The 113,323-nt window shown below is 59.4% G+C and carries 110 protein-coding genes and 1 pseudogene (2 of these 111 cut by a window edge); 38 read left to right on the top strand and 73 right to left on the bottom strand.

Annotated elements, in window-relative coordinates; all coding sequences use genetic code 11:
- The 9 genes from BWR18_RS16920 to cysQ form a co-directional block, all read right to left on the bottom strand.
- Positions 1-499, bottom strand: the 5' portion of a protein-coding gene (locus BWR18_RS16920) for a nodulation protein NodH (RefSeq protein WP_076629605.1). It extends 929 nt beyond the left edge of the window; the window shows 499 of its 1,428 coding nt (coding positions 1-499); its start codon is at positions 497-499; its stop codon lies off the left edge, out of view.
- Positions 500-505: 6 nt separating this feature from the next.
- Positions 506-2,203, bottom strand: coding sequence for a DUF5927 domain-containing protein (locus BWR18_RS16915; protein WP_076630385.1), 1,698 nt, complete (start codon positions 2,201-2,203; stop codon positions 506-508).
- A complete protein-coding gene (locus BWR18_RS16910; protein WP_076629604.1) occupies positions 2,200-3,210 on the bottom strand; it encodes a glycosyltransferase family 2 protein in 1,011 nt (336 codons plus the stop codon). The genes BWR18_RS16915 and BWR18_RS16910 overlap by 4 nt, the downstream gene beginning before the upstream one ends.
- Positions 3,211-3,258: 48 nt before the next feature.
- Positions 3,259-4,116, bottom strand: coding sequence for a glycosyltransferase family 4 protein (locus tag BWR18_RS16905; protein WP_254684888.1), 858 nt, complete (start codon positions 4,114-4,116; stop codon positions 3,259-3,261).
- Between the two features lie 289 nt (positions 4,117-4,405).
- Positions 4,406-5,389 carry a UDP-glucose 4-epimerase GalE gene (gene galE / locus BWR18_RS16900; protein ID WP_076629602.1) on the bottom strand — a complete coding sequence of 328 codons (984 nt, stop codon included), beginning with the start codon at positions 5,387-5,389 and terminating at the stop codon, positions 4,406-4,408.
- A 14-nt stretch (positions 5,390-5,403) separates the two neighbouring features.
- Entirely contained in the window at positions 5,404-6,297 is an 894-nt protein-coding gene (galU, locus tag BWR18_RS16895; RefSeq protein ID WP_076630384.1) for a UTP--glucose-1-phosphate uridylyltransferase GalU, read from the bottom strand.
- Between the two features lie 127 nt (positions 6,298-6,424).
- Positions 6,425-7,654 carry a glycosyltransferase family 2 protein gene (locus BWR18_RS16890; RefSeq protein WP_076629601.1) on the bottom strand — a complete coding sequence of 410 codons (1,230 nt, stop codon included), beginning with the start codon at positions 7,652-7,654 and terminating at the stop codon, positions 6,425-6,427.
- Positions 7,651-8,451: a 3-deoxy-manno-octulosonate cytidylyltransferase family protein gene (locus BWR18_RS16885; RefSeq protein ID WP_076629600.1), complete on the bottom strand. Its 801-nt coding sequence runs from the start codon at positions 8,449-8,451 to the stop codon at positions 7,651-7,653. The genes BWR18_RS16890 and BWR18_RS16885 overlap by 4 nt, the downstream gene beginning before the upstream one ends.
- The gene (gene cysQ, locus BWR18_RS16880) at positions 8,451-9,248 is read right to left on the bottom strand and encodes a 3'(2'),5'-bisphosphate nucleotidase CysQ (RefSeq protein WP_076630383.1); all 798 of its coding nucleotides are present in this window, start codon (positions 9,246-9,248) and stop codon (positions 8,451-8,453) included. The genes BWR18_RS16885 and cysQ overlap by 1 nt, the downstream gene beginning before the upstream one ends.
- Positions 9,249-9,367: 119 nt before the next feature.
- Here cysQ and BWR18_RS16875 point away from each other — a divergent pair, with 119 nt between their 5' ends.
- A complete protein-coding gene (locus BWR18_RS16875; protein WP_076629599.1) occupies positions 9,368-10,192 on the top strand; it encodes an ABC transporter permease in 825 nt (274 codons plus the stop codon).
- Positions 10,193-10,218: 26 nt separating this feature from the next.
- Here the strand turns inward: BWR18_RS16875 and BWR18_RS16870 are convergent, their stop codons facing one another.
- Both BWR18_RS16870 and BWR18_RS16865 read right to left on the bottom strand, forming a co-directional pair.
- Positions 10,219-11,331: a porin gene (locus BWR18_RS16870; protein ID WP_076630382.1), complete on the bottom strand. Its 1,113-nt coding sequence runs from the start codon at positions 11,329-11,331 to the stop codon at positions 10,219-10,221.
- A gap of 173 nt (positions 11,332-11,504) precedes the next feature.
- Positions 11,505-12,113 (bottom strand): alpha-ketoglutarate-dependent dioxygenase AlkB family protein, encoded by a 609-nt coding sequence (locus tag BWR18_RS16865; protein WP_076629598.1) that lies wholly within the window; start codon positions 12,111-12,113, stop codon positions 11,505-11,507.
- Between the two features lie 194 nt (positions 12,114-12,307).
- On the opposite strand from BWR18_RS16865, the gene dnaK reads away from it, so the two are divergent.
- The 4 genes from dnaK to radC all read left to right on the top strand — a co-directional run bounded on the left by dnaK (position 12,308) and on the right by radC (position 17,246).
- Positions 12,308-14,218, top strand: a complete 1,911-nt coding sequence (gene dnaK / locus BWR18_RS16860; RefSeq protein WP_076629597.1) for a molecular chaperone DnaK — start codon at positions 12,308-12,310, stop codon at positions 14,216-14,218.
- Between the two features lie 78 nt (positions 14,219-14,296).
- Positions 14,297-15,457 (top strand): molecular chaperone DnaJ, encoded by a 1,161-nt coding sequence (gene dnaJ / locus BWR18_RS16855; RefSeq protein WP_076629596.1) that lies wholly within the window; start codon positions 14,297-14,299, stop codon positions 15,455-15,457.
- 206 nt (positions 15,458-15,663) lie between these two features.
- On the top strand, positions 15,664-16,401 hold the full coding sequence (locus BWR18_RS16850; RefSeq protein ID WP_076629595.1) for a calcium-binding protein: 738 nt from the start codon (positions 15,664-15,666) through the stop codon (positions 16,399-16,401).
- A 95-nt stretch (positions 16,402-16,496) separates the two neighbouring features.
- Positions 16,497-17,246 (top strand): RadC family protein, encoded by a 750-nt coding sequence (gene radC, locus BWR18_RS16845; RefSeq protein ID WP_076629594.1) that lies wholly within the window; start codon positions 16,497-16,499, stop codon positions 17,244-17,246.
- On the opposite strand, the gene BWR18_RS16840 is transcribed toward radC, so the two are convergent.
- The 3 genes from BWR18_RS16840 to secA all read right to left on the bottom strand — a co-directional run bounded on the left by BWR18_RS16840 (position 17,243) and on the right by secA (position 22,636).
- On the bottom strand, positions 17,243-18,796 hold the full coding sequence (locus BWR18_RS16840) for a phosphate ABC transporter substrate-binding/OmpA family protein (RefSeq protein WP_076629593.1): 1,554 nt from the start codon (positions 18,794-18,796) through the stop codon (positions 17,243-17,245). The genes radC and BWR18_RS16840 overlap by 4 nt on opposite strands.
- 22 nt (positions 18,797-18,818) lie before the next feature.
- Positions 18,819-19,817 carry a hypothetical protein gene (locus BWR18_RS16835; RefSeq protein WP_076629592.1) on the bottom strand — a complete coding sequence of 333 codons (999 nt, stop codon included), beginning with the start codon at positions 19,815-19,817 and terminating at the stop codon, positions 18,819-18,821.
- 119 nt (positions 19,818-19,936) lie between these two features.
- Positions 19,937-22,636, bottom strand: a complete 2,700-nt coding sequence (gene secA / locus BWR18_RS16830; protein WP_076629591.1) for a preprotein translocase subunit SecA — start codon at positions 22,634-22,636, stop codon at positions 19,937-19,939.
- A gap of 177 nt (positions 22,637-22,813) precedes the next feature.
- Between secA and BWR18_RS16825 the strand changes: the two genes are divergently transcribed.
- The 3 genes from BWR18_RS16825 to BWR18_RS16815 are packed head-to-tail and all read left to right on the top strand — an operon-like array spanning position 22,814 to position 25,278.
- Entirely contained in the window at positions 22,814-23,653 is an 840-nt protein-coding gene (locus tag BWR18_RS16825) for a peptidylprolyl isomerase (RefSeq protein WP_076630381.1), read from the top strand.
- A gap of 3 nt (positions 23,654-23,656) precedes the next feature.
- Positions 23,657-24,883, top strand: a complete 1,227-nt coding sequence (argJ, locus tag BWR18_RS16820; protein WP_076629590.1) for a bifunctional glutamate N-acetyltransferase/amino-acid acetyltransferase ArgJ — start codon at positions 23,657-23,659, stop codon at positions 24,881-24,883.
- On the top strand, positions 24,880-25,278 hold the full coding sequence (locus tag BWR18_RS16815; RefSeq protein ID WP_076629589.1) for a (deoxy)nucleoside triphosphate pyrophosphohydrolase: 399 nt from the start codon (positions 24,880-24,882) through the stop codon (positions 25,276-25,278). Before argJ ends, BWR18_RS16815 begins: the two co-directional genes overlap by 4 nt.
- A 322-nt stretch (positions 25,279-25,600) precedes the next feature.
- Here the strand turns inward: BWR18_RS16815 and infB are convergent, their stop codons facing one another.
- The 6 genes from infB to pip form a co-directional block, all read right to left on the bottom strand.
- The gene (gene infB / locus BWR18_RS16810; RefSeq protein WP_076629588.1) at positions 25,601-28,072 is read right to left on the bottom strand and encodes a translation initiation factor IF-2; all 2,472 of its coding nucleotides are present in this window, start codon (positions 28,070-28,072) and stop codon (positions 25,601-25,603) included.
- 9 nt (positions 28,073-28,081) lie between these two features.
- On the bottom strand, positions 28,082-28,732 hold the full coding sequence (locus BWR18_RS16805; protein WP_076629587.1) for an RNA-binding protein: 651 nt from the start codon (positions 28,730-28,732) through the stop codon (positions 28,082-28,084).
- Positions 28,733-28,754: 22 nt separating this feature from the next.
- Positions 28,755-30,374: a transcription termination factor NusA gene (nusA, locus tag BWR18_RS16800; RefSeq protein WP_076629586.1), complete on the bottom strand. Its 1,620-nt coding sequence runs from the start codon at positions 30,372-30,374 to the stop codon at positions 28,755-28,757.
- Positions 30,374-30,949 (bottom strand): ribosome maturation factor RimP, encoded by a 576-nt coding sequence (rimP, locus tag BWR18_RS16795; protein WP_076629585.1) that lies wholly within the window; start codon positions 30,947-30,949, stop codon positions 30,374-30,376. Before rimP ends, nusA begins: the two co-directional genes overlap by 1 nt.
- A gap of 137 nt (positions 30,950-31,086) precedes the next feature.
- The gene (locus BWR18_RS16790; protein ID WP_076629584.1) at positions 31,087-31,857 is read right to left on the bottom strand and encodes an ABC transporter substrate-binding protein; all 771 of its coding nucleotides are present in this window, start codon (positions 31,855-31,857) and stop codon (positions 31,087-31,089) included.
- Entirely contained in the window at positions 31,854-32,825 is a 972-nt protein-coding gene (pip, locus tag BWR18_RS16785) for a prolyl aminopeptidase (protein WP_076629583.1), read from the bottom strand. Before pip ends, BWR18_RS16790 begins: the two co-directional genes overlap by 4 nt.
- A gap of 49 nt (positions 32,826-32,874) precedes the next feature.
- Between pip and ubiG the strand changes: the two genes are divergently transcribed.
- A complete protein-coding gene (gene ubiG / locus BWR18_RS16780) occupies positions 32,875-33,621 on the top strand; it encodes a bifunctional 2-polyprenyl-6-hydroxyphenol methylase/3-demethylubiquinol 3-O-methyltransferase UbiG (protein ID WP_076629582.1) in 747 nt (248 codons plus the stop codon).
- On the opposite strand, the gene BWR18_RS16775 is transcribed toward ubiG, so the two are convergent.
- The 4 genes from BWR18_RS16775 to BWR18_RS16760 are packed head-to-tail and all read right to left on the bottom strand — an operon-like array spanning position 33,608 to position 35,922.
- Positions 33,608-34,060 (bottom strand): MarR family winged helix-turn-helix transcriptional regulator, encoded by a 453-nt coding sequence (locus BWR18_RS16775; protein ID WP_076629581.1) that lies wholly within the window; start codon positions 34,058-34,060, stop codon positions 33,608-33,610. The two genes, ubiG and BWR18_RS16775, sit on opposite strands and share 14 nt — an antisense overlap.
- A 6-nt stretch (positions 34,061-34,066) precedes the next feature.
- A complete protein-coding gene (locus tag BWR18_RS16770; RefSeq protein WP_076629580.1) occupies positions 34,067-34,897 on the bottom strand; it encodes a carbon-nitrogen hydrolase family protein in 831 nt (276 codons plus the stop codon).
- Positions 34,898-35,155: a glutaredoxin 3 gene (gene grxC / locus BWR18_RS16765; protein WP_076629579.1), complete on the bottom strand. Its 258-nt coding sequence runs from the start codon at positions 35,153-35,155 to the stop codon at positions 34,898-34,900.
- Positions 35,156-35,196: 41 nt separating this feature from the next.
- Positions 35,197-35,922, bottom strand: coding sequence for a ComF family protein (locus BWR18_RS16760; protein ID WP_076629578.1), 726 nt, complete (start codon positions 35,920-35,922; stop codon positions 35,197-35,199).
- Between the two features lie 21 nt (positions 35,923-35,943).
- On the opposite strand from BWR18_RS16760, the gene BWR18_RS16755 reads away from it, so the two are divergent.
- A complete protein-coding gene (locus BWR18_RS16755) occupies positions 35,944-36,762 on the top strand; it encodes a methyltransferase domain-containing protein (protein ID WP_076629577.1) in 819 nt (272 codons plus the stop codon).
- 53 nt (positions 36,763-36,815) lie between these two features.
- Complete coding sequence (gene hemH / locus BWR18_RS16750; protein ID WP_076629576.1) at positions 36,816-37,877, top strand: ferrochelatase; 1,062 nt, start codon at positions 36,816-36,818, stop codon at positions 37,875-37,877.
- Between the two features lie 75 nt (positions 37,878-37,952).
- Here hemH and BWR18_RS16745 read toward each other — a convergent pair whose 3' ends face one another.
- Positions 37,953-38,132 (bottom strand): hypothetical protein, encoded by a 180-nt coding sequence (locus tag BWR18_RS16745; RefSeq protein ID WP_039685157.1) that lies wholly within the window; start codon positions 38,130-38,132, stop codon positions 37,953-37,955.
- Positions 38,133-38,270: 138 nt separating this feature from the next.
- On the bottom strand, positions 38,271-38,864 hold the full coding sequence (locus tag BWR18_RS16740; protein WP_076629575.1) for a L,D-transpeptidase: 594 nt from the start codon (positions 38,862-38,864) through the stop codon (positions 38,271-38,273).
- A 171-nt stretch (positions 38,865-39,035) separates the two neighbouring features.
- Between BWR18_RS16740 and BWR18_RS16735 the strand changes: the two genes are divergently transcribed.
- A complete protein-coding gene (locus tag BWR18_RS16735; RefSeq protein ID WP_438873638.1) occupies positions 39,036-39,689 on the top strand; it encodes a CAP domain-containing protein in 654 nt (217 codons plus the stop codon).
- Here BWR18_RS16735 and BWR18_RS16730 read toward each other — a convergent pair whose 3' ends face one another.
- From BWR18_RS16730 to BWR18_RS16695, 8 genes and pseudogenes are all read right to left on the bottom strand, one after another.
- Entirely contained in the window at positions 39,690-40,190 is a 501-nt protein-coding gene (locus BWR18_RS16730; protein WP_076629574.1) for a L,D-transpeptidase family protein, read from the bottom strand.
- Between the two features lie 104 nt (positions 40,191-40,294).
- Entirely contained in the window at positions 40,295-41,062 is a 768-nt protein-coding gene (locus tag BWR18_RS16725; RefSeq protein WP_076629573.1) for an ion transporter, read from the bottom strand.
- A gap of 12 nt (positions 41,063-41,074) precedes the next feature.
- Positions 41,075-42,304 (bottom strand): class I SAM-dependent RNA methyltransferase, encoded by a 1,230-nt coding sequence (locus BWR18_RS16720; protein ID WP_076629572.1) that lies wholly within the window; start codon positions 42,302-42,304, stop codon positions 41,075-41,077.
- 39 nt (positions 42,305-42,343) lie between these two features.
- Positions 42,344-44,176 (bottom strand): ABC transporter ATP-binding protein, encoded by a 1,833-nt coding sequence (locus BWR18_RS16715; RefSeq protein ID WP_076629571.1) that lies wholly within the window; start codon positions 44,174-44,176, stop codon positions 42,344-42,346.
- Positions 44,173-46,014 (bottom strand): ABC transporter ATP-binding protein, encoded by a 1,842-nt coding sequence (locus BWR18_RS16710; protein ID WP_076629570.1) that lies wholly within the window; start codon positions 46,012-46,014, stop codon positions 44,173-44,175. Before BWR18_RS16710 ends, BWR18_RS16715 begins: the two co-directional genes overlap by 4 nt.
- Before the next feature lie 160 nt (positions 46,015-46,174).
- Entirely contained in the window at positions 46,175-47,347 is a 1,173-nt protein-coding gene (locus BWR18_RS16705; protein ID WP_076629569.1) for a CCA tRNA nucleotidyltransferase, read from the bottom strand.
- Complete coding sequence (locus BWR18_RS16700) at positions 47,320-47,919, bottom strand: CoA pyrophosphatase (RefSeq protein ID WP_076629568.1); 600 nt, start codon at positions 47,917-47,919, stop codon at positions 47,320-47,322. Before BWR18_RS16700 ends, BWR18_RS16705 begins: the two co-directional genes overlap by 28 nt.
- Positions 47,912-48,897 (bottom strand): annotated as a pseudogene (locus BWR18_RS16695) (Hsp33 family molecular chaperone HslO). The gene BWR18_RS16700 and the pseudogene BWR18_RS16695 overlap by 8 nt, the downstream one beginning before the upstream one ends.
- 76 nt (positions 48,898-48,973) lie before the next feature.
- On the opposite strand from BWR18_RS16695, the gene BWR18_RS16690 reads away from it, so the two are divergent.
- A complete protein-coding gene (locus BWR18_RS16690; RefSeq protein WP_076629567.1) occupies positions 48,974-49,411 on the top strand; it encodes an NUDIX hydrolase in 438 nt (145 codons plus the stop codon).
- On the opposite strand, the gene BWR18_RS16685 is transcribed toward BWR18_RS16690, so the two are convergent.
- A complete protein-coding gene (locus BWR18_RS16685) occupies positions 49,399-50,682 on the bottom strand; it encodes a SpoIIE family protein phosphatase (RefSeq protein ID WP_083957744.1) in 1,284 nt (427 codons plus the stop codon). The two genes, BWR18_RS16690 and BWR18_RS16685, sit on opposite strands and share 13 nt — an antisense overlap.
- A 149-nt stretch (positions 50,683-50,831) precedes the next feature.
- On the opposite strand from BWR18_RS16685, the gene BWR18_RS16680 reads away from it, so the two are divergent.
- Positions 50,832-51,164 (top strand): Hpt domain-containing protein, encoded by a 333-nt coding sequence (locus tag BWR18_RS16680; protein ID WP_076629566.1) that lies wholly within the window; start codon positions 50,832-50,834, stop codon positions 51,162-51,164.
- Here BWR18_RS16680 and ilvA read toward each other — a convergent pair.
- Positions 51,161-52,387 (bottom strand): threonine ammonia-lyase IlvA, encoded by a 1,227-nt coding sequence (gene ilvA, locus BWR18_RS16675; protein ID WP_076629565.1) that lies wholly within the window; start codon positions 52,385-52,387, stop codon positions 51,161-51,163. The two genes, BWR18_RS16680 and ilvA, sit on opposite strands and share 4 nt — an antisense overlap.
- A gap of 117 nt (positions 52,388-52,504) precedes the next feature.
- On the opposite strand from ilvA, the gene BWR18_RS16670 reads away from it, so the two are divergent.
- On the top strand, positions 52,505-53,722 hold the full coding sequence (locus tag BWR18_RS16670) for an argininosuccinate synthase (RefSeq protein ID WP_076629564.1): 1,218 nt from the start codon (positions 52,505-52,507) through the stop codon (positions 53,720-53,722).
- Here BWR18_RS16670 and BWR18_RS16665 read toward each other — a convergent pair.
- Positions 53,715-54,419, bottom strand: a complete 705-nt coding sequence (locus tag BWR18_RS16665) for an HAD family hydrolase (RefSeq protein ID WP_254684887.1) — start codon at positions 54,417-54,419, stop codon at positions 53,715-53,717. The genes BWR18_RS16670 and BWR18_RS16665 overlap by 8 nt on opposite strands.
- Positions 54,420-54,542: 123 nt before the next feature.
- Between BWR18_RS16665 and msrA the strand changes: the two genes are divergently transcribed.
- On the top strand, positions 54,543-55,202 hold the full coding sequence (msrA, locus tag BWR18_RS16660; RefSeq protein WP_083957743.1) for a peptide-methionine (S)-S-oxide reductase MsrA: 660 nt from the start codon (positions 54,543-54,545) through the stop codon (positions 55,200-55,202).
- On the opposite strand, the gene BWR18_RS16655 is transcribed toward msrA, so the two are convergent.
- Positions 55,199-56,074 (bottom strand): ribokinase, encoded by an 876-nt coding sequence (locus BWR18_RS16655; RefSeq protein ID WP_076630378.1) that lies wholly within the window; start codon positions 56,072-56,074, stop codon positions 55,199-55,201. The genes msrA and BWR18_RS16655 overlap by 4 nt on opposite strands.
- Positions 56,074-58,329, bottom strand: a complete 2,256-nt coding sequence (locus tag BWR18_RS16650) for an NADP-dependent malic enzyme (RefSeq protein ID WP_076629562.1) — start codon at positions 58,327-58,329, stop codon at positions 56,074-56,076. Before BWR18_RS16650 ends, BWR18_RS16655 begins: the two co-directional genes overlap by 1 nt.
- 121 nt (positions 58,330-58,450) lie before the next feature.
- Between BWR18_RS16650 and mutS the strand changes: the two genes are divergently transcribed.
- A complete protein-coding gene (gene mutS / locus BWR18_RS16645; protein WP_076630377.1) occupies positions 58,451-61,081 on the top strand; it encodes a DNA mismatch repair protein MutS in 2,631 nt (876 codons plus the stop codon).
- 36 nt (positions 61,082-61,117) lie between these two features.
- Here mutS and BWR18_RS16640 read toward each other — a convergent pair whose 3' ends face one another.
- Both BWR18_RS16640 and hrcA read right to left on the bottom strand, forming a co-directional pair.
- Positions 61,118-61,681 carry a nucleotide exchange factor GrpE gene (locus BWR18_RS16640; protein WP_076629561.1) on the bottom strand — a complete coding sequence of 188 codons (564 nt, stop codon included), beginning with the start codon at positions 61,679-61,681 and terminating at the stop codon, positions 61,118-61,120.
- Between the two features lie 3 nt (positions 61,682-61,684).
- Entirely contained in the window at positions 61,685-62,755 is a 1,071-nt protein-coding gene (gene hrcA, locus BWR18_RS16635; RefSeq protein ID WP_076629560.1) for a heat-inducible transcriptional repressor HrcA, read from the bottom strand.
- Positions 62,756-62,854: 99 nt separating this feature from the next.
- On the opposite strand from hrcA, the gene rph reads away from it, so the two are divergent.
- The 3 genes from rph to hemW are packed head-to-tail and all read left to right on the top strand — an operon-like array spanning position 62,855 to position 65,314.
- Positions 62,855-63,568 (top strand): ribonuclease PH, encoded by a 714-nt coding sequence (gene rph / locus BWR18_RS16630; RefSeq protein ID WP_076629559.1) that lies wholly within the window; start codon positions 62,855-62,857, stop codon positions 63,566-63,568.
- Positions 63,565-64,176 carry an RdgB/HAM1 family non-canonical purine NTP pyrophosphatase gene (rdgB, locus tag BWR18_RS16625; RefSeq protein WP_076629558.1) on the top strand — a complete coding sequence of 204 codons (612 nt, stop codon included), beginning with the start codon at positions 63,565-63,567 and terminating at the stop codon, positions 64,174-64,176. The genes rph and rdgB overlap by 4 nt, the downstream gene beginning before the upstream one ends.
- Complete coding sequence (gene hemW, locus BWR18_RS16620; RefSeq protein WP_076629557.1) at positions 64,169-65,314, top strand: radical SAM family heme chaperone HemW; 1,146 nt, start codon at positions 64,169-64,171, stop codon at positions 65,312-65,314. Before rdgB ends, hemW begins: the two co-directional genes overlap by 8 nt.
- Here hemW and BWR18_RS16615 read toward each other — a convergent pair.
- The 7 genes from BWR18_RS16615 to BWR18_RS16585 form a co-directional block, all read right to left on the bottom strand.
- Positions 65,311-66,198 (bottom strand): ParB/RepB/Spo0J family partition protein, encoded by an 888-nt coding sequence (locus BWR18_RS16615; protein ID WP_076629556.1) that lies wholly within the window; start codon positions 66,196-66,198, stop codon positions 65,311-65,313. The genes hemW and BWR18_RS16615 overlap by 4 nt on opposite strands.
- 1 nt (position 66,199) lies before the next feature.
- A complete protein-coding gene (locus BWR18_RS16610; RefSeq protein ID WP_076629555.1) occupies positions 66,200-67,009 on the bottom strand; it encodes a ParA family protein in 810 nt (269 codons plus the stop codon).
- Entirely contained in the window at positions 67,002-67,613 is a 612-nt protein-coding gene (gene rsmG / locus BWR18_RS16605; RefSeq protein WP_076629554.1) for a 16S rRNA (guanine(527)-N(7))-methyltransferase RsmG, read from the bottom strand. The genes BWR18_RS16610 and rsmG overlap by 8 nt, the downstream gene beginning before the upstream one ends.
- Positions 67,610-69,469 (bottom strand): tRNA uridine-5-carboxymethylaminomethyl(34) synthesis enzyme MnmG, encoded by a 1,860-nt coding sequence (gene mnmG, locus BWR18_RS16600; RefSeq protein ID WP_076630376.1) that lies wholly within the window; start codon positions 69,467-69,469, stop codon positions 67,610-67,612. Before mnmG ends, rsmG begins: the two co-directional genes overlap by 4 nt.
- Before the next feature lie 13 nt (positions 69,470-69,482).
- Positions 69,483-70,766 carry a tRNA uridine-5-carboxymethylaminomethyl(34) synthesis GTPase MnmE gene (mnmE, locus tag BWR18_RS16595; protein WP_076629553.1) on the bottom strand — a complete coding sequence of 428 codons (1,284 nt, stop codon included), beginning with the start codon at positions 70,764-70,766 and terminating at the stop codon, positions 69,483-69,485.
- A gap of 22 nt (positions 70,767-70,788) precedes the next feature.
- A complete protein-coding gene (gene rho, locus BWR18_RS16590) occupies positions 70,789-72,060 on the bottom strand; it encodes a transcription termination factor Rho (protein ID WP_076629552.1) in 1,272 nt (423 codons plus the stop codon).
- A 123-nt stretch (positions 72,061-72,183) separates the two neighbouring features.
- A complete protein-coding gene (locus BWR18_RS16585) occupies positions 72,184-72,630 on the bottom strand; it encodes a CopD family protein (protein ID WP_076629551.1) in 447 nt (148 codons plus the stop codon).
- Positions 72,631-73,040: 410 nt separating this feature from the next.
- On the opposite strand from BWR18_RS16585, the gene BWR18_RS16580 reads away from it, so the two are divergent.
- From BWR18_RS16580 to dnaQ, 4 genes are read left to right on the top strand one after another with little or no spacing between them, the layout of a single operon-like run.
- Entirely contained in the window at positions 73,041-73,640 is a 600-nt protein-coding gene (locus BWR18_RS16580) for a Maf family protein (RefSeq protein ID WP_076629550.1), read from the top strand.
- Positions 73,641-73,656: 16 nt separating this feature from the next.
- Complete coding sequence (locus tag BWR18_RS16575) at positions 73,657-74,487, top strand: shikimate dehydrogenase (RefSeq protein ID WP_076629549.1); 831 nt, start codon at positions 73,657-73,659, stop codon at positions 74,485-74,487.
- Complete coding sequence (gene coaE, locus BWR18_RS16570) at positions 74,484-75,077, top strand: dephospho-CoA kinase (protein ID WP_076629548.1); 594 nt, start codon at positions 74,484-74,486, stop codon at positions 75,075-75,077. Before BWR18_RS16575 ends, coaE begins: the two co-directional genes overlap by 4 nt.
- Positions 75,070-75,756: a DNA polymerase III subunit epsilon gene (gene dnaQ / locus BWR18_RS16565; RefSeq protein WP_076629547.1), complete on the top strand. Its 687-nt coding sequence runs from the start codon at positions 75,070-75,072 to the stop codon at positions 75,754-75,756. The genes coaE and dnaQ overlap by 8 nt, the downstream gene beginning before the upstream one ends.
- A gap of 44 nt (positions 75,757-75,800) precedes the next feature.
- Here the strand turns inward: dnaQ and secB are convergent, their stop codons facing one another.
- Entirely contained in the window at positions 75,801-76,286 is a 486-nt protein-coding gene (secB, locus tag BWR18_RS16560; protein ID WP_076629546.1) for a protein-export chaperone SecB, read from the bottom strand.
- A gap of 61 nt (positions 76,287-76,347) precedes the next feature.
- Positions 76,348-76,815, bottom strand: coding sequence for an FxsA family protein (locus BWR18_RS16555; RefSeq protein WP_076629545.1), 468 nt, complete (start codon positions 76,813-76,815; stop codon positions 76,348-76,350).
- A gap of 115 nt (positions 76,816-76,930) precedes the next feature.
- Here BWR18_RS16555 and BWR18_RS16550 point away from each other — a divergent pair, with 115 nt between their 5' ends.
- The 3 genes from BWR18_RS16550 to BWR18_RS16540 are packed head-to-tail and all read left to right on the top strand — an operon-like array spanning position 76,931 to position 79,208.
- Positions 76,931-77,590 (top strand): Tim44/TimA family putative adaptor protein, encoded by a 660-nt coding sequence (locus BWR18_RS16550; RefSeq protein ID WP_076629544.1) that lies wholly within the window; start codon positions 76,931-76,933, stop codon positions 77,588-77,590.
- Between the two features lie 41 nt (positions 77,591-77,631).
- Positions 77,632-78,621: a murein transglycosylase A gene (gene mltA, locus BWR18_RS16545; RefSeq protein ID WP_076629543.1), complete on the top strand. Its 990-nt coding sequence runs from the start codon at positions 77,632-77,634 to the stop codon at positions 78,619-78,621.
- Positions 78,618-79,208 carry a Smr/MutS family protein gene (locus BWR18_RS16540; protein WP_076629542.1) on the top strand — a complete coding sequence of 197 codons (591 nt, stop codon included), beginning with the start codon at positions 78,618-78,620 and terminating at the stop codon, positions 79,206-79,208. Before mltA ends, BWR18_RS16540 begins: the two co-directional genes overlap by 4 nt.
- On the opposite strand, the gene BWR18_RS16535 is transcribed toward BWR18_RS16540, so the two are convergent.
- The 3 genes from BWR18_RS16535 to hslU are packed head-to-tail and all read right to left on the bottom strand — an operon-like array spanning position 79,191 to position 82,897.
- Positions 79,191-80,438: an MFS transporter gene (locus BWR18_RS16535; RefSeq protein ID WP_254684886.1), complete on the bottom strand. Its 1,248-nt coding sequence runs from the start codon at positions 80,436-80,438 to the stop codon at positions 79,191-79,193. The genes BWR18_RS16540 and BWR18_RS16535 overlap by 18 nt on opposite strands.
- Positions 80,435-81,535 (bottom strand): alpha/beta hydrolase, encoded by a 1,101-nt coding sequence (locus BWR18_RS16530; RefSeq protein ID WP_076629541.1) that lies wholly within the window; start codon positions 81,533-81,535, stop codon positions 80,435-80,437. Before BWR18_RS16530 ends, BWR18_RS16535 begins: the two co-directional genes overlap by 4 nt.
- Before the next feature lie 54 nt (positions 81,536-81,589).
- A complete protein-coding gene (gene hslU / locus BWR18_RS16525) occupies positions 81,590-82,897 on the bottom strand; it encodes an ATP-dependent protease ATPase subunit HslU (RefSeq protein WP_076629540.1) in 1,308 nt (435 codons plus the stop codon).
- Positions 82,898-83,066: 169 nt separating this feature from the next.
- On the opposite strand from hslU, the gene BWR18_RS21920 reads away from it, so the two are divergent.
- On the top strand, positions 83,067-83,459 hold the full coding sequence (locus BWR18_RS21920; RefSeq protein ID WP_076629539.1) for a DM13 domain-containing protein: 393 nt from the start codon (positions 83,067-83,069) through the stop codon (positions 83,457-83,459).
- A 53-nt stretch (positions 83,460-83,512) separates the two neighbouring features.
- Here the strand turns inward: BWR18_RS21920 and BWR18_RS16515 are convergent, their stop codons facing one another.
- Positions 83,513-84,550, bottom strand: coding sequence for an aldo/keto reductase (locus BWR18_RS16515; protein ID WP_083957741.1), 1,038 nt, complete (start codon positions 84,548-84,550; stop codon positions 83,513-83,515).
- On the bottom strand, positions 84,547-85,104 hold the full coding sequence (hslV, locus tag BWR18_RS16510; RefSeq protein ID WP_076629538.1) for an ATP-dependent protease subunit HslV: 558 nt from the start codon (positions 85,102-85,104) through the stop codon (positions 84,547-84,549). Before hslV ends, BWR18_RS16515 begins: the two co-directional genes overlap by 4 nt.
- A 97-nt stretch (positions 85,105-85,201) precedes the next feature.
- On the opposite strand from hslV, the gene BWR18_RS16505 reads away from it, so the two are divergent.
- Positions 85,202-86,113 carry a capsular polysaccharide export protein, LipB/KpsS family gene (locus BWR18_RS16505; protein ID WP_076629537.1) on the top strand — a complete coding sequence of 304 codons (912 nt, stop codon included), beginning with the start codon at positions 85,202-85,204 and terminating at the stop codon, positions 86,111-86,113.
- Between the two features lie 33 nt (positions 86,114-86,146).
- On the opposite strand, the gene trxA is transcribed toward BWR18_RS16505, so the two are convergent.
- From trxA to regB, 8 genes are all read right to left on the bottom strand, one after another.
- Positions 86,147-86,467, bottom strand: a complete 321-nt coding sequence (trxA, locus tag BWR18_RS16500; RefSeq protein WP_076629536.1) for a thioredoxin — start codon at positions 86,465-86,467, stop codon at positions 86,147-86,149.
- A gap of 38 nt (positions 86,468-86,505) precedes the next feature.
- Positions 86,506-89,823 (bottom strand): double-strand break repair helicase AddA, encoded by a 3,318-nt coding sequence (gene addA / locus BWR18_RS16495; protein ID WP_076629535.1) that lies wholly within the window; start codon positions 89,821-89,823, stop codon positions 86,506-86,508.
- On the bottom strand, positions 89,820-92,771 hold the full coding sequence (gene addB / locus BWR18_RS16490; RefSeq protein ID WP_076629534.1) for a double-strand break repair protein AddB: 2,952 nt from the start codon (positions 92,769-92,771) through the stop codon (positions 89,820-89,822). The genes addA and addB overlap by 4 nt, the downstream gene beginning before the upstream one ends.
- Positions 92,764-93,456, bottom strand: a complete 693-nt coding sequence (locus tag BWR18_RS16485; RefSeq protein ID WP_254684885.1) for a nucleotidyltransferase family protein — start codon at positions 93,454-93,456, stop codon at positions 92,764-92,766. The genes addB and BWR18_RS16485 overlap by 8 nt, the downstream gene beginning before the upstream one ends.
- Entirely contained in the window at positions 93,432-94,451 is a 1,020-nt protein-coding gene (locus BWR18_RS16480; RefSeq protein WP_076629532.1) for an aminoglycoside phosphotransferase family protein, read from the bottom strand. The genes BWR18_RS16485 and BWR18_RS16480 overlap by 25 nt, the downstream gene beginning before the upstream one ends.
- Positions 94,444-94,917, bottom strand: coding sequence for a tRNA (adenosine(37)-N6)-threonylcarbamoyltransferase complex ATPase subunit type 1 TsaE (tsaE, locus tag BWR18_RS16475; RefSeq protein ID WP_076629531.1), 474 nt, complete (start codon positions 94,915-94,917; stop codon positions 94,444-94,446). The genes BWR18_RS16480 and tsaE overlap by 8 nt, the downstream gene beginning before the upstream one ends.
- A 44-nt stretch (positions 94,918-94,961) precedes the next feature.
- The gene (locus BWR18_RS16470; RefSeq protein WP_172839399.1) at positions 94,962-96,359 is read right to left on the bottom strand and encodes a PAS-domain containing protein; all 1,398 of its coding nucleotides are present in this window, start codon (positions 96,357-96,359) and stop codon (positions 94,962-94,964) included.
- A 206-nt stretch (positions 96,360-96,565) separates the two neighbouring features.
- Positions 96,566-97,963, bottom strand: a complete 1,398-nt coding sequence (gene regB, locus BWR18_RS16465) for a sensor histidine kinase RegB (protein WP_076629529.1) — start codon at positions 97,961-97,963, stop codon at positions 96,566-96,568.
- A gap of 91 nt (positions 97,964-98,054) precedes the next feature.
- Here regB and BWR18_RS16460 point away from each other — a divergent pair, with 91 nt between their 5' ends.
- Positions 98,055-98,675: an SCO family protein gene (locus tag BWR18_RS16460; RefSeq protein ID WP_076629528.1), complete on the top strand. Its 621-nt coding sequence runs from the start codon at positions 98,055-98,057 to the stop codon at positions 98,673-98,675.
- A gap of 84 nt (positions 98,676-98,759) precedes the next feature.
- A complete protein-coding gene (locus tag BWR18_RS16455; RefSeq protein ID WP_039685909.1) occupies positions 98,760-99,314 on the top strand; it encodes an ActR/PrrA/RegA family redox response regulator transcription factor in 555 nt (184 codons plus the stop codon).
- A 196-nt stretch (positions 99,315-99,510) separates the two neighbouring features.
- On the opposite strand, the gene BWR18_RS16450 is transcribed toward BWR18_RS16455, so the two are convergent.
- Both BWR18_RS16450 and BWR18_RS16445 read right to left on the bottom strand, forming a co-directional pair.
- A complete protein-coding gene (locus BWR18_RS16450; protein WP_076629527.1) occupies positions 99,511-99,996 on the bottom strand; it encodes a GNAT family N-acetyltransferase in 486 nt (161 codons plus the stop codon).
- Positions 99,993-100,589, bottom strand: coding sequence for an HD domain-containing protein (locus BWR18_RS16445; protein WP_076629526.1), 597 nt, complete (start codon positions 100,587-100,589; stop codon positions 99,993-99,995). The genes BWR18_RS16450 and BWR18_RS16445 overlap by 4 nt, the downstream gene beginning before the upstream one ends.
- A 129-nt stretch (positions 100,590-100,718) precedes the next feature.
- Here BWR18_RS16445 and BWR18_RS21965 point away from each other — a divergent pair, with 129 nt between their 5' ends.
- Positions 100,719-101,090, top strand: a complete 372-nt coding sequence (locus BWR18_RS21965) for a hypothetical protein (RefSeq protein ID WP_076629525.1) — start codon at positions 100,719-100,721, stop codon at positions 101,088-101,090.
- A 71-nt stretch (positions 101,091-101,161) separates the two neighbouring features.
- Positions 101,162-102,547: an adenosylhomocysteinase gene (ahcY, locus tag BWR18_RS16435; RefSeq protein ID WP_076629524.1), complete on the top strand. Its 1,386-nt coding sequence runs from the start codon at positions 101,162-101,164 to the stop codon at positions 102,545-102,547.
- Positions 102,548-102,611: 64 nt separating this feature from the next.
- Here ahcY and BWR18_RS16430 read toward each other — a convergent pair whose 3' ends face one another.
- From BWR18_RS16430 to BWR18_RS16410, 4 genes are all read right to left on the bottom strand, one after another.
- A complete protein-coding gene (locus BWR18_RS16430; RefSeq protein ID WP_254684884.1) occupies positions 102,612-103,691 on the bottom strand; it encodes a polysaccharide biosynthesis/export family protein in 1,080 nt (359 codons plus the stop codon).
- Between the two features lie 174 nt (positions 103,692-103,865).
- Positions 103,866-105,338 (bottom strand): heme biosynthesis protein HemY, encoded by a 1,473-nt coding sequence (locus tag BWR18_RS16425; RefSeq protein WP_076629522.1) that lies wholly within the window; start codon positions 105,336-105,338, stop codon positions 103,866-103,868.
- Between the two features lie 11 nt (positions 105,339-105,349).
- Positions 105,350-106,654, bottom strand: a complete 1,305-nt coding sequence (locus BWR18_RS16420; protein WP_083957740.1) for a COG4223 family protein — start codon at positions 106,652-106,654, stop codon at positions 105,350-105,352.
- Positions 106,655-106,724: 70 nt separating this feature from the next.
- Positions 106,725-107,393 (bottom strand): uroporphyrinogen-III synthase, encoded by a 669-nt coding sequence (locus tag BWR18_RS16410; protein ID WP_076629519.1) that lies wholly within the window; start codon positions 107,391-107,393, stop codon positions 106,725-106,727.
- Positions 107,394-107,479: 86 nt separating this feature from the next.
- On the opposite strand from BWR18_RS16410, the gene tsaD reads away from it, so the two are divergent.
- Genes tsaD through BWR18_RS16385 form a run of 5 tightly spaced genes read left to right on the top strand, consistent with a single transcriptional unit; the run spans position 107,480 to position 110,675 of the window.
- Positions 107,480-108,574: a tRNA (adenosine(37)-N6)-threonylcarbamoyltransferase complex transferase subunit TsaD gene (gene tsaD / locus BWR18_RS16405; protein ID WP_076629518.1), complete on the top strand. Its 1,095-nt coding sequence runs from the start codon at positions 107,480-107,482 to the stop codon at positions 108,572-108,574.
- Complete coding sequence (locus BWR18_RS16400; RefSeq protein WP_076629517.1) at positions 108,571-109,518, top strand: NAD(P)H-dependent glycerol-3-phosphate dehydrogenase; 948 nt, start codon at positions 108,571-108,573, stop codon at positions 109,516-109,518. The genes tsaD and BWR18_RS16400 overlap by 4 nt, the downstream gene beginning before the upstream one ends.
- 1 nt (position 109,519) lies before the next feature.
- Complete coding sequence (locus BWR18_RS16395) at positions 109,520-109,795, top strand: YciI family protein (protein ID WP_076629516.1); 276 nt, start codon at positions 109,520-109,522, stop codon at positions 109,793-109,795.
- The gene (locus BWR18_RS16390) at positions 109,792-110,211 is read left to right on the top strand and encodes an EVE domain-containing protein (RefSeq protein ID WP_076629515.1); all 420 of its coding nucleotides are present in this window, start codon (positions 109,792-109,794) and stop codon (positions 110,209-110,211) included. The genes BWR18_RS16395 and BWR18_RS16390 overlap by 4 nt, the downstream gene beginning before the upstream one ends.
- 50 nt (positions 110,212-110,261) lie before the next feature.
- Positions 110,262-110,675, top strand: a complete 414-nt coding sequence (locus BWR18_RS16385; protein WP_254684883.1) for a DUF1761 domain-containing protein — start codon at positions 110,262-110,264, stop codon at positions 110,673-110,675.
- A 229-nt stretch (positions 110,676-110,904) separates the two neighbouring features.
- On the opposite strand, the gene BWR18_RS16380 is transcribed toward BWR18_RS16385, so the two are convergent.
- The 4 genes from BWR18_RS16380 to gyrB all read right to left on the bottom strand — a co-directional run.
- The gene (locus BWR18_RS16380; RefSeq protein WP_076629514.1) at positions 110,905-111,246 is read right to left on the bottom strand and encodes a DUF2853 family protein; all 342 of its coding nucleotides are present in this window, start codon (positions 111,244-111,246) and stop codon (positions 110,905-110,907) included.
- 166 nt (positions 111,247-111,412) lie between these two features.
- The gene (locus BWR18_RS16375; protein WP_076629513.1) at positions 111,413-111,937 is read right to left on the bottom strand and encodes a PRC-barrel domain-containing protein; all 525 of its coding nucleotides are present in this window, start codon (positions 111,935-111,937) and stop codon (positions 111,413-111,415) included.
- A 77-nt stretch (positions 111,938-112,014) separates the two neighbouring features.
- On the bottom strand, positions 112,015-112,704 hold the full coding sequence (locus BWR18_RS16370) for a nitroreductase family protein (protein WP_076629512.1): 690 nt from the start codon (positions 112,702-112,704) through the stop codon (positions 112,015-112,017).
- A 2-nt stretch (positions 112,705-112,706) separates the two neighbouring features.
- A protein-coding gene (gene gyrB, locus BWR18_RS16365; protein WP_076629511.1) for a DNA topoisomerase (ATP-hydrolyzing) subunit B crosses the window boundary here: on the bottom strand, positions 112,707-113,323 show its end. Its footprint extends 1,801 nt past the window's final position; only the last 617 of its 2,418 coding nucleotides appear in the window; its start codon lies off the right edge, out of view; its stop codon occupies positions 112,707-112,709.

The raw sequence follows: 113,323 nt of genomic DNA, 5'->3' as shown, positions 1-113,323 counted from the left end.
TCTGGCCTGTGGCCTGCAACCGATTCAGCAACGTGACCTGAAACTCCTGAAGCGCGCCGAGATGCGCGACGAATTCATGGGCGTCGAAGGTCGCCTTGCTGTCCTTGCGCGCCTTGGCGTCGGTCAGTTTCCATTGGCCCGTTGCCTGCGCGATCTTCCAGGACACGTAGCTGTCGACCGGGTTTCGGGTCAGCACAACCTTGGCGCATTTCGGGTCCTCGACAATCTTGTCGAAGATGCGGGGATCGTGGTCGTGGAAGTAGCGGAAGCCACTTAAACCCGGCGCCTTTCGGATTTCGCGCAACAGAGTCTTGGGGTCGTTATCCCGCGCGGCCAGGGTTACGCCCAGGATGTCATCGCTTTTCGGATATCCGATAAAGAAGGGGTTGAACGCCTCTCCGTGGCACGAGATGCCGTCAAATGCGTTCAGGTTCGTTTCGAGAAAATTGGACCCCGTACGCATCTCTGCGAACACAACGAAGTAGTCGAAAATGGCCATATGAGGTTAACGCACCAAGTAGGGTTTGCGTGGCCGGTCCTGGGCCGCCTTCGGGCCAAGTGCCACGGGGAAATCACCCATCAGATATGGGTGCATGCCCTGGTTTTTCAGATTCTGCAGGAATTGGCCGAACCCGGTCAGGTTCGTGAGCTTGGGGACTTCGGACAAACGCCGGGTACGGGTCAGGCCAATCTCGTCCAGGATGCCTTGCAAGGGTTCCATCGGCGCTTCGACAAACTCGGCCATGGTCCAACTGCGAATACGCGCCTTGGCGTAGGGCGATCGCAACACGTCCAAATGGTCGCTTTCGATCTTCTGCAAGCGCGCCGCTTCTTTCCGGATATCCATGAAATTCAGGTTGGACCGGAACAACGGGACAGACCAGGCCCCAGAGATGACAGAGATCTGAGCGTTCGGATCTTTCGCCACTTTCCAGATGATGTCCTGGTTGTCGTCGGGGCCGAACTGAAAGCACTGCCGCTCGCCCCGCGTGTTCCAGATCAGGTTGGTCAAAAACGCATCCGCATTGTAATCGCGCGCCTCGGCGCTGTTGCTGAGCGCACCGTTGAGAGTGGCCTCTCCATCTGCAAATTCGACGCGATCAGGGTGGAACAGATGGCCATGCACACGCGCACCGGTTGCCTTGGCCAGCCAGGGCTCGAAATTCTCGAAGATTTCGGTAAAGCCCTGGAATACTGAATAGGGCGCCGCTGTGACGCCGTTTTCCCAGTCTTCATTCGGAAACCGGCTCTGCATGTAAAGCCCCGCGCGCCCGCGTGTCCGACGTTCGACAGCCTTGGCAAAGATGCGGTCGATCTTGCCCGGATTTGGTTCTGTCCGTTTCATTGCTCCTGCGGGATCCGTCAGAAACGCATCATACAGACGGTTGGCATGCGGCCAAATCTTGCGCGCGACAAAGCAGTCCGACCGGCGCAAAAGCTGCAGGTGGTCGTCATAGAAAATGTGCGGTTTGCCCTGAAAATCGAACTTGGACAGCGTCAGGGACCGGCTTTCGATCTCGATAGAGTACTGCCGCGCCAGCGTTTGGTAATAGCTTTCGTCGGGGATCCACACCTGCTTAAAATAGGCGTCGTATTCCTTGCGGTCCGGGCCTTGTAGGATTGCCGACAGCGTTTGCCGTGTCAGACACCACCACTGGCTGCCCATGTGCGGGACAATGCCCGCCGGGATCTTGCGTTTCATGCCAAGTTTGCGCTGCAGGTCGACATACTTGTCAAACAGCAACCGGTTCCGCTTCCATGAAAACGGGAAGCGCAGGGTAAAGCGTTCGTGGTCCAGCCCGCCAACGGTCCATGGGACGTCAGCGGTGGTCGCGCTTTCGATAAAGTCCGTCCTTGGGCGGTCGGCAAGGTAATCCACCAGCTCATCGACAGGACGCAAGGGCAAGCACGAGCCAGATGCAAGGTAGACATGCCGCACATCCGCAAACTCCGCCAGCATCATCTCTGACGCCGCCTGACTGGCGGCAACGATGCCCCACGTGCCCCATTCACATCGGAACCGTTTGGAAAACTTGATGATCGGCACGTCGGATAGCGCTTTGGCAAAGGCGTTGTAGGTCTGCCTTGGCACGTTCACATCGACATGGATGACCACCGGACATCCGCCCGTTGCCCAGTAGCGCGCAGCCTGTTCAGCACGGTCCAGGGCAGTATGGACCAGCATGACGATGCCGACACTCACGCCCAATTCCCCTTCGACATGAGGCCCAAAATCTCAAGTTGGCGCCAGTTGATATATTTTTCAGACCATTTGCACCACAGATCAGGATCATCTCGCAGGGTCGCAGCGTAAGCTTTGTATTCAACCGACGCGGCGTAGTGCTGCTTGCGTGCCAGCTCCTCCGCCGCCTTGGTCGTGAACGTGTCGAGAAACTTGGCGTGCAGCAGAACGCCCGACGCTTTCTCACCCCCCCACTCGTCAAAAACCTGGTTCAAACCGCGCGGCAGCAGCATGTGGGTCGAACTGGCATAGGCATAGCGTCGGTCCCACTTGACCAACGGTATCTTGTTCAGCGCGGGCGCCCGGGCCGGTTCCTCAGGGAAAAAGACACGCGCCCGCGGGCCGCCCTGAATCCACAGATTGCCCAGCGCATGGTTCTTGGAAATCGTGTAATTGCCACTGTCAAACCAGCTCGCGATCTCCATCGGGTTCTGACCGGCAGAGTAGGGTTGCGCATCGAGCCGCCCTTTTGGATACATATCCAGCAGCATGGCCGAAAACGACTTGATCGATGAGGCGTCCAACCAGTCGGTCAGCGCGCGCAAGGGCCGCGTGTCGCAAAACGGATAGACCAGGAATTCATCCGGATCGACAACCAGCGTCCAATGGCCGTGCCCGTATTTCATTTGCAACCAATTCAGCCAATCGACGCCAAAACGCGAGCGTTTGTAGCTGTTCTTGGTTGACCAGACGGACACATCGGGCTGGTCTGCAAGATAGTCGAGCGACCCGTCCGTACTGTCATTGTCCACGATCAGGAAATGATTGATCCCCATCTCGCGATAGTAGTTCAGGAAATAGGGCAGCCGGATCGCTTCGTTCCGCTGCGTCGAGAAACACAAAAGGTCGGACGGGCGGATACGGTCGGTACGATTTACGATGCGCGACAATTCCCGACGCTTCCGGAATGCCCGGATACGCCACCGCTTGCGCTGAAGCCTCAGCCTATATGACTGCCAAGCGCCCAAAGTGCCCCGTCCTCTGCCAGCCGAAGTGTCCGGCCTTTTCCGCGCCTATCAGGTCAACCTTAACACAGTCTTGAAATGCGCGTCCCAACTCGGCAGTTCAAACTGGTGTTTCTGTTGCGTGCGATGCCCGGCCCTGGCCAGTGTGTTGATTGTCTTTATCCACAGATAACGATCTGAAACGCTTGCGTAAATGGGTATGTCACCCAGGAACTCGGCATAGACATCAAGTGTGTTCACAACGACCGGGACACCCTGAGCGGCAGCTTCGACCGCAGGTAGTCCAAATCCCTCTGCATGAGAGGGCAGCAAAGCGCCCGCCGCGCCGCTGATCAATGCAGCCAAAGCGCCGTCGCTCAGGCCAGAGACCTCGCGCACTTTGCCGCCCGAACCCAGCGCATCGAGGCGGGCAAATACGGCATCGTTCTTCCACCCGCGACTTCCTGCAAGGACCAGAACAGGCGCATCCGTCCCCATTTCGTCCCACAGATCCAGAAGAAAGGCGTGATTTTTGCGCGGCTCAATCGTGCCGGGTGTGACAAAGTAAGGGGCACCCGGCGGCAGGCCATCTGGCAGGTCCATAGGCCGTGGCGACACAACGGTTGTTCCAAGATGCGCAACGATGGCCGGGGGCACGCGCCGCGGCATCTGCGCCTCTGCCCGCGCCCTAGTGTCCTTGGAATTGTAGATAACAAGATCAGCGTGCGCCGCCACACGGTCGATCATGGCGCGAAACGGCGCGACGGACCCGTCGCGCTGATACTGTGGGAACTCCAGCGGAATGACATCATGGATGAAGATCGTGATCGGAATGTCAGCGCCCTTCATCGCGCGCAAGACGCGGTCGGTCACGTTCGAATGGCCGGTGTTCAGGTACACCGTTCCAGCAGGCAGATGGCGGCGCAACATGCGCGGCAAGGCAAACGGTACGCTGCGCGAAACTGCGGCACGCCGTACTGTCTGCCAAGCCTTGGCGGTCTTATCCCAGTCTGAATGGGCTGAAAGGATGGGCGCAACTTCCGCGACACCCTTCGGGTCCAGCAAAATGTAACCTAGCTTGGACCGTATCAGCCCAAAGACAGGCTCTGGCGCATCCAGAAGTGCGCGCAGATAGGCAAGTTCGACCCTGTCGACACCTGTCAAAACACGCCCCACGCGGCGCATCAGCCGGGTCAGGTCCAGCAGGCGCGCGGTGGGTTTATGCGTTGTAGTGCCCAGTTTGATGCCATCTCCAGGCGTCTTTGATCATCGTTTCAAGCGTCGACCGCGTGGGCGTCCAGCCCAGTTCGGCCTCGGCCCGGGTCGATCCAGACACCAGCTTGGTGCAATCACCGGGCCGCCGCGCGCCGTCAACATACGGCACGCTCTGATTGGTGACGGCACGGGAATGGTCGATGACCTCGCGCACCGAAAACCCGCTGCCCGTGCCCAGGTTGAACACGCGACTGCCCTTGCCATCCTGCAACCACTTCAGGCCCAAGACATGCGCGTCCACCAGATCGCAAACATGGACATAGTCGCGAATGCAAGTCCCGTCCGGCGTATCATAATCGGTGCCAAAGACTGTCAGCGCGGCGCGCTTGCCAGCGATGGCGTCCAGCATTAGGGGAATCAGGTGCGTCTCGGGCTGGTGGAATTCTCCGACCTCACCATCCGGATCGGCACCGGCCACGTTGAAATAGCGGAAAATCACGTGGCGCAGACCACAGGCGGCCTCGAAATCCCGCAGGATGTCTTCGATGGCGCGCTTGGACGCGCCATAGGCGTTTATGGGATGCTGGGCGCTGTTTTCATCCAACACGACATTGTCCTGATCTCCATAGGTGGCACAGGTGGACGAAAAAACGAAATCCAGGCAACCGGCAGCGACCGCCGCTTCGATCAGGGTCAGCGACCCAACGACATTGTTGCGCCAGTAGCGGCCCGGGTCCTGCATGCTTTCGCCCACTTGGCTGAGGGCGGCAAAGTGCATCACGGCGACCGGTTCAAATTCGGCAAACGCCGCGTCCAAAGCCGCCCGATCCGTCAGATCACCCCGCACAAACGGCCCGAACTTGACAGCATCGCTCCAACCGGTTTCCAGATTATCGAACGTCACCGGTACAAGGCCCGCATCCCGCAAAGCCTTGCAGGCATGGGAACCGATGTATCCGGCTCCGCCCGTAACAAGCACATTGACCACGTTCCGCGTCCGTCCTATTCGGCTGCCTTGTCCATCTGGACCACGTCCCGGATGTATCCCAGCAGATCGTCACGCAACTCATCGCGCGCAAGACCAAAGGCGACAGTGGCTTGCAGGAAGCCAGACTTCGATCCGCAATCGAACCGCTGCCCCCGGAAACGATATCCGTACACGCCGTCTTCGCCGCCGATCTCGTTCGCGATTGCATCTGTCAGCTGGATCTCTCCCCCGGCGCCCGATTTCATCTGGTTGAGCGAGCGCAGGACCTTTGTGGTCAGGATGTACCGACCGATCACAGCCAGGTTCGAGGGCGCCTCACCGGGAGCCGGCTTTTCGACCATGCCTTTGGCTTCGACCAGCTGGCCCCTGTCTTCTTTGATGTCGAGCACACCGTAGGACGAGGCCCGCTCGGGCGGCACTTCCATGGCTGCGACCACGTTGCCGCCGGTCTCACTATATGCTTCGACCATCTGCTGAAGGCAGGGCGTATCGGCCGCGATCACATCGTCCGGCAGGATGACGGCAAATGGTTCATTGCCGATCAGACGGCGGGCGCACCACACCGCGTGGCCCAGGCCCAGCGCCTTGTGCTGGCGAATATAGGCGATGGCACCGCTGTCCATGTTGGTGTCTTTCAACACCTCAAGCAGATCATCCTTACCCTTCTTGCGCAGCTCTTGCTCAAGCGTCGGCGCGTGGTCGAAGTAGTCTTCGAGGGCGCCTTTGCCGCGAGACGTGACAAAGATGAATTCCTTGATGCCAGCAGCACGGGCTTCGTCGATCGCATATTGGATCAACGGACGATCAACGAGCGTCATGATCTCCTTGGGCACCGACTTGGTCGCGGGCAAAAACCGCGTACCCAAACCCGCAACCGGAAAGATCGCCTTGGTCACCTTTTTTCGCATAATCATCCTCTGAACAAAAAGTACTACCTATCTGGTCGTGTCTTACTACTAAATCACGTTAGAAAAATGTCCAAATCTTGAACTCGTGCGGAGATAGGACAGGTTTTGCCTGCGGACGCCAAAAGCATCAATGTATCAGCCTTTGTTTGCCGATCCGGCGCGTTTCCGCCGCAACCCGCTCGGAAAATGTGAACATTCTAAACAAGGATGCTTCTCGCACAGAGCGGCCAAACAAACCACCCCGTTGTTCCCAGTACCCGGCAGGGTCAAACCGGACGTAATGGTAGCGCGCAGTCGGCGAAAACAGGAAAAGCGTAACAATGTCACCTGACTGCGCGCGCTCAGCCGCCTCGGCTCTGAGTCGTGTGCGCTGCCAGATGCGGCCAGCCAATACGGTGGATGTACGCTTTCTGCTTGGAAACGGCTTGAACGCCGAAATCGGGCTATTCAAGACCTGAGCGCCACCACGCTGGCGCATCAAGCCCTGAATATACCCTTGATCCAACCGCGCCATGAGATGCCGGACATCGCGGGGCAAGAGTCGACCCGCGACCATATGCTCCAAGACGCGTTTGCGCTCATGCTCACGTAAGTGCCGCCAGTGATCCCGGCGCTGCGCCTCCTCGAGGTATTTCCGCTGCAAGACGGCCCAGCTGGATCCGATATCGAACAAGTCTCGTGGCACGCGATCACGACGGCGACGCGGACTTGCGGCAAAACCGTGATGCACCTCGGCCAAGGGACTCAAGGCGGTTGCATGGCCCGCGCGTTTCAGGCGCAGGTTGAGGTCGGTTTCATCCAGATAGAACGCAAAGCCGGGGTCAAACCCTTCCAGCGCGACCAGAACGTCGCGCCGTACCGCCATATTCGTGCCCTCGGTCTTGATCGCGCGGCGACCCTTTGGTGTCAGGACCGTGGCGCGATAGGGGCTAACCTCTAGGTCTTCGGTCGAACCGGCCTCATCCACAGTTCGGGCCTGCCACTGCCAGGATATCCCGTTGCGCCCACGGACAAAGCCGCCCATGGCCGCCACGTCCGGTCTGGATGCTGGGGCAACCAGATTGTGCAGCCAACTGGGTTCCGGCACTGCATCATCGTCGATAAAGGCAACGATATCACCAGCTGCGTGGCTGATCCCAAGGTTGCGCGCCTCGGATATGTTGGCACGGTCGAATTCCACCAGCTTGACCTGATCTGCAAACGGACTGTCTAGAATCGCGGCGTGACCCGGCGGATCCGCTACGACGACAATCTCGAAACTGGAGTACTGGAGCTGTGACAGACCTGTCAGACACCATGTCAATGCATCGGGCCGGTCGCGGCTCACAACCACAACACTGACCTTCGGCCGGGTCATGCCACACCCATCTCCGCCATCATCGCTTCGATCTTGGGAACGTCAGCTGGGTTGTTGAGCTCCCAGAACTGGCGGCCCCGCGCCTCGACTTCGACACACAGAACCTGACGGCCGTTTTCAAGGAATCGAAGCTGCTCTAGCCCCTCCAGAGTCTCAAGCGGGCCGACGGCCCAACCAGGGTAGGCCGCCAACGCATCGGGGCGATAGGCATACACACCGACATGGTGGAACACGGGCGTGTCCGCGTCGTCAGCATAAGTCTCGTTCGTGAACGGAATCACTTCCTTCGAGAAATAGAGCGCATGACCCGACGCAGCGAACACGGCAGTCGTGCCCCCGACGCGTCCTGCCTTACGGTCCTCCAGAAACCCACTCAGCGTGGCGCCATCACAGCGCAGGACCGGCGTTGCGATCTCGGCATCTGGTGCGGCGTTCAAACCGGCGACCAGACCTTCGATGAACCATGAAGGCGTCAAGGGCGCGTCGCCCTGTAAATTGACAACCACATCATAGCCGCCGCCCAGCGCGGCATGCGCTTCGGCGCAGCGCTCGGTTCCGTTCTGGCAGGCTTCGGACGTCATCACGACATCGGCCCCGAACGCCTCGGCTACCGTACGGATCCGATCGTCATCCGTCGCTACAACGACCCGGTCTACGCCGCTCACGTCCATGGCTGCACGCCAACTGCGTTCAATCAGGGTCTGTACCTCGCCGGTCGCCCCGGTCAACGACACCAGCGGCTTGCCCGGATAGCGGGACGACGCGTAGCGGGCCGGAATGACGATCAGGACCGGCATCAGGCGGGTTTCAGATCCACCGCTGGCGCATAGGCGATGAAGAACGGGTTCGCATACCCGTCCTTTCCATAGAAAAGCGGTGCGTGATCGTCGAAGCGGACAACCTTGCCGCCGGCACCGGTCAGCACGGCATGACCGGCCGCAGTGTCCCACTCCATGGTGCGACCCACGCGGGGATAGATGTCAGCCTCCCCCGTCGCCACCAGACAGAACTTCAGTGACGATCCCGCACTTTTCATATCCTTAACGGCATATTTGTTGATGTAATCATCGGTCGCCTGATCGCGGTGCGATTTCGAGGCGACAACCATCAACGCACTGTTGTCACTGTCAGCAACAGAAAGCAACGTCACGTCACCTACATTATCCTTGTCCAGCGCGCCGGTTTCCTCAACCGTTTGGCCATCTGCCTGGGTATAAAACATGCGGCCCTTGGCCGGGGCATAGACAACACCGCGGGTCGGCACGCCATCTTCGACAAGCGCGATGTTGACCGTGAAATCACCGCGACGGTGCACGAACTCTTTGGTCCCATCGAGCGGGTCAACGATAAGAAACGTGGTTCCCGAGGTATCGTGTGTGGCCGACTGCTCTTCGGTTACCAGCATCACATCTGGAAAGGCGGCGCGCAGGCCTGCTGAAATCAGCGCATCCGCAGCCTCGTCCGCCTCGGTCACGGGGCTGTCATCGGATTTGACTTTCACATCTAAATCATCGGCGTCATAGATTTCCATGATCTTATCGCCAGCCTCCAGCGCCAGCTTCCGAATCACCGGGATCAAATCGTCATAGGTCATCAAAAAGTCTCCCTTGTCGGGCATTTGTTGAAAACAACCCGCGTGCTCCTTATGATGTCGCGGTAACGGAACGGCAAGATTTCCCTGCGACTTTCGCACCGCACGAGGCAACACCGCACATGTTTCAATCAACGCGCAAACCACAGACAGGCTTGGGCAGCGCCGTGGCAATGTTCGAGGTGATCTATCACTCGATCGTGCGTAGCGTGCGGAAAAGCCACAACAATGCGTTCATGGCCATCCTGATGAACATGCTGCAGGCAGCGATCTTCGTGATGGCATTCTATGTGATGTTCTCGATACTAGGCCTGCGCGGCGCGGCGATCCGTGGCGATTTCTTGCTGTATATCATGACAGGCATCTTCTTATACATGACGCACACCAAGTCATTGGGGGCCGTCGTCGGGGCCGAAGGACCGGCAAGCCCGATGATGCAGCACGCGCCGATGAACACGATCGTTTCCATCTGCTCAGCTGCGCTCGGCGCGCTTTACGTGCAGGTGCTATCACTTGTCGTGATCCTGTTCATTTATCATGTCGCCTTTACGCCTATTCACATCGAACAGCCCTTCCCGGCCTTCGGCATGCTGCTGATCGCATGGTTCACCGGCTGCGCCTTGGGCGTTGTGCTGCTGGCGATCAAGCCATGGTTTCCGACCTTCGTGTCGATCTTCACCCAGATTTATCAGCGCGCCAACATGATCGCGTCGGGCAAGATGTTCGTAGCAAACACGCTGCCCAGTTTCATGTTGGCCATGTTCGACTGGAATCCGCTGTTTCACGCCATCGACCAGTCGCGGGGCTACACATTCATAAACTACAACCCGCGCTATTCCAGCTGGGAATACGCGTGGTGGGTCGGCGTTATCCTGTTGATGATCGGGCTCATGGGTGAGTTTTACACCCGGCGCCACGCCTCGATCAGTTGGAACGCGCGGCGCTAGGGCCGCACGTTCCTGCTCGGTTCAGGTCAGAAGCTCCACCGGGCGCCGATGATGTAGGACGACGCATCCTGATACTGCGCGCCGGTGGTGTCAGAGTAGGAATAGTCGCGGTACCCGAAATACGCTTCGATGTTCTGGCGGTCAAAGTCCTGCACGACGGCAATGCCGAACGAATCCGCGTCGTCACCGTCTGATACGGCATCGGACCCGGCGAAGTAATCCAGCGACAGGGCGGTCGATCCAACGTCAAGCCAGTCCGTCTCGTACCCGACCTTGGCGTAGACGTAGTCGCCAGCCGTGTTCCGATCACCGGCGGAAAAAGAAAAGTTGAACCCGCTCGGCAGCTTGACCGCGACCGACGCGAACGTGTCTTCTCGATCTTCGCTGCCAGGTCGCTCGCGCACCGAATAGCCAACACCAGCCGAAACCTCGGTCGCGCCGATATCGCCCTCATAACTGAATGCGATGTCATAGAATTCGTCGTCGTTGTCGTCGCTCAGGATGTTCTCGCCCGCCGCAAGGGACAGCGTGAAACCGTTGAATTCGGGCGTGTCATAGCGGATCCGCCCGGCGCGCGTGCCGTCGAAGGTGGCGAAAGCATCACCGATTTCGATCCCTGTCAGTGCACCTGTCGTATCGCGCAACTCGAAACCGCCAGCGATGTCCCCGATGGCAACCGACGCTGCCAGTCCTGTGCCAGAGGCATCAAACTGACCGATACCGTCAGACGCCATGCTACCCTGACCCACATAGAACGTCCCGAATTGGGCTGTTCGGTAGATCAGATCGACATGCCGCAGGTTGGTCTGGTCCCAGTCAAAGTCGTCCGGGTCAGATGTCTGGCTGAAATCATCGCTTGAGGCAAAGCCGATAGATGTCTCGAACCGGAACGTCAGTTCATTTTCACCGAACGGGCGGCTCAGGCGAAAGCCCAGGCGCGATGTCGATGACGCGTTGTCTGTAAATTGGCTGTTTTCATCCTGCCCATCGTCGAACGATGTGATGCCAAAGTTCAGGTGGCCATAAGGAGTGAATGTTGCACCACCGGGAGATTCGTAAACGGTATCTGCGGCAACGGGCACCGCAACCAAGCCGGTCAGACCAGCGAAGACGGGGATAAGTCTGCGAGGATATGTCACGATATGTATCCAGTCATATAGTGGCGCCACAGGCGAACGTATCTGTTCACGCAAAGCCGGTGCCGCGTGGTTGGGAACGTCATGTCGTCAATGCGCGCGAGCGTGAGGAGTGAGGCGCACTACATCCCACGTATGAACTGAACCGGGCGGTTCAATAACGTGTAATCAAACTTTTACAAATCTTCGTGCACCACCCGACAAGTCAGGTTGATGCGCCCACCCTTCGGCAGCAGCGAAGATGAACCAAAGCGGATCCGATCCACGCCGTGATAAGTCAGACGCGCGTCCCCGCCCATAACCACCACATCCCCGCTTTCCAGCCACAGCGATTCAGTTTTGCCGCCCCGAGTTGTGTTCCCAATTCGAAACAGGCCGGCGTCGCCCAATGACACCGACAAGACAGGCCATTTGAAATTCGCCTCATCCTTGTCCTGGTGCATCCCCATGCGTGCATCTTCGCCATAATAATTGATCAGACAGCAATCCGGCATCCGTTCCAGCCCCGTCAAATCCCGCCACATCTTTAGGACCGACTCCGGGATCGGGGGCCACTTTGCACCGCTTGGATGTGTTGGCGCATATCGGTAGCCGGACCGATCAGCATACCAACCGACATCCCCGGCGGACGTCATCCGTATCGACATCCGCTTGCCATAGGGCATCTCGGGCGAGAACAGTGGCGCTGCCTCCGCCACATGGCGCACATCTTCAACAAGCGCGGCCTGCACCTCCGGGTCCAGATACCCTTTGTAAATCTCGAATCCCCGCACTGTGGCACGCATCCCGGTTTTCCCCTCTCAATATGTGAAAATTTTGCGGTTTTGCGGCTCGTCAGAATGGTTGCAGCGTCTAAGTACCCTCCTTATATACGCCGCAGCGCGCACGGAAGCGTGCGCAATTCAATGCGTGGCGTCGATGCCGAAACGGGTCGCCGCCTCGTGTCATCGCCTTGAACTGATATGAGGGATCGAAAAACATGGCTAAAGTCATCGGTATTGACCTTGGAACGACCAACAGCTGCATCGCCATCATGGATGGCAGCCAGCCCCGCGTGATCGAAAACGCGGAAGGCGCGCGGACAACCCCGTCCATCGTGGCCTTTACAGAAAACGAGCGTCTCGTCGGCCAGCCTGCCAAACGGCAAGCAGTCACGAACCCCGACAACACCATCTTTGGCGTCAAGCGCCTGATCGGCCGCCGCAACGACGACGCGGATCTGGCCAAGGACAAGAAAAACCTGCCCTTCAACGTGATTGACGGCGGCAACGGTGACGCATGGGTCGAAGCGCGGGACGAGAAATACTCGCCCAGCCAGATCTCCGCCTTCATCCTGGGTAAGATGAAAGAAACCGCCGAATCGTATCTCGGCGAGGAAGTGACCCAAGCGGTCATCACCGTCCCGGCCTATTTCAACGACGCACAGCGTCAGGCGACCAAAGACGCCGGTAAAATCGCGGGCCTCGAAGTGCTGCGGATCATCAACGAACCGACAGCCGCCGCGCTGGCCTACGGTCTCGACAAGGAAAACAGCCAGACCATCGCGGTCTATGACCTTGGCGGCGGTACATTCGACGTCACCATCCTGGAAATCGACGAAGGGCTGTTCGAAGTGAAGTCCACCAACGGCGACACGTTCCTGGGCGGCGAAGACTTCGACATGCGCATCGTCAATTACCTCGCCGACGAGTTCAAAAAGGAACATTCGGTCGACCTGACTGCGGACAAGATGGCCCTGCAACGCCTGAAGGAAGCGGCGGAAAAGGCCAAGATCGAACTCAGCTCGGCCAACCAGACAGAGATCAACCAACCCTTCATCTCAATGGGCTCGAACGGCCAGCCGCTGCACATGGTCATGAAACTGACCCGCGCCAAACTGGAGCAACTGGTCGGTGACCTGATCAAATCCTCGATGAAACCTTGCGCCGCCGCGCTCAAGGATGCGGGCCTGTCCGCCTCCGACATCGACGAAGTGGTTCTGGTCGGCGGCATGACCCGCATGCCCAAAGTGATCGAAGAGGTGACCAAGTTCTTCGGCAAGGAGCCCCACAAGGGCGTGAACCCCGACGAGGTTGTTGCCATGGGCGCCGCCATCCAGGCCGGTGTTCTGCAAGGGGACGTCAAGGACGTTGTCCTGCTCGACGTGACCCCGCTGTCGTTGGGGATTGAGACACTGGGTGGTGTGTTCACCCGCCTGATCGACCGCAACACCACGATCCCGACCAAGAAATCGCAAATCTTCTCGACCGCCGAGGACAACCAGAACGCAGTCACCATCCGGGTCTTCCAGGGTGAGCGCGAGATGGCGTCTGACAACAAGCTGCTGGGTGCCTTCAACCTTGAAAACATCCCGCCGGCCCCACGCGGCATGCCCCAGATCGAAGTGACCTTCGACATCGACGCCAATGGCATCGTGTCGGTGGGCGCGCTCGACAAGGGCACGATGAAAGAGCAGAAGATCACGATCCAGGCGTCGGGCGGTCTGTCGGACGACGACATCGAACAAATGGTCAAGGACGCCGAGGAAAACGCCGAAGCGGACAAGGCGCGCAAGGAATTGGTCGAAGCGACCAACCAGGCCGAAAGCCTCATCCACTCGACCGAAAAGTCGCTGGAAGAGCATTCGGACAAGGTCGATCCGACCACGGTCGAGGCGATCGAACTGGCCATCGCCGCGCTCAAGGACGAGCTGGAAAGCGAGAACGCCGACAAGATCAAGTCGGGCATTCAGAACGTGACCGAAGCGGCGATGAAACTGGGCGAGGCGATCTACAAGGCCGCACAAGAAGACGGCGAAGACGAACCGCAGGCTGCTGATGAGCCCCGCAACGATGACGACGATATCGTCGACGCCGAATTCGAAGATCTCGACGACGACAAACGCGCCTGATTTTGGGCCTCAGAGGAACCAATCAAGAGGCCGGCCCCATCAGGCCGGCCTCAGACGTTCCAGCAAAGGACATGATCCATGGCAAAACGTGACTATTACGACGTACTTGGCGTCGCAAAGGGCGCAAGTCCGGACGAAATCAAAAAGGGCTATCGCAAAAAGGCCAAGGAGCTGCACCCGGACCGCAATGCGGACAATCCAAACGCCGAGGCGCAGTTCAAGGAAGCCAACGAAGCCTACGAAGTCCTCAAGGACGCCGACAAGAAAGCGGCCTATGACCGTTTTGGCCACGCCGCGTTCGAGGGCGGTATGGGCGGTGGCGGCGCACGACCCGGTGGCGGTTTCGGTGGCGGTCAAGGCGACTTCGGTTCTGCCTTCTCCGATGTGTTTGACGACCTCTTTGGCGACTTCATGGGCGGCCAGCGCGGCGGCGGTGGCGGGCGGCAACGGGCCGCACGCGGCTCCGACCTGCGCTACAACCTGCGCGTCTCGCTCGAAGATGCCTATGCCGGTCTTCAGAAAACCATAAATGTGCCCACATCCGTGCAATGCGACGCTTGCAACGGCACCGGTGCAGAGGACGGATCCGAACCCACCACCTGCCCTACATGTTCCGGCATGGGCAAGGTGCGCGCGCAACAGGGTTTCTTTACCGTCGAACGGACCTGCCCCACATGTGGCGGACTCGGGCAGATCATCAAGGACCCTTGCCGCGCCTGTGGCGGCGCTGGTCGGGTCGAGAAAGACCGTGCATTGTCTGTGAACATCCCCGCAGGCGTGGAAACCGGCACCCGCATCCGCCTTGCGGGCGAAGGCGAGGCTGGAATGCGCGGCGGACCGTCGGGAGATCTTTACATCTTCATCGATGTGGCCGACCACAAGCTGTTCGAACGCGATGGTACCAACCTCTTCTGCCGCGTGCCGGTCAGCATGGGTACGGCAGCCCTTGGCGGCAGCATCGAAGTGCCCACAATCGACGGTGGCCGCGGTCGCGTGCAAATCCCTGCAGGTTCGCAATCGGGTCGCCAGATGCGTCTGCGCAGCAAGGGCATGCCAGCCCTGCGCGGCGGTGCTGCAGGTGACATGTTCATCGAACTGGCTGTAGAAACGCCCGTGAACCTGACGGCGCGCCAAAAGGAGTTGCTGCGTGAATTCGAGGACCTCTCGGAAGAGAACAACCCTGAATCGTCCAGCTTCTTTTCCAGCGTGAAGTCCTTCTGGGACTCAATGAAGGGATAGGCGGATCCTTCCCAAGCTCGGGACATTTTGATGCCGCTCCGACCATCGGGGCGGCCATTTTCATGGTGGATGGCTGTCTCGGAACAAGCCCGCTTATACCTTTGGTTTATTCGATCACACTAAACGCCTTGCCTATGGCGCCCACTCGTAACGACCACACTTCTCGTGCGCGGCTCAATGATGACCGCGCATTCTGAGGAGTTGACATGCCAATTTTTCGAGGAACAGACAACGACGACTTACTGAGCGGCGGACGGTTTGACGATACGCTGCGCGGCTTTGATGGGGATGACACCCTAAATGGGAATGCCGGCAACGACTTGCTTGATGGTGGAGATGACGATGACCTGTTGCGCGGTCAGGGCGGCAACGATCGGCTTGAAGCAGAGGATGGAAACGACACGGTCTTCGGTGGTGCGGGCAATGACCGCATCTTCGGCGAAGACGGAAATGACGACCTGTTTGGAGGCTCGGGAGCTGACACCATCATAGGTGAGGATGGCAATGATGAGATCTTTGGCGCCGCTGGCGCAGATCGCATAAATGGAGGCGAAGGCAACGATGACATTTCTGGCGGTAAGGGTGCTGACCGGATCACAGGCGGTGAGGGCGGAGATGACATCGACGGTGGCCGCGGAAATGATACGCTGTTTGGTGGCGACGGAGCCGACAGCCTGACAGGCGGTGGCGGCCGTGACGAACTGACGGGCGGAGACGGAAACGACACTTTCGTCTTCGTTGGCGGCCGTGACATCATCACTGACTTCGACGAAGACGACGACCGTGTCGATCTGTCCTCTGTCAGTGGTATCAACAACTTCGGTGATGTCCTGGATGCAGCCAGCCAGTCCGGGAACAACCTGTTGCTAACCTTTGATGAAGGCGTCGTCGTTCTGCGCGGCATAGAAGAATCCGACCTTAGTGCGGGCGACTTCATCTTCTGACATAGCGCGCCACATACCTTCGCCCTGCCACGGTTTTTGTAGGGCGGAGGTGCATTGTTAACGCTTCCCTAACCAGTCTCGCGCAGGGTTTCGGCATGTCCCATTTCGCCGAACAACCACTACCTTTCGATCTGGACGAAGCAACACCTGTGTCCATACCGAAGGGACGCACGCCATCTTACATGGCCGATCACCGCAAGCGTCTGCGCACCCGGTTCATGGACGGTGGGGCCGGTGCAATGCCAGATTACGAGCTGCTGGAACTTGTCCTTTTCCGCGCAATACCGCGCCAGGACGTCAAACCGCTTGCGCATGCCCTGATGACCGAATTCGGTGACTTCAACCGCGTGGTGACCGCCCCGGTAGAGCGGCTGCGGACGTTGAAGGGTGTGGGTGACGCCGTGATCTGCGAGCTGAAGATTGTCGAAGCTGCCGCCCACCGTATGGCCCGCGCCAAAGTATTGAATACGCACGTGATTTCAAGCTGGGATGCGCTGCTGGACTACTGCCACACAACCATGGCCCATCGAGAGACTGAACAGTTCAGGGTGCTCTATCTTGACCGCAAGAACGTGCTCATCGCGGATGAAGAACAGGGTAAGGGCACTGTTGATCACGTGCCCGTCTACCCGCGCGAAGTGGCCAAGCGGGCGCTGGAACTGAATGCGTCTGCCCTGATCCTCGTGCACAATCACCCCTCGGGCGACCCGACGCCCAGCCAGTCGGACATCGACATGACCGCCAAGATGGAAATGGCCTGCGGCGCGCTTGGCATCACCGTCCACGACCACCTGATCGTCGGTAAAGATCGGGAACTCAGCTTCAAATCCGCAGGGTATCTTTAGCGGACCCAGACCTCGACCCGCCGGTTGGCCTGACGCCCCCACGCGCTGTCATCACATGCCATCGGCAACGCCTCTCCGAACGCATCAACGTTCATTTGGAAACGCTCGAAATTTGCCGTTTGCGCGGCTGTTTCGACCGCACGGCGCACGGCCTCCGCGCGACGCAGGGCAATGTCGCGATTGGCGGTGGCCGGCCCGTCACCGTCGCTGAACCCCACAAGCAGGATCTGTCGCGCATCGTATTTTCCCTGCTCGAGTGCCCGAGCCAATTGCTGCACGTTTGACCGCGACTGCGCGTCCAACCGCACCGATCCCGCCTCGAACCGAAAAGACGTGGTCAGCCGGGCCATGCCATAAAGTGTGCGGGTCATCCGCTGCAGTTCTTCCAACGACACCTCGGGTCCGGCAGACGTCACTGCATTGGCAAAGCGATAGCCCTGGTCGTTGATCGACACCTCTTCGGGGGCCTGGTCCACAAACCCCGCCCGACGGATCACGACCTGCGCTGACTGGCCGCGAGTAAAGGCCAGAAACTCGCGTCCGATCTTCGGCAACCGACGCGCGGGAAGGTATAGAAACATCGGTGCGGTAAGGGGATAGTCTTCGGTTTTGATCGTGCCGCGCGCCGCCGACAGGGAGAAACCGCAAGACCCGGTCAAGGTCAAAGCCCGCGCATCCCCTGTGTCGGCATAGCTTGCGATTCCGATGGCAAAGGGATCGCGCAAAACCGCATTCACCACCTCCAGACTGCGATCATGCCGCATGATCTCCTCAGCAAATGTGGATCGCGCCGGTCCCATTACATCATCTTCAACAGATTGCCCAAGTCCGGTGCGCGCGCCAGGCAGATGCAGGGCAATAGGAGCATCCGCGCCGCCAAGTGCCGTCCAATTGGTAATGCGGCCGGCAAAGACAGCGGCAAGGTCTTGGGGCGAAATCCTGTCGACCGGGTTAGACGGCGAAACGACTGGCACCATTGCGTCAAGCGCAAGAACGCGACTGCGGTTTGCCTCCGTCATGTCGCCCATGCCAGCGTCGCGCGCGCGCTGGCGTTCGTCCGGCCTGATCTCGCGCAGCGCCATGACGATGTCGGCGTCATTGGCCAACAGGTCTGCGAAGCCCTCATCAGTGGTGGACACGTGAAAGTAAAAGCGGGCGACCGGCTTGTCCGTTTCCGTATCTATCAACGTGTATATGAAGTTCCGCGAATCAACGCCGTCGCGCGCAGCGGTGTAATTGTTTCGCAGCGCGAACCCTTCGATCAATGCGGGCATCAAAACCGCACCCATCGTTGATGATCCGGACACGCTGATCTCGGCCACGAAATCCTGCAAGTTCGGGCAGGCAGGCCCTTCACAAAGCACGCCCGACCCGTCCACCGTCAGTTCACCATAAACGGTTTCAATGCGGTAGAATTCGCCGTCAAAGCCCAAAAGCGTCCCGCTCAACTCCACCTGCCCGTCGGGCGATGTGAGCGTGACGTCCTGCGCAAAGGACGCAATTCCCCAAAAGGAAAGTGCGGCGAAAATCGCCGCACGTATCAAAGCCATATCAAGCCTGTCGTCGCTGCGGTCAGTTGCTGGCGACTTTCAGGTCTGAGACCAAATTGTTCAACACCAGAAAGCTCCCAACCGCGTCACAACCGGGCACTGCCAATGTCAGATCCTGCGTTTTCACTGTACCATCCGTCATGATTTCAAGCGATTGGGCTTCAACCTCGATACCGCAATTGTCCAAGGTGACCTCTGCTTCGACGCTCAGGTCGATAGTGCCCGATTGGACCGAATGGCCAGACGGATAGGTATAGATCTCGGCAATAAGGGGCTCAGTTAGTTCTGTGTCCCCAAGCCGCATGACGTAGCCGTTGTCGCCACGCATCATGCCTGGAACATTTTGATCAGCGCCTGACCAGACGTGACCGTCCTGCCCGTAGTCGGCGCCAAATTCGCGCGCATGCAGTTCGAAACCTGCACGCCCACGCCATTGCAGTGTCGTCCGCTCGTATTGCGCAACATCGGACACAATGGCCTGCGCTACGGCACCGTCACCGTCGGAAAAGGCCATGATGAACACAGCTTGCTCTGTCAAAGCAGGGACAGTCAGGTTCAGATTGCCATTTGCGTCGGTTGTTTCGGTGAACATCATGCCGTTGTGGTGCACGGTCAACCGTTCGTTCACGGCGCATGGCGCGGTAAGGGACAGGTCGACCATCGCCGCTGGTCCGGCTTGGGCGCCTGCGACGATCGCGCACCCGTCGGCCTGCGGCAGAACGTCACTTTCGTCCGGCATGTCAGTGGCTGCAGGTACTGAGACGCGCTGCACGTTCGAATCGGCCTGTGGAACAGGTACTGACACCGGATCGGTGGCCGAGGTCAATTCAATCTCCTGCACTTCCAACAAGACATCCGCGTTTTCGGAGCCGTTGAACAAAGAGTTCACCGGTGCGGACACATTTCGCGCCGTTTCGCCATATCTTGCTTTGGCGGCTTCGCCGCTTTGCATGACAAAGCCAATGCCGACCGCAACTGCCAGCGTCGTTGCGCCGGTTGCGATCTCTTTTACATATCGCATCGTCCCATTCCCTTCCCACGGATTGGTTCAAGGGCAAGGTCGCACGAGAAACGGGCCGGGTTATGACAGCTGTTGGGAGTCTTTACGGCAGGAATACGGCACCGAGGGTGATGTCGATATCAGACAAATGCCCCATGACAATGCTTGAACTTCTTGCCAGAGCCACAGGGACAAAGGTCGTTCCGACCCGGATTTCCCCACGTGCTTCGATCATTCTCGTCAAAACCATTCGCAACCGCTTCCGCCGTCGGAGCAGGAGGCGCGTTTGTCTTGGCTGCATCGGCAACCTGTTGTTGCTGCGCCGCCATCTGGGCCAGCATCTGCTCGCGCTCTTCGTCCGTCAGCGGACGGATACGCGACAATTTGTTGGTCACTTCCGTGCGCAGGCTTTCCAACATGCTTTCAAACAGCTGGAACGCTTCGTTCTTGTACTCATTCAGCGGGTCGCGCTGCGCATAACCTCGGAAACCGACAACGGACCGCAGGTGTTCAAGCGTCAACAAATGCTCGCGCCACTTGCCGTCGATCGCTTGCAGGATCAACTGCTTTTCGATGCTGCGCATGTTTTCTTCGCCAAAGGCCTCGGCCTTTTCGGCGAGCATCTTGTCGCTCGCTTCAATCAGGCGTTCGCGAATTTGTTCATCGTCTACGCCCTCTTCATCGCACCAGGCCATAACAGGCGCATCAATGCCCAGGTTCTCAAGAACAGCAGCATAGAGCCCCTCGGTGTCCCATTGGTCAGCATAGCTATTGGGCGGCATATACTGGTCAATCAGGTCGTCGATCACCTCGTCTCGCATGTCGGACGTGATTTCCGAAAGATCCTGCGCTTCCATGATCTCGCGGCGTTGTGAAAAGACCACGCGGCGCTGATCGTTCATCACATCGTCGAATTTGAGAAGCTGCTTGCGGATGTCGAAGTTGCGCCCTTCTACCTTGGCCTGCGCACGTTCGAGGGATTTGTTCACCCAAGGGTGCACAATCGCCTCCCCCTCCTCCAGGCCAAGCGTCTTGAGCACCTTGTCCAGCCGGTCAGAGCCAAAGATGCGCATCAGATCATCTTCTAGGCTCAGGTAGAACGACGTGCGGCCCGGATCGCCCTGACGGCCCGACCGGCCGCGCAGCTGGTTGTCGATCCGGCGGCTTTCATGGCGTTCGGAGGCGAGGACAAAAAGGCCACCAGCGGCAAGCACCTTCTGCTTTTCGTCCTCATGCTCCGCCTCGATGCGCTTGCGCACTTCGTCCGGGTCCGCTTCGGGGTCGGCGGTGATCGCCTCAAGCACCTTCATTTCGACGTTGCCGCCAAGCTGAATGTCAGTGCCGCGGCCGGCCATATTGGTCGCAATGGTCACAGCGCCCAGCTTACCGGCGTCGGCGATAATCTGCGCTTCTTGCTCGTGCTGGCGGGCGTTCAGGACGTTGTGTGCAATCCCTTCGGCCTTAAGCGCTTCGGCAAACATCTCGGACTTGTCGATGGACGTCGTGCCGACAAGGACGGGCTGACCCTTTTCATGGGCTGCCTTGATCTCGTCGATCATGGCCTTGTACTTTTCCTGCCCGGTGCGGAACACTTGGTCGTCTTCGTCCAAACGCGCAATGGGCCTGTTGGTGGGCACTTCGACCACGCCCAGCCCATAAATTGTCTGGAACTCCTCGGCCTCGGTCGCGGCGGTCCCGGTCATGCCGGCCAGTTTTCCATACAGACGGAAGTAATTCTGGAACGTTACGGACGCCAGCGTCTGATTCTCCGGCTGGATTTGCACGCCTTCCTTGGCCTCGATGGCTTGATGCAGACCGTCGGACAGGCGGCGGCCCGTCATCATACGACCGGTGAATTCGTCGATCAGTACAACCTCACCGTTGCGGACGATGTAATCCTTGTCCTTCTGGAACAGCTTGTGCGCCCGCAGACCCTGGTTCACGTGGTGCACGATGGTTGTGCTCTCCGGGTCGTAAAGCGACGCGCCTTCCTCGATCAGGCCACGCACGCGCAGCTGCTCTTCGACGAACTCGTTACCATCATCGGTGAAGGTGACGTTCTTCTGCTTTTCATCGAGGGTGAAGTGGTCATCCTCGATCAACGGAATAACGCCGTCAATGGTCACGTACATCTCGGACCGGTCCTGCAGCGGGCCAGAAATGACCAGCGGTGTCCGTGCTTCATCAATCAGGATACTGTCGACCTCGTCCACGATTGCGAAATTGTGGCCGCGCTGCACCATCTCTTCGATCGAGGGCTTCATGTTATCGCGCAGATAGTCGAACCCCAACTCGTTGTTGGTTGCATAGGTGATATCACATGCGTAGGCCGCGCGCTTGTTTTCTTCGCCGATCCCGTTGATCGCAACACCGGTGGTCAGACCCAGTGCACCATAGACCTTGCCCATCCAATCCGCATCACGCTGGACAAGATATTCGTTCACGGTCACCACATGCACGCCCTTGCCTGACAGCGCATTCAGATAGGCGGCAAAGGCCGCCGTCAGGGTCTTGCCCTCGCCTGTCTTCTGTTCGGCGATATTGCCCTGATGCAGAAAGATCGCGGCAAGGAGTTGCGTGTCATAAGCGCGCAGACCTAACGTGCGCTTGGCAGCCTCGCGACAGTTCGCAAATGCCTCTGGCAACAGGTCGTCAAGGGCTTCGCCACCCATCGCCCGCTCAGCCAAAGCCTGCGTCTTATCCTTCAGACCATCGTCGCTCAGCGCCTCGAATTCAGGCTCAAGCGCGTTGATCTTTTCGACCAGCGGCCGCGTGCTCTTGATCTTGCGATCATTGGGGGTGCCAAACACCTTCTTGGTGAGTGTTCCGAAACCGAGCATACGTTCTCCAGCCGATCGTTTGTGTCTATGCAGCAACTGCTTGCCGGGCGCGCGCCAAGCCCATAATAACGGTGGGCGAAAATCGGCCCAGGCCGCGTCCATAGGGCGATGTAAGGGTCACGTGAAACCGTGTCAATGCGCGCCCCGGGTGGGGCGCATGAGCCCAAGGATTGTTACATGAATAAACGCTTCCTCTCGTTGCCGGCACTGGGTTTGATTGCGGCCCTGGCGACCCCAGCAACAGCACAAGACGCAGACACGGTTGTGGCGACCGTAAATGGCACGGACATCACGGTCGGTCACATGATCGTGGCGCGCGCCTCGCTGCCCCAGCAGTTCCAGCAATTGCCGAATGATGTTTTGTTCAGCGGTATCCTGGAACAACTGATCAACCAGACCCTTCTGGCCCAGTCCTTTGACGGTGACCTGCCCAAACGGACCATGCTGCAAATCGAAAACGAAACCCGTTCCCTGACAGCGGGCGAAGAACTGGAAACCCTGTTTCAGGAAAAGCTGACGGATGACGCGATCCAGGCCGCCTACGATCTGAAATACGAGGGCGTCACCCCGCAAGAGGAGTACAACGCGTCTCATATCCTGGTCGAAACCGAGGAAGAAGCCAAGGCTATCAAGACCGAGATTGACGGCGGTGCAGATTTTGGAGCGACCGCGCGTGAAAAGTCCACAGGGCCATCCGGACCCAATGGCGGACAGCTTGGCTGGTTCGGCGCAGGTGCGATGGTGCCCAGCTTCGAAGCGGCAGTCATCTCTTTGGAAGTGGGTGAAGTGTCTGAGCCGGTGCAAACTCAATTCGGCTGGCACGTCATTGTCCTGAACGAGACCCGGACACCCGATGCCCCGTCGCTTGACGAGGTACGCGAGGAACTGCTTCAGGAGGTACGCGACGCAGCTGTCGAAGACTACGTGGCTTCCCTGACAGCAGATGCGCAGATTGACCAATCCGGCGCCGGAGACATCGACCCTGAAATCCTGTCCGACCTGGGATTGGTGGAGTAACGGATGGCTGGCGCGCTGCCCCGGTCGCCACTGGCACCCGAGACGTTCCCAGACCTTCCCCAAATCGATGGCGTCACCTTTGCCGCTGCCGAGGCGGGTATAAAATATTCGGGGCGGCTGGACGTGATGCTGGCGATCTGTGCCCCTGGCACCAGTATCGCCGGGGTTTTTACCAAATCCGCAACTCGTGCGGCCCCGGTTCTGGATTGCCAAGCCAAGCTGGGCGGTGAGCAAGATGCCGGCGCAGCTATTCTGGTGAACGCAGGTAACGCCAACGCGTTTACCGGGCGTAACGGCGTCGATGCGGTCGCGGCAGTGGTCGATGCAACGGCAAGGGCAACCGGCTTGCCGGCAGATCGGGTGTTTACGGCATCGACCGGTGTGATTGGCGAGCCATTGCCGCACGGCCGGATCACAGCGCATCTGTCCAATCTCGTTACCCAACAGTCGGCGGATGCTATCGCGGACGCCGCGTCCGCGATCATGACGACGGATACGTACTCCAAGGGCGCAACGCAAACCATCGACGTCGATGGCCAACCCGTCACACTCGCAGGCATCGCTAAGGGCAGCGGCATGATCGCACCGGACATGGCCACAATGCTCGTGTACATCTTTACGGATGGGCAAATGACCCAAAGCGCGTTGCAGGACTTGGTGCGTGACACCAGTGACGCGACCTTCAATTGCATCACGGTCGACAGCGATACATCAACCTCTGACAGCTTGATTGTCGCCGCAACCGGGGCAAGCGGTGTTGATGTCACGGGCAACACTGCATTTGCAGAAGCCTTGTATGCCGTCATGCTTGATCTGGCGCACCAAGTTGTCCGAGACGGCGAAGGCGCCACAAAATTTGTTGAGATTGAAGTAACCGGCTGCACGGACAAGACTGCGGCAAAAACCCATGGATTGTCGATCGCCAATTCCCCATTGGTCAAAACTGCTATCGCTGGCGAGGATCCGAATTGGGGCCGCGTTGTAATGGCCGTCGGTAAATCGGGCGCCCCGGCAGAACGGGATACGTTGTCAATCTGGTTTGGGGAAACGCTCGTTGCGGAAAACGGTTGGGTCAGCCCCACCTACCGCGAGGAAGACGCCGCCGCCCATATGAAACAGGATCACATTTACATCCGCGTCGACTGCGGAATGGGAGATGCATCCGCGACAGTTTGGACCTGTGATTTGACCCACGGTTACATCGAAATCAACGCGGACTACCGGTCATGAAAGTCGTGCTGGTCTCTGCGGTTGCCCTGATCGACGTCGATGGTCGTGTGCTGATTGCACAGCGGCCCGAAGGCAAATCAATGGCAGGCCTATGGGAGTTTCCCGGAGGCAAGGTCGAAACCGGCGAGTCGCCCGAAGCGGCGCTCATCCGGGAGTTGAACGAGGAACTGGGAATCGATACGTGGGCGTCTTGCCTCGCACCTCTGACATTTGCCAGCCAAAGCTATGATAACTTCCACCTGCTGATGCCGCTGTTTGCCTGCCGAAAGTGGGAAGGAACACCACAATCCCGCGAGAACCAGGCTTTAAAATGGGTTAAGCCCAAGGATTTGCGCGATTATCCAATGCCAGCCGCTGACGTCCCATTGATCCCAATCCTCCGCGATTGGTTGTAACGCCGGGTAACAATCTTCTCAAAACGACAAAAAAAACAACAGTTTTGTGACATTGTTGATGACTTGTTAAACAATACACTTATAGTTGAGATATTACTTTCTTTTTGGGGAGGAAAGTCATGCTACGCACAATTGCTTTGGGCAGTGCCGTTTTGATCCAAGGGTTCTACGTGAAAACCCTTCCAGATGGACGGATGACTGTTCGGGTTGATGGAGCCCACTATTCCGGAACACCCGTTTCGCAAACTGCATAACACGACGATCTGAGTAAAAAAGGGGACGGTTCCACACCGTCCCCTTTCTCTTTTTCTATCCGCCTTGCTCAGTCGAGCGTGCGTGTGACCTCTTCTCGCTCGAAAATCTCGATCACATCCGACGGACGGATATCATCGTAATTCTCGAACGCCATACCGCATTCTTGCCCAGACTGAACTTCTGCCACTTCGTCCTTAAAGCGCTTGAGCGTTTTCAGCGTGCCCTCGTGAATCACCACGTTGTCACGCAGCAGACGCACACCGGCCGAACGGCGGGCGACCCCTTCGGTCACCAGACAACCGGCCACCTTGCCAACACCCGTCACCTTGAACACTTCCTTGATCTCGGCGTAGCCGATGAAATTCTCACGAATTTCAGCGCTCAGCAGACCGGAGGCTGCGGCCTTCACATCATCCACAAGGTCGTAGATCACCGAGTAATAGCGGATCTCTACACCCTTTTGGTTGGCTGTGTTCCGGGCAGACGCGTTCGCACGGACGTTGAAACCCATGATCGGCGCGCCCGACGCTTCGGCCAGACCCACATCGGTTTCGGTGATCGCACCGACGCCCGAGTGCAGTACGCGTACGCGTACTTCGTCGTTACCAATCTTCTCCATCGCCTGAACGATGGCCTCTGCAGACCCCTGCACATCCGCTTTAACGAGGATGGGCAGTTCGCTGACATTCTCGTCCGCCTTGGCGTTCGCCATCAACTGTTCGAGGGTCGTCGCCGCACCAGCCGCCGCGCGTTTGTCCTTGGCCGCTTTCTCGCGGTACTCGGCAATCTCACGCGCCTGGGCTTCGGTCTCGGTCACGTTGAGAACATCACCAGCCTCTGGCGTACCGTTCAGGCCAAGCACTTCGACCGGAACCGACGGCCCGGCCTCTTTCACGCGCTCGCCCTTATCATTGATGAGGGCACGAACCTTACCGTACTGCTCACCCACGACAAAGATATCGCCTTGCCGCAGCGTACCGTTTTGAACGAGAACGGTCGCAACGGGGCCACGGCCCACATCCAACTGCGCTTCGATCACTGCGCCCTGCGCAGCGCGATCCGGGTTAGCTTTCAGTTCCAGAATCTCGGCCTGAAGCGCGATGGCTTCCAGCAACTGATCCAAGCCCTGCCCGGTGATCGCAGACACTTCGACATCCTGCACCTCACCCGACATCTTCTCGACGATCACTTCGTGTTGCAGCAGATCGGTGCGCACCTTGTCCGGAGTCGCACCCGGTTTATCAATCTTGTTGATCGCCACAATCATCGGCACTTCAGCGGCCTTGGCATGGTTGATGGCTTCAACCGTCTGCGGCATTACCGCATCGTCCGCCGCCACAACCAGAACAACGATGTCCGTGACCTGAGCACCGCGCGACCGCATCGACGTAAACGCCGCGTGGCCCGGGGTGTCGAGGAAGGACAGCGTCACACCGTCTTCGGTTTTCACCTGATATGCACCGATGTGCTGGGTAATCCCGCCCGCTTCGCCCGCGACAACCTTGGCATCGCGGATCGCATCCAGAAGCGAGGTTTTGCCGTGGTCCACGTGGCCCATGATGGTGATGACCGGCGGACGACCCTGCAGGTCATCTGCCTCATCCTGAACCTCTTTGATCACGTCCTCGACGTCGGCATCCGACACACGCTGGACGCGGTGGCCGAACTCTTCGACGATCAGTTCCGCGGTATCGGCGTCGATGGTCTGGTTCTGAGTTACCATCATACCGTTGTTCATCAGCGCCTTGACTACGTCGCCGACCTTTTCGGTCATTCGGTTGGCAAGTTCGCTCACGACGATGGCTTCGGGCACCTGCACGTCGCGGACAACCTTTTCACGCTCAACGGAACCGCCCATTGCCTTTTGACGGGCCCGTTCCTGCTTGCGCTTCATGGCCGCCATCGACCGCTGGCGACCACCTTCGCCGCCCCTGAGCGCTTGGTTCAGGGTCAGCTTGCCAGACCGTCGACCGCCATCATCACGTCCACGGTTGCTGGGGCGCTGGTCGCGCTCACGATCATTCTTGCGCGGTGTCGCTGCAGGCTGTGCCTGGCGCTGGACCGGCTGCGCCTTTTCAGCAGGCGCCGCCGCAGCGGCCTGAGCAGCGGCAGCAGCCTCGGCGGCCTTGCGCTTCTCTTCTTCTTCCTTCGCCTTCAGCGCTTCCTCGCGTTCACGCTCGGCTTGCTCTTTGGCTTCGGCTTCAGCACGGCGGCGCTCGCGTTCGGCTTCGCGCGCTTTTTCTTCTTCGGCGCGTTTTGCGGCCTCTTCGACTTCGCGCGCCTTAGCGGCTTGCACGGCCTTTAGGCGGCGATCCATCTCCGCATCGGAAATGCCTGCGGGGCGACGGCTTGGATCACCCCCGGCAGCGCCTGCGCCACCAGCGGGTTTTGCGGCACCGGGCTTCGGCACCACAACGCGCTTGCGCTTGGTTTCGACGACGACATTCTTGGTCCGCCCGTGGCTGAAACTCTGTTTCACGTTGCCCGGACGCGCGCCGCTGCGCAGACCCAAAGTCTTCTTCCCGTCAGTATCGCTCATAAAGCTCGTCTATCCTTCCCGGCGGCCCTTGCCGCCGTCATTTTCGCGCCCGGTGGCGCCAGCCACCCTGTTTTCGCGGACTCCGCGTAAACGGTTGGCTTCCTCTACAACACGTTGCGTGAGTCCACCAGAGGCGAGCGCCCCATGTATCACAGTTTGACGGCCAAAGGCCAAACCCAACTCATCCGATGTCAGCCAGCCAATGTATGTGCCGAAATGCGGCGTACTCAGCTTGGACTTGCCGCGGCCCGACCCATCGACTGCCTGGATCAGAACATCCGCCTCTTCCAGCGCAAGCATGTTCTTGACCTTTTCATACCCCGCCACGGCGCGACCGCCCTTACGGGACAGCGCGATCAGGTCCACAACCCGCCGCGCCAGTTGCCGCTCGACTTCTTCGACCAAATCATCCGGCACCTGCACGGATTGCTTGGCCCCCCGCGCAAACAGCTTCTTCTTCACGGCCTTGTCCAAGGCCGCACGATCCGCCGCAACATAAATACCACGACCGGGCAACTTGCCCGCAATGTCCGGCACGATCTGCGCATCGGGCCCCACGACAAAGCGGATCAACCCATTCTTGGGCTGCACCTCGCCCGTGGCAATGCACTTGCGCTCCGGCCCATCCGACCGATCCTTTGAGTCGCCACCGCGTCCCATCAGGCTCACCCGAGGCCTGAAATCAGGCCTCGGCCTCCTCGGTCAGCTCTTCGCCGTCTTCTTCCGCTGCTTCCGCTTCCAATTCGGCAGGATCGACCCAACCCAGCAAAATACGCGCCGTCATAACCAGTTGCTGCGCCTCTTCCAACGACACGTCAAACGGTTCCAGTACGCCATCGTCCTTGTGACGTTCGCCATCGACGGTTGTCCAGCCACCGGCCAGTTCCCAGTCTGCGCATGTTGCAAAATCTTCCAGGGTTTTAACGTCATCCTTGGCGAGCGCTTCTACCATTTGGGGTGTAAGCCCGTCGAATTCAATAAGGCTGTCTTCGACGCCCATTGATCGCGCGTTGTCCAGCGCTGCCTTGGCCTGAGCTTCCAGCACGTCGCGGGCACGGGCTTGCAATTCCTCGGCTGTGCCTTCGTCCACGCCGTCGATGACCAGCAATTCGTCCAGCTCGACATAGGCCACCTCTTCGAGGTTCGTGAACCCCTCGGACACCAGCAATTGGGCAAAGAATTCGTCAAGGTCCAGATTGTCCATGAACAGCTTGGTGCGCTCTTCGAATTCGGCCTGACGACGCGCCGATTCGTCTGCCTCGGTCATAATGTCGATGTCAAGGTTGGTGAGTTGGCTGGCCAGACGCACGTTCTGACCGCGACGACCGATGGCGAGCGACAGTTGCTCTTCGGGCACGACGACTTCGATCTTGCCCGCTTCCTCGTCCAGAACCACCTTGCTCACCTCGGCGGGCTGCAATGCGTTCACAAGGAAGGTCGGCTGATCCTCATTCCACGGAATGATGTCGATCTTTTCACCCTGAAGCTCGTTCACGACGGCCTGCACGCGGGAACCCCGCATACCGACGCACGCACCCACGGGGTCGATGGAGTTATCATACGAAATCACGGCAATCTTCGCGCGAGACCCGGGGTCGCGGGCCACGGCCTTGATGTCGATGATGCCGTCGTAGATCTCCGGCACTTCCATCTTGAACAGTTCCGCCATGAATTCGGGCGCTGTCCGGCTCAGGAAAATCTGCGGCCCACGCTGTTCGCGGCGCACATCCTTGATGTAGCAGCGGATGCGGTCATTCGGGCGATACGATTCGCGGCCGATCTTTTCATTGCGGCGCAGGATCGCCTCACCGGCACCGACGTCCACGATGACGTTGCCGTATTCCTCGCGCTTGACCAGCGCGTTGATGATGGTGCCCGCGCGATCCTTGAACTCTTCGAACTGACGATCACGCTCGGCTTCGCGCACCTTTTGCAGGATCACCTGCTTGGCGGATTGCGCTGCGATGCGGCCCATCTCGACCGGAGGGACTTCCTCTACAAAAGTGTCACCGACGGCGGGGTTGTCGAGATACTGCTTGGCCTGCTCAACGGTGAACTCGGCCTGGTAGTTCTCCAGCTCTTCATCCTCGACCACGGTGCGGACACGGGTGAATGTCGCCTTGCCGGTCTTGCGGTCGATGGACACACGAATGTCCATCTCGGCCCCGTAGCGGGACTTCGCCGCGCGCGCGAGCGACTCTTCCATCGCCTCGACCACCAGACCGGGGTCGATCATCTTTTCACGGGCAACGGCTTCCGCGGTTTGCAGCAGCTCAAGCTGGTTTGCAGATGTAATGGCCATCAGCTGTCCTCCTCTGACCCTTCGGTCTGTATTTCGTCGAATTCTGTCTCTTTGATCACGCCAGCCGCTTTGCGCTGGCGTAACATCTCTTTGATCAACTCGTCCGTCAGGACCAGCTTGGCGTCGCTCAACCACTCGAACTTCAGGCCAATCGTGCCCTCGGCCACGTTGATCAGCACCTCGTCATCCTCGACACCTGCAAGCACGCCTTTGAAACGGCGCCGTCCGTCGATCAACTCATCGGTTTCCAGCTTGGCGTCATAGCCCTCGAACATGTCGAAGTCTTTCAGCCGGGTCAGCGGTCGGTCAATGCCGGGCGAGGATACTTCGAGCGTATAAGCATCGAGGATCGGATCCTCGACATCCAACGTCGCACTCACAGCGGTGGAAATCGCACCGCAATCATCCACCTCGATCCCGCCATCGGGCTTGTCGGCCATGATCTGCAGCGTCGTTTCCTTGCCGCTCATCAGTCGCACGCGCACCAGCTCATAGCCCAGATCCTCGATCACCGGGGTGATGATCTCGGCAAGGCGGCGGTCGATGGCAGCTTTGGCAATCAGGTCGTTGGTCATTTGATCCAAGCACAAAAAAACGGGCGCGCGGCCCGTCGATGTTTCCCGGTGGAGCGTCGGGTGTGGACCCCAGCGCGCCGCTGTTGAGGGGGATATACGCATGTGCCCCGGAGTCTGCAAGCCCCATGCGATTTGCCTCAGGCCATCCACCACCGTTCTGCCATGCGCAGGTTGTCGAGCGGCCAGGATTTGCCAACCGTTACGGGCACAGTGACCGAGCGGCTCACGATATGGGTTGCAGCGTGAGCATTCGGCAAAGCCTGGAAATCACGCGGATCGGCATAGCCGTCGAGGGCGATCACATCTGCCACATCCACCAAGCCATCGCGCAGCGCCTCGCCGCGCACGTGATCGGCACTGAACTGCACGAATTCGACCGAGTCGAACCAGCCTGCGCCTTGCTTCCAATGATCTGCGACACGCGTGCCGATAAAGTGCCGCCCGTCATCCAGCTTCTGGGCCTTGTACAGCCCCGTACCCGTTGCCCCACGGATTTCAAATCCGGGCTGCGCAAGCAGGTAAGGCAGGCTCGGGTTCGGCTGATCAAGATTGATTTGGATGGCCAGCGGATCCAACATCTGCACATCCCACGGCAAATGCGATACCGCGGACGCTTCAAACGGCTTGTTGTCGTGGAACGTCACGCCATCGCGCAGCGTGAACCGCCACACACGCGCATCGGGATCTGATGACCATTCGGTCGCCAACTCACCACGCAGCGTACCGTCGGCGGCAATCTCGGTCAGGTTGTCGTAGACAGTCGCGGCCACTGCCTGTTCAAACAATTCCGGTGACAACGCAGCGCGCAACCGTCCACCCCGCTGCGGCAAAGCCGATGCACCGGTGGCCGCCAGCAAGGCTGCGGCAGCACCGGACGCAAAAAGCGCGCGGCGGTCAATGCGGGTCATTTTCCTGCGATCCTGTCCATCGTGCGCACCAGTTCAGCCGAAATCCCCGGTTCAGACAAGGCATGACCGGCATTGCGGACCATTTTAAGTTCCCCCAGCGGCCACACCTTTGACAACGCATAGGCACTGTCGGGCGGGCAGATCATGTCGTAGCGGCCTTGCACGATAGTGCCCGGAATGTGCTTGATACGACCTGCATGAGCGAGAATCTGACCGTCGAACTCAAGGAAACCGGCGTTGGTGAAATAATGATTCTCGAGCCGGGCAAAGGCACGGGCATAGTCGCCAGGCGCCTCTCCACCGGCACCAGATGAATGGATCGAGGCCAATGCATTTTCCCAAGACGACCACGCGCGGGCAAAGCGGGTTTCCATCGCAACATCGCCAGAAAACAGACGCCGGTGATAGGCACCAATCAGATCTCCACGCTCATCTTCGGGGATCAGCCCTTCGAAGCGCGACCACACCTCGGGCCAGAACTTGCCCGCTCCACCGCCGTAGAACCAGTCAAGCTCGGCTTGCGTCATCAGGAACACGCCGCGCAGCACCAGATTGCGCACCCGCGCCGGGTGCGCCTCGGCGTAGATCAGGGCGAGCGTTGCGCCCCACGATCCGCCAAACACAATCCACGCGTCGATGCCCAGTGTCTTACGGATCAACTCGATGTCGTCGACCAGATGCCAGGTCGTATTGTTCATCACGGACGCGTGCGGGCGCGACCTGCCACAGCCGCGCTGATCAAACAGAATCACCCGGTAGTGTTCTGGATCAAAATACCGACGCATTGCGGGACTGCACCCGCCGCCAGGACCACCATGCAAAACCACCACTGGCATCCCGTTTGGATTGCCGCATTGTTCCACGTAGATACGGTGTCCTTGACCAACCTCAAGCATCCGTTGGTCGTAGGGGTCCATGGGCGGGTACAGATACTGTACCGCGCGCTTTTGATCGCTGTGTTTGTCCATTACTGACCTACATAGGGCTTAAAGCGCACATGAGCATACGGAGACGCAAATGCAAACGCATCAAACCACCGTTGACCCGTCGGAAATCGCGAAATTCGAGGCGATGGCGGCGGAATGGTGGGATCCGAACGGAAAATTCAAGCCGCTGCACATGCTGAACCCCTGCAGGCTGGACTATATCACCAGCCAGATCGCGGCGGAATTCGATCGGGATCTGACCGGCCCGGATGCGTTCGAAGGGCTGCGTATCCTCGACATCGGATGCGGCGGCGGTTTGTTATCTGAACCGATGGCGCGTCTTGGCGCCGAGGTGGTCGGCGCCGATGCGGCAGAGCGCAACATCCCCATTGCAAAGGTTCATGCGGAACAATCCGGCCTGACCATCGACTACCGCCACACTACAGCCGAAGACATGGCCGAGGCAGGTGAACAGTTCGACGTGGTGCTGAACATGGAAGTGGTCGAACATGTGGCCGACCCGCTCGGCTACCTCACTGCCTGCCGTCAACTTCTGAAACCGGGCGGGCTGCACATATGCTCGACCATCAACCGGAACCCGAAATCCTACATGATGGCGATCATCGGCGCGGAACATGTGATGCGCTGGTTGCCGAAGGGCACGCATGAATGGAACAAGTTCATAACGCCGGACGAGCTGTTTGATCTGATGCGGAACGCGGGCCTAGACCCCGTGGATCGCAAGGGGTTCGTGTTCAATCCGCTAACATGGGCGTGGAAATTGTCTGACACGGATCTGAGCGTGAACTACGTGACCGCCAGCCTCAATCCGGCTTAGGTTTGCTGGACAGCTGATCCCGCAGCTGGCGCAAAATGGGCAGGGTCGACCGCACGCGGTCCTCGCCGAGCTTGTCGATCACTTCGCCAACCATTGGCGCGATTGAGCTGAGCGCCTGATCGCGTGCGCGCATCCCCGCAGGGCTGATGGCGACCATCTTGCGCCGCGCGTCGTCCCAATCGGGTCTGATGTGGATGTATCCGGCCCACTCGAGGCGGTTGAGCGTATTGGTCATGGCGCCGCGAGTCACGTTGAAGGTCTCAGCCAATTGCGCCGGACTGCGCTCACCCTCATGCCAGGCCAGATGGTTCAGCACCGAAAAATGCGAGATTTCCATGCCCTTCGGCAGCACACGGCTCAGCCGGTTGCGGACCATCTGATCCGCCGCCAACACCTCGCTGAACAGCGAAATGGCCAATGCATTTTTGTCCGTGCTCATACGCCATCAGGGGGCTTCGAACGGGCGCGCATTTTCCCTTGATGGGATACGGCGGCGCGCCTCGGCCACCTTTTCCAAATCCAGATCAAAGACATAAATGCCGGGCGCGGTCCCTGCGTCAAGTACCACCTCGCCCCACGGATTGACGGCCAGCGAATGGCCGTAGGTGTCCCGCGTCTTGTGTTGTGCGCTGGAATGCGTGCCTGTCTGGGCCGGGGCCAGAACCCATGCCCCCGCTTCAATCGCGCGCGCACGCAACAAGCTGTGCCAATGGGCCGCACCGGTGACAGGCGAAAAAGCAGACGGGTAAGTCAGGATCTGAGCACCAGCAGTGACAAGGGCATCGGCCAATCGCGGAAAGCGCATATCGTAGCAGATGGCCATGCCAACCATCGCAAATTCAGCCCGGGCCAGCACGGCGCGTTCGCCCGGGCGATAGCCAGAGGACTCGCGATATGTCTCCGTGTTGTCGATCGCCACATCGAACATGTGGATCTTGTCGTAGCGCCCAATGATGTCCCCGCGGGGACAAACCAGAAAGGACCGATTGGCAAAGCGGCCATCGGGTTCACCCGTCTTGAGCGCGAGCGACCCAATAAGAATATGCACGCCCTTTTCAGACGCAATTTGGCGCACGGCAGCTAAGGTCGGTTCATCCTGTTCGAGAGACAGTACCGATTGCTGATGCGCGCGATTGGTCGAGACGCAATTCGTCACCTCCGGCGTGAGGATGAACGCCGCGCCCATATCGGCGGCCTGCTCGACCATCTCGACGGTCCGAGGCAGGTTGCCCAACGGATCGTCGGAGACATTGAGTTGCAGCAGCGCGGCCTTCATTCAGGACGCAAGAAGCGCATCAAGCTTGCCCGCGCCATCCAGGGCATAGAGATCGTCGCACCCGCCCACATGCGTGTCGCCGATAAATATCTGAGGCACCGTCCGACCTCCGTTCGCCCGCTGGATCATCTCGGCCTTGCGACCCGGTTGGGCCAGGACGTTCACTTCAGAGAACTCCACACCCTTTTCTTTGAGCAGACGTTTTGCGGCATGGCAAAAGCCGCACAAGGGCGAGGTGTAGATTTCGACGGCTTTCATGGCGCGGATCCTTTCGGCACGAAGTCAGGGTTGTCGATTATCTAGGCGTCTTTCGCGACGCGCGCCAGTACGGCCACGCACACGTCTGTGGCACCTGCCGCACGACACGCCTCGGCGCAGGCGGCGAGGGTTGCGCCGGTGGTCAGCACATCATCAACCAGCACGACAGATCGGCCCGCGATACGGTGATGGCGGCGCTGAGCAACACATATGGCCCCATTCAGAATGTCAGCACGCTCGTCTTTGGTTTTGCCATCAAGCGATGGCGTGCGCCTTGGGCGTTCGAGCAAGTCGGGGCAAACATCAAGTCCGGTCTTTTCAGACAAATGCCTCGCGATCAGGGCAGACTGATTATAGCGCCGCTTGGCCAGCCGCATCCAGTGCAACGGGACCGGAACAAGCAGGGCATCGCTGTTGGCAATCTCCAACACACCCTGACGCATCCATCCCGCCGCGGGTTTTGCGATCTCTTGCCGGTCGCCGTGCTTGAGCCCAAGGACCATCCTGCGGCCCATGCCCGTGTAGATCAATGCGGCGCGCCCATGTTTCCAGGGCTTGGGCGACTTGAGGCAGGTATCACAGTGAACAACCTCGTCCAAGGCGGAGCCCGGCAACGGCGTGCTGCAACTGTCACAGACCGTACCGCCAACAAATGATGTCTGCCCCCAGCACGCGCCGCACAGCCCAAAGTCACTGTCGACCATCTGGCCACAGCCCAGGCATCGGGGCGGATAAATGGCTGAAAGCGCCGTTTGTAAAAGACCCATTGCTGTCCTACCTATGCCGCCATGACCCAGCCGACACCCTTAACCGATCTTCGCGCGCTGGCCCGGCACCGCGCCCGCGCCGATATGTCTGCGCTGTTTCTCCAAGAAGCAGCACGCGATGAGGTTCAGGATCGACTGGTGATGGTTAACAAATCCTTTTCATCGGTTGGGATCGTCGCCGCTTTTCCGCAGCTATGGCAGGGACAGGTGGACGGCGCGCATATCGTTACCGAGCAAGAGACGCTGAACCTGCCGCAAGAGACACACGACTTGATGGTCCACAGCATGGGATTGCACTGGGCCAACGATCCGGTCGGGCAACTGATCCAGTGCCGCCGCGCACTGAAAGCTGACGGGCTCTTGTTGGCCGTCGCCCTTGGCGGTCAAACCCTGCACGAACTGCGCGCTTGTCTGGCAGAGGCGGAAGTATCTGAAACTGGTGGGCTCTCGCCCCGCGTTGCACCCATGGCCGAAGTCCGCGATCTGGGCGCATTGTTGCAACGGGCCGGTTTGGCGCTACCGGTCGCCGACACGGTCCCGCTGCGGGTGCGGTATCAATCCATGTGGCACCTCATGCGCGACCTGCGCACCATGGGAGAAACGAATGCGCTGAATGCGCGTCACCGGACCACGACGCGACCCGGCATCCTAAAGCGGGCAGCTGATATTTATGCTGCAAGTTATCCAGGCGACGATGGCGGCATCTTCGCCACATTTGAATTGATCGTGCTGACAGGGTGGGCGCCGGATGCCAGCCAGCAAAAGCCGCTCAGGCCAGGTGCGGCACAAGCCCGGCTGGCAGATGCGCTGAAGACGGACGAAACGTCGCTGCCAGATTGACCTGCACGCAAATCCGTTTATCTCAGGCGCATTGGCGACCAGGAAGTATCCAGATGCTCGACACCAGCAAGACAGCGACCCGTCCGGCCCATGCCGCAGACGACCACCCGGCCATCCCGCCGGCGCGCGTCGGGATATTGCTGGCCAATCTGGGTACACCGGACGGCTATGATTACTGGTCGATGCGCCGCTATCTGAACGAATTTCTGTCCGACAAGCGCGTGATCGACTACAGCGCCTGGATCTGGCAACCTCTCTTGCAGCTGATCATCCTGACAAAACGCCCGTTTTCATCCGGCGCTGCCTACAAGTCGATCTGGAACGAAGAGGCGGGCGAGAGCCCCCTGATGACGATCACCAAGGATCAGACAGCCAAGATAAAGGCGTCGATGCATGACAAATATGGCGATCAGGTGATGGTCGATTTTTGCATGCGTTACGGCAATCCGTCGACAAAATCCAAAGTGCGCGAGATGGTCGAGGCAGGGTGCCAGAAAATCCTGTTCTTCCCCCTTTATCCCCACTACGCCGGGGCGACATCGGCGACGGCAAACGACCAGTTTTTTCGCGCCTTGATGGAAGAAAAGTGGCAGCCGACCACCCGGACGGTACAGCCTTATTTTGAGCATCCGAAATACATCGAGGCGCTCGCGCAATCCATCGAACGTGCCTACGGCACCATGGATACGCGCCCGGACATGCTGGTGTGCAGTTACCACGGCGTGCCCCTGCGCTACCTCATGGAAGGTGATCCGTACCATTGCCAATGTCAGAAGACGACGCGACTGCTCAAAGAGCGTCTGGGCTGGCAAGACACTGAAATCAAGACGACATTCCAGTCAAAATTCGGACCGGAAGAGTGGCTGAAACCTTACACGGTCGAGGAAGTGGCGCGTTTGGCCGAAGCGGGGAAAAAGAACATCGCCGTATGTGCGCCCGCGTTTTCTGCCGACTGCATCGAAACGCTTGAAGAGATCAACGAAGAGATCAAGGAAAGCTTTGAAGAAGCCGGCGGTGAAACGTTCACCTATATCCCGTGCCTGAACGATGATGCGGCGCATATCGAAGCGCTGAACACGGTGATCGAAGAAAACCTGCGCGGATGGTTAGACTGACGGCACCGTACGCCGGGACAAATAAAAAAGGCGGCTCGCAATGAGCCGCCTTTTTCTTTTCATATTGCCTAGGACTTAGTCCGCAACAACAGCTGCAACTGCGATCAGGATCAGCAGGGGCAGAACAATGCCACCCGAAGAGCTACGAGTCTCTTCGACGATCACGGGTGCTTCGATGATCGGCTCGGCAGGTGCGCCAGCGAATGCGGTCGAAGCAGCAGCAGTCAGTGCAGCAGCGAGAACGAGTTTTTTCATATTAACCTCCAGTTACGCGCCCCAACAATTAGCGTTGGAACGCACCCAAGACTTACCTCGTGAGTCTGTGTAAACAGCAATACCGCGCGATTGCAAACCGTGTTTCAGGGACTTAGCCGCCGATCCGCCGCAATGTCGTCAAATTAGCAACACTTGGGTGCCGACGTTGGCCATCGCGTAAAGTTCTTCGATATGCTCGTTGTAAAGGCCGATGCAGCCGTTGGAAGATTTGCGACCAATCTTGCGCGTATCGTGGGTGCCGTGGATACGGTAATATGTCCAGCTGAGGTGCAGCGACCGCGTGCCCAGCGGATTTTGCGGGCCGGGGCCGATGTAGTCCGGCCATTCCGGGTTGCGCTTCTTCATGGACGGGGTAGGGCGCCAGTCCGGCTCCGGATCTTTCAGGATCACGCGGGTACGGCCCCGGCGGGTCAAATCCTCGGTCAGCGGCACACTGGACGGGTACAGCTTGTAAACCGTCTGCGCCTCATTCCAGTAGTGGACGGCACGGCTGTCGATATCGACCAGGATCGCACCGTTCCTCAGGTTGTCGAAATAGGGCTGCCAAGCCAATGACCGGAAGCTGGAAATGTTGCGGCGCACCGATTGTGTGGGGTCGCGCGAGGCTTGGCCAGCGGGCACGTTCTGGGCAAGCGCCGGTGCGCCGATCAGCGCAGCTGAACCCGCCAAAAATGCGCGGCGGCTGGGGCTGTTGAATGGTGATTTGGACATTGAATGTCTCTCCGTTGGTGTATTCCTGCCAGTTGCGCGAAGATTATTGCCTGAAAGTCGCAGTCGCAAATCAAACAGATGTCATCACGCAGCATCACGCCGATGTGGGTTTGTAATGCAACGTCCAAGCGGCTATCGAGTTTCAAACAACAACAGTGATGTGCGGCAACAATGCGTATTTTCCCGGTTCTTCTGGTCGCGATGATGACCCTTGCGGCCTGTGGCACCCCTCCGGCTCCGACGGTTGGGGAAGACGGACGTCCACTGCCAAAACTGTATCGCATCCGCGGCAATGACACTGCCAAACTGCAATTCCGTATGCTCGATTCCGTCAATGCGCTGCGCAGTGCGCAAGGTGCTGCACCTGTCGAGCTGAACCCGCAATTGAATGCTGCGGCGGCAACACATGCCCGCGATATGTCCGTTCAAAACCGTCCCTGGCACTTTGGGTCAGATGGCTCTTCTCCCATCGACCGGCTGCAGCGTGTTGGCTATGGCGGCAGCTTGATCGGCGAAAACATCTCGGAATCGTACGAGACGGAGTTGGAAACACTTGCGGCGTGGATGGAGCAACCTGACACGCGACGCACGGTCCTGTCGCCACAAGCCCGCGATATGGGATTTGCCTGGTTTCAAGAACAGAACGGCAAGATCTGGTGGACCATGGTGATGGGCAACCCGAATTCAACGCCCCTTGTGCCCGAAGCAAACCCATCCGCATCCCGCCTGGTGCCGGATCCAACACCTGATCCCGATGCAACCGCCACGACGGTTGATGATACGCAAGATGACGCGGTGATCATCACCACGACGCCTGCAACCTGATCAGGGGTTGATCTGGATAGGGGTGCCGTTGCGCACCATGGAATAGACATCTTCCATCTCGCGATTGGGTACTGCGATGCAACCCCATGTCCAATCCTTGCGCTTGCGCTTGAAGGGGCTGGATTCGCCGTGGATAAAAATGTCGCCGCCCGGCGGTTTGCCCAGCGCGGCCGCCTCCATCCGGTCCCGGGCGTTGGGATACGAGATACCCAGCGAGAGGTGAAACTGGCTGTTCGGGTTGCGCCGATCGATGATATACGTTCCCTCAGGCGTACGCCCGTCCCCTTCAAAGAACTTGTCGCCGATGGGGGCAAAGCCCAGGTCTATGTCATAATCCTTGAGCACCCTGTCATCGTGCAACAGGTACATGCGCCGTGCGTCCTTGTTCACCACGATATAGGTGACGTCGGGCCCACGATATGTCTTGAACTTGCTGGAGGATGAACAGGCGCCAAGGCTCATTGCTGCCGCTCCGCCCATCATCAGATGTCTGCGTTTCATGAAAGTCCTGTCCCAATAGGTCGTTTTTGTATTTTGATGAAAATACCACGACCGGCAGCGTCCAGCCTAGCGGCATTTTGCCCGGCCAGATCACCAGCGCGTGATCATTTGTCCCGCAGCTTCGCCTCGATCTGGTCCAGACGTTTGATCACCTCGTCGCGGTAGCTGTCGGTTGCTGCGTTCGATTCTTGGGCATGTGCATCCTGCATCGAATTCACGATCAGACCGACCAGCAGGTTCACCACAGCGAAGGTTGTCACCATGATGAACGGCACGAAAAAGAGCCAAGCGTATGGGTATACCTCCATCACTGGACGGACAATGCCCATGGACCAGGATTCGAGGGTCATTATCTGGAAAAGGGAATAGGCGCTGCGTCCCAAATCGCCGAACCAGTCCGGAAAGCTGCTGGAAAAGAGTTTCGTCGCTATCACAGCACCAATGTAAAAAATCAGCGCCATCAACAGGAACACGCTGCCCATGCCGGGCAGGGCGGTCACGAACCCCTCGACCACGCGGCGCAGGCTGGGCGCCACGGACACAACACGCAACACGCGCAGAATGCGCAGTGCCCGCAGAACGGAAAGCCCACCCTGACTTGGGACGAGGGCGATGGCCACGATGACAAAGTCAAAGACGTTCCAGCCGTTCCGGACAAAGCTGCCACGATAGGCAATGAGTTTCAGAATGATCTCGACCGTGAAAATACCCAAGCAGACACGGTCCACCGCAATGATCAGTCCGCCAGCAAAAGACATGGCCGCCTGCGAGGTCTCAAGCCCGAGTGTGATCGCGTTCAGAATGATGATTGCAATGATCGCATTCGTGACGCGCGGGCTTTCCAGCCAACGGGCGAGGGTGGTCCGGTCCATATGTCGTCTCCTTCACGCGGCGATATGGGCCAAACGGAAGGCACCGACAAGTTCCACATGGGCTGACCAGCGGAACTGATCCACCGGCTGCACCCAATCCAGCACATATCCCGCATTGCACAAGGTTTCGGCATCGCGCGCAAAGGTCTGCGGGTTGCAGGACACATGCGCAATCACCGGCGCCTGGGCGCGGGCCAACTCGGCCACCTGCGCAACCGCCCCTGCACGCGGCGGGTCGATCACGACCGCATCAAACCGGGACAGTTCGTCCGGCAGGAGGGGGCGGCGAAACAGATCGCGCGTTTCGGTTGTCACGCGCTTCAACCCGCTGGCCCCACGCCACCCGGCATCCAGCGCAGCCATCATATCGCGGTCCCCTTCGACCGCATGGACCTCTGCCGTTTCGGCCAAGGGCAGGGCGAAGGTGCCGCAGCCCGCAAACAAGTCGACCACCGACTTCGCCGGGCCGATAATGCCGCGTACCAGTTCGGTGAGCGTCTGCTGACCATGCGCGGTCGCCTGCAAAAAAGCCCCGGCAGGCGGCACAACGCGCGCCACTCCCATCGGATGAGCTGGAGGCACGCGCATGCCGATCTGCTCATCATCCCATGTCAGTCGGGCGATCCGGTGTTGTTGGCAAAACCCAGCCAAGGCCATCCGCAATGGGCCGTCCAACAGCTTTCCACCAGACACGGCAATATCCAGACCTTCGGGTGACTCGGTCACCGTGATCGACAGTGCCGCCTTGCGGCTGGCACCTGCCACCGCGAGATGTTCACATAGTGGCAGTGCCGCGCGCAGGGTTGGCGTGACAAGCATGCAATTCGGGACGGCGATGATCGTATCAGACTTGCGGCCATGAAACCCGGCCATGGCACCTTTCTTCGTCCGTCGCGCGGCGAATGTAGCGCGGCGGCGCGACTGGCTGGGGGACGTGACAGTGGGACGGATTTCAGTCTCTAACCCTGCGCTTTTCAGTGCATTCTGCACAATCTCTCGCTTCCAATCCGCCACCAGTGCGTCAGACGCATGTTGCATCTGGCACCCGCCGCAAGATCGGAAGTGAGGGCAAGGGGGTGCGACGCGATCAGGCGAAGGTGTTTCGATGCGAACATCAGTCAGATGCACACCGTCCAATACACCGCTCACCACCTCGCCGGGCAAGGTCATAGGGGCAAAGACTGGGCCAGGCGCAATTCCATCGCCCTGCTGCCCCAGTCGTTCAATGGTCACTGTCGTCATGCAGAGCGGCCTACCCGGATCGGCGACGGTGCAAAAGAGCTATTCCGCGGCCTGCGTGCTGATGAACCCGCCGGACTGCCGTTGCCAGTAGCGGGCGTACAACCCGCCCTTTGCGAGCAGCGCGTCATGCGCGCCTTCCTCGACGATGCGGCCCCGATCCATGACGACAATCCGATCCATCTCGGTAAGGGTCGACAGGCGGTGCGCAATCGCAAGCACGGTCTTGCCGTCCATCACCCGTGACAAGGCCGACTGAATTGACGCTTCGACCTCACTGTCGAGCGCACTGGTCGCTTCGTCCAAGACCAGGATCGGTGCGTCCTTGAGAATGGCGCGAGCCAGAGCAATCCGTTGACGTTGGCCGCCTGACAGTTTCACTCCGCGTTCTCCGAGATGCGCGTCGTAGCCTTTGCGCCCCTTGTGGTCCTGCAAGTCCAGGATGAAATCATGCGCCTCGGCTTTTTGCGCGGCGGCCATCATGTCCGCTTCGGAGGCATTTGGCCGACCATACAAGATGTTCTCGCGGGCGGAACGATTGAACATCGCCGTTTCCTGCGTGACCATCCCGATATTATGCCGCAAGCTGTCTTGGGTGATGTGATTGATGTCGTGGCCATCTATCAGAACACGGCCACTTTCGCCTTCGTAGAGACGCAAAAGCAGCGATACGAGGGTCGATTTCCCGGCACCAGACGCCCCGACGATCCCAACCTTTTCGCCCGGCGCGATACGCAGGGACACGCCATTGATCCCGCCGGTATCGCGGCCATAGCTGAAGCCCAGATTGTCGAAAACAACCTCCCCTGCAACAGCACCGAGAGATGTGGCATCGTGCGCGTCCTGCACGCGATTGCGTGGCGTGAGGGTGCGCATGCCGTCCTCGATCTCGCCCACATTGGAATAGATCGCCATTAGCGTGAAGCTGACCCAACCGGTCATCTGCGCGATGCGGATGGCGATGGCGCCCGCTGCGACGATGTCGCCGGGTGTCGCGATGCCCTGACGCCACATCAGGATTGTGCCGCCGAGAAGGAACACAGGCAGCAGCCCCGCAAGCGTCATGAGCGCAAAGCGGAAGCCCGCCGACAGGATACCGAAATCGACCGCCGTTTTGCGGAAGCTGCCCATCGCGCCCAGCGCCGCCTGATCCTCATGATCGTCATGGGCGAAGAGCTTGACCGTTTTGATGTTCGTGATGGTATCAACGACCTGACCAGACACCATCGCGCGGGCTGCTGCACGGGCTGCCGACCGCTTGCGAATGCGGGGCAAATACCAGCGGATCAATGCGAAATAGGCAACCAGCCAGACCGCAAATCCAATCGCCACACGCCAGTCGATAGCCAGCAAAAGCAGGATGGAGCCTGCAAGCGATGCCAGCGCAAACGCAACGACGTTGATGAATTCGGACACGACATCAGTAACTGCGCGTGCGGCCTGCATCTGCTTTTGTGCGATGCGCCCGGCGAAATCGTCGTCAAAAAACGTGACCGATTGCCCAAGCGTCCAACGGTGCAGCCGCGACAGGACAAGCGGGTTCACATTCGGCATCACTATGATCGAGTTGGTCGCCGAACTCAGCCCGAAAAAAAGCGGCCGCGCGATCACGAAAAAGACTAGCGCACCCGCAATTAGACCCACGTTAGAGACGGAAAAGAACCCGTCGGGGCCAAGCTGAACCGTCGCGTCGATCACGCGACCAAGGATCAGCGCAGTGCCTGCCTCAAGCGCGCCGGCAGCGGCAGAACAGATGGCGGCCAGCCAAAGTGCGGGCCACGCGCCGGACAGGCACCAGCGCATGAACGGCCAGAGCGATTGCGGCGGTGGCCCCTCTGCCCGCCGGAAGGAGTCGATCCAGTTGGAAATCTTCACTCTGCTGCCTCGGTCGCGATGAACCCGCCAGATTGACGTGCCCACAACTCTGCATATAGGCCGCCTTGGGCCAAAAGCGCGTCGTGGGACCCGTCCTCGGCGATTTTCCCGTCGTCGAGCACCAGAATACGGTCCATCTGCGCGATGGTGGACAGGCGATGCGCGATGGCGATCACCGTCTTGCCCTCCATCATCTTGTAGAGCGTATCCTGAATTGCTGCCTCAACCTCACTGTCGAGCGCGCTGGTTGCTTCGTCCAGAACAAGGATCGGCGCGTTTTTGAGGATGACGCGGGCCAGCGTAATCCGCTGCCGCTGACCCCCAGACAGCTTCACGCCGCGTTCACCGACTTGGGCATCGTACCCAGTGCGCCCTTCCGGATCGGCGAGATCCAGGATGAAATCATGCGCCTGCGCCTGACGGGCTGCAGCAAACATCTCCTCTTCGGTTGCATTGGGGCGACCATAGAGAATGTTGTCACGCACGGACCGGTGCAAAAGCGAACTGTCCTGTTGGACCATGCCGACGTTCAGGCGAAGACTGTCCTGCGTTACCTTGGCAATGTCCTGGCCATCAATCTCGATCCGGCCCCCTTCGGCGTCATAGAAACGCAAGAGCAGCTTAACCAATGTCGACTTGCCCGCGCCAGACCGCCCGACAAGGCCAACCTTCTCACCCGGATGAATGACAGCCGACACCGCCTCGAGCCCGCCGCTGTCCCGTCCATAGTGATGCGTCAGGTCGTGCAAGGCGATCTTACCCTCATGCATCTCCAGCGCTTTGGCATCAGGCGCATCCACCAGGGTGACAGGCTGGGCAATCGTCTCCATCCCTTCGGATATGATCCCGAGGTTCTGAACCAGCGACGTCATCGCCCACATAATCCAGTAGGTCATGTTGTTCAGGCGCAGGGCGATGGTCAAAGCGGCGGCCACCATGCCTTCGGTCGTGAAGCCACCAAACCAAAGCCAAATGGCAAGCGCACCCATCGACACGATCATTGAGGCGTTCAAGACGGTCAGGGCCACATCCATTTTCACGACGATGCGCATCTCTTTCATAAAGGTCTGGCGCGCGCCCTCGATCGCATCCTTGGCATAGTTGATCTCGCGATCATGGTGGGCGAACATCTTGACGGAATGGATGTTGGTATAGCTGTCGACCACACGGCCCGTAATCGCGCTGCGCGCATCCGAACTGGCCTTGGCCGCAGGACCTGCGCGGTGGATCACCCAGCGCAGCAAAAGCAGATATCCGACAATCCAGAAAATCAACGGCAATGCCAGCCACAAATCAAAGCTCATCAACAGGATGACTGCACCGATGACCGACACCGCAAAGAATGACCCGGCATCAAGCACCTGGAACATCGCCTCGCCAGCCGCTGGCGGCGTTTGCATGATGCGGTTGGCGATGCGCCCGGCAAAATCATCCTCGAACCAGCCGACCGACTGGCGCAGGACATGGCGGTGGGACCGCCAGCGGATCAACGTCCCAAGATTCGGCAGCAGGGTATTGTGCAGCAGGGCAACGTCCACAAACGCCATCATGGTGCGCAGCACCACCACCCAAAGAGCCACAAGCATGAACTCAAGGCCGTATTCAGGAATAATCGCTTCCGGCGTTCCTTGGGCCAGCAGATCCACGATGCGGGCCACATACCAGATCAGCAGGATTTCTCCGAACGCAACGACCGTGCTGAACACAAAGGTGATGGTCATTACCCAACGAAAGGGTTTCAGGTAATTCCACAAGAACGGCCACAGATTGGTCGGCGGCGTGTCGGCTTCGGTGTAGGACTGATAGGGATCGACAAGCGATTCAAAGAACTTGAACATGATGGGCCCGTAGAGAAATGGTGCAACAGGTACGTGACGCGGGCCAGGGCCACGCGCGCCACGAAGGACAATCAGCGACGATCAGGCGTCGTTCCAGGTCCTTGGTACCATTATGCTCTCCATAGCTTCAGTCGAGACATAATGTCAGAGACGCCGAATGTCACGAGGCGAGCAGAACATCTTTGCTCTTCGTCAGATCAGAGGCCAGCCAGAGCTGTTTCAACCGCTTGAGTTCTGTACCGAGCGCGGCGCCGGAACGGTGAGGCAAATCCTTGGCGGAAATCGGAAAAACAGCCTTGGCGCCATCATCGACCTGGCGCATGACGACATCGTCGATTGGTGTGCCTGCATAAGCAGCTTTCAGCAGCACCGCGCCACGACCCGCCTCTTCACCGCCGAGATGCCCGATCGCCTTTGCAGTGTCCGATGACATGGAAAGCGTGCGAACCGATTCGAGGTGCCGCCGATCACGGCGTGACAGTCGCAGCCGATCTTCGACCGCATCACCGCCCAGCGCCGCCAGGCGCGTAAGCGGGTCCGCTTCGGCACTCGCGAGATGTTCCAAATGGACAAGCGGGCCCAGAAAGGTGGGATCGGCGCCGGGCAGCAGACGCGCGAGGACCCCGGTTTGATGCATGACCGCAATGGCTGGCGATGGATCAGGCGCTGATAGCAACTTCATGAACTCCGACCCGACCCGTTCGGCGGACAGCGTTTCAAGCCCATCAAGGTTTTCGGAGATACCTGCCAAGGCTTCTGCATCCCAGCCGCCGGTTGGGTCGGCGTATTGGGCGGAGAAGCGAAAGTAGCGCAAGGTGCGCAGATAATCCTCGCGAATGCGCTGGCCCGCGTCGTCGATGAAACGGACACAGCGCGCATACGCGTCTTTGAGGCCGCCGACCGGGTCGGTGATCACGCCCTCCGCATCAGCGTAAAGTGCATTCATCGTAAAATCGCGGCGCCTGGCATCATCGGCAACGTCGCTGGCAAAGGCGACAACAGCGCGGCGCCCGTCCGTTTCTACGTCCTTGCGAAACGTCGTCACTTCGAACGGATGATCCTTTGCCACAACGGTTACGGTGCCATGTTCGATACCGGTCGGGATGCACCGAAACCCGGCGTTAGTGCACAGTTGGATGATTTGGTCTGGGGTCGCATCGGTCGCGATGTCGATGTCAGAAATCGGCACAGACATGATGGCGTTGCGCACGCAACCACCAACAAAAAGCGCCCGAAACCCCGCTTCGGCAAAAACCGCGCACAGATTTTGCGCCGCCGGATCGGTCAGAAACGCCGTCTTAGGGTCTAGTCTTGGGGAAGCAGGTCGGTCCATGCGCGCAATATACGCGCGGTTGCGCCCCAGATGTAATAGGGGCCGTATGGCACGGTGTAATACAGGCGTTTCTGCCCACGCCAGCGCCGTGCTTCGACAATAAAGTTTGCGGGTTGCAGAACGTGGGACAGGGGGACGCGGAACACCTCTGACACTTCGCCGACCTCCGGCATCGCATCGAAACTGCCGTTCACCAGCGCGACAACAGGCGTTACGGTGAAGGACGTGACGGTTTCGTGGGGCGCAAACGTGCCAAGAACTTCAACGTTTTGGCTGTGCAGCCCAATCTCTTCGCGTGCTTCCCTCAAGGCAGTGGCAACCAAATCAGTGTCGCCCTCATCCTGCTTGCCACCGGGAAATGCGATCTGGCCCGGGTGGTGTTTGAGCGCCGAAGAACGCTTGGTCAGGATCAGTTCGTAACCGTTCGGACCTTCGATAATCGGAGCAAGAACAGCTGCGGGGCGCAGCGTGCGCCCTTCGGGCAGCAAAACGCCCTTATTCAGATCGTAGTCGGACGAGGCGGCGCCGGATTGTTCCAGCGCCGCCCGCGTTTGGTCAATAAGGTCATGCACTGTCTTGCGATTCCGCCTCAAACCCCACCGTGGCAGGGTCCAGATCGTAATGCGCGCCGCAGAACTGGCAGTCTGCCGTGACCCGGCCGTCATCGGTCGTCATCTTTTCGATGTCCCGCGCGGAATAGATCGACAGGCTCTGACGCACCCGCTCTTCGGAACAGGTGCACCCAAAGCGGATCGGCTGGGTGTCAAAGACCCGTGGTGATTCCTCGTGAAACAGGCGCAGCAAAAGATCGTTTGGCGCGAGTTGCGGGCCGATCAGCTCCATCTCTTCGACCGTATCCAAGAGGATGTTCACACGGTTCCAGTTGTCGGATTCGTCCCCGTCCAGCAAATCATCTGAGCGCAGCACATCGCCATTGCCCTCAGATGTGGCGGCAAAGGGGGATGCCTTGGGCATGTGTTGCAACATCACGCCGCCAGCGCGCCAGTGTTCGGAGCCGCCAGCTTCGGTAGATTTGCCAAAGCTCAGCTGGAACCGTGTCGGCAGTTGCTCAGATTGCGCGAAATACGTCTCTGCACAGGCGGCGAGTGACGTACCGTCCAACGGCGTGATCCCTTGGTAGGGCGTCATACCGCTGCCTTGGTCGATCATGATGGCAAAGTACCCCTCGCCCACCTGATCAAACGGCGCGCCATCTGTCAGGCGGTCACGATCAAAGCTGGCGTAAGCACGGATACGGGCGATGTCGCCCTCCGCCTCGGGCCCATAGTAGTCGGTCGCGATCATCCGCACCGGTCCCTTGGACTGGACCTGCAGCGACAGCTTCCAACGCAGCTTGATCGTCTGGCCGATCAACGCGGTCAGCAGCGCCATCTCGGCGATCAGCGCCTCAACCTGCGGGGGTAGTCATGTTGTTTCAGGATGCCATCCAACACTCCGTCCAGACGCGCAACGCGTCCGCGGATGTCGGAAGCATCAAGTTGGAAAGGCAGGACGGTATCGTCCCACGCGAGTTGCGAACCGAGTGTCATTGGGGTTTCCTTTGGTGCCAGTCGTTGGCATATCGCGACTATATAGGATAGCGGGCAGAAACTGAAAGGGGGGCGCATGATCCGACGTTTCGGCGCACCGCCAGACCCCAATCGCAGATACAAGATGCGGCCGGGCGCATACGCCATTCTGCAGCGCGGGCCATCCGTCCTGCTGACATTTCAACGCCAGCCAGAGCCAGAGTTCCAGTTGCCCGGTGGCGGCATCGACCCCGGCGAAAGCCCGATCCAGACCCTGCACCGCGAGGTGTACGAAGAAACCGGCTGGCATATCGGGTCGCCGCGCAAGCTGGGAGCGTTTCGGCGGTTCACCTACATGCCCGAATACGACCTTTGGGCGGAAAAGCTGTGTCACATCTACGTTGCACGCCCGGTGATGCGCTTGAGTGAACCGTTGGAGCCAGACCACAGCGTTGTCTGGATGGATCCAGAGCTGGCGGCAGATGCCGTTTACAACGACGGTGATCGCGTATTCCTGCGCCGCTATTTCGACTGATCTGCACCGTGATATTCGAATAGAACACCAGACACATCGTCCGGAAATGTGGTTTCGCCAGCAAACTCGGTCAGCCGCCAAATCAGCGCTTCGAAAAAAGCGGGCCCGGATACCTGGGCCAAGTCCTGCATCAAATCCGCAAGTCCAGCTTCCTCAAGCATGTCGCCATCGACACCGGGGCACTCCGTCACGCCGTCAGACAGTAGCAGAAGGCGGTCACCTGGGTGCAACTGCGTCTCGAACTGAGTGAAAGAGATGCCAGACATCAAACCGACGGGGAAACCACCCGGTCCATACTGCTCAATCGCGCCATCCGCCCGCTGCACGGCGGGATGCGGATGACCGGCCTGCGCCATGCGCACATGTCCAGTTGTCAGGTCGACGTCTGCGAGAAGCAGGGTGAAGTAATGCTCTGTCTCCATTTCATCGAGGACCAGGTCGTTCAGCGTTTCAATCACCTCTTCCGGCGGCAGAAACGCATATGATCCATCGGGGCAACGCTGCAGAGCGACATTCTGGTCTGGCGCTGCTGCCGATAGGTAACCCGCCAACCGAGCGGTCATAAGTGCTGAACTGATTCCGTGACCTGATACATCAATGGAAAACAGTCCGAGGTGCCCCGCCTGCGCGGGAAAAAATCCAACAAGGTCACCGCCGACGTGACCGCTGGACTTGAGCATCAGGCTGAGATCACCGCTGTCAAAGGATTTGTGACGCTCGCGCACCAGAGACTGTTGCAGCTTTTTCGCTTCCAGCAAGTCACTGTCGAGCGAGTCATACAGGCGCTGCAATTCGTCCAGCGTGTCCGTGATCAGGCGGTTCTTTTCGGTCAATTCGCGCTGCATTTGCAGGATACGCTCACCGGCAGCGATACGAGCCCGCAACTCGTTTGCATCAACCGGCTTGGTGACAAAGTCGTCCGCGCCTGCCTCAAGCCCCATGGCAACTTCTGCCTTTTCGCTCTTCGAGGTCAGAAGAATGAAGTAACCATATTGATCTTGACTTAGTTCTCGAAAGGAAGCGCAAAATTCCAGCCCGGTCATACCCGGCATCATCCAATCGCTTAAAACCAGGTCCGGCAGCACGTCTTCACAGATTTTAAGAGCCTCTTCGCCCGATCCCGCCTCGAAAACCTCAAACCCCCATCGTTTGACCGAACTCGACAAGATCTTGCGTTGCAGGCGGCTGTCGTCAACGATCAGCACACGATGCGTCGCACTTGTGGCGTCGGGGGCAGAAGCCTCCTCCTGCTGGATCAATTCAACGTTCATGTACCGCGTATTCCAACTGCTCCGCCGTTTGATAGGTCGAGCCGCTTAACACGTGGTGAAGCTGGAACGGAGTTTACGTAAACCTTTAATAGTCACTTTTCGTTAACTGCACCTGTGCTGAAACACACCCATAGTGATCGGAGACAGCCATGATTGATTGGGAACGCGTCAGCACCTTACGCGCAGAAATCGGCGAAGAGGACTTTGAAGAGGTCGTTCCGCTGTTCATCGAAGAGGTGACAGAAATCATCAGCTCCTTGCGTGATGGGCCCGACCTGTCACGGTTGGAAGAAGACCTGCACGCGCTGAAGGGCAGCGCGCTCAACCTGGGCTTTACCGAGTTTTCGACCCTTTGTCACAAAGGAGAGGCGCTGTCCGCCAGAGGCAAAGCCGCAGAGGTGGACGTGCCTAGAATTCTGGACAGCTTTGATGCCTCAAAAACCGCGTTTACGTCAGGCCTGGCGGCGGGCCAAGCCGCCTAGATCACGAATTGCGCCAGTGTCTCGTCATTGGTGATGTCGGTATAGGTAAAGCCGCCGGCGTCCAGTTCTGACAGGAAGCGGTCGAAGTTTTCCGGGCGCTTCGTCTCGATCCCAATCAGGACAGACCCGAAATTGCGCGCCGATTTCTTGAGATATTCAAAGCGCGCAATGTCGTCGTCGGGTCCAAGAATGCTCAGGAAATCCTTAAGCGCGCCGGGGCGTTGCGGCATCCGCAGAATGAAATACTTTTTCACACCTGAATAGCGCTGCGCACGTTCTTTGACCTCGGGCAAACGTTCAAAATCGAAATTACCACCAGAAGTGACACACACAACGGTCTTGCCTTCGATCATGTCCGCGACGTCACGCAGCGCCTCGACGGCGAGCGCACCAGCAGGTTCAAGCACGATCCCTTCGACATTCAACATGTCGATGATCGTCGTGCAGATACGATCTTCTGGAATGTCGATCACGTCTTCAGGGCTTGCCATTTTCAATCGCGCGAACGTCCGTGCCCCGATGGTGGCCACCGCAGCACCGTCCACAAATGTATTGATGGGCGAGACATCAACAGGCTGACCGGCGGCAATTGCACGGGCAAGCGATGGGGCACCTGACGGTTCCACAAATGTATAGCTGACCCGATCTTCGAAGTAGCTGCGCGTGCCAGCCGACAGGCCACCGCCACCAACAGGCAGAATTATGTGATCGGGCGCCCGGCCCAATTGTGCTTCAATCTCAACCGCGACGGATGCCTGGCCTTCGATCACGTCCTCATCATCAAAGGGCGAGAGAAAATGCGCACCCGCGTCTGCACAAAACGATTGGGCCGACGCCAGCGTATCGTCGAAATAGTCACCGATCAGCCGCACCTCGACGTGATCACCTCCAAACATCTGGGTTTTCATAACCTTCTGCTGCGGTGTCGTGACCGGCATAAAGATCACGCCGTGCACCCCGAAATGCTTGCACATGAACGCAACGCCCTGCGCATGATTGCCTGCGCTGGCACAGACAAAAACCGCGCCATCGGTCATCACCTTGCGCATCGCATTGAACGCACCGCGCAGCTTGTAGGATCGCACCGGGCTCAGGTCCTCACGCTTGAGCAAGATGTCGGCCTTGTAGCGCTCGGACAAAACCTGGTTTCGAAGCAGGGGCGTTGGCGGAAAAACCGCGCGCATGGCCTGTTCCCCCGCGCGCGCATCGTCCTGAAAGCTCATTCATTCACCCCTTTGCGGCAATCCTATTGACCTAGCGGCGCGGCCATCACGGGTCAATCTTGCCCCTGTGCGCCAAAACGGCTATCGGCACCCAACTCTTGCAAGGGAAGACTGACGATGAGCGCACCCAAGAAAGTTGTGCTGGCCTATTCCGGCGGCCTCGACACTTCGATCATCCTGAAATGGCTGCAAACAGAATACGGGTGTGAGGTTGTGACCTTCACCGCCGATCTGGGCCAGGGTGAGGAGTTGGAGCCTGCCCGCAAGAAAGCCGAAATGATGGGCGCGACCTCAATCTACATCGAGGATCTGCGCGAAGAGTTCGTGCGTGATTTCGTCTTCCCGATGTTCCGCGCCAACGCGCTTTACGAGGGGCTGTATCTGCTCGGCACCTCCATCGCCCGCCCGCTGATTTCCAAGCGTCTGGTTGAGATTGCGGCCGCGGAAGGGGCCGACGCAGTCGCTCATGGTGCAACCGGCAAGGGCAACGATCAGGTGCGGTTCGAGTTGGCCGCCTATGCGCTTAACCCAGACATCAAGGTGATCGCGCCCTGGCGCGAGTGGGACCTGTCGAGCCGGACCAAACTGATCGACTTTGCCGAAAAGAACCAGATCCCGATCGCAAGGGACAAGCGCGGCGAGGCGCCCTTTAGCGTGGATGCAAACCTGCTGCACACATCGTCCGAAGGCAAAGTGCTGGAGGATCCGGCCGAGGATGCGCCGGATTACGTGTATCAGCGGACGGTCAATCCCGAGGATGCGCCGGACACACCCGAATACATCGAAATCGGGTTCGAAAAGGGCGATGCAGTCTCTATCAATGAGGAAACCATGTCTCCGGCCACTGTTCTGACCAAGCTGAACGAGTTGGGCGGCAAGCACGGCATTGGACGTCTGGATCTGGTTGAAGGGCGTTTCGTCGGCATGAAGTCTCGCGGCATTTATGAAACGCCCGGCGGCACCATCCTGCTGGAGGCCCATCGCGGGATCGAGCAGATCACGCTGGACCGGGGTGCGGCACATCTCAAGGATGAATTGATGCCGCGCTATGCCGAACTGATCTACAATGGGTTTTGGTTCTCGCCCGAACGCGAAATGCTTCAAGCCCTGATCGACAAAAGTCAGGATCATGTGACAGGGACCGTCCGCTTGAAACTCTACAAAGGGTTGGCACGCACGGTCGGGCGCTGGTCAGATCACTCTCTTTATTCCGAGGCGCATGTGACGTTCGAGGACGACGCGGGTGCCTACGACCAGAAAGACGCGGCAGGGTTCATTCAATTGAATGCCTTGCGTCTGAAACTGCTTGCCGCACGAGATCGGCGGCTCAAGTAATCTTGTGTGCGGCGAGCGCCTCGTAATTGGGCATCGCCGCATTCGCCAAATCGGCGTACGCCCCTTTCAATTCTGGCAACGGACCCTCGGCGGCGTCAAATCTGGTAGAAGCATGGACCGCGTTGTACCAATGCGCGGCCCAAACACCGTCAGCCGGATGTCCGCCCGCCGGCCACGAAAGCATGTTGGTCGTCCACGGAATGCCGATTGCATCGCAGAGCTTTTGTAACATTTCGGCCGGATTGGCGCGGATATCGCTGGAGTCCACAACGACACCCCCGCCGACATGATCAAAGATGTCTACCTGTTGACTAAACCCCAAATCCGATAGCACCGGGGCTTGTCTTTTGCGCGCGTAGCTCGACACGACGCGCGCGGGATGGCGGATAAGAAAGACATGTTTTACCCTGCGCATCCAATCGGAATTCCAATCGCGCAGCATGTGGTGTGTCATGTGTTTTTGGTAGAAAACAGGCTCTGACACGGGCGAAACCAGCGATTTTGCCACTCTATCCGGGTCCTGGTCCTGCGCCGACAAAACCTTATCCCGCATCGGGTGATCCGTGCCGGTTGCGGCTAGGTACGCGGCATAGAACGGCTCGTCCACCACGCGGCTATCACCGCGTGCAGCAAAGCTGTACATCATGGCCGTCGACAGGTTCCGTGGTCCGGACCACATGGCAATACGTATCGTCATGGCACAACGCTATGCAGCCGCGCTCGGATCGTAAACAATCTCACGCTTGCGCGACCTCTCTGTCCTGTGAGTTGAGCGTGTGTTTCTTCCGGTTAGTTTGGCCATGACAGAGGAGGAAGCGCCATGACATCCGCTCGCACGATTAAAACGGTATCCCTTGGTCTGATGATTGCCCTGGGATTTTTCGCGCAGGCCAAGACTGGCCACGCCCAGCAACTTGAGACGATCACCGTTGCCGGTGGCTGTTTCTGGTGCGTCGAAGCAGATTTTGAAAAGGTGAACGGCGTGACCGAGGCCGTATCGGGATTCGCCGGGGGAACCATTGCAAATCCAACCTATCGGCAAGTCGTCAACGGCGGAACGGGTCACTACGAGGTCGTCCAGATTACGTACGATCCCACCAAAGTGTCCGCTGGCACCCTGTACGATCTGTTTTTTCGCTCCGTCGATCCGACCGACGCGGGCGGCCAGTTCTGCGACCGTGGTGAGAGTTATCGAACGGCGATCTTCGCCACTCCGAACCAAAAATCAGCTGCCGAACAGGCAAAGGCCAAAGCGCAGTCTGATCTAGGTCAATCCGTTGTAACGCCGATCTTGGGCGCATCTGAGTTTTACCCGGCAGACGGCTACCATCAGGACTACTACAAGCAGTCCGGCCTGATCCTCACCCGGTTTGGACCGAAGTCCAAAGCCAATGCATACAAAGCGTATCGCGAGGCATGCGGTCGGGATGAAAGGGTCCGCCAGCTGTGGGGGGATGCAGCGCCGCTTGCAGGCAGCTAGCCCAGCTTTGCGTCCTCAATCTCTTTCAGATCGGGGATCACATCAGCCGTACCCAACCGGGTCACCATCAGCGCAGAGGCTTGCGTTGCCAGGTCCAGCGCCTGCCGTATGGGCAGTCCGCGATCCAATCCGGCGACAAGGTAACCGGTGAAGGTATCGCCCGCCCCGGTGGTATCCACCGTTACGACCTCGATCGCAGGCACACGCGTTTCCGTCCCGGATCCATTCAACCAACGGCATCCGTCTGACCCAAGCGTCACAACAACGTTGTCGATGCCCAGCGCATGAACGGGTTTGCCCAGCGCATCCTCGAGTTGTTCGGCCTCTACCTGGTTCAGGACCAGCAAATCGACAAGGTGAAGAACATCGCGCACCGCTTCCGCATCAAAGGGTGCGGCAGCATAGACAACGCGCAACCCAAGCTGCCTGGCCATCTCCGCGGCTTCTCGTTGACCATTTGTTTCGTTCTGCGTCAGAAACGTGTCGCCAGGTGACGCTTCGGTCAGGGCCGAGCCAACAGATGATGCCGAAATGGCCTTGTTAGAGCCGGAAAACAACACAATTTGGTTTTCGCCATCACGGGCCACCGCAATGTTTGCATGGCCAGTTGCCTGATCAGGCATCACTTGGATGGGGCGGGTGTCCACGCCGTATTCCATCAATCGCTCGACCGTCCATGCGCCGTCTTTGCCAACCGCGCCGATATGCGCGACGCGCGCGGCGGCGCGGGCAATTGCCACGGACATGTTGGCGCCTTTCCCGCCCAGACCCTGGCTGAACTGGGTCGCGGCCAAAGTCTCGCCCGCCGCGGGCAGATGCGGTACGCGGTAGACGTTGTCGATATTGATCGAGCCGAGGTTCCAGACCGCCATCAGCCCACCTTGCATGCGGCAAGGACGGCCATGTTCAGAATGTCATTCGCGGTTGAAACGGCCGAACAGATCTGGATCGACCCACCGACACCAGCAAGGATGGGACCAATAACCGTGGCACCGCCCATTTCCTGCATCAGCTTGACGGAAATGCTGGCGGAGTGCCGTGCCGGCACCACCAGGATGTTGGCAGGACCGGTAAGGCGCGAGAACGGATAAGCCGCTTGGGCCGTTGCATTCAAAGCGACATCGACAGTCATCTCGCCCTCATACTCAAAATCCACACCGCGTGCATCCAAAACAAGCGGCGCCTTGCGCATCTTCTCGGCCCGTTCGGACACCGGATACCCAAAGGTAGAAAAACTGACAAAAGCCACGCGCGGCTCCAGTCCCATGTTACGCGCTACTGTCGCCGCCTGCTCCGCGATATCAGCCAAATCCTCTTCATCCGGCCATTCATGCACAAGCGTGTCTGCCATGAACACAATGCGGCCCTTTTGGATCAGAGCCGTAATCCCAGCCGTCTTGCTTTTCGGCTGAACGTCAAAGACATGCCCAACACGGTCCAATACGTGCGCAGATTTGCGGGTCGCACCGGTGACGATGCCATCACCGTGACCGTGCGCAAGCATAAGCGCGGCAAAGACGTGGCGATCGCGAGCCGCAAGACGGTGGATGTCCTGACGGTCAAAACCGCGCCGGTTCAAACGCTCATAGAGATGCGATTTGTAGACATCAAGATGCGTGGTGTTTGCGGCGTTGACAACCTCAAGTTCGCGCACGGCATCATCAAGCCCAGCTTGCTCCAGCTTGTCCCTCACGTCGTCCTGTCGCCCCACCACAAGCGCTTTGCCAAAACCGTTGCGCTGATACATGACCGCTGCTCGCAAAACACGCGGATCATCGCCTTCGGCAAAGATCATGCGGGCCTGGGCGGCGCGGGCGCGGGCGTTGATGCCGGTCAGGATGCTCGCCGTCGGATCCATCCGGGACTTCAGGCTCAGCTCATAGGCGTCCATGTCAATGATCGGGCGACGGGCGGCGCCCGTATCCATCCCCGCCCTTGCCACAGCTGGCGGAATGCGGTGGATCAGACGCGGGTCAAACGGTGTTGGAATGATGTAGTCGCGCCCAAACGACAGTGACTTTCCATAGGCCAGCGCGACCTCATCCGGCACATCCTCGCGCGCAAGAGCGGCAAGCGCATGGGCGCAGGCAATCTTCATTTCGTCATTGATGGCGCGCGCGTTGATGTCGAGCGCACCGCGGAAAAGGTAAGGAAACCCGAGCACGTTATTGACCTGGTTTGGATAGTCACTGCGTCCGGTCGCAACAATGGCATCCATCCGCACCTCATGCGCTTCTTCCGGCGTGATCTCGGGATCGGGATTCGCCATTGCAAAGATCACCGGGTTGTCGCCCATGCTTTCGACCATCGCGGGCGTCACGGCCCCCTTGACCGACACGCCCAGGAACACGTCCGCGCCCTTCATCGCCTCTTCAAGGCTGCGCAGCTCGGTCTTGACCGCATGGGCCGACTTCCACTGGTTCATGCCTTCGGTACGGCCCTGATAGATAACGCCTTTGGTATCGCAGATGATGCAATTGTCGTGCCGCGCTCCCATGGCCTTGAGCAATTCGATACACGCGATGCCCGCGGCCCCTGCCCCGTTCAGAACGATCTTCACATCTTCGATCTTTTTCCCCGAGATATGCAGCGCGTTGATCAACCCCGCCGCACAGATCACAGCCGTGCCGTGCTGGTCATCATGGAAGACCGGGATATCCATCTCTTCCTTCAAACGCTGTTCAATGATGAAGCATTCGGGTGCCTTGATGTCTTCGAGGTTGATACCGCCAAAAGTCGGGCCCATCAGCCGGACCGCCTGACAGAAGGCATCGGGATCTTCGGTATCCAGTTCGATGTCGATGGAATTCACGTCGGCGAACCGTTTGAACAGGACCGACTTACCCTCCATCACCGGCTTGGAGCCGAGTGCGCCGAGGTTGCCCAAGCCCAGCACGGCAGTACCGTTCGAAATCACGGCCACAAGGTTGCCCTTGTTGGTGTAGTCATAAGCCGTTTCGGGGTTTTCAGCGATTGCCTCGCAGGGGACCGCCACGCCGGGGCTGTAGGCAAGGCTCAGATCCCGTTGTGTCGTCATCGGCACGGTGGCCTGGATCTCAAACTTGCCGGGTGTGGGTTCCATGTGAAACGCGAGGGCTTCTTCTGCCGTCACCTTTGTCTTGCTCATCTGCGATTGTCCTCCCGTCGCACCATGGCCTCTTAGCGTGCCAGGTTCCGCGCCTCAATCGACTTTGGCTTTTACTCGGCCCAGAGCGTTTGTAATGTCGCGCGACAAACGGGGGAATATCATGTCAGTCACGCCGATGATGGCGCAATATCTCGAGATAAAGGAGGCGCATCCCGGCGCGCTTCTGTTCTATCGCATGGGCGATTTCTACGAGATGTTCTTTGACGATGCCGTCGCCGCGGCCGAGGCTTTGGACATTGCCCTGACAAAACGCGGCAAGCACGACGGCGCAGACATTCCGATGTGTGGCGTGCCGGTTCATGCCGCCGAAGGTTACCTGCTGACGCTGATCCGCAAAGGGTTTCGCGTTGCCGTCTGCGAACAGATGGAAAGTCCGGCGGAAGCAAAAAAGCGTGGGTCCAAGTCGGTCGTCAAGCGCGATGTTGTGCGCCTTGTCACGCCAGGCACGTTGACCGAAGACACGCTATTGGAAGCGCGAAGGCACAACTTCCTCGCCGCTTTCGCCGATGTGCGAAGCGAAGGGGCGCTGGCCTGGGTCGATATCTCCACCGGTGCTTTTTCGGTCATGTCGCTTGATATGCCTCTGTTAGGGCCTGAATTGGCGCGGCTGGCACCATCGGAGTTGATCGTGACGGACGCCAAGGAAGCAGACCTGCGGCCCGTGGTCGAAGACTTCGGGATCTCAATCTCGACCTTGGGCGGTGCCGCATTTGACAGCACGGCAGGCGCGGAACGGCTGGGCACCTTGTTCGGGGTGAAGACGCTGGAGGCCTTTGGCACCTTTACACGGGCCGAGGTCGGCGCGATGGGCGCATTGGTGGAATACCTGGAAATCACGCAGAAGGGCAAACTGCCCCTTCTTCGCCCACCCAGGCAAGAGGTGCAGGCGCGGACGGTTCAGATTGATGCCGCAACACGCCGCAATCTCGAACTGACATCCGCATTGTCTGGCGGGCGCAGTGGATCACTGCTGTCCGTGATCGACCGAACAGCGACAGCTGCAGGTGCAAGACTTCTGGAACGGCGACTTGCATCGCCTTCCCGCGTGTTAGAGACGATTTCGGCACGTTCGGACGCTGTGGAATACAGCGTTGAAAACCCTGATTTTACATCCGCAGTTCGGGATGCCTTGAAACGCGTGCCGGATATGGACCGCGCCTTGTCGCGGTTATCACTGGACCGCGGCGGCCCGCGCGACCTCGCCGCGCTGCGCAACGGACTGGGTCAGGCGCAAGCCCTGTTCGACGCGCAACCGGACACCCTGCCTGATCTACTGGCGCGTGCGTTCCGCGATCTTTCAGGACATGGGGACCTGATCGACCGCTTGGAACATGACCTTGTGGCTGAACCGCCGCTCCTTGCACGCGATGGCGGGTTCATTGCTGCGGGCTGTGAGCCGGAATTGGACGAAGCGCGGCAGCTGCGGGACGAGGGGCGGTCCGTCATCGCAAAGATGCAGCAGGACTATGCGACGCAATCCGGGGTGCAATCACTGAAAATCAAGCACAACAACGTGCTTGGATACTTTATCGAAGTCACAACGACCCACGCCGACAAGATGATGTCGCCGCCGCTGAATGAGACGTTTATCCACCGGCAAACGACCGCGAACCAAATCCGATTCACGACCGTTGACCTGTCCGACCTCGAAACCAAAATTCTGAACGCAGGTAGCCGGGCGCTTGAGATTGAAAAGCGTCTCTACGAGGGGCTTAGGTCTCTGGTGTTGGATAATGCCGCGCTTATCAGCCAAACCGCGAATGCTCTTGCAGAGATCGACCTGTCCGTCGGTTTGGCGACGTTGGCCACCGCTCAGGATTGGTGCAAACCGCACCTCGACACATCGCGCAGCGTTGACATCACCGGCGGCCGGCATCCCGTGGTCGAACACGCGCTGTCCCAGCAGGGCGGCACGCCGTTCATTGCAAATGACTGCGAACTGAATGCGGAAGGTGGCGCAGCGGTCTGGCTTCTGACCGGTCCGAACATGTCGGGTAAGTCGACATTTCTGCGGCAAAACGCGTTGATCGCGATCCTCGCCCAGATGGGCAGTTTTGTCCCGGCGCAGGCAGCGCATATCGGATTGGTCAGCCAGATCTTCAGTCGCGTGGGCGCGTCCGATGACCTTGCCCGAGGGCGATCAACCTTCATGGTCGAGATGGTGGAAACCGCGGCCATCCTGAACCAGGCCGATGACCGCGCGCTGGTGATTTTGGATGAGATCGGTCGGGGCACTGCAACCTATGACGGGTTGTCGATTGCCTGGGCCACGCTGGAACACTTGCACGACGTGAACAAATCCCGCGCGCTTTTTGCGACGCACTATCACGAGATGACCGCGCTCGCCGGAAAGCTGGACGGCGTGGAAAACGCAACCGTCTCGGTCAAGGAATGGGACGGCGAGGTCATCTTTCTGCACGAGGTGAAGCGGGGCGCGGCGGACCGATCCTATGGCGTGCAAGTCGCGCAACTTGCTGGCCTGCCACCCGCTGTCATCACACGCGCGCGCGTGGTCTTGGATGCGCTGGAATCCGGTGAGCGTGAAGGGGGCGCCACACAGAAAACACTGATCGACGATCTGCCGCTCTTCTCCGCCACGCCGCCGCCTGCCCCCACAAAAACCAAAGCCTCGCCCGCATTGGAGATGCTTGAAACCGTTCACCCCGACGAACTCACACCACGAGAAGCGTTAGACCTGATCTACAAACTGAAAGACGCGGCCAAGTCCTGACCGCGCCTTCATTGTTCTTCAAGTATGCAAATAGCCTTAGCTTGCAGGTGTCGATGACACCCCAACCTGCGCCGGGCGCAGCAGTCTGTCGTGCAGCATGAAACCTTCGGCAGACACCTGAATGATGTCCCCCGCCTTGGTCCCTGGCACCGGCGCTTCGAACATGGCCTGATGCAATTGCGGATCAAAGGCGTCACCGACCTCGGGCGAAATCCGTTCGATCCCGTGTTTTTTAAACACGTTCAGCAGCTCGCGCATGGTCAGCTCAACACCCTCAAGCAGGGCTGCGGACACTTCACGCTGTTCATCCGTTGCTGATTCAAGCGCACGCTTCATGTTGTCGTAAACGGGCAGCATATCGCGGGCGAGTTTGGACCCGCCATAGTTCTCGGCCTCACGCCGGTCTTTGTCCGACCGTTTGCGCGCATTTTCGGCGTCGGCGAGGGCACGCATGAACCGATCTTTCAGTTCATCCCGCTCGGCGCGCAATTGATCAAGTTCCAGCGCCTCGTCATCAATCTCTGCCATCTCATCGGCATAGACTTCTTCCTCCGCCATATCGATGTCATCAAGGAATTCATCATTCTTCGGCTCAGCCATGTGTCACCTTTCATTGCGGTCCGTCAGCATCCGCCCGACCAGCTGGGCTGTGTAATCCACAATCGGAACGATCCGGCCGTAGTTCAGCCGCGTGGGTCCAATGACCCCAACCGCTCCGATAATCTTTCGATCCGCGTTCATATATGGGGAAACCACCAAAGAGGAACCCGAAAGTGAGAAAAGTTTGTTCTCTGAACCAATAAAAATGCGCACACCGTCGCCGTCCTGGGTCAGGTCCAGAAATTCGGCGATGTCACGCTTGCGTTCAAGATCGTCAAAAAGGGATCGGATGCGGTCCAGATCCTCTGCCTCAGACGAGTTGTCGAGCAGGTTGGCACGCCCGCGCACGATCAGGCGTTCTGGCGTGTCCCCCTCGCCGGTCCACGACGCAAGACCACTTTCGACCAGCGCGTGCGCCAGCGAATCGATCTCTTGCCGCCGGTCCGCGATCTCCCGCTGCATGATGGTTTTCACCTCACTCAGCGTGCGCCCTTCGATCATCGCGTTCAGGAAGTTGGCCGCCTCTCGCATGGACGACGGCGTTTGCCCGGGTGGCGGCTGAAACAAGCGGTTTTCGACATGCCCATCGGCAAAGACCAGAACCACCAGCGCTTGTTGGGGCCCCAAAGGTACAAAATCCAGATGCTTGATCGCGGCCTCGTGCTTTGGCGTCAGGACCAATGACGCGCCCTGGGTCACACCCGACAAAGCGGAGCCGACGCGATCCAGCAAACCGCCCACGTCACGTTCATTTGAGCCCAGTGTGGCGTCGATCTTTTCACGATCGGACTCGTCCGGCACCCCAACTTCCAGCAACCCATCGACAAACATTCGCAAGCCACGTTGCGTCGGGATACGGCCCGCGCTGACATGCGGGCTGTCGAGCAGGCCCATGAATTCCAAGTCCTGCATCACGTTGCGGATCGTCGCGGCACTGACCTTTTCACTGAAATCACGCGTCAGGGTGCGAGAGCCGACAGGATCGCCGGAATCCAGATACCCCTCGACCACACGGCGAAACACCTCTCGCGAGCGGTCATTCATTTCGTCCAGCAGTTTCTGCGTGTCGGTCATCTTTAGGTATTAAAGACCTCGGAAAACAAAGGTCAATCGGGGTTGCCACCAGTTGGGGCGCAGGGCTATCCCCAACACACACACTCAAAAGGACATCACATGCGCCCCTCTGGTCGAGAACTGAGCGAAATGCGGTCTGTTTCCATCGAAACAGGCTTTACCAAACACGCCGAGGGGTCCGCCCTGATCAAGGTGGGCGACACACATGTTCTGTGCACCGCAACAATCGAGGATCGTGTGCCGCCCTTCATCAAGGGGTCTGGGTTGGGTTGGGTCACCGCAGAATACGGTATGTTGCCCCGGGCAACAAACACCCGCATGCGTCGCGAAGCTGCGTCCGGAAAGCAGGGCGGTCGTACGGTCGAGATTCAGCGGTTGATCGGGCGTTCCCTGCGGGCGGGCGTGGACCGGGTTGCATTGGGAGAACGCCAGATCACAGTGGATTGCGACGTTTTGCAGGCCGATGGCGGGACACGCTGTGCCGCCATCACCGGCGGCTGGGTCGCGCTGCGGCTGGCTGTGAACAAACTGATGAAAGCCGGTGATGTCATCACCGATCCGCTGATCTCACCCGTCGCGGCGATCAGTTGCGGAATCTATGCGGGCCAACCCGTGCTCGACCTCGACTATCCCGAAGACAGCGATGCAGGCGTTGATGGCAACTTCATCATGACCGGTGACAAGCAATTGATCGAAGTGCAGATGAGCGCCGAAGGCGCGACATTCTCGCGCGATCAGATGAATGCCTTGATGGACTTGGCAGAAAAAGGGGTCGGAGAGCTGGTCGCTTTGCAACAAGGCGCCACAGCATGAGCCGGCGCTTTGATGGCGACAAGATACTGGTCGCCACACACAACGCAGGTAAGCTGGAAGAGATGGAGCAACTGTTCCACCCCTTTGGCGTGTCGGTCGTTGGAGCCAAGGACATGAATCTGCCCGAACCGGACGAGACCGAAACGACATTTGTCGGCAACGCGCGGATCAAGGCTCAAGCAGCAGTCAAGGCCACGGGCCTCCCTGCCCTCGCAGACGATTCCGGGATCGAGGTCGATGGCTTGGATGGCGCGCCCGGTGTGTACACCGCGGATTGGGCCGAAACACCAAACGGCCGCGACTTCATGATGGCCATGACACGCACAAATTCCGAACTGGTGGAACGCCAGGCGGCACAGCCTTGGACAGCGCGATTCTGCTCGACGCTCGTACTGGCCTGGCCGGATGGACATGAGGAGGTTTTCGCCGGAACGGTCGAGGGCACCTTGGTCTGGCCGGTCCGCGGCAAGCTGGGCCACGGCTATGACCCGATGTTCCAACCCATCGGCCACGACCGCACCTTTGCCGAAATGTCGGCGGACGAGAAAAACGCGATCAGCCACAGGGCCGACAGTTTCAAGAAACTGATCGCAGGTTGCTTTGGCTGAGGATTGGGAAGCCGGCGGTTTCGGGCTGTATGTCCACTGGCCGTTTTGTGCGGCCAAGTGTCCCTACTGCGACTTCAACAGCCATGTGACCAATGCAGTCGATCATGATGCGTGGCGTACAGCGCTGGTGTCAGAAGTAGAACGCGTTGGCGCCCTGACGCCGGGCCGTGTACTGCGGTCCGTTTTCTTTGGCGGCGGCACGCCAAGCCTTATGGCGCCCTCCACAGTCGACGCCGTCTTGAGCGCTGCCGCTCGAACATGGCCGATGGCCAACGATGTCGAAGTGACGCTTGAGGCGAATCCAACCTCGGTAGAGGCCGAAAAATTCGCCGCATTCCGAGCGGCTGGCATCAACCGCGTGTCGATGGGGATCCAGGCGCTCAATGACTCCGATTTGCGCGCACTTGGCCGTCTACATAGCGCGGCAGAGGGTCTGGCCGCATTTGATGTCGCCAGATCAACCTTTGATCGCGTGAGTTTCGATCTCATGTATGGGCGTCAGAAACAGTCTGTCATCCAATGGGAGCGCGAACTTCAGCAAGCGTTGGCGCTCAACCTTGATCATATCTCCTTGTATCAACTGACGGTTGAGCCGGGAACAGCATTCGGAGATCGGTACAAACGGGGGCAACTGCGCGGTTTACCGGACGACGACCTGTCCGCCGACATGTACGCACTGACGCAGGACATTTGCACAGCACACAACATGCCACGCTACGAAGTGTCAAACCATGCGCGCGACGGCGCTGAGTCGCGGCACAACCTCATCTACTGGAGATACGGAGACTATGCCGGGATTGGCCCTGGCGCGCACGGGCGACTTACTCTGAACGGTTCCCGCATCGCCACTGAACAACAGCGGATGCCGACAGCTTGGCTGCAAGGCGACACTCGTGAAACATCCGAGACGCTTTCGGGCGCAGATCAGGCGACGGAATACGTGATGATGGGTTTGCGTCTAAGCGAAGGTATCGACATGGATCGATACACCCAGCTGTCTGGTCGCAGTTTTAACCCAACCAAACTTGATGAGCTAATGGATATGGGCCTGATATCTGCATATCAGAACCGTTTATCCGTTACATATCAAGGGTTTAGCCTTCTGAATGGAGTGTTGAGGTCGCTCCTGGACAACTAGGTCGCACTAAGCCGGCGACACAGATCATCCAGTTGATCCAGCGTTTCGTACTGCAACGTCAGTGTACCAGATTCACCATCTGGCCTGTGCGCCAAAGACACTTTGACGCCCGTAGCCGCAGACAGATCATCTTCGAGCGCGCGAGTGTCCGCGTCCTTCTCGGCTTTTGGTTTCGCAGAGCCTGTGAATACCTTGTTTCCAGACGCCTCTGTTCCTTTTTTCACCAAGGCTTCGGTCGCCCGCACGGATAGGCCACCAGCGATGACCTTCTTGGCAAGCGCAACGGGATCATCTGCCGTGATCAACGCGCGCGCGTGCCCAGCGCTCAGCGATCCATCCGTCACGAATGTCTGAATGGCCTCTGGCAAATGCAAGAGCCGCAGTAGATTGGCAATATGACTGCGCGATTTACCCAGCGCCTCCGCCATCTTTTCCTGCGTATGGCCAAAGCGGTCCATCAGCTGCTTGTATCCCGCCGCCTCTTCAATCGGGTTCAGATCTGCTCTCTGGATGTTTTCAATAATGGCGACTTCCAGAACCTCAGTATCTGTAAAGTCGCGCACCAAGACAGGAAGTTCGTGCAGTTGCGCCTGTTGTGCTGCGCGCCAACGACGTTCACCCGCCACAATCTCGAACCCATCGCCGGATGGCCGGACAATCAGCGGCTGAAGAACGCCCTTCTCCTTGATCGACGCAATCAGATCTTCAAGCGGAGCGGCGTCGAACTGGCGGCGCGGCTGATTGGGATTCGGCTTGATCCTCTCAATCGGGACACGTTTTTCTCCCCCATCGGATGACGTCGTCGGCCCTGTCGGCTCATTCACATCAGCCATAAGGGCGGACAGACCACGACCCAGACCACGCTTTTTATCACTGCTCGCCATATCAGGCCCCTACTGCTGCATTGTTGGCGACCAGCTCCTTGGCCAGGTCGCGATAGGCTATCGCACCTTTAGAAGTGCTATCATACGCAAGCACCGGCACCGCAAAGGATGGCGCCTCGCTCACCCTCACATTTCGAGGAATCCGTGTCTTGAACACAATATCCCCAAGATTTTCACGTGCGTCCTGCTCAACTTGCTGAGACAAGTTGTTGCGCGCATCGTGCATTGTCAGCACCACACCTTCGATCCGCAAGTTCGGGTTGCCAGTTTGCCGGACCTCACGAATAGTGAGCATCAGTTGTGACAAGCCCTCGAGAGCGAAAAATTCGCTTTGCAGCGGAACAAGTATCGAATGTGATGCGATCATTGCGTTGACAGTCAAAAGGTTCAAAGACGGCGGGCAGTCAATCAGGATGAAATCGAATTCATAAGCATCCATGTCCGTCTGGCGCAGCGCGTCATGCAGTAGAAAGCTGCGCTTTTCATTCGAAATCAGTTCGATATCCGCTGAACTCAGGTCAACCGTTGCCGGGATGATCGCCAAATCCTCAATATCTGTGGCGAGGATCACATCTTGCAGCGCCACATCCTCCAGCAACAGGTCGTATGTCGTGCGTTCGCGGTCATCCATTTCGATGCCGAACCCGGTTGACGCGTTTCCTTGGGGGTCAAGATCTACAACAAGAACTCTGTGACCCAACTCCACCAACGCGGCCGCCAGATTGATGGTAGTCGTGGTCTTGCCCACTCCACCCTTTTGGTTGGCAACGGAAATAATCTTGGGCCCGGGCGGGCGCGTCGGATCAGACACGCTGGATATCCTTGATCTTTAGAACAACTGCTTCAACATCGGTTTTACTGGGCACAGCCTCATATGCAAACCGCCAGTTTTTTTCAGCTTCAGCCACTTCTTGCCGCCATTGGGCGCCCTTCTGAAAAATGCACAAGCCGTCTTCTGTAAGATGCCGCTGAGCAAACCCGAGCAACATGTCCAACGAGGCCAACGCACGAGCCGATATAGTATGAGCACATAGCGGCGGGATATCCTCGACCCGCTGCGCCATGACGATTATTGGAAGCTCCAACTCACGCGCACAGGTTCTAAGAAAAGCTGCTTTCCTCTGGTCGCTCTCGACAAGAATGCATTGCATTTCTCTCTTTTGCTCCTGAGCAAGGATCGCAACAACAACTCCCGGAAGGCCGCCACCGGTACCAAGATCAGCCCACACGCCTGGACGCTCTTCGAAAACTTGAGCGCTATCCCAAATATGTCTGACCTCCAGGTCAGCCAATGTGGACTTGGCGACAAGATTGATTTTCGGCGTCCACTTTCGGATCAGCGCAGCGTAAGCTTGAAGCTTATCGACTGTTTCACGTGAAACATTACGCGATGCCCAGTCCGGTATCGCGTTCATGCCGATCTCTTTTCCAAATAACGGATACGTCCCAGGATCAGAGCCAGTGCCGCTGGCGTCATACCATCAATCCGACCCGCCTGCGCCAAATCCGACGGTTGAACAGTCATCAGCTTACTTTGCAGTTCAGATGAGAGTCCTGAGATTGCGGAGTAGTCAAAACCCGCAGGGATCTTTAGCTGCTCGTCCTTGCGAAGTTTTTCAATGTCCTTCCGTTGCCGCGCGATGTAATTTGCGTACAAGGCGTCACGCGCAACCTGCTCCTGAATTTCGGACGCGTAGTTATCCAGATCCGGAACCAGGTTTTTTACATGATCGAAAGTCACATCGGGGAACGCCAAAACCTGAAATGGAGTCCGCTTCGTTCCATCCTGATTGATCCGGATTCCCTGCTCGGCAATTTGTTTTGGTGTGAATTGCTCCTCCTGCAACCGCGTCCGCAATCCATCCAACGCAGCCCTTTTTCGTTCAAAAACAGCATATCGCGCGTCAGACACGCAACCCAAGTTACGGCCCAACTCAGTCAGCCGTTGATCAGCATTGTCGGCGCGCAACGACAAACGAAACTCAGCGCGTGATGTAAACATCCGATATGGCTCGGTCACGCCGCGGGTCGTCAGATCGTCAATCATCACTCCGATATAGCTTTCATCGCGACGAAACCTCACAGGTTCCCGCCCGACAACTGAATGCGCTGCGTTTATCCCAGCGACAAGACCTTGTGCCGCCGCCTCCTCATAACCTGTGGTGCCGTTGATCTGCCCGGCCAAATACAATCCTTGAATGCCCCGCACGGCAAGATCCGCATTCAACGACCGAGGATCCACATAATCGTACTCAATGGCATAACCGGGCTGAAGGATTTTGGCATTCTCCAAACCAACCATGGAGCGGACGTACTCCACTTGAATATCTGCCGGAAGAGATGTCGAAATCCCATTTGGATAAATCGTATGGTCGTTCAATCCTTCCGGCTCAAGGAACACTTGATGACTATCCTTGTCCGCGAAACGAACGATCTTATCCTCGATCGAGGGGCAATACCTCGGGCCAACACCCTCAATATGCCCGCCATACATCGCTGACCGACCAAGATTTTCCCGAATAATATCGTGGGTTTCACTATTCGTATGCGTGATTCCACATGCAATTTGCCGTAGGGGGGCAAATGTAGACAGGAAAGAAAACAGGCTGGGCTCCGCATCTGCGTCCTGAACGTCAAGAATGTCCCAGCGGATCGTTCGTCCGTCCAGACGCGGTGGTGTCCCCGTTTTAAGACGGCCCATCGGCAGGGCGAAACTGTCCATTCGGTCTGCCAGCGGCACAGACGCTTCATCTCCCATTCGCCCACCGGAATATGACGAATCGCCAATATGGATCACGCCGCGCAAGAATGTGCCAGTCGTCAAAATGACCGCTGATGCCGAGATTTCGCTTCCGTCTCGCAGGATGACGCCTGAAACATCATCGCCGTCCATACGAAAATCAATGACCTCGCCTTCAACCACGTTCAAATTCGGCATCTCTTCGGTGATCCGCAGCATCGTACTCTGATAAACAGCGCGATCAGATTGCGTGCGCGGACCCTGAACCGCTGGACCTTTTCGGCGGTTCAGCAACCGGAACTGGATCCCCGACGCGTCCGCCACGCGGCCCATAACGCCATCCATGGCGTCGATTTCCCGTACGAGATGTCCCTTTCCCAAACCTCCGATCGCCGGATTGCATGACATCACACCGATGCCAGACCGTTTCATTGTTACCAACGCCGTAGACACACCCATGCGAGCGGACGCATGTGCAGCTTCGGTCCCGGCGTGTCCTCCGCCAATAACCACAACGCCAAAATGTTTCACGTGAAACACTCCATCACTTACCTAGGCAAAAACTGGAAAAGATTTCATCCAGCAGATTCTCAACATCCACACGCCCAACAACCGCCTCCAAGGATCGAATCGCAACGTGCATCTCATCCGCGGCAATATCATACTGATCTGGCCCCGCCGCCACCAATGTGGACGCCGATGACAAATCAATCAATGCGCGTTCCATCGCCGCGCGGTGCCGCTCATGTGTGACAAGGCCAGCTGATTGGCTGCGGTTTAGCAGTGCTTTTGTGACATCCTGGACCAAATCATCAACACCCACTCCCGTTGCTCCGGAAACAGCGGGCAAGTCATCGACTCTCAGATCAGCTTTGGGTGCACGCACCACGTCCCCATCCTGTACCGGGACCAGCAGTTCTTCACCGGGTTCCACGAGAAAAACACGCAAGTCCGCGTCCCGCGCCCGCGATATCGCCCGCGTAATTCCTTCGGCCTCAATCTGATCTTCGGATTCTCGAAGACCTGCCGTATCCAGCAAGGTGACAGGTAGGCCATCCAGATCCATCCGCACCTCGATGACATCCCGGGTCGTGCCCGCGATGTCCGATGTGATCGCTGCCTCACGCTGTGCCAGTGCATTTAACAAAGTGGATTTACCGACATTTGGTGCACCCACAATCGCAACGTCAAAGCCAACCCGGATCCGCTCTGCCGCCGAAAAACCCACTAGCTGTTTGCGGATGCCATATGTCACTTGCTCCAACAGGTCCTGCACCTCGGGCGTGACATCAACAGGTACGTCCTCATCCGCGAAATCTATCGTCACTTCAATCAAAGCTGCCGCTCGGATCAAAAGGCTGCGCCAGGTCTCGATCTGCGCCCCAAGCGCACCCGATACTGCTCGTAGCGCCTGTTGCCGCTGTGCTTCGGTCTCCGCTTCGATCAGATCACCCAAACCTTCGACCTGGGCCAGATCCATCTTGTTGTTTTCAAGCGCGCGGCGGGTAAATTCTCCGGGCTCCGCCATACGCGCTTCGGTTTTACCCAACTCCCGCAAAACGGCGGAAACCACAGCGACACTTCCATGAAGGTGCAGTTCAACGACGTCCTCACCCGTGAAACTGCGCGGGGCATCGAAAACAAGGATCAGGGCGTGATCGAGGGGTTGCGCTTTCGCGTCACGCAACACACGCGTCACCATCTGCCTGGACTGTGGCAGATCGGAACAAAGCCCCCGGGCAACACGTTTTGCTGCCGGGCCCGAAATACGGACAACCGCAACGCCAGCACGTCCCTGCGCCGTGGCGAGGGCAAAGATCGTATCCATCCCTCTTCCTCCGGCGAATGGATCAGGTGTTCATTGAGTCAAAGAACTCGCTGTTCGTCTTGGTCTGTTTCAACTTTGAGATCAGGAATTCAATCGCGTCGGTCGTGCCCATCGGGTTGAGGATGCGGCGCAGCACAAATGTCTTGGCCAGATCGACTTTGTCGACCAGCAGATCCTCTTTCCGCGTCCCGGACTTGAGAATGTCGATCGCGGGGAACACGCGCTTGTCTGCAATCTTACGATCCAGGACGATTTCAGAGTTACCAGTGCCCTTGAATTCTTCAAAGATCACCTCATCCATGCGGCTGCCGGTCTCGATCAGACCCGTTGCAATGATGGTCAGCGATCCACCTTCTTCGATGTTACGCGCAGCACCAAAGAACCGTTTGGGGCGCTGCAATGCGTTGGCATCAACACCACCTGTCAGCACCTTACCGGACGATGGCACGACAGTGTTGAATGCTCTACCAAGTCTTGTGATCGAATCCAAAAGGATAACAACATCTCGCTTATGTTCCACAAGGCGCTTGGCTTTTTCAATCACCATTTCCGAAACCGCCACGTGGCGAGTCGCCGGTTCGTCAAAGGTGGAACTCACGACTTCCCCCTGAACTGACCTCTGCATGTCGGTCACCTCTTCGGGGCGCTCGTCAATCAGCAAAACGATCAAGTAACATTCTGGATGGTTCTGTTCGATGCTGGACGCGATGTTTTGCAGAAGAACCGTCTTACCGGTGCGCGGCGGAGCCATGATCAATGACCGCTGCCCTTTCCCGATCGGGGCTACCAGGTCGATGATGCGTGCCGACCGATCCTTGGTTGTCGGGTCTTTCTTTTCCAATGTCAGCCGTTCATCGGGATAAAGCGGCGTCAGGTTGTCAAAGGCAATCTTGTGCTTGGCGCGCTCGGGCTCTTCAAAGTTGATCTTGGTCGCATTGGTCAGGGCAAAGTAACGCTCGGTATCGTCGGGCGCCTTGATCACCCCTTCAATCGTGTCGCCGGTGCGGAGTGAATATTGCCGGATCATATCGGGCGAGACATAGATGTCATCGGGACCTGGCAGATAATTCGCCTCTGGGGAGCGAAGAAAGCCAAAGCCGTCCTGAAGAACCTCCAGCACGCCATCGCCAGAAATTTCCCATCCCTCGTCCGCGCGCTCGCGCAGGATCTGGAACATCATTTCGCCCTTCCGCATGGTCGAGGCGTTTTCGATCTCAAGCTCTTCTGCGGTGGAAAGGAGGTCTTTGGGGCTTTGCGCCTTGAGGTCAGCAAGGGCGAGGCGTTCTGCGGTCATGGGAATACTCTTGGCCCGCAGTGTTGCAGCGGTGCGCGTCCAGTCAAATGTGAAAGCTGTGTGCGGTCCCCGGACGGGGTGCGAGGCAGCACATAAGTGCTGTGGCGGCAGGAGTCAATGAACTCAGAACTTCAGGACGACCGACAGTACGATCAGAACCATGAGAAGCGTCGGCACTTCGTTCATCATTCGGTACTGCCGCCCGGTCTTGACCGGCCCGCCCGCAGCAAATGCCTTGCGCTGCTTGCTCAGCCAGCCATGGAAGCCGGACATTGCGAGGATCCCGATCAGTTTGGTCCAGGGCCAGACGGCACCCCAGTCAATCACGCCGGGGATGGCGGCGAGTGCCAGCCCAAAAAGCCAGGTTGCGATCATGGCTGGGTTCATGATGACCTTGAGCAGCTTGTATTCCATGGTTTGAAACAGGGCGTGGGTTTCTCCTTCGAGACCGACGCTTTCTGCGTGGTAGACATAGAGGCGGGGGAGGTAGAACAGGGCGGCCATCCAGGCGATGACAGACATGATATGCAGCGCCTTGATCCAGGGATAAAGGGAGATGAGAAAATCCATGCGTTCGCCTGTCCGTGAAGTTCGGCGCCACCCTTATAAATAAATATAAGAAAGAAAAGAGATGATGATTTTGTAGGGGTCGGGATTTCTGTGGATTATCCGTTTATCCATGCAGTGTCCCATGGTGGGACATGTTTTGACATTTTGTTAACGTCTTCGGAAAAACAGTAAAAAACAAAATAAAAACAAACACTTGTTTAGGTCATCGGTAACAGTGGTTGTGGAAAAACATGTGCTTAACAAGTCATGAACGGACTTGTCCTCATGCCACGGTTTATTCTTACCCATGGGGTATGAACGCTTGGCAAAGTGCCTGATTTTGACCAAAGATCTCCGCTGTCGCCAGATGTGCCTTGCCTTCGCGGTTTTGATCCCACACTTCGACCTCAGCAGCACACAGGGATATCCACATGACCACCCCCATCGTCCTTGCGTCCGGTTCGTCGATCCGGGCACAGCTTTTGCGCAATGCCGGTGTGCCCTTTGATGCCATGGCGCCGCGTGTGGACGAGGATGCGATCAAGGACGCGCTGATCGCAGAGGGCGCCCCGCCTCGCGACGTCGCGGATGCGCTGGCCGAGATGAAAGCGCGCAAGGTTGCCGACAAGGTGCCGGGGGCCATGGTGATCGGGTGTGATCAGGTGCTGGCCTTTGATGGACAAATTCTGTCAAAACCTTCCGACCCAGAAGAGGCTACAGATCAGTTGCGCGCCATGCGCGGTGAACGGCACATGCTTTTGTCGGCCGCCGTGATCTATCACGAGGGAAAACCGATCTGGCGGCATGTCGGACAGGTCCGGTTGCGGATGCGGCAGGTGTCGGATGGCTACCTGAATGACTATATGGCCAGAAATTGGGATGACATCCGCCATTCAGTTGGCGCATATCAGCTAGAGGCCGAGGGGGTGCGGCTGTTTCACAGCATCGAGGGGGACTATTTCAATGTTCTCGGGATGCCACTGTTGGAACTGCTCGCCTTCCTGACGCTGCGTGGGGTGATCGACGGATAATCGAAGGCAGGTAAGAATGAGCGACAAAATTCCTTTGGCGGGCGTCATCGGAACGCCGATAGCGCATTCAAAGTCGCCGCAATTGCATCGCCACTGGCTCAGAACGCTTGGGTTGAAGGGCGATTACATCCCGATGGATGTTGCTGCACGGGATCTGGAGGATGTCTTGCGCACGCTGCCCAAAGCCGGATTTGTGGGGGTGAACATCACCATCCCTCACAAGGAGGCCGCGCTGGAACTTGCCGATCTTGTCACAGATCGCGCGACCCTCATCGGGGCTGCCAATACGTTGATTTTCCGCAGGGACGGACAAATTCATGCGGACAACACGGACGGGTATGGTTTCATCGAGAACCTGAAAGCCGGTGCGCCGCATTGGGACCCGGGGGCTGGACCGGCCACGGTGATGGGCGCGGGCGGGGCGGCACGGGCGGTCCTTGCGTCTTTGTTGGATGCGGGCGTGCCTGAGATTCTTTTGACCAACCGAACACGGGTTCGTGCGGAAAAACTGGCGGATGATTTCGGCAAGAAGGTGTCGGTTGTGGACTGGGTTCAGGCGGGCAATGTTCTGGAGGATTCAGCGCTTGTCGTGAACACCACGTCGCTGGGTATGATTGGAAAGCCCGCCATGCGCGTGCCACTGGACGGGTTGCGCGCAGGCACACTTGTGACCGATCTGGTTTATGCCCCGCTCAAGACCGATCTTCTTGCTGCTGCCGAAGCGGCAGGCTGTGTCACGGTCGATGGTTTGGGGATGTTGCTGCATCAGGCGGTTCCCGCCTTTGAGCGGTGGTTTGGTCATCGCCCTGTTGTGGACAGCGCAACGCGTGCGGCGGCGCTGCGATGACTTTCAAACTTGGCCTGACCGGGTCCATCGGGATGGGGAAATCGACGACTGCGGCGATGTTTGTCGAAGAAGGCTGTGCGCTTTGGGATGCAGATGCCGCCGTGCATAGATTGTACGATGTCGGCGGTGCCGCTGTGGCCCCGATGCAGGCGCAATTCCCCGACGCGGTGGCAGACGGTGCCGTATCCCGTGAAAGACTGCGGGTGATCATCGCAGACGACCCAACGGCCCTGAAAGCCATCGAAAGCATCGTCCACCCCCTTGTCGTGACCGACAGGCAGAATTTTCTGGCGGGGGTTGATGCCGACATTGTCGTCTTTGATATCCCGCTTCTGTTTGAAACGGGCGGTGACAAGGCCATGGATGCCGTTGCTGTTGTCCATGTGGATGCAGCCACGCAACGGGCCCGCGTCCTTGCCCGCGGATCCATGACGGACGCGCAGTTTGACGCCATTCTGACAAAACAGATGCCGAGCGCGGAAAAGTGTGAGCGCGCGGATTATGTCATTGAAACAGACACAGTTGAACATGCCCGCGCGCAGGTTCATTCTGTGGTTCGGCAGATCAGGGGCAGCGTCGCACATGCGTGAGATTGTACTGGACACAGAGACCACGGGATTTGATCCCGAAAGCGGTGACCGGATCGTGGAAATCGGTGCCATCGAGTTGATCGGCCACGTCCCGACCAGCAACGTGTTCCATGAATATATCGACCCCGAACGCGCCATGCCGCAAGAGGCGTTTGAGGTGCATGGGCTTGGCGATGATTTCCTGCGGGGCAAACCGAAATTCGCGGAATTGGGTCAAAAGTTCGTGGATTTCATCGGCGACGCAAAGCTGGTGATCCACAACGCGGCCTTTGACATGAAATTTCTGAATGCCGAGCTGAAGTGGATGGGCCTGCCGCAACTTCCGTTTGATCGCGCCATCGACACGTTGGATATCGCGCGCCGCCGGTTTCCCGGCTCGCCTGCATCGCTTGATGCGCTATGCCGTCGCTTTGGCATCGACAATTCGGCCCGTACCCTGCACGGCGCGCTGCTGGACAGTGAAATTCTGGCCGAGGTGTATCTGGAACTGATCGGGGGGCGGCAGCCCGATTTTGGTCTGTCCACCCGTGGCGGCAGCAGCGCCGACACCGTTGATATTGAGGCCTGGACCCCCCCGCCGCGGCCCCGCCCTCTGCCCGAGCGGCTGACAGCCGAAGAAGCGTCAGCACATGCCGCGTTTGTTGGCGGTTTGGGGGACGCGACGCTGTGGCACAAATAAAAAAGCCCGGTGCGGGCACCGGGCCTTTTTCAGATTGATCAGGGTCAGTTGACCGGTTCGGATGGCGCGGCTTCTTTTTGCCGACGCGCGATTTCGTTGCGGTAGAGCGATACGAAGTCGATGTTTTCCAGGTTCAGCGGCGGGAAGCCGCCGTCGCGGGTGATGTCGCTGACCACGCGGCGCAGGAACGGGAAGATCATGCGCGGGCATTCGATCAGCAGGAACGGGTGCATCTGATCCTCGGGCACGTTTTCGATGTGGAACATGCCGACATAGTCGATCTCCAGAACGAACAGAACGGTGTCACCTTCCTTGGCTTTGGAGGTCACGTTCAGCTTGATCGAGCATTCGTATTGGTTGTCCTGGGCGCGTTTCTTTGCGTCCAGGTTCACCTGAACCTGAACGTCGGGCTGCACGTCCGGTGCAGCACCTTTCTGCGACACGATGTTTTCAAATGACATATCGCGAATGTATTGACCCAATACGCGCATCTGCGGCGCAGCGGGCTGTGTGGCTTGTTCTTCGGCCATCTGTTTTCTCTCCGAGGCAAATAAAATGTCACCGCTGTCGTAGCAGCTTGGCCCGTTGGCCTCAATGCTTGGTCCAGCCGGAGGGGCCATGAACCTCGCGTTGGTCGGGATCAACCTCGGTATATTCGCCATCGACGATGTTGGGATCGGGGCGGGGCGTGCCATGCGTCGAGAACGTTGTGACCTTGATCCGCGACCGTGCCCAGCGGAAGACCGCAAGGCGCACGCCCGGCACCAGAAGCGCAAAGCCCACGGCGTCGGTGAAGAAACCGGGTGTCAGCAGCAGGGCGCCGGAAAAGAGGATCATGGCGCCGTGGGCCAGTGCCTCGCTGGGGTCGCGCATCTGGTTGAACGATGACTTTACCTGCCCGAGCGCCTGCATGCCTTGCGCCCGCACCAGCATCGTGCCGAGCACGGCGGTGATCACCACGATCAGCAGGGTCCAGCCCAGCCCGATCGCGCCACCGATCTGGATGAACAGGGCGATCTCGATCAGCGGAACCAGAAGAAAGGCCAAAAACAGCCACATCCAAGCAATCCTTTCGTTTTCCACAAGGGGCCGTACAGTGGACTTGCGCCCCTTGCGCACCTACATAAGGGTCCGACGGCGCAATCGCCACCCGACCCCGAAAGACGAGGATTGAATGAACTCTCCGCTTATCCAGTTACTGGTGCTTGCCGGCATCGCTGTTTTCCTGATTTTGCGCCTTAAAAACGTGTTGGGAACACGCGAAGGGTTCGAACAGCCCCCCGTTCCGAAACAGCCCAGTGATCGGTTGAACCGCCCCGACCTTGAGGTGATTGAGGGTGGGCCGGACTTGGACATCACCGACCACGTGGAAGAGGACAGCGACGCGGCCAAGGCGCTGGCCGAGATGAAGCGGGTTGAGCCATCGTTCCACGTGGCAGAGTTTCTGGGCGGTGCCCGTGGTGCCTATGAAATGATCGTGATGGGATATGAGAACGGCAACCTTGCCGACATCCAGCCGTTCCTGTCCGAAGAGATTTACGAATCCTTTGTCGACGGCGTCGCCGCGCGCGAGGATCAGGGACTGACCATCGAGGCGGAGTTTGTGGGTGTACGCGAGCTGAAGCTGACGGATGCAACATTCGATCCCGACACAAGCGAAGGCGAGTTGACGATCCGCTTTGTCGCAGAACTTAAATCTGCTGTTCGCGATCAGGGCGGAGATATCGTAGAAGGTAGTCTGACTGAGGTGAAGCGGCAGAAAGACACATGGGCCTTCTCCCGAACGATGGGTGCGGACGATCCGAATTGGATACTTGTGTCGACCGACGCATAGTCCGGTTTTGGGTATCGGTTGTCTGCGCAACCTTCTGGGCCATGACAGCCTCTGCGTCCGATATCAAATACACCGTACTTGATTTTGCGTCCCTCGACGGTTGGGCGCAAGATGACCATGCGGCGGCCCTGACGACCTTTCGCAACACGTGCCAAGACATGGATGATCCCGATTGGACATCGCTTTGTGCCTTGGCGGGCGACGTGCCCGACGCGCGCGCATTCTTTGAATTGTTCTTTCGCCCGGTTCTGATCGAAGATGGTCAGCCTGCCATGTTCACGGGTTACTTTGAACCGGAGCTGGACGGGTCGCTGACGCGCAGTGCGCGCTACCGCTATCCTGTTTATGCCATGCCACCCGAAGCACGGGCCATCCGCCCCTGGCTGACACGGCGGCAAATCCTTGAAGGGCCATTTCTGCAAGGTCGTGGGCTCGAAATTGCTTGGGTCGATGATCCGGTCGAGCTGTTTTTTCTGCAGATCCAGGGATCAGGGCGAATCCGCTTACCGAACGGCCAGATGATCCGCGTTGGATATAGCGGCTTTAACGGGCACGAGTATCGGTCCGTGGGTGCGGAACTGGTGCGGCGCGGCACCTATGCCGCGCATCAGGTCAGCGCGCAGGTCATCCGGAATTACGTACAGCGCAATCCCGATGTTGGAAAAGAGTTGCTGTACCACAACCCGTCCTATGTGTTCTTTCGTGAGGTGAGCGAAGTCCCCGCCGAACGCGGGCCATTGGGTGCCATGAACAGGTCGATTACAACCATGCGGTCCATTGCCGTTGATCCGAAATTCGTGCCGCTGGGCGCACCGGTCTGGATCGAAAAGGACGGGGCGGACCCGTTGCGGCGCTTGATGATCGCGCAGGATACAGGCTCGGCCATCAAGGGTGCGCAGCGGGCCGATGTATTCTTTGGCACGGGTGATGAGGCCGGGCGGGCCGCAGGGCGATTGCGTGATCCTGGTCGGATGATGGTGTTGATGCCGATACAGCGCGCCTATGCGCTGCTTCCCGAGGGTGCGATATGACCCGTCGCAAGTTACGGCCAGAGGAAGAGGACCTGTGGCGAAAGGTGGTGGATAAGACGGATCGCCTGCACCCGGAAAAGCCATTTCATCCGGATGACTTTGTGACAACGCCGTCGCCCGCACCCCGATCCAGACAGATATTCGAGGTTGCACCAGCCAGACCGAATGGGCGCCCGGCCGGATCAAAAACGTCCGTTAATCTTACACCATCCATCGTGGATCAGGTTGCCGCGCAACCGGTGCAGATGGACCGCAAGGCCTTTGCCCAGATGAAGCGCGGCAAATTGCAGCCCGAGGGTAAGTTGGACCTGCACGGAATGACGACGGACCGTGCGCACCCGGCCTTGATCCGTTTTATCCTGTCGGCGCATGGGCAAGGCAAGCGGTTGGTTCTGGTGGTCACCGGCAAAGGCAAGCACCGCGATGACGATGGGCCGATCCCGGTGCGCTTTGGCGTGTTGCGGCATCAGGTGCCGCAATGGCTGTCGATGCCGCCCCTGTCGTCGGTCGTTTTGCAGGTGAGCCAAGCCAATGTGCGCCATGGCGGTGGCGGTGCCTATTACGTCTACCTACGCCGGCAGCGGTAGCGTGCGCCGGGCGCGCGCGATGCCGGTCCACATGCTGCACGACGCCAAAATAAAATAGGCGGCGACGCCGATATATTGCGTGTTCAGCGGCACCCCAAGGTCGATCAATACGCCTGTGATCAAAGGCCCGATGGCCGAACCCAACACCATGACGGCGGCGGCCATCGCCTTGATCGACCCGATGAACCGCGTGCCGTAAAATTCGGCCCAGAATGCATTGGGAAAGGTTGAATTGGCCCCGGTGGTCATGGCGAAGAACACAAGGCCAAGCGCCACCATCCCCAGCTGATCTGCCCATGCAAAGCACAGGAACGCCGCGACGAGGGGCGCTTGGTAAAACGGGATCAGCCGCGCCGTGCCAAAACGGTCAAGCGCGAAGCCGGACAGAACCATCGCGCCGATGCCGACGCCCGTGTAAATCGGAAAGAGCGCGACAAGCGACAGGTGGGTCCAGCCATTGACCTGCGCATAATGCGCTTGTTGGAAGAAAAAGGCGGTGCCGAAGGCCGAGAGGCCGAGGAGTGCCGGGACCATGAACCAGAACAGTGGATGGTTTAGCGCCTCGCCCCGCGTCCAATGCCGGGCGCCCATCCCGGCGGCTTGGTCCTGCGATGCCATGGATTGTGGCGTGCGTTCTTCGCGCAAGAGCTTTGACAGGGCTGGTACACCCAGTAGGGCAATGCAGGCTGCAATCCCCCAAAGCAGGCGCCAATCCAGGACAGTCATCAACGATACGAACAGCACTGGCAGGATCGCTTCGCCAAGGGAAAACCCCAGTGTTGCAACGGCCAGGGCGCGTCCGCGCGTGGCGACGAACCAGCGCGCCATGGCCACGATGGCGATGTGGCTGGTCATGCCCTGCCCCATGAGCCGCAGCGCAAAGATGACGATGGGCAGGACAATCACGTAAGGGTTGATGGCCATCGCCAGGCAGGACAGGGCCAGCATGACCAGCACAGCCACGCCCAGCGTACGCGCGCGGAACTGATCCGTCAGACCGCCCGCCCACACCATGACCAGAGCCGAGGCCGTTGTGCCCAGCGCATACATCGCGCCCCAACTGCCGTGGGTCAGTCCGAATTCATCCTGGATCTGACCGGCGAAGATGGAGATGAAGAATGTTTGCCCGAACGAGGACAGAAGTGTCAGCAGCGCCCCCGCGGCGAGCCATTGCCGGTTGTCCTTGAGGAATGCACCGATGGGTTCGGGGTGGCGGTGGGTGCCTGTCACCGGGCGTCACTGGCCGTGGTTTCGGTTTCCCTTTGTCGGACCGGTGCTCTGATCCGTCGCGCGCCGGGGATTGTCAGAACCGTGCCGGGGCGCCCGCGCAGGAATTCGCGGTCCAGATCCGACGATCGCCTGAGCAGCTGGATCAGCGCGGGTGACCCCCCGGCGACAAAGTGGTTGCCCGATTTTCGGTCGGTAAAGGCGGTGACATCCACGACCGTGATTGGCAAATCCGCGACTGCGTCTGCGTTCTGGATGTTCCCAAGCTGCGATTTCTCGCCCCTGAGGCGCGAGGACACGCGCAGGATCGCATCCTTGCGCGACACCATCACCACGAACGGGTCCGGCGCTTTTTCGATGCGTGAGAATTGGCTGCGGAACACATCGACGTTGATGTCTGGAGACAACAGGATCACGGCGTTGATGTTGCGCCCGGTCCATCCGGGTTCGGCGATTTCAAGCTGCCGCAGTGTTTCCATGACCAGCGCACTTCCCATGGAATGCGCCACGAGGATGATGTCGGGCTGGCCTGCCGATCGGATCAGGCGCAGCATATCCGCGAGGCCGTCGCGGGCAAAGAGTGCGCTGTCTTGGTCGTATTCGTACCCCAAAGGATTGCCGCGGCTTGGCCAGGAATAGGTGACATGCGTGCCCGGTATCTCAAGATCCTCGGCCAATTGGGCGAGGCGAAAGGCCGAGTCGGTGAAGCTGTTGTTGAAGCCGTGGACGAAGAGCGTCACCTCGCGCTGGTTCGGGGGTTGGGACCGGATGTCCGCCTCAAGCGACGCGCGAAAGCTTTGGTCCGAGGGAAAGCGGTCGAGCCCTGCCATGACAAAGTCGCGGTCCGGTTTCGGTCGGTCCTGCCCGTCCGACACGGTGCCCAGCGCGCGACCGGGCGGCAGGGATACGGTGGCTTGCAACAGGTTCAGGGTCTTTGACCGGCCGATCCCGTATTCACCTGCGTCATTGATGCCGCGGGTGGTGCCGATGAAGACATTTCGATTTGTACCGATCTCGAGCGCCGCGGGAATGATGGGCGCCGCCGTTCTGTCGCTGCACGAGGCCAGCGCAAGGATCAGGACCAAAAGTAGTGCGCGCATTCCAAGCCCTTGCCCATTCGATACCCCGGATGTACCCGAGCGAATGGAAAACGGCTAGAGCACGTATCGGCTGACATCCGTGGATCGCGCAAGTTCGCCGAGATGGGTTTCGACAAAATCCGCGTCAACGGTGATGCTGTCCCCGGCGCGATCCGGTGCGGTGAATGACAGTTCTTCGAACACGCGCTCCATCACGGTGTAAAGCCGTCGTGCGCCGATGTTCTCGATGCTTTTGTTCACCTCGGCCGCGATGCGGGCCAAGGCGCGAATGCCTTCGGGTTCAAACGTCACGGTGACCTCTTCGGTCTTCATCAGGGCGGTGTATTGCAGGGTCAGGGCGTTGTCCGTCTCTTCGAGGATGCGGACAAAGTCGTCTTCGGTCAGGTCGCGCAACTCGACCCGGATGGGCAATCGGCCCTGTAACTCGGGTAGCAGGTCAGACGGCTTTGCTATGTGGAACGCGCCCGAGGCAATGAACAGGATGTGGTCCGTTTTGACCGGACCATGTTTCGTGCTGACGGTGGTTCCCTCGATCAAGGGCAGCAGGTCGCGTTGCACGCCCTCGCGGCTGACATCGGCGCCGCGTGCGTCGGACCGTGCACAGACCTTGTCGATCTCGTCCAGGAACACGATGCCGTTTTCCTGCACGGCCTCCAACGCTGCCTTGGTCACGATTTCATCGTCCAGCAGTTTGTCTGCCTCTTCGCCGATCAGCACCTCGTAGCTTTGCGCCACGGTCAGCTTTTTGCGCACGGTGCGTCCGCCCAGCGCTTTGCCAAAGATATCGCCAAGGTTCATCATGCCCATGCCGCCCCCCGGCTGTCCTGGGATGTCCATGGTCGGGAATGGGTTGCTGGTGTCGGCCACTTCCAGCTCGATCAGGGTGTCGTCAAGCTCACCCGCCTTCAACTTTTTTCGGAACATGTCGCGCGTGCCTTCCCGCGCGTCGGTCCCTGCAATGGCTTCGATCACGCGGTCTTCGGCGGCCTTGTGCGCGTTTGCTTTGACATCTTCGCGCATGTGGTCGCGTGTCTGCGCGATGGCTGCATCGACCAGATCGCGGATGATCTGTTCAACATCGCGCCCGACATAACCCACTTCGGTGAATTTCGTTGCCTCAACCTTGAGGAACGGTGCACGCGCCAGCTTGGCCAGACGGCGGCTGATCTCTGTCTTGCCCACGCCGGTGGGTCCGATCATCAGGATATTTTTCGGATACACCTCATCCCGAAGGTCGTCGCCAAGCTGTTTGCGACGCCAGCGATTGCGCAGGGCCACGGCCACGGCGCGCTTGGCGTCCTTTTGTCCAATGATGAAACGATCAAGTTCCGAGACGATTTCGCGGGGGGTCAGGTCAGTCACAAGCGGCCCGTTTGTTACAAGTGTCCCGCCTTACCTATGCGAAAACAGCCGAAACGCAACGATCGGTGCGCATTTCGTTGTCATTGCATCACTTGCGCGAGAGGCTGGGTTATTTTGTCGCGACGGCAGCGTAGGTTGGCGGCGTCACACGCATTACCGGAGATTTCCCATGACCAACCGCCGTTCCTTCTTGATTGGATCCGCCACGATTCTCGCCTCGACCGCCATGCCGTCCCTTGGATTTGCCGGGGGTCACGGGCGCGTCGGTGAATTCACCGGTAAAAGCAATCATGTCACCAAAGGTCGGGCCGAGGTCGTGACCAAGAACGGGAAAAGCCAGGTGATCCTGTTGGATGATTTCTGGTTCGATGGGGCGCCCGACCCCAAGGTCGCGCTGGGCCGCAACGGATATGACAAGGACACGCTGATGGGGCTGCTTAAGGCCAATGCAGGCCAGCAGACATTTGACGTGCCCGCCGGGGTCGATGCCGCCACGTATAACGAGGTCTGGATCTGGTGTGAAAAATTCAATGTCCCGCTGGGGGTGGCCAAACTGAATTGACCCTCAATCATCTGCATTGAAAAGGCCGCTGAGAGGTTCAGCGGCCTTTGTGTTCAGGACAAAATCTGTGTGTTCAATTCGTCCGTCATCATTGTGTCGAACCAATGAGGATAGCGCTTGTTGGGTGGCGCAATGTCAGACAATGCCTTCTGCTCATCCGGTGTCAGGGTCAGCCCCGGTGCCGCGAGCGCCGCATCCATATGGCTCATCTTCGATGCGCCAAAGATCACGCTGTGACTCCGATCCTGCGCCAGAATCCATGCCAACGCGACGGTCGCGGGATGCGCCCCATGCGCCTTGGCGATGTCGGTCAGTGTTTCGATCATCTTGCGTGCCGTGCCGGTGTCGATACCCAGAAAATCGCCACCCTCGCTCAGGCGTCCCTCACCGTCTTCCAGTTTTTCGGGATCGTACTTGCCCGACAGCAATCCACCGGCAAGCGGTGACCACGCCATCAGCCCGCCGCCCATGTCCGCCATCATTGGCAGCACATCCTGTTCGATGTCGCGGGACACGAGGTTGTAGAGGTATTGACCGGCTACAAACGGCGCCAGACGATGATCGCGTTGGTATTGCACAGCGCGCGCCACCTGCCAGGCGGGCCAATTTGACACGCCGAGATAACGTACCTTGCCGTGCTCGACGGCAGTCTGCAGCGCGGCGAGGGTTTCCTCGACCGGGGTGGTGAAATCGGTTTTATGCAGAACGAGCAGGTCAATGTGGTCAATGCCCATGCGGTCCAGGCTGCCGTCGATTTGCTTCAGCACATGGGCACGGCTTAGGCCCGCGTCACCGATCTGGTCCGACTGACGGAACCCCAGCTTGGTGCAAATGACCGCTTCGTTCCTGCGCTTTCCCAGCGCTTTGCCCAGGATCACTTCGGATTCGCCGCTGGAGTATCCATCGGCCGTGTCAAAGAAGTTCACACCAGACCCGAGGGCGTGGTGCACCATTTCGGTTGCGTCGTTCTGATCGACCTTTGCCACGCCGGGAATCCATTCCGAACCGGCGTTGAATGTCATCGTGCCAAAGCACATGCGGCTGACGATCAGACCGCTGTTGCCCATGCGGGTATAGGTCATCTCGGTCATTTCCTGATCCTTTCCACCGTCAGGTTGCCGTTGGTGTAAACGCAGATATCTGCGGCGATTTGCATTGCATCGCGCGCAACGGCTTCGGCATCCCTGTCGCTGTCCATCATGCCGCGCGCGGCGGCGAGCGCGTAGTTGCCGCCTGATCCGATGGCGGTTACGTCATGTTCGGGTTCCAGCACGTCGCCGGCCCCGGTGATCACGAACATGTCGGCGCCGTCGGAGACAATCAGCATCGCCTCCAGCTTTTGCAGGTACTTGTCGGTGCGCCAATCCTTGGCCAGCTCCACGCTGGCTCGCGCCAGTTGGCCCGGCGTCGCTTCCAGCTTTGCTTCAAGCCGTTCCAGCAGCGTAAAGGCGTCTGCGGTTGAACCTGCAAACCCAGCCACCACGTCATATCCACCGGGGCTGAGCCGCCGCACCTTGCGCGCGGTGCCTTTGATCACCGTCTGGCCCAGCGAGACCTGGCCGTCCCCGGCAATCACGACCTCGCTGTCTTTTTTCACACCAATGATCGTCGTCCCGTGCCATCCGGGAAACTCTGAGCTGGCCATGCGGCTCTCCTTGTTCAATTGCCCGATATATGGCGGTCTGGCCAAAGACGGGCAAGGGTCGGTTGCCGGTCGTGGTCCGGCTGCATAGGGTGCACACATGCCGCAGCCCAAACGCGTTCGCTTCTATTTAGACCCTGATACCAAGCGTCGGGCTGAAGCAGGCGAACACAATTTCATCCGAAAGATTGAAAATGTCCTCCGCCCCCGCGGGTTCGAGGTGTCCTATCATCGGAATGTGCTTTCGGAACGGCTGAAGGCGGTGTCGCGGCGGGGTTACTCTCTGTCCGAGATGACGCCACCACCGAACCTTCATGGCCTGACTTTTCGCCGCGTCTACCATTATCCGTTCTGGCAGATACAGCCGACGGAAAAACGGTGGCATTGGGATGTCGCGCGTGCCGATTTCCCCGCCGCGGATATTCCGATGGCGGAGGCGAAACGCTTCTATTCCTTCTGGCAAAAGCGTGTGGCGGGATCGTTGCTGGGTGACATCTCGGATGACGGTTTTGTCTACATCCCGCTGCAAGGTCGCCTGCTGGATCAGCGGTCATTCCAAATCTGTACGCCGCTCGACATGATTGCGCGGACACGTGCGGCTTGCCCGGACCGCGACATCGTTGCGACGCTTCATCCCAAAGAGACATACACGCAGGCCGAGCGGGCGGCGTTGGAGCGGCTGGCACAGACGGACACCCGTCTGACAATCCAAACGGGCGGTCGGGAGGTGTTGCTGCCTCGTTGTTCTTTTGTTGTCACGATGAACTCAGGTCTTGCGTTTGACGCGATGTTTTTTGGTAAACCTGCGGTCACCTTCGCCAGAACGGATTTCCATCATGCCACGGTGGATGGGCAGGATGCGGATGCATTTCAAGACGTCGAAACGCATTGTCCGAATTATGCGGCATATGTCTGGTGGGTGTGGCAGCACATGGCGATCAACGCAGGTCACGGCAGTGCCGAGGCCAAGATTGCAGCGAAATTGAAGGCTGCCGGTTGGCCGATGGCGTAAGGGCACCCGCACGGCGGATGCCCTTCGAAAGTCTTAGATGCTGTCTTCGATCCAGCTTTGCAGTGCGGCCTTTGGCGCGGCACCAGCGCGGTTCGAAATCACTTCGCCATTCTTGAAGATGAACAGCGCAGGAATACCACGAACGCCCATCTGCGCGGGCGCGTTCGGGTTCTCGTCCACATTGACCTTTGCGATCTTAATCTTGCCTTCCATCTCGGACGACAGCTCTTCCAAGGCTGGGCCGATCTGTTTGCACGGGCCGCACCATTCGGCCCAGAAGTCCACCACGACGGGGACATCGGAATTTTTGACTTCGGCGTCGAAAGTCGCGTCAGTGACTGCCACGGTTGCCATGTGAGTTCTCCTGCCAGGCTCAAGCGTAGGGTCGCAACCTAGGTATCGCCCGGAGTATCGTCAAGATATTGAGTGCGCTCGAGCGCCGCTGTCACGATATCGTGCGGAATGGGCATCAGGACGCATGTGTGGGTCCAAAGGATGCTGAGCCGAATGTCGCGATCCGGGTAAATCTGAGCGATTGCATACGCATAGGCGCCCATCTGGCGCAGCACGCCCTCCGGGGTTTCGGCCGGCTCGCGTGGCACGACGCGGTTTGTCTTGAAATCCACGATGTGGATCGTTGTCGGGGTGGTCTTCAGCCGGTCGATGGTTCCGTGCAGTCGGGCGTGGCCAAGCGGTGCTGTCACAGGCACTTCGGCCAACACGTCGCCAGTGAAAAGCCAGTCGAGATCGGGGTCGGACAGCACGCGCTGCGCTTGTTGTTCTGCTTGCGCCTCTAGGGCGTCGCTCAACTCGGCCTGTGCCAAAACCTGTGCGCTTGCGCCCGGCGTCTCAAGCAAGGCGTGCACAACCGTGCCGAACCTTTTTGCCGTCGCTTCGTCCAACCCATCACCGGGAAGCGCCTTGGCGCCCCCAAGATCGGAGGGAGATACTGTTTCCCGCTCTTTTTCTGCCGGTGGCGCGATGTTGTGGAAGTGCGGTGACATAGAAGGCGCGGCACTGGCTTGTGCATCGTCACCTTGCGCCGGGGTCAGTGCCCAGTCGCCATGCTCCACCCGCAATCCGGCACCGACGGGCGTTTCAAGGACGGTCGCGCCAGAGCCCTCCATCCCGGCTTGCACGCGTTGGTGCCAGTCGCTCCCATCTTTGCTCAGCTCACCGGCAGCACCGATGATCAGCCACTTTTCGGCCCGTGTTAGAGCCACATAGAGCAGTCGCAGGGATTCCTCGCGCTGGGCGGCCTTCATGTCTTCGAGACGGTTGGACATGCGCGCTGGCAGTTGGCCGGACGGCATTTTCCACACTGGCGTCCGGTCGATGTCGATAATCGCATCGCGAATTTGGACATCCCGCTTCCCGCATTCGGGCAGGATCACAACAGGCGCTTCCAGTCCCTTGGACCCGTGCACGGTCATCACGCGGATCTGGTTCGAGGCGCTGTCGATCTGGCGTTTGACTTCAAGGTCATCGGTTTCCATCCAGGTCAGGAAACCGGTCAGGCTGGGCACTTCGTTGCGCTCATAGGACAGCGCTTGAGACAACAGCGCGTTAATCCCATCCTCCGCTTCGGACCCGAGCCGCGCAAGCAGTCGCTGACGTCCCCGATGGCGGGTCAAAACGCGTTCGACCAAATCGTAGGGCCGCAGGAAATCCACATTGTTCCGCAAATCACGCAGAACCGCGACCGTTTCGGGGTATTCCTCGGTTTTTGTGCGCAACGCACGCCACAACTCATCCTCGGTTCGATGGTGTGCGAGGGTGAAAAGGTCCTGTTCTGACCAGCCGAACAAGGGGGATCGCAACGCGGTTGCGAGGGATAGGCTGTCTTCGGGCGTGGCGAGGAAGGCCAGCAGAGCGGCAAGGTCGCGCACGGCCGTTTCCGCGCCAACCTTTAGCCGGTCCGCTCCGGCAATGGGCAGGTTCAACTCCTTGCAGGCCCGGATGATGTCGGGAAAAATACCGCCACGGCGCTGCACGAGGATCAGAACATCGCGCGGTTGAATTGGCCGTGGGCCGTCCTTGTGCGGGATCAGAACCCCGTCATCCAGCATCTGCTTGATCTGCCCGGCCACTGCCATTGCGAGGGTGCGAAACTGGTGTTCGGGGCTGCGCCGGTCCACCGGATCGAACCAGTCGCGTTCCGGCGTCTTTTCCGGTTTCGGCACCAGCGGCCACAGATCGACGCGCCCGGGCAGGTCGGTTTTGAAGGCGATGTGTGGCCCCCCGCCAAAACCTGCATCCGCTTCGTCCTGAAACACCTTGTCGACCAGGTCGAGGATCGCCGGAGAAGAGCGGAACGAGAAATCCAGGCTTCTGTCCCACAGCTTTTGACCGGATTCGTTCAGTTTAGAGCCGAATTCGGTCTGCATACGGTCAAATTCCCGCGGGTCGGCGCCCTGAAAGGAATAGATCGACTGCTTCTTGTCCCCCACCACGAAAATCGTCCGCGTGACGTCAACACGCGCGCCCTCGCCGCTGGAAAACTCTTCGGCCAGCCGTCGGATCACATCCCATTGCAGCGGGCTTGTGTCCTGCGCCTCATCCACCAGAATGTGGTCGATCCCGCCGTCTAGGCGGTAGAGTACCCAAGCGGCGACGCGATCATCGCTGAGCAACTGTTGCGCTTTCTGGATCAAATCGTCGAAATCCAGCCACCCTCGCCGTTTCTTCGCCTCTGTATAAAGGTCGGAAAAACGGCGCGCGAAACGGTGCAGTGCGACGGTGTGCTCGGCCGCGTCAAGCGCCAGACGTGCGTCGCGCGCCGCCTCCACGCGTTCGATCAGCGCCTCAAGCTGGGGCAGCAGATGCGCGGCCTGGTTTTGCGTGCCTTTTGTTGGAAACCGTTTCTTTCGGGTGCCTGTCTGGGTCAGAAATGCCGCTTCGGCCATCGACACGCTTGATGGGTCCAACGCGATGATATCTTTGAGGATGTCACCAACCGCCTTGTCCGTTACGCCTTGCGCGGCCAAGATTGGCACCAGGTCCTCCAACATCTGCCAATCGGCGGGCGCAAAGGTCATGTCGACCAGTCGGTCGCGTGTGAGATCGCGGGGATGGCCAAGCAATTCCAGCGCATCACCCACGCCGAGGTCGCGGTAGCCGGAGCCACCCACGATTTCCCGGGTCAGGGACAGAAAATCCTCACCCTTGTACTGCCGTGCCATACCCGCCAGCACATCGGCATCCGGGCCATCTGCCATCTGATCCACCAGCTCGGCCCGCAACAGGTCGGCGGCGCGATCTTCGATCTCGGTGAACTGGGGGCTTACGCCCGCTTCGAGGGGAAAACGCCTTAATAGAGACGCACAGAATGAGTGGATCGTCTGGATTTTCAGGCCGCCCGGCGTCTCAATCGCGCGGGCAAACAGGGTGCGGGCCTTGCGCAACCCATCTGCCGTCGGCACGTGGGGCAAGCCCAACTCGGCCAGTTCTGACCGGAGTTTCTGATCATCCAGCATCGCCCATGCGCCTAGGCGCTGGAACAGGCGGTTCTGCATCTCGGACGCGGCGGCTTTGGTGTAGGTCAGGCACAGGATGTGTTGCGGTTCGACATCCTCCAATAACAGGCGGGCGACGCGGTCGGTCAGAACGCGGGTCTTGCCTGAGCCCGCATTTGCCGACAGCCATGTCGATTGCGTCGGTTGGGCGGCGTCCTGCTGGCGCAGCGTTGCATCGCTGAAGGTGGCGGTCATGTCAGCACCTCTGGCATGGGGTCCTGGGTGACATCCCATTCCCCGAAACGGGCAAGCTGGTCGTAATCCCGCGCTTCCCGATCCTCATACAGCGCCCGGCGCGAGGTGTAGCCTTTGTCGCCCTCCAGGTACGCGCTGAGCAGACCCACGAGATCTGCCAGAACCTGCCGCGGCGTCTCAACATCCAGCGGCGCGTCTTCGATCTTGGGTGTGCTGCCTATGCCGATGAACTGCGCCGCGCGGACGGGTCGGGGACCGAGGGCGGCAAATCCCCCTTCCTCGACCATCGCCGCCTCGATCAGAAGCTGTTTGTCGAAGTGCTTTTGCTGATCTTTTGTTGGCGGCGATCCGGTCTTGTAATCGTAGAGGATCACGGCGCCGGTTTCATCCACATCAATCCGGTCCGCGCGCCCTTCGAGTTCGGTGCGGATCGCGGGCAATGCCAGCTTTCCTTTGGCCTCTTCCTCGAACAGGATCGGCGTTGCGCGCATCTGGCGCAGGTGTTCCGTTTCGACAATCCAGGCGGCGGCGCGTTCAAACCGGGCCAGCCACAGCGCGCGTGCAGCGGGCCAGGGCACATCACGGTTCAGAACGTGCCGGGCGTGCTGCATCAGCGCGTCCGTGGTCAGATGCTCTGCGTTCTTCATCGTGTCGCGGACAAACTGCTCCATCACGTCATGCGACAGGATCCCGCGCAGCAGGGCATCCGGGGTTTGCACGAGCGGTCGCAACGCGCGCAGTCGCAGGACGTGTTTGGCATATGTCGCGTAGGGGTCGCGGATCAGGGTCTGTATCTCTGTCACCGTCAGGCGTCTGGGGCGGGTAGAGACCGGCGGGCAAGGTGAGGGGCGGTGCGCCTTTGGCATATCAGGGGCGGCATCAAGCTGTCGCGCCAAGGCAAGCCAATGGTCGCCACGCGCCCGCATCGTTTTCCAATGATCCGTATGGCCCGACGCGACAAGGCCCTGCAAGAGATTACGCAGTCGGTTCATCCAGCGTGACGGGACAGTTTCGGCGTCGTCCGACCGGATGGAGCGCGTCAGCCAGACTTTGGGCGCGGCGATGGCTTGTTGGAAGTCGTGGGCCGACAGGCCGATCCGCCGTTCCGGCAGCAACAGGCCCGCGTCGAAACGCATCTTTCGGTTCAGCCAAGGGTCAGGCGTTGGCGCTTCGGGCCATGTGCCGTCGTTGAGCCCGGCGAGGATCACCAGATCTGCGCCCTGCACCCGCGCCTCGAGCGTGCCCCAGATCATGATGTTCGGATGCGGGGTGTCGCGGTCGCGCACGTCATCCCCTTGGCGCAGGGCAGTGGCCACCAGACCGGCGTAATCACCTGCGGACATGTCACCGCCATGGGCCGCTGCGTCGGCAAGGCCCTCCATCACCTTGAGCGCGGCCTGCCCTGCCTTCTTTTGCCACAGCTCGTCCGCATCTGCGCCGTCGGGTCCTTCTGCCAGTGCTTCGGCCAATGCGCGGTGGCGCGTGACCCAGACCTCAAGCGGCAGCAGGCCGGTGGTTTCGCCATCACACAGCAGGTCGGCCACCCAGTCGGCCCAGGGCGCGATCTCTTCGACTTGGCGTGTCGCCTTTTGGGCGCAACGTTTCAGACTGTCGGCTTCGGGATATGGCAGCCCGTCCCTGCGCATCCGCAACTCAAGCCGCTGTGTGTTCAGTTGATGAAGATTGCGGTTCGCACCCGAGTGGGTCAGCGGATGCTTGAGCAGTGTCAGTAAAGCCTCGGCATCAAGCGTTGCTTGGAACAGGCCCGCAACATGCCGCAGAAAACGGCCCGGTGGCGACAGATGCAGCGGTGTTCCGGCGCTGTCATCCGGCACCAGCTCCCATCGGTCCAGCGCCGCCGTGACCTGACGGGTCAGCATACGATCCGGCGTGATCAAGGCTGCCTTTTGACCGTCTTCGGCGGCTTGCCGCAGGCGCATGGCAATGGCGATGGCCTCGGTACGTGGGGTATCAGCCTCGACCAAGGTGATCGCGTCGGTCGCGGCATCCAGATCTACAAGCTTTGGCCCCTCGTCCCGCCATGCGTCTGTGACGGGGGCGGGGCGCAATGCGAGGGAGACAAGCGCGTTGCGTGCATCTGACGCTGGCGGCAGGCCTGTCCATTGTTCAACATCGGATGGGTGCAGACCCAACGCCTCGCATAAGTGCAGAAACCGATATTGCGGGTGATCTTCCGCCGTTTTGTCCTCTGCCAGCGTGTTCCAGACATGGTGCGGCATATGATCGTCGAGGCCGGGCAGGATCACGGCGCCCTCGGGCAATCGCGCGACGGCTTCCATCAGGCGTAAGGTCGTGCCGCGCGATCCTGTCGAACCAACAATCAGGATCGGGTCGTGCGGCGGGGTCTGTGCCCAGTGTTCGGCAAGCCGTAACACCGTTTCCCGCTGCCGCGCTTCGGGATCCGGGGCGCTTTGACTGTCGTTGATATAGCGTTGCGCGATGGCAATGAACTGTTGCGCGCGCGCCCAGTGCCCGGACTGGTCAGATACATCAAGGCGCGCAATGTCATCGGCGCTGACGCCCTCGCCCTGCATTTCATCGAGCAGCGTTGCAAGGCTGTCGGCCAGATCAAACGGCCCCGCATCCGGGGCCAGTTCCGGCTGGTTTTCAATCAAGGTCTTGATCAGTTGCGCCAATTCCAGACGCCGGCGAAGGGGTGTCGCGGCGGGGGGCATCGGCGCGTGCGGGCACAGATCGTCAATCTGTGTGATCATCCGAATGCGGGGCAGCAAACGCGCCGGGCCCTGATCGAACAAGTCGCGCAACCGGCGCGCCATGCGGGTCGTGTTGACCAGAAGTGTCACGCGCGCCCATGCCTCGGGCGGAGCGGTTTCAAGCCGCTGTTCGAGCCCGCGCACCACCGCCAGCGGAAAATCGACGCCGGGGGCGCAACCAAACAAGCGTGCCGTGTCGCTTGGGTCAAACATGGTGGTGCCGCAAAACGTCTTCGGCAATGCGGATCCCTTCGGGGCGACCCACATCACACCACTGACCGGGATAGGTCACGCCATGCAGCCGTTCGTCTTTGGCCATGTCATTCCACACGACGTTGAGGGAAAAGGCCGTCTGAGGCACATCGTGCAGGCGCGCGGTTTTCATGATTTGAACCCCGCCATAGACCAGGTCGCCGCCCCGATGCAGCCGGTTGTTGTCATCGAGGTGAAAATCGCCATCGCCGTCCCGTCCATGCACACGCTCCATCGGAACACATAGCAGCAAGGCGTCCATGTGTGTCGGGTCCCACGCCCCAAGCGCGACCGCAAGTGGGTTCGGTCCGATCCAGATGACATCCGGGTTGAGCGTCAGAACCGGATCGCTTTTGAGAAGTGGCAGCGCGTTGCGCAGCCCGCCACCGGTTTCGAGTATGTCCGGCTCTTCCCGAACCGGTATGACCGAGGTGCCTTTCAGATGCGCCTCAAGCATGTTCGGCAAATAGTGTAGATTGACCACGGTCCGGGGTGGTTGCACCTCGGCCACAAGTCCCAGCGCACGGTCGATCAGTGGCAGCCCCGCAACCTTGATCATCGGTTTTGGCCGCGATTTCGTCAGCTCTCCCATCCGCGTTCCGAACCCGGCGGCAAAGACCATTATGGCAGGGGTATCGTTTTGCATTGGGACTTCAGGCTGTTGAGAATGTCGTGGGTCGGTTTGGGCAGATGCCGTTGGACAAGGTGGCCCACGTGGGACGCGCTGGGATGTGTCAGATTGGCTTCAATATGGCCCCAGACCCGTGGAATAAGATCGACGTAGTGCGGTTTGCCATAGGCCAGCGAAAGACGGGCAAAGACACCAAGGATGCGCAAATTGCGCTGCAAGCCAAGCAAAGCATAGGCATGATTGAATACGTCGGCGTCGATGCCTGAACCCGCAATGTACCTGCCCACCATGGCGCGTTGAGCGTCCGTCGACACATCGCGCCGCGCATCCTGCAGCACCGACACCAGATCATAGGCCGGATGTCCCAGCATCGCGTCCTGGTAGTCGAGCAGGCCAACCCGCTGCACATCTGATCGGTTTGGCAACCAGATCAGGTTCTCTGCATGATAATCCCGTTGGACCAGGACCGGCGTCGTCGCATCCAACGGTGCAAGCGCATCTTTCATTGCAGCGGCAAAGCTGCCCCGGGCCGCGGTATCCACCGCTCCGGTTGCGCCGCGCTGATACCAGTCAAAGGCGAGGCAGGCGACATCCGTCATGGCTTTGGCGTCATATCGTGGCAGATCAGGTGTCGCCGCGCGATGCAGGTGAAGAAGGACGTCAGTCGCGGTTTCATACAGGGGCGTTTCCAGCGACGGTGTCGCGTTGATCAGGCGGGCAAACAGATCGTCGCCCAGATCCTCGATTAGAAGAAACCCGTTTGAGGCGTCCTGTGCGAAGATCTCGGGCGCGGACAGTCCCGCACCTCGTAGCAGTTGCGTTACATCGACAAAGGGGCGGACATCCTCGCCCTTTTCCGGTGGCGCGTCCATGAGGATGCGCGTCTGTCCATTTAGCGACAGCCGTTCATATTTTCGGTTTGACGCGTCACCTGCAACAAGAATGCGTGGCGCTTCTGCCCAGCCGGTTCCGTTCAGAAAGCGGTCTTTGAGTTCTGCGCGATCAGGCACTGTGCGCCACCTCGTTCAGGCGGTTTGCCCAGCGCGGGTCTGTCCACGACAGCCGAGCAGATCGCGCATCGCCTTGCGTTTCGATGCTGATGGTAAGCGCATGTTTCGGGGTCATCATGCCCAGCCGATCTGGCCATTCGACCAGACACATCGCGGTTTCGAAAGCGTCGAACAAGCCCAACTCGTCAATCTCCGTATCTGCGGAAATTCTGTACAGATCCGTATGCCACAACGGCCCGTTCCTGGTGTCATAGATCTGCACCAGCGTAAATGTGGGTGACGGCACGTCTTCCGGCTCAGTCATAAGCGACTGGATCAGGGCACGGGCAAGGTGGGTCTTCCCGGCGCCGACATCACCCTCCAGCAAAATCACATCGCCGGGCTGCATGTTCGCGCCAATCGCGCGCGCAGCGCGTGCGGTGTCGTCCTCGGTCGGCCAATGCAGGGTCAGGGGGGCGGTCGTCATTTTGCCAACCTACCGCCATTGCCTGCCGCTGCAAGTTGGAATGGTCAGGTCAATTCGGCGACCGGGCTGGCCGCGATATGTGCGAACTCCGTGAACCGGATGAGCGTTGCACCGGATGCAATAGGCGAAACCTGTGCTCGGATCGGTCCCATGTCATGGTGTTTCAAATCCACATCCCAGGCGGCGCGTTCACCGCACTTCATGACGTAGTCGCGCATGTCGCCCCATGCGGGATCAGGTGCGCATTTTTCCTGCCATGCCTGCAGGCTGTCCACGATTGTCACGTCGGCAAAGCTGTTGTCGGGATCAAGTTTCCACATCTCGCGATAGGCCGCGTTGCAGAATGTCAGGACGCCCGCGGAGGAAAACACGACAAGTGCGTCGTCGAATGTGTCCATCAGGGACTGTCCAAGCTCCAACTCGGCACGGAAATTCCGGGTGAGTGAGATTTCCGCGGTGATATCCTCAATCAGAAAGGCTATGGCGCCGTCCGGGTGGGGCCGCCCGCTGACCCGGTATGTGTGCCCTGTGTCCAGGTTCCAGGTCTCGTGATAACTGCCATGCGATGCGGCATTGATCATTTCCGATATTTCCTGCCGCCAAGACCCATAATTCTTCGGTTCCGGCATCACGCGATTGTCGCGCAGACGGTCAAAGAAGGACAACATGTCTGGCCGCCCGCTCAGGAATTCGGCTGGCAGCGATGTCAGATCGACCAAGGCCGGGTTGAACAGCGCCAACTGCCCGTTGCGGTCAAAGATCGCCAACCCGATAGACAGCTGCGCAAAGGTTTTGGCCAGCGTTTGCACGAAATTGCGCTGGGCAACCTCGGCCTGAATGACTGCATTGATGTCGACGGCATGAAATACGGTGGACGTGCCTGCTTCGGTCGCTGTGACGGTGTACCATTCGGTCGTTCCGTTTCGGTCCATTTTGACCGGCACCCGGACGGAGGTTTTTCCACTTACGTCGCTTGGCGTGAAATGAAACACTTCGGTCTGGGCGTCATCATCAGTGCCGTGCATTGCGGCTTGAAGGGATCTGTAAGCCGTGTTGCGCCAGCAGATTGTCTTGGCATCATCGACCAGCCATATTGGGTATGGCGCTTCGGTCGCGGCCAGCCGCAATGTGTCCAGTTCGAATTGCAACATGCTTAGTTTGTGTTGCGCGGTTGGATCGGCGGGTGTCGTGTCGTCCAGCTCGACCCGCGTCATCTCGGCTTCACGGTGCAGGCGCAGGACGGCGTCGTCGCCATGGCTTGCGGCCGGAAGCGTCAGAACTTCGACATTGGGCAGCTCCGCCGCATCCGGCAAACCCGGAAACCGCGCGCCCAGCCCCGCTTTCAAAGCCTGCCAGTCCGTCTTGCCCGACTGCCTTTGCAGCGTCGTTTCTGCTTCGGGAGTGGCGTGATGTAGATCGACGCCGTCAAACAGCAGGCTCATCCCATAGGTTTGCGATCCTGGTTCGGACGTTGTTTCAAGCGGCGCGCGCCGCAAGAAAAGCACGCCGGCGGCGACCGCGCACAGGGCAGAGCAAACCACCACAATCAGTTCCAAGATTGCCATAACGCGACCTTTCGCCACCCAATGACACTATTAGGTAATGATCGTTAACGCGGACTTAACGCGTGTTTCAAAATCAATGGATTTCAGGTTCGGATGGGTTCGTTTTGACCTATAGTGATCGCGTTCTTGCCCTGACGCGCGTCAACGGTTTCGCGAGGCCACGTGACCTCGACAATTGCGCCGATATGCGTGTCGTTTGGCCGCCACGCGCCGTAAGGGTCCGCGCCGTTTGCAAAGGCCAGTTCGGCGCCAGACCGTTCCAGCAATGTCTTGGCAATGAACAACCCCAGGCCCATCCCCTCGTATTCCGGGCGCTGGGCGCGTTCCGACGACGTCTTGCGACGGCGGACAAAGGGATCACCGATGCGACCCAGAAGCTGTGGCGGGAACCCACGACCGTCATCCATGATGCGAATGGTGATTTGGGTATCCGTCCAATGCGCTTCGATCCAGACGGTGGAGCGGGCGAAGTCGACGGCGTTCTGAACAAGGTTGCGCAGGCCGTGGATGATCTCGGGTTGGCGTAGAATGGCAGGTTGGTCGATCTCGTCCCCGGCATCGGGGTCGTGCGTGTACTCCACGGCCTTGCCGCGGTGCGTGTGCGGTTCTGCTGCCTCTTGCACAACGGTCATCAAAGGCGCCTGCCGGAGGTGCAGGTCATCCTTCCCGGCGCGACCCATGTCGCGCAGGATGTCACGGCAACGATCCGCCTGCTCGCGGATCAACGCGGCGTCTTCTTTCAGTTCTGGCCTGTCGTCCAACTCTTCGATCAACTCGGCGCTTGTCAGTTTTATGGTGGCAAGGGGCGTGCCCAACTCGTGCGCCGCCGCGGCAACGACGCCACCCAGATCGGTCAGCTTTTGTTCACGGGACAGCGCAAGCTGCGTGGCGGACAGGGCGTCCGACATCGAGTGAATCTCTGATGTGACGCGGCGCGAATACAGGCCGATAAAACAGATCGCGATCACCAAGGCGATCCAGTTGCCAAAGACAAACAGGTCGGGGATGCGCAGGATGAACCCCTGCTGCGTGCGCAGGGGCAGGTGGTATTCGGACAGAATCGTCACGATCACGATGGCCGTGGCGCCGACAAGAAGCGTCGATCGGGTCGTCAAAACCGCGGCAGAGATCGTGACAGGCCCCAGCAAGAGCAATGCAAACGGGTTGTGCAGGCCGCCGGTGAGAAACAGCAGGAACCCAAGCTGCAGGACGTCGAAGAGGACCATCATCATGTTTTCGCCTTCGTTCAGGCGCTTGTTTTCAGGAAACACAAAGATGGCGATCAGGTTGCCTATGACAGAAACACCGACGGCGAGGTAGCACAGGCCCAGTTCAAGCTGCAGGCCGTAGAGCCGTTGTGCGACCGTCAGCGCCACAAGCTGGCCGACGATCGCCACCCAGCGCAGAAGGATCATCGTGCGCAGGCGAATCCAGTTCGATCTTTGCTGGCCGGTCAGCAGGCCAAAGTCGGGTTGCGCCATTGTGTCACTTCTTCGTTTATTGAACGCGTCGTTTATTGAACACGCGCCGCGGATTGTTAGCTAGGATACAACTCTAGCCCGGAGGCCGAACATGACCCGTATCATCGCACCCGTTGCAGCCCTTGTCGCGGCCCTTTTTCTTGGGGGGATCTGGTGGGTGACACAATCGGGGGGCGAGGACACGGCGTTTGCCCAGTGCAACGCGACCCAGGTGGCCGGTGACGGCAACGGGATCGGGGGTCCGTTCGAACTGGTCAATGCCGAAGGCCAGACCGTCACGGACCAGGATGTCATCACCGAGCCGAGCCTGATCTATTTCGGATACACTTTCTGCCCCGATGTCTGCCCACTGGATACCGCCCGCAACGCGGAAGCGGTTGATGTGCTGGCGGAGCGCGGCGTTTCGGTGACGCCGGTCTTTATCTCGATCGACCCCGAGCGGGACACGCCCGACATCGTGGGCGACTTTGCCTACAACCTGCATGAGAAGATGATTGGCCTGACCGGGTCGCTGGAACAGACCGATGCCGCAAGCAAGGCCTACCGGACCTATTACAAGGCACATGACAAATCGGACGAATTTTACCTCGTCGATCACTCAACCTTTACGTACCTGGTGCTGCCGGAGCATGGTTTTGTTGAGTTTTTCCGCCGCGACATCGGCGCGGATGCCATGGCGGACCGTGTTGCCTGCTTTGTCGAAAACGCCTGATATCGCCGGAAAAATTTGACCCCGCAGGCTCCGCGCGCCATATTCATCTTCAGCCAGAAAAATAAGCGGGAACTGGAGAATTCGATGGCCGAAGCGGCAATGCGTGACTTGGGCGCGGACAAATCGCTCTTGTTGGTTGACGACGATGAGCCGTTTCTGCGGCGGCTGGCCAAAGCGATGGAGAAGCGCGGTTTTGAGATTGAGACCGCAGACAGCGTCACCGCTGGCAAAGCCATCGCGACCGCCCGCCCCCCGGCCTATGCCGTGGTTGATTTGCGGCTTGAGGATGGCAACGGCCTCGACGTGGTCGAGGTGTTGCGGGACAAGCGGCCCGATGCGCGCGTGGTTGTTCTGACCGGCTACGGCGCCATTGCGACGGCTGTCGCAGCGGTCAAGATCGGGGCCACGGATTACCTGTCAAAGCCTGCGGATGCGACCGACATCACCAACGCCTTGCTGGCCACCGGTGACGACCTGCCGCCGCCACCGGAGAACCCGATGAGCGCCGACCGCGTGCGGTGGGAACATATTCAGCGCGTCTATGAACTGTGCGATCGCAACGTGTCCGAAACGGCGCGGCGGTTGAACATGCACCGGCGGACCTTGCAGCGCATCCTGGCGAAACGTTCGCCGCGTTGAGAGCTCAGAGGGGGGCTGTCTGCCCCCCGGCCTGCGGCCTCCCCCCGAGGATTTTTCAAACCAGAGAAGTGGACCGCAGACGATTTTGTGGTTGGATATAGTTTTCAGTTTTTGAAAACTGCCGGGATATGAGCCGTGTGCACAACCCGTACACCGAGTGTGCACACCCCGTGCACCGTCTTGGTGCACATCCGGCTTAGAGGTCGTAGCGCTTGAGGATCTTGTCCACGATCTGGCCGTTCGCCATCTCGTACCCGTCTAACCTGCCATAGTCCTGAAACCCGCGCGACTGGTAGTAGATCAGCCCGCCCTCGTTATCCGCGCGGATGTTGGCGTTGATCCAGGTGTAGCCGATGGCCTTGGCCGCCTTGCGTGTGGCATCGAACAGCTTTGACCCGATGCCGAGACCGGTCTGGCCCATTTGCACGAAGGTCGCGATCTCTGCTGCCTCGGGCGGGAGGTAGTTGGCGCGTTCGATCCATTGGAAGCCCACCACCTGTTCGGCCTGGTTCACGGCGACATGCCACGCGGCCCGCCCATCATTGGCGGCCATCCAGTCAGCGAGGTCCACACCGGAGACCTTGGTGGTCAGTGCGGTCGTTCCGCCCCTGTCGATGATGGCGTTGAGCAGCGACGCCATGGACGGGGCGTCAAGTGCGATGGCGGGGCGGACGTGGATCATGTGCAATCCTTGAGCAAGCTGGCATGGCGGGCGGTGAAGGCATTGCGCGTCTCGACCGGTGGGCGCAGCACGATGTGCAGGCCGTGGGTCAGTGCCGTGTCGGGTTTGCCGAAGAATTTGCTGGCTTCGGCCTCGGTAAAGCCGGCGATCTGGGTCGCCTCCATCCAGGCGCTGATGCGGTCCGCCTTCTTGATCTGGCGCTTGATCGTTTGCGGCACCTTGGCGGGCAGGCCGAAGCGGATGTGCACGGCGGCCTCGAGCCGTTCATCGAGCAGTTTGTAGTCGGGACCTACAGCCGCCTTGACCGGTGAAATCATGTCGCCGATCACGTATTCGGGCGCATCGTGCAGCAGTGCCGCCAGCCGCCATTTCGCTGGTGCGCTGGGTGCGATACGGCCAAAAAGCGTCTCTACCAAAAGCGAATGTTCGGCCACGGAATAGGCGTAGTCCCCCGCTGTCTGTCCGTTCCAGCGCGCGACAAAGGCAAGGCCGTGGGCGATGTCCTCGATCTCGATATCCATGGGGGTGGGGTCCAGCAGGTCCAGCCTGCGGCCCGATAACATGCGCTGCCATGCACGGGGTTGTTTTGCCATTTCTGTCTCCGGTCTTGCCCCGTGCTTAGCGCAGGGGTGCGCAGTGGGGAAGCGGTTGCGTGGATGCGCGCGGCAGTCGGGACCGTGTTGGGGTCGGGAACACAATCCGGAGTTTGGCGTTTATCTGACATGCAACACGTTCTGAAAGCCCTGGTTCTGACATCTCTTGCACCGCTCGCGACCGCGACCGCAGTGCTGGCCAATCCTGTCTGTATGGAGGCCGCCGAAATGGAGGCGGCGTTGATCGACTGGTATGGCGAGACGCCTGTTGCAGGGGCCTGGGCCGCGGATCAGCAATTATGGGCGTCCGAGGCGACCGGCACATGGACGTTGATGGAGTTGGGCAGCGACGACCGCGCCTGCGTTCTGAGTCAGGGTGAGAACTGGAGCGCGAGCGATGATCCCATCGTGGCGTTTGAGCGGATCTTGCGGGAGAAGGGTGATGCGGCGCCCCGCTCGGCCCTTGCCTTTCTTGACCTTTTGACATCCGACGCGTCCTGACCCTCAGGGCGATTGCCCCGGAGGGGGGTCAGTGCTATCTGCGCGACAACCGGATTTGAAAGGACAAACGGATGTCGCAGGATTACATCGTCAAGGACATTGCGCTGGCTGATTATGGCCGCAAGGAATTGGATATCGCCGAAACCGAGATGCCGGGCCTGATGGCGTGCCGCGTGGAATATGGCGAAAGCAAACCGCTGAGCGGTGCGCGCATTGTCGGGTCACTTCACATGACGATCCAGACGGCTGTTCTGATTGAGACGCTGGTAGAGCTGGGCGCCGATGTGCGTTGGGCGTCGTGCAACATCTTTTCGACACAGGATCATGCGGCGGCGGCCATCGCGGCGGGCGGGACGCCTGTCTTTGCCATCAAGGGGCAGTCCCTGGAAGAGCATTGGGATTACCTGGACCGGTCGTTCCAGTTTGCCGATGGGCCGAACATGATCCTGGACGATGGTGGCGATGCGACCCTGTATGTTCTGTTGGGTGCGCGGGCCGAGGCGGGCGAAGAGATCATTCCCGTGCCCACGTCGGAAGAAGAGACCGTTATCAAGGCGCAGATCGCCAAGCGCATGGAGCAGAGCCCCGGATGGTTCACCAAGATGCGTGACCAGATCAAGGGCGTGTCCGAAGAGACGACCACCGGTGTGCACCGCCTGTATGATCTGGTGAAGCAAGGGCAGCTGCCCTTCCCCGCCATCAACGTGAATGACAGCGTGACCAAGTCGAAGTTCGACAACAAGTATGGCTGTAAGGAATCGCTGGTCGACGGTATTCGCCGCGCGACGGACACCATGATGGCCGGCAAGGTTGCTGTTGTTATGGGGTATGGTGACGTGGGCAAGGGTTCGGCCGCCAGCTTGAGCGGTGCGGGTGCGCGCGTGAAGGTGACAGAGGTTGATCCGATCTGTGCGCTTCAGGCGGCGATGGACGGGTTCGAGGTTGTTCTGCTGGAAGAGAACCTGGACGCCGACATCTTTATCACCACCACTGGCAACAAGGACGTGATCCGCATCGAGCACATGCGCGAGATGAAGGACATGGCCATTGTCGGGAACATCGGCCATTTCGACAACGAGATCCAGGTGGCCAGCCTGAAGAACCACAAGTGGACCAACATCAAGGAACAGGTGGATATGATCGAGATGCCTTCGGGCAACCGCATCATCCTGCTGTCCGAGGGTCGTTTGCTGAACCTGGGCAATGCGACGGGTCACCCGTCGTTCGTGATGTCCGCGTCCTTCACCAATCAGGTGCTGGCGCAGATCGAACTGTGGACCCGGAACGAGCATTACGAGAATGACGTCTACATTCTGCCCAAGCATCTGGATGAAAAGGTGGCGCGCCTGCATCTGGACCGCATCGGCGTCAAGCTGACGAAGATGGATCCGGACCAGGCCGCCTATATCGGTGTCGCACCCGAAGGTCCGTTCAAGCCGGAACACTACCGCTACTAAAGAAAAAGGGCGGGGAATGCCCCGCCCATTCAATTGATCAAAGGTCGCGCAGTGCGCGGCCTTTTTAGCTTCCGTCGAGTGAGTTGCCCACGCCGACAACCGATCCGATCAGGCCAAAGATGGTGCGGACCGAGCTGATCGGGCTTTCGGTGGCAAGGACAAGGTCACCTGGGTTGATGTTGAATTTGCGCGCGGCAAAGAGCGAGTCCGCCGATGTGAGGTCGATGGCAAAGACCACTTGGGTTTTGGTCGGTCCGGACCCATCTGCACGCAGGTCCTGGCGGGTGTAGTCGCGCAGGATCAGGACGCCTTTGGGGTTGCCGCGTGAATCATTGATGCCGTTGACCAGCGCCAGCGCCTCAACCGCGTTGATGCGTTCCTGGGTGAAGGGGACAATGGTTTCGGTGCCTGTGGCACCCAGCGCCACGAAATACCGTTCGTCTTCTTCGGCAATGATCTGGTCGCCACCGCGCAGGATGACGTTGGCCGAGGGCCGCTTGAACAAGTCATCGGCGCGGATGCCAAAGGTCTGGCCGCCGCGGGTCACACGCACGAGCGGGTTTTGCAATTCCGGAGAAATACCGCCCGCTGCCGAGATCAGGCTGAGGATGGAGAAGTTCCGGTTTGGCAGCGGGAAGTTTCCGGGTGCGTTGAAGCCGCCCACGGCATCAACCGAGTTATCGGGTCCGGACAGAACGGACAGCTGCACCTGCGGGTCGGGCACGACAGACCGCAGCTGTTCTTCGATCTGGCGCCGTGCGGCGTCGGGGGTTGATCCACTGACGCGCACTTCGTCGATATAAGGTACAAAAATCATACCGCCGGGCGATACGATGATCCCCTCAAGCGCAACATTTTGTTGCTGGAGGCCGGTCAGAAGCGAGTTTTCCTGGTTGTCCCAGATCACCAGGTTGATGCTGTCGCCGGGGCGGATGACGTTGGACTTGGGGCCGGGGTTGCGGGTGAACCAATGGTATTGCCCTTCCCATCCGGTTACGGGCCATGTCGCCAGCTGCGCCACGTTCTCCCGTGTGATCGGAACGACCGAAAATGCCGCGTCTTCGTTGTTCTGATTGCGGATCACTTCGCCTTCGATGGCGGCGCCGCGCGGCAGGGTACAGGCCGCCAGGACAAAAAGAAGCACGACTGACGCAAGAAAGCGAAATGGATTTTGCACGATTTGTCCCTCTGAGCCTGTTGGGGCGTCATGTTTAAAAATGGTCTAGCCGGAAATAGCGGTGGTACACACAAATTTTTCATACACGGGCGGTCAATCGCCCAAAGCGTTGCCCAATGACAATAGGGACAAACCGCAAAATCAAGTGTTTTTGACGGTTGGGTTCCCCATATCCTCGGCCTCGATCACGTTGGCCTCTTCGACCACCGCACCTTCGTTTTCGTCCTTTGTGCCCTCTGGCGCGCCGACCAGGAGGGGCAGCATTTCACTGCCACCGGGAAGCGCAAGTTCCGCGTTTGGTGGCCGTTTCCACGTCAGCGTGTCAAAGGCGCCGCAGTTGCTGCAGGTCGGTGCCCACGCCGTCATGATGTTTTGGCAGTTGTCACAGACCCATTGCGGACCGCGCGACGCCGTCACGGCGCGGGCCAACCAGCCCTGAACGACAGCGTCGCTTGCGCCCTCGCCCCGTTCAATGGCGGCCATCAGCGTCAGTGAGCGTGTTGTCGGATCGCTTTGCGCGAGGCCGCCAAGCGCACGGCGGGCTGCCGGGAAATCCTCATCTGCGATGTGCAGTTCACTCATCAGCATCTTGGTTTCAGCATGGTCTGCGGTGGTCTTGGTCAACGCTGCAAAGCGCTTGAGCCGTTCGGCCGACCCTTCGTTCGGTTCAATCCCGGCAAAGGCGGCGGCGACGTCCGGGTGCGGCTGGGCATCCCACGCCTTTTTCAGGATGCGGGTGGCGTACCGTTTCTGGCCTTTTTCGATGTAGCCTTGCGCAGCCATCACGGCCGCGGGGATCAGGTCCGGGGACAGGCGGTTTGCTTCGATCGCGGCTTCGCGCGCCTCGATCGTTTCATCCTCTTCCAGCACTTTGCGCGCCTCGCTCAGCGCCAGCACGGCGTCCCGGCGCTTGTGCACGTCGCGGGGCAGGTTGCCGTGTTTCAGTTTGGCGCTGAGGGTCGCGCGGGCACCTGTCCAGTCTTCCTTGTCCGCTTGAAGTTTCAGCAGGATGTCCTGCGTCTCTTCATGCTTGGGTTTGATGGCGAACGCCTTTTCCGCCAGTTGCAGGGCGGTGTCGGTGTCCCCGTCCGCCAGCTTTTGTTTCATGATGCCCCGCACGCCGACAAAGCGCGTGGCATCGTTCGTCACCAGTTTGCGATATGTTTCTTCTGCTTTTTTGCGGTCGCCGGCCATTTCGGCGGCCTGTGCCGTCAGCAGGCTGGTCAGTTCGGGCCGGTCCAGGTAGCGGTCGGCCTTTTCCGCCTTGGCCAGCGCGGTCCGTGCCTCACCCGAGGCGAGCGCCATCATCCCTTCGGCCAGCGCATCGAAGCCCTTGGAATACTTGCGGCGCGCGAAAAAGCGCGAGATGGCCGTGTCGTCGCCGTTCAGGAAATGCCAGACGGCAATCAACAGGCCCAGCAGCTTGAGCAGCACCCACACGGCAAAGACAAGCGCAACAAGCGCAATGACCGATTGCAAGGGTCCGAGCGTGAATTCGGTGCCCGCCACGACAATCTGAATGCCGCCCTCGCTTTCCAGAAGCCACCCGGCGCCCAGGGCCAGTGCCGCGACCGCGACAACGAAAATGACGATTTTTACCAATGACCAGATCATAAAAGGCCCCTTCAGAGTGCCGACAGGCGTTCAGCCAATGCGTTTGCGGCCGTGACCGCGTCGTGACGCAGTTGCGCCTGTTCCAACCAAGGCCCGAGGGCCGCCTTTGCCGCGTCCGGCAGCGCGTCCGCTTCGGCCAACGCGTCGCCCAGGCGGCCATCGCGTGTTGCCGCTTCGACACGTGACAGGACGGCGTCGGGGTCTGACCCCTCTTGCGGCAGGATCGACCGAGTGCCCAGTTGCCGTTCGAAGAAGGCGCCAAGGCCGCCGGACCCATCCGCCTGCCGCGCCGCTGCAAGCGCGTCGCGCGCCGCATCTGGCACGGCCGTTTGCAGGTCTGACAGGGGTTGAACGCCGTCGGCGGCCGCGCTGCGCAGAACCTCCGGAATGTCCGAGACACCGGCCTGTTCCAGATCACCCAGCGCCGCCGCAAACGGCCCGCCATTGTCCACGGCGGCCATCACCCGGTTCATTGCAGCGCGTGCGAGCGTGGCAGAGGCTGCGATTTCGGCGTTTTCACTGGCCAGTCGCGCATCGGCGAGCAGGCGGTCGATTTCTTCCTGTTGTGCGGTTGCGGTTGCACGCAGGTCCGCCAGTGCGGCGTCAATCGCTTCGTCCGGGACGACGGCAGTCGGGGCAGGCTGGTCTGCCAGCTCGTCTAAGCGCTCTGTCAAAGCGGTGAGCTGCTGTTCCAGTGGCCCGAGGTCGGCGGGCGCGGCTGTTGGTTGGTCCTGCACCTGCGTTTGCAAGGCGGCTAGGTCTGCCGTTGTCTGTTCCAGGCGCGCGGTCAGGTCCGTCACCGTGTCGTTCAGTTCTGCCACCCGTTCCGGGTCTGCGGATAGGCGGGGCGGAAAGATCGGGTCGAGGATGTCGGTCCGCCCGGCGATGAAGCCCGCCAATGCGGTGATTATGCCAGCAAAGACCAGCGGCAAGGCGCTGCGCCGTTCGGGTTGGGGTTGCGGCGGCGGAGGCGCCGGCACATTTTCAGGCTCAGGCTCAGGCTCAGGCTCAGGCTCAGGCTCAGGCTCAGGCTCAGGCTCAGGCTCAGGCTCAGGCTCAGGCTCAGGCTCAGGCTCAGGCTCAGGCTCAGGCTCAGGCTCAGGCTGAATTATGGGTTCGTCCTGCGCATCGGGCGCATCGGTTGCGGTTTTTGGATCGACCTCTTCCGCTTCCAGGTCGATGATCTCTGTTGCAGCAACGTCCGCGGACACCTCTGTGCTGCCCGTTTCCGTCTCGGTCTTCGGATCAGCAGTGTCTGTGGCGTCTGCTTCCGTGTCTGTCTGGGGCCCCTTATCCGGACTTTTGCGTTTGGCCAAGGAACTCCCCTTCCGATTCTTCCGTGCGGTTTGACACCGCGTCAAAGTCTACAGCGCGCCCACGCGCCTCTCAACCCGCACTGATGGCCTGCCGGATCGCATCATACATCGCAGCGGCATCTGGGCGTGCTGCCAAATCGTGCACGGTGAGAGGATGCGCCGCCTTTGCCACCGCCCCGCTGAGTGCGATCACATGGACGCATGTGGCGCGTGGGGCCTGTTTGGCAAATTCCAACGCCGTGCGGGGAGAGAAAAGTGGGACAATCGTCGCGTCACCCCCGATCAGCGCGGCCTGTGCCGCTTCGTTAAGCGGTTGCAGCACCTGATCATAGACAATCGCCTCGGTCACGGGGTGACCGGCTGCGCGCAAACGGTTGGCGATATCGCCGCGCGTGTGACGACCGCGCATGTGTACCAGCACCACATTGGGAGGATGTCCCGCAATTTGGGTCACAAGCGCATCCGCGTCCTGCCCCGCCATCTGCGCCGACCATCCGCGTGCGTTTGCTTGCGCCGTTGTCCGTGCCCCAACGCAATAGGCCGCGCGCCCGGCCCCGTCCGGTCCATATTGCACGGCGTTTGCCGATGAAAAGATGACCACCACGTCCGGGGCGAGCGACGGCGCCTCTGCCATCGGGTCGATCCGCAAGAGCGGGCTGAAGACGGGCGTGACCCGCGGTGCCAGATCTGCTGGCATCTCCTGGACGAAGCGTTGCGCTGCGGCCAGCGGGCGGGTCATCAACAGGGTGACCGGAGGAGGAGGTGCATTGTTCGCCACGGCTTATGCTGTTACCCCGCACGCGCCTTTGGTGCAACGGATGGGCCATGACGCAAGCCGTGACAGTTCTGGGGATCGAGAGCAGCTGCGATGATACGGCGGCGGCTGTGGTGCGTGGCGTGCCCGGCGATATGACGGTGCTGTCGTCGGTCGTGTTCGGTCAATCCGACCTGCATGTCGATTTCGGCGGCGTCGTGCCAGAGATCGCGGCCCGCGCCCATGCAGAGCGCCTGGATGTCAGCATTGCCCGCGCGTTGGACGCAGCGGGCGTGTCCCTGAGCGGTGTCGATGCCATTGCTGCCACGTGTGGTCCGGGTCTGATCGGTGGCGTGGTCGCTGGCGTGATGACGGCCAAGGGGCTGGCGGCCGCGACCGGCAAACCGCTCTATGGGATCAACCACCTTGCCGGGCACGCGCTGACGCCGCGCCTGTCGGATGGCATTTCGTTTCCTTATCTGATGTTGCTGGTGTCTGGCGGGCATTGCCAGTTCCTGCTGGCCCATGGTCCCGACGATTTCACCCGGCTTGGCGGCACCATCGACGACGCGCCGGGAGAGGCGTTTGACAAGGTGGCGCGGCTGATCGGTCTGGGCCAGCCAGGTGGTCCGGCGGTCGAGACGGCCGCACGTGCGGGCGACGCGGCGCGCTTTGCCTTTCCGCGCCCGTTGTCGGGCAAGGCGGGGTGCGATCTGAGCTTTTCCGGGTTGAAAACAGCCGTTTTGCGGGCGCGCGACGACATTGTGGCCGGGCAAGCGGGTCTGACGGTGCAGGATCAGGCGGACCTTGCCGCCTCGTTTCAGGCGGCTGTTTCGGACAGTCTGGCGGGCAAGACGCGGCGGGCTTTGGAGGTTTACCTCGACCTTGAACCGGCGCAGCCCACGCTTTGCGTTGCGGGCGGTGTGGCTGCAAATATGGCCATTCGGTCCAAGTTAGAGACTGTTTGTGCCGATGCGGGCGTTGCCTTCAACGCGCCACCGCTGTCCCTGTGCACTGACAACGCTGCGATGATTGCCGCCGCCGCCATCGAACAGATGCCCTACCGCGATCCTGATGGCATGGACCTGTCCGCCCGCCCGCGTATGCCGCTTGATACCAAAAGCGCGGCGATGCTGGGATCCGGCAAAAAGGGGGCCAAGGCGTGAGTGTCGGCATCATCGGTGCGGGTGCGTTCGGGACGGCGCTGGCCGTCGCATTGGCTGAGAAGGGGCCCGTGACCCTGCGGGCGCGGAGCGACCAACAGGCAGTCGAGATGGCGGATACGCGGCAAAACACGCGTCGTTTGCCCGGTGTGGAACTGCCGGGCAACATCGCTGTTACGTCCAAGTTAGAGACTGTTTTGACGTGCCGCACCCTGTTGTTTGCCGTGCCGACGCAACGGTTGCGTCGTTTCGTGATTGGATTGGATTTGTCCGATCACACGGCAGTTGCCTGCTGCAAGGGGATCGAGGTTACGACAGGTGACGGTCCGACGTCCATCCTATCCGAAGCGCGACATGCCGCGGTCCTGACCGGGCCCAGCTTTGCCGATGACATTGCGCGGGGATTGCCCACCGCGCTTACGCTGGCCTGCGCTGACAACACGGTGGCAGAGGCGCTGCAAACGCAGCTTTCCACGTCAAAATTGCGCCTTTATCGCACGGCGGATGTGACCGGAGCAGAGCTGGGTGGCGCGCTGAAAAACGTGATCGCCATCGGGTGCGGCGCGGTCATGGGTGCCGGTCTGGGTGACAGCGCCCGTGCGGCCCTTCTGACCCGTGGATTTGCCGAGATGCAGCGCGTTGCCGTGGCGCTGGGCGCGCAGGCCGAGACGTTGATGGGCCTGTCGGGTCTGGGCGATCTGACGCTGACCTGCACATCGGACAAGTCACGCAACTACCGGCTGGGCCTTGCCCTTGGGGCGGGAAGGGAATTTGATGCGGCCGTGACGGTCGAAGGTGCCGGGACGGCGCGGGCCCTGCGCGGTGTGGCCGCCCGGCATGGTTTGGACCTGCCCATTTGCGCCACGGTCGCAGACCTTGTGGATGACAAAGTCGATGTACCGGGTGCGATGGCCCGTTTGATGGCCCGCCCGCTGAAGGAGGAATGAGATGCTGTTTGCCTTGATGGCTTATGACAAGGAGGGCGCGCTGGACGTGCGGAAGGAGAATCGGCCCGCGCATCTGGACTATCTGGACAGCACGGGCGTCGTGAAACAGGCGGGGCCATTTCTGGACGCGGATGGCAATCCCTGTGGGTCGCTGATTGTTCTGGATGTGGCTGATATGGACGCGGCCCAAAGCTGGGCCGACAATGACCCCTATGCCAAGGCGGGCCTGTTCCGCGATGTGCAGATCAAGGCGTGGAAACAGGTGATCGGGGCATGAGGTACTGGTTGTTCAAATCCGAACCGTCGACCTGGAGCTGGGATCAGCAGGTCGCAAAGGGGGACGTCGGCGAAGAATGGGACGGCGTCCGCAACTACCAGGCGCGCAATTTCATGCGTGAGATGCAGGTGGGGGATCGCGGGTTCTTTTACCATTCGCAGACGGAAAAGGCGGTTGTCGGTATTGTCGAGGTGATCGCCGAGGCGCATCCTGACAGCACCATTGATGACGATCGCTGGGAGTGCGTGGACATCAAGGCGATTGGCCCTGTGCAGACGCCGGTGACGCTTGAGATGGTGAAGGCTGACCCCCGGTTGGAAGAGATGGCGCTGATCCGTAACTCGCGCCTGTCGGTGCAGCCCGTGACCGAAGCCGAATGGGCCGTGGTCTGCGAGATGGCGGGTGTTGCGCCGTAAGCGTTTTGGATTTTGCCCATCCTCTGGCAAGCTGGCCGTACCAATAGCCAATGACGGAGGGACAGATGGGGTTTTTAGCGGTTTTGGCGGCAGGTGTCGCCGGGTTCATGTTTGGGGCGATCTGGTACACGGTGCTGGCCAAGCCATGGATGGCGGTGTCGGGCGTCCCGTTGAACGAGGCGGGGGATGCGCCCGCCAATCAATCCAATCCGGTGCCGTATATCACAAGTGCCGTTGGTGCGATCCTGGTTGCGGGCATGATGCGCCACGTCTTTGTCCTGAGCGGGATAGATGCGTTTGGCGAAGGGCTGGTGTCCGGTTTCGGCATCGGACTGTTCCTTGTCACGCCGTGGATCGCGACCTTTTATGCCTTTGGCGCGCGGCCGTTTCGCCTGGCGATGATTGATGGCGGGTACGCCACGTTCGGGTGTACGGTCATCGGTGCGGTTCTGACGCTGTTCTGAAAAAAGGGGTTCTGACCCGCCTTGGTCAGAACCCCCGTTTCACCCCGGCGCGCACTCCCATGGGCCACCGTACGTCAACAGAATATCGGGTCTGACCTTCTGGTCGGATATGCCATGGCGTAGCAGATCGGCCCGGAAATCTCAATTTCATAGTCCGTCTGATTGGACCCAAAAAAGAAACACCCGCTTAAAGCGGGTGTCCGGTTCGTTAATGCTGCAACGGCGGAAATCAGGCGTAGACGCCTTCCTTGCCGAAATGCTTGGTCAGCATGTAGTAGACGACGGCGCGGTATTTGTTGCGCTCGGACTTGCCATAGGTCTCGATAACCGATGCGATCGCCTCGTCCAGCTTCGGGCCGTCCGCGAGGCCCAGCTTCTTGATCAGGAAATTGTTCTTGACGGTTTCCAACTCAGCCGGCTGGCTGGATGCGACGGTGGACGCGTCTGCGTCATAGATGGATGGGCCGCAGCCAATCGTCACCTTCGTCAGCAAATCCATGTCCGGTGTCATGCCGCACTTGTTTTTCAGATCATCTGCATATTGCGCGATCAGATCGTCTCTTTTGCCCATATTCTCTCTCCCACCGTTTGGACTTTGGCCGCCCTTCGCGACCTTGGACGGGAGCGTAGTGCAGCAAACGTGCCAAAACAAAGGAAAAAGTTGACACGTTTTCCCCGTAGGCGAAAAATAAAAAAGGGGGCCGCAGCCCCCTTCTCTTTCAGCGATCGCACGCGCTTTAGAATTGCGCTTCGATCTGTGTTTCATCCGGCAGGCTTTCGACGCCGGTCTCGTCAAACTCCGGCAGCGCCTCAAGCTCGGTCTCGGTGTACTGCGACAGCTTCAACTGCTCGTCCTCGGTCATTTCGAACTCGCTCACGTCGATTGCCACAGTGTACTCACCCAGGCCAAGGAAGCCGCCGATGCCGATGACAGCCGCTTGGCCGTCAAGGGAATTCACGACATAGTCGATCTCGCCAATAACCTCGTCATTTGCGGACACGACATTCATGCCCAACAGATCGGCCACCGTCATTTCGGTCGTGGCTGCGGCCATGCCTGTGTCAGTCACAGGTGCGGTCGGCGCTTCGGTTTCCGCGGTCACGGGCATGTCTTCGGCTGTGTCAGCCGACGGGACTGCATCGCTTTGCGTTGTGGTCTCGGCCATGTCCTCGGCCTTGTTCTCATAGGTCCCGGCATATGCGGAACCGGCAGCCAGAATTGCGGCCAGAGCGGCCGACATTTTCAATGATTTCAGTGTCATAACGTCCTCCAATGGTTGCTTCGGAGGGTTAACGGGCGAACCCCGCAACGGTTCCCGCCCGGCGCGCACTTATTCGATCAGCGTATCGAAAGGATTTCGTTCAACGGCTTCTTGATCTTGGCCACGGCTGGCACCGTGGCATCCTCTGCCGCATGGCCGACGGCGATGATCATCGTTGCCTTTTCACTGTCGGGCCGGTTCAGCAGATCACCAAGGAACCTCATCGGGTTCGGCGTATGCGTCAGCGTGACCAGCCCGGCCGTGTGCAGGGCCGTCAGCAATATGCCCGTGGCAATGCCGACGCTTTCGGGGACGTAATAATTCTTGTACCGCGTGCCATCGTCAAACAGGCCGTAGCGCTGGGCAAACACCACGATCAGCCAGGGCGCGTCCTCAAGGTGGGGCTTGTCGGCGTTGGTCCCGATGGGCTCCAGCGCCTTGATCCACTCGTCGCTGGCACCGCCGTCGTAGAACTTGCGCTCTTCTTCTTCCGCCGCCTCGCGAATCTGCCGTTTGATCGCGGGATTGCTGATGGCGACAAAGTGCCAGGGCTGGTGATTGGCTCCGGACGGGGCCGTGCCCGCGGCGGCGACGCAGGCCTCGATCACTCCTTGGGCCACAGGGCGGGTGGAATAGTCGCGCACCGTATGCCGCTGGGCCATGAAGTCGCGAAACGCATCAACGCGTTTCAGCATCTCTGCATCATCGAGATCTTGCCGGTCCGGCAGAGGCAGTTGGCTGTATTCCAGCTTGTCCTTGGAGAACACGGTCAGAAATCCAGGTTTTCCACGCTCAGCGCATTTTGCTGGATGAACTCGCGGCGCGGTTCGACCACGTCGCCCATCAGCTTGGTGAACAGATCGTCGGCCTCGGCCATGTCCTCGACCCGCACTTGCAGCAGCGTGCGTGCATCGGGGTCCAGCGTGGTTTCCCACAGCTGGTCCGGGTTCATCTCGCCCAGACCCTTGTAGCGTTGCAGCGACAGGCCGCGCTCGCCTTCCTCGAGGATCGCGTCGAGCAGGTCCATCGGCCCCATGATCGCCTGCACCCGGTCCTTGCGGATCAGGGTGGCGGGGGTGCCGTAGACATCTTGCAGCCCTTGGGTGAACGACCCGGTCTTGCGCGCCTCGCCCGACCGCAACATGGGCCCATCGAGCGTACGCACCTCTTCAACGCCGCGCAGGATGCGCGCCAGCCGCACGCCCTTGTCCTGCGTGATCCGGCCCTGCCAGCCGCGTTCCCATTCCAGCGCGATCAGGTTCAGCCGTTCCGCCACCTTGTCGGCGACGCCTTGCAGGTCGCCATCGACGGCGCCGGGCACAAAGGCGCCCGCAATGGCCGCCTGTTCAAGAATGTGGCGGGGATAGTGGGTGGGGAAGGCTTGCA

Origin of the sequence: Tateyamaria omphalii (assembly GCF_001969365.1) — a bacterium.
Classification (GTDB): domain Bacteria; phylum Pseudomonadota; class Alphaproteobacteria; order Rhodobacterales; family Rhodobacteraceae; genus Tateyamaria; species Tateyamaria omphalii_A.
The sequence above is the reverse complement of the archived record's forward strand: the minus strand, read 5'-3'. Positions and strand labels throughout refer to the sequence as shown.

What these genes read in the sequence shown, in the direction of transcription:
- BWR18_RS16905 (WP_254684888.1), bottom strand. Translation starts at nt 4,116, where the DNA reads ATGTTGCGCCGCCATCTGCCTGCTGGAACGGTGTACCTGAACACCGGC.
- galU (WP_076630384.1), bottom strand. Translation starts at nt 6,297, where the DNA reads ATGCGAAAAAAGGTGACCAAGGCGATCTTTCCGGTTGCGGGTTTGGGT.
- BWR18_RS16890 (WP_076629601.1), bottom strand. Translation starts at nt 7,654, where the DNA reads ATGACCCGGCCGAAGGTCAGTGTTGTGGTTGTGAGCCGCGACCGGCCC.
- BWR18_RS16885 (WP_076629600.1), bottom strand. Translation starts at nt 8,451, where the DNA reads ATGCCGGTCCTGATCGTCATTCCGGCCCGCTACGCGTCGTCCCGCTAT.
- cysQ (WP_076630383.1), bottom strand. Translation starts at nt 9,248, where the DNA reads ATGACCTATGACGATTTGATCCCGGTGATTCGGAAGCTGGCGCTGGAG.
- BWR18_RS16875 (WP_076629599.1), top strand. Translation starts at nt 9,368, where the DNA reads ATGTTTCAATCAACGCGCAAACCACAGACAGGCTTGGGCAGCGCCGTG.
- BWR18_RS16865 (WP_076629598.1), bottom strand. Translation starts at nt 12,113, where the DNA reads ATGCGTGCCACAGTGCGGGGATTCGAGATTTACAAAGGGTATCTGGAC.
- dnaK (WP_076629597.1), top strand. Translation starts at nt 12,308, where the DNA reads ATGGCTAAAGTCATCGGTATTGACCTTGGAACGACCAACAGCTGCATC.
- dnaJ (WP_076629596.1), top strand. Translation starts at nt 14,297, where the DNA reads ATGGCAAAACGTGACTATTACGACGTACTTGGCGTCGCAAAGGGCGCA.
- BWR18_RS16850 (WP_076629595.1), top strand. Translation starts at nt 15,664, where the DNA reads ATGCCAATTTTTCGAGGAACAGACAACGACGACTTACTGAGCGGCGGA.
- radC (WP_076629594.1), top strand. Translation starts at nt 16,497, where the DNA reads ATGTCCCATTTCGCCGAACAACCACTACCTTTCGATCTGGACGAAGCA.
- BWR18_RS16840 (WP_076629593.1), bottom strand. Translation starts at nt 18,796, where the DNA reads ATGGCTTTGATACGTGCGGCGATTTTCGCCGCACTTTCCTTTTGGGGA.
- BWR18_RS16835 (WP_076629592.1), bottom strand. Translation starts at nt 19,817, where the DNA reads ATGCGATATGTAAAAGAGATCGCAACCGGCGCAACGACGCTGGCAGTT.
- secA (WP_076629591.1), bottom strand. Translation starts at nt 22,636, where the DNA reads ATGCTCGGTTTCGGAACACTCACCAAGAAGGTGTTTGGCACCCCCAAT.
- BWR18_RS16825 (WP_076630381.1), top strand. Translation starts at nt 22,814, where the DNA reads ATGAATAAACGCTTCCTCTCGTTGCCGGCACTGGGTTTGATTGCGGCC.
- argJ (WP_076629590.1), top strand. Translation starts at nt 23,657, where the DNA reads ATGGCTGGCGCGCTGCCCCGGTCGCCACTGGCACCCGAGACGTTCCCA.
- BWR18_RS16815 (WP_076629589.1), top strand. Translation starts at nt 24,880, where the DNA reads ATGAAAGTCGTGCTGGTCTCTGCGGTTGCCCTGATCGACGTCGATGGT.
- infB (WP_076629588.1), bottom strand. Translation starts at nt 28,072, where the DNA reads ATGAGCGATACTGACGGGAAGAAGACTTTGGGTCTGCGCAGCGGCGCG.
- BWR18_RS16805 (WP_076629587.1), bottom strand. Translation starts at nt 28,732, where the DNA reads ATGGGACGCGGTGGCGACTCAAAGGATCGGTCGGATGGGCCGGAGCGC.
- nusA (WP_076629586.1), bottom strand. Translation starts at nt 30,374, where the DNA reads ATGGCCATTACATCTGCAAACCAGCTTGAGCTGCTGCAAACCGCGGAA.
- rimP (WP_076629585.1), bottom strand. Translation starts at nt 30,949, where the DNA reads ATGACCAACGACCTGATTGCCAAAGCTGCCATCGACCGCCGCCTTGCC.
- BWR18_RS16790 (WP_076629584.1), bottom strand. Translation starts at nt 31,857, where the DNA reads ATGACCCGCATTGACCGCCGCGCGCTTTTTGCGTCCGGTGCTGCCGCA.
- pip (WP_076629583.1), bottom strand. Translation starts at nt 32,825, where the DNA reads ATGGACAAACACAGCGATCAAAAGCGCGCGGTACAGTATCTGTACCCG.
- ubiG (WP_076629582.1), top strand. Translation starts at nt 32,875, where the DNA reads ATGCAAACGCATCAAACCACCGTTGACCCGTCGGAAATCGCGAAATTC.
- BWR18_RS16775 (WP_076629581.1), bottom strand. Translation starts at nt 34,060, where the DNA reads ATGAGCACGGACAAAAATGCATTGGCCATTTCGCTGTTCAGCGAGGTG.
- BWR18_RS16770 (WP_076629580.1), bottom strand. Translation starts at nt 34,897, where the DNA reads ATGAAGGCCGCGCTGCTGCAACTCAATGTCTCCGACGATCCGTTGGGC.
- grxC (WP_076629579.1), bottom strand. Translation starts at nt 35,155, where the DNA reads ATGAAAGCCGTCGAAATCTACACCTCGCCCTTGTGCGGCTTTTGCCAT.
- BWR18_RS16760 (WP_076629578.1), bottom strand. Translation starts at nt 35,922, where the DNA reads ATGGGTCTTTTACAAACGGCGCTTTCAGCCATTTATCCGCCCCGATGC.
- BWR18_RS16755 (WP_076629577.1), top strand. Translation starts at nt 35,944, where the DNA reads ATGACCCAGCCGACACCCTTAACCGATCTTCGCGCGCTGGCCCGGCAC.
- hemH (WP_076629576.1), top strand. Translation starts at nt 36,816, where the DNA reads ATGCTCGACACCAGCAAGACAGCGACCCGTCCGGCCCATGCCGCAGAC.
- BWR18_RS16745 (WP_039685157.1), bottom strand. Translation starts at nt 38,132, where the DNA reads ATGAAAAAACTCGTTCTCGCTGCTGCACTGACTGCTGCTGCTTCGACC.
- BWR18_RS16740 (WP_076629575.1), bottom strand. Translation starts at nt 38,864, where the DNA reads ATGTCCAAATCACCATTCAACAGCCCCAGCCGCCGCGCATTTTTGGCG.
- BWR18_RS16735 (WP_438873638.1), top strand. Translation starts at nt 39,036, where the DNA reads ATGCGTATTTTCCCGGTTCTTCTGGTCGCGATGATGACCCTTGCGGCC.
- BWR18_RS16730 (WP_076629574.1), bottom strand. Translation starts at nt 40,190, where the DNA reads ATGAAACGCAGACATCTGATGATGGGCGGAGCGGCAGCAATGAGCCTT.
- BWR18_RS16725 (WP_076629573.1), bottom strand. Translation starts at nt 41,062, where the DNA reads ATGGACCGGACCACCCTCGCCCGTTGGCTGGAAAGCCCGCGCGTCACG.
- BWR18_RS16720 (WP_076629572.1), bottom strand. Translation starts at nt 42,304, where the DNA reads ATGACGACAGTGACCATTGAACGACTGGGGCAGCAGGGCGATGGAATT.
- BWR18_RS16710 (WP_076629570.1), bottom strand. Translation starts at nt 46,014, where the DNA reads ATGTTCAAGTTCTTTGAATCGCTTGTCGATCCCTATCAGTCCTACACC.
- BWR18_RS16705 (WP_076629569.1), bottom strand. Translation starts at nt 47,347, where the DNA reads ATGGACCGACCTGCTTCCCCAAGACTAGACCCTAAGACGGCGTTTCTG.
- BWR18_RS16690 (WP_076629567.1), top strand. Translation starts at nt 48,974, where the DNA reads ATGATCCGACGTTTCGGCGCACCGCCAGACCCCAATCGCAGATACAAG.
- BWR18_RS16685 (WP_083957744.1), bottom strand. Translation starts at nt 50,682, where the DNA reads ATGAACGTTGAATTGATCCAGCAGGAGGAGGCTTCTGCCCCCGACGCC.
- BWR18_RS16680 (WP_076629566.1), top strand. Translation starts at nt 50,832, where the DNA reads ATGATTGATTGGGAACGCGTCAGCACCTTACGCGCAGAAATCGGCGAA.
- ilvA (WP_076629565.1), bottom strand. Translation starts at nt 52,387, where the DNA reads ATGAGCTTTCAGGACGATGCGCGCGCGGGGGAACAGGCCATGCGCGCG.
- BWR18_RS16670 (WP_076629564.1), top strand. Translation starts at nt 52,505, where the DNA reads ATGAGCGCACCCAAGAAAGTTGTGCTGGCCTATTCCGGCGGCCTCGAC.
- BWR18_RS16665 (WP_254684887.1), bottom strand. Translation starts at nt 54,419, where the DNA reads ATGACGATACGTATTGCCATGTGGTCCGGACCACGGAACCTGTCGACG.
- msrA (WP_083957743.1), top strand. Translation starts at nt 54,543, where the DNA reads ATGACATCCGCTCGCACGATTAAAACGGTATCCCTTGGTCTGATGATT.
- BWR18_RS16655 (WP_076630378.1), bottom strand. Translation starts at nt 56,074, where the DNA reads ATGGCGGTCTGGAACCTCGGCTCGATCAATATCGACAACGTCTACCGC.
- BWR18_RS16650 (WP_076629562.1), bottom strand. Translation starts at nt 58,329, where the DNA reads ATGAGCAAGACAAAGGTGACGGCAGAAGAAGCCCTCGCGTTTCACATG.
- mutS (WP_076630377.1), top strand. Translation starts at nt 58,451, where the DNA reads ATGTCAGTCACGCCGATGATGGCGCAATATCTCGAGATAAAGGAGGCG.
- BWR18_RS16640 (WP_076629561.1), bottom strand. Translation starts at nt 61,681, where the DNA reads ATGGCTGAGCCGAAGAATGATGAATTCCTTGATGACATCGATATGGCG.
- hrcA (WP_076629560.1), bottom strand. Translation starts at nt 62,755, where the DNA reads ATGACCGACACGCAGAAACTGCTGGACGAAATGAATGACCGCTCGCGA.
- rph (WP_076629559.1), top strand. Translation starts at nt 62,855, where the DNA reads ATGCGCCCCTCTGGTCGAGAACTGAGCGAAATGCGGTCTGTTTCCATC.
- rdgB (WP_076629558.1), top strand. Translation starts at nt 63,565, where the DNA reads ATGAGCCGGCGCTTTGATGGCGACAAGATACTGGTCGCCACACACAAC.
- BWR18_RS16615 (WP_076629556.1), bottom strand. Translation starts at nt 66,198, where the DNA reads ATGGCGAGCAGTGATAAAAAGCGTGGTCTGGGTCGTGGTCTGTCCGCC.
- rsmG (WP_076629554.1), bottom strand. Translation starts at nt 67,613, where the DNA reads ATGAACGCGATACCGGACTGGGCATCGCGTAATGTTTCACGTGAAACA.
- mnmE (WP_076629553.1), bottom strand. Translation starts at nt 70,766, where the DNA reads ATGGATACGATCTTTGCCCTCGCCACGGCGCAGGGACGTGCTGGCGTT.
- rho (WP_076629552.1), bottom strand. Translation starts at nt 72,060, where the DNA reads ATGACCGCAGAACGCCTCGCCCTTGCTGACCTCAAGGCGCAAAGCCCC.
- BWR18_RS16585 (WP_076629551.1), bottom strand. Translation starts at nt 72,630, where the DNA reads ATGGATTTTCTCATCTCCCTTTATCCCTGGATCAAGGCGCTGCATATC.
- BWR18_RS16580 (WP_076629550.1), top strand. Translation starts at nt 73,041, where the DNA reads ATGACCACCCCCATCGTCCTTGCGTCCGGTTCGTCGATCCGGGCACAG.
- BWR18_RS16575 (WP_076629549.1), top strand. Translation starts at nt 73,657, where the DNA reads ATGAGCGACAAAATTCCTTTGGCGGGCGTCATCGGAACGCCGATAGCG.
- coaE (WP_076629548.1), top strand. Translation starts at nt 74,484, where the DNA reads ATGACTTTCAAACTTGGCCTGACCGGGTCCATCGGGATGGGGAAATCG.
- dnaQ (WP_076629547.1), top strand. Translation starts at nt 75,070, where the DNA reads ATGCGTGAGATTGTACTGGACACAGAGACCACGGGATTTGATCCCGAA.
- secB (WP_076629546.1), bottom strand. Translation starts at nt 76,286, where the DNA reads ATGGCCGAAGAACAAGCCACACAGCCCGCTGCGCCGCAGATGCGCGTA.
- BWR18_RS16555 (WP_076629545.1), bottom strand. Translation starts at nt 76,815, where the DNA reads ATGTGGCTGTTTTTGGCCTTTCTTCTGGTTCCGCTGATCGAGATCGCC.
- BWR18_RS16550 (WP_076629544.1), top strand. Translation starts at nt 76,931, where the DNA reads ATGAACTCTCCGCTTATCCAGTTACTGGTGCTTGCCGGCATCGCTGTT.
- mltA (WP_076629543.1), top strand. Translation starts at nt 77,632, where the DNA reads ATGACAGCCTCTGCGTCCGATATCAAATACACCGTACTTGATTTTGCG.
- BWR18_RS16540 (WP_076629542.1), top strand. Translation starts at nt 78,618, where the DNA reads ATGACCCGTCGCAAGTTACGGCCAGAGGAAGAGGACCTGTGGCGAAAG.
- BWR18_RS16530 (WP_076629541.1), bottom strand. Translation starts at nt 81,535, where the DNA reads ATGCGCGCACTACTTTTGGTCCTGATCCTTGCGCTGGCCTCGTGCAGC.
- BWR18_RS21920 (WP_076629539.1), top strand. Translation starts at nt 83,067, where the DNA reads ATGACCAACCGCCGTTCCTTCTTGATTGGATCCGCCACGATTCTCGCC.
- BWR18_RS16515 (WP_083957741.1), bottom strand. Translation starts at nt 84,550, where the DNA reads ATGACCGAGATGACCTATACCCGCATGGGCAACAGCGGTCTGATCGTC.
- hslV (WP_076629538.1), bottom strand. Translation starts at nt 85,104, where the DNA reads ATGGCCAGCTCAGAGTTTCCCGGATGGCACGGGACGACGATCATTGGT.
- BWR18_RS16505 (WP_076629537.1), top strand. Translation starts at nt 85,202, where the DNA reads ATGCCGCAGCCCAAACGCGTTCGCTTCTATTTAGACCCTGATACCAAG.
- trxA (WP_076629536.1), bottom strand. Translation starts at nt 86,467, where the DNA reads ATGGCAACCGTGGCAGTCACTGACGCGACTTTCGACGCCGAAGTCAAA.
- addA (WP_076629535.1), bottom strand. Translation starts at nt 89,823, where the DNA reads ATGACCGCCACCTTCAGCGATGCAACGCTGCGCCAGCAGGACGCCGCC.
- addB (WP_076629534.1), bottom strand. Translation starts at nt 92,771, where the DNA reads ATGTTTGACCCAAGCGACACGGCACGCTTGTTTGGTTGCGCCCCCGGC.
- BWR18_RS16485 (WP_254684885.1), bottom strand. Translation starts at nt 93,456, where the DNA reads ATGCAAAACGATACCCCTGCCATAATGGTCTTTGCCGCCGGGTTCGGA.
- tsaE (WP_076629531.1), bottom strand. Translation starts at nt 94,917, where the DNA reads ATGACGACCGCCCCCCTGACCCTGCATTGGCCGACCGAGGACGACACC.
- BWR18_RS16470 (WP_172839399.1), bottom strand. Translation starts at nt 96,359, where the DNA reads ATGAGCCTGCTGTTTGACGGCGTCGATCTACATCACGCCACTCCCGAA.
- regB (WP_076629529.1), bottom strand. Translation starts at nt 97,963, where the DNA reads ATGGCGCAACCCGACTTTGGCCTGCTGACCGGCCAGCAAAGATCGAAC.
- BWR18_RS16460 (WP_076629528.1), top strand. Translation starts at nt 98,055, where the DNA reads ATGACCCGTATCATCGCACCCGTTGCAGCCCTTGTCGCGGCCCTTTTT.
- BWR18_RS16455 (WP_039685909.1), top strand. Translation starts at nt 98,760, where the DNA reads ATGGCCGAAGCGGCAATGCGTGACTTGGGCGCGGACAAATCGCTCTTG.
- BWR18_RS16450 (WP_076629527.1), bottom strand. Translation starts at nt 99,996, where the DNA reads ATGATCCACGTCCGCCCCGCCATCGCACTTGACGCCCCGTCCATGGCG.
- BWR18_RS16445 (WP_076629526.1), bottom strand. Translation starts at nt 100,589, where the DNA reads ATGGCAAAACAACCCCGTGCATGGCAGCGCATGTTATCGGGCCGCAGG.
- BWR18_RS21965 (WP_076629525.1), top strand. Translation starts at nt 100,719, where the DNA reads ATGCAACACGTTCTGAAAGCCCTGGTTCTGACATCTCTTGCACCGCTC.
- ahcY (WP_076629524.1), top strand. Translation starts at nt 101,162, where the DNA reads ATGTCGCAGGATTACATCGTCAAGGACATTGCGCTGGCTGATTATGGC.
- BWR18_RS16425 (WP_076629522.1), bottom strand. Translation starts at nt 105,338, where the DNA reads ATGATCTGGTCATTGGTAAAAATCGTCATTTTCGTTGTCGCGGTCGCG.
- BWR18_RS16410 (WP_076629519.1), bottom strand. Translation starts at nt 107,393, where the DNA reads ATGACCCGCCCGCTGGCCGCAGCGCAACGCTTCGTCCAGGAGATGCCA.
- tsaD (WP_076629518.1), top strand. Translation starts at nt 107,480, where the DNA reads ATGACGCAAGCCGTGACAGTTCTGGGGATCGAGAGCAGCTGCGATGAT.
- BWR18_RS16395 (WP_076629516.1), top strand. Translation starts at nt 109,520, where the DNA reads ATGCTGTTTGCCTTGATGGCTTATGACAAGGAGGGCGCGCTGGACGTG.
- BWR18_RS16390 (WP_076629515.1), top strand. Translation starts at nt 109,792, where the DNA reads ATGAGGTACTGGTTGTTCAAATCCGAACCGTCGACCTGGAGCTGGGAT.
- BWR18_RS16385 (WP_254684883.1), top strand. Translation starts at nt 110,262, where the DNA reads ATGACGGAGGGACAGATGGGGTTTTTAGCGGTTTTGGCGGCAGGTGTC.
- BWR18_RS16380 (WP_076629514.1), bottom strand. Translation starts at nt 111,246, where the DNA reads ATGGGCAAAAGAGACGATCTGATCGCGCAATATGCAGATGATCTGAAA.
- BWR18_RS16375 (WP_076629513.1), bottom strand. Translation starts at nt 111,937, where the DNA reads ATGACACTGAAATCATTGAAAATGTCGGCCGCTCTGGCCGCAATTCTG.